Below are 115343 nucleotides of genomic sequence, written 5' to 3'. Positions count from 1 at the left end.
TCGCCTTCAATCAAGCTTAATTCACAGATAGGCGCCTGCAGTTTCCCGGCAGCACTTTTTCTGGCTCTTTTTTGTTCCCAAAAAACACGGTAGCCCTTTCCCTTAACACTAAATTCCACTTCCGCTGAACACTCCCACGTTCCGCGAGTCATTAATTCATTTTTACTTTGAGTGATCCTGTCTAAACGTGGGGTCTGCTGATATAAGGCTAAACAGATAGCATCCAGAATAGTGCTTTTGCCTGCACCTGTTTGTCCGGTAATAACAAACAGACCGTTTTCTAAAAAATCAGCATCCTGAAAATCAATTTTCCAATGGCCTTTTAATGAATTTAGATTTTTAAAACGAATAGATAATATTTTCATGATTTATGCTCCACTTCAGAGCAGACTTCGGCAAACAGTTTAGTTAACTGCTCTCTCTGCTGGTCACTGTAGCTGTCTTCAATCTGTAAACGATGCTGAAAAAGATCTGCCGGTGTTAAATTATCCAGCGTTGATTTATCCGCAGCCTGATACTGATTTTTTTCATTAATAGTCGGACTGCTGATTTTTAAAATTTCTATTTGACTTTCCTGGACCTGTTCATTTAATAATGCATGCACATCGGAAAGATAAAAAGCCTGCTTGAGCTTGACCTCTATCCAGGCACTTTCACCCGCTAACTCTTTTTTAAGCTCTTGTAACTGCTCTATTACAGATTCTAAATCTCCGCTGATAACCTGCATTCTCTGAAAAACAGGGATCACCGTCTCATTAACGGTTAAGGCATTATTTGTATCAAATTCAATAATATTAATATTTTTCTGCTGCCTGGTTTCATCAAAGCTCAAGGCAATCGGGCTGCCGCAATAACGAATATGGTCGGTTTTTTGTACTTTTTGCGCACGGTGTAAATGTCCCAGGGCAATATAGTTAAAAGCAGGGAAGAGCACAGCAGGGAAAGCGGTCAGTGTGCCGATATAAATTTCACGCACCGAGTCAGAAACACTGCAGCCCACCGCAGTCAGATGCCCGGTTGCAATAATAGGAAGGGCTTTCTCATGACACTGCGCATTAGCGAGTTCGAAAATCGACTGGTAGGTGTCCGCTATGCCCTGCTGCAGAGAAATCTGTTTATCAGCGGCCGAACTACCCTGAACACTTCTCATCACATCTGCTGCCCGTAAAAAAGGCAATGCACAAACTAATGCCTGCGTATTTTGCCTATCATCCTTAAGTTCAATAATGTGCTCGTTTAAATCATCACTTAATCCGGCTAATACAGAAACATCCAATGCTTTTAATAAATCTTTGTTTTCATTGAGCACGGCAATACTGTCATGATTCCCCGCCATAATAATAAGCTGGCGACAGCTGCTTTTTTGCAATCTGACAATAAAATCACTGTATAATTTGCGCGCGTAGGAAGGCGGGGATGCGCTATCAAAAATATCACCGGCAACGATTAATGCATCGATCTGTTGCTTATTGACCACTTCAATTAACCAGTTTAAAAAATGTAAATGCTCTGACTCTCTGGTTTTCATCATAAAATACTGACCAAGATGCCAGTCTGAAGTGTGTAATATCTTCATTAATTTGTCCATTGCTTAGCGGTAAAGGATTAAGTTTACCCATTTAAGACCTAAAAAACTGTTTTGAATAATAAACAAGGATGTTGATATTAAAAATTACCGATATTCGCGCGAAGATGATGCCATCGAGACTCACTTTAAGTTTTTTATTAACGCTAATCTGTTTAATTATTTGATTATTATCAATCACGTCAGCTAATGAACTGCTGTATTTGATTAAAATAAGATCAACTTGCTCAGCAAACAAGCAAACAGGAAAAAAATCACTTTTTTTCTTAGAAATGGGTTGACGACTATCACCTATATCCGCATAATGCGCTCCATCGAAACGACGATGGCTTCGGCAGAAAACGTTACGATGTAAGTTAAGAATGGCTAAATAGCTCAGCTGGTTAGAGCACATCACTCATAATGATGGGGTCCCAAGTTCAACTCTTGGTTTAGCCACCACTTACTTTATAAGTAACAAAATTAAATAAAGAGAAAGCAGATCACTAACAATACAGTGCAACACTTAAATCTTGGTTTAAAATAAATTTACTTTAAAACTACTGTGCGGGAATGGCGGAATTGGTAGACGCGCTAGATTTAGGTTCTAGTATCGAAGGGTGTGAGAGTTCAAGTCTCTCTTTCCGCACCAATCTTTATTTATATGAAGATTTACCAAAGAGAGTTAACTCTTAAAAATAACAATTGGGATATCGCCAAGCGGTAAGGCACCGGGTTTTGATCTCGGCATTCAGAGGTTCAAATCCTCTTATCCCAGCCACATCACCTAATTCGTGTAAACGGGTTAGAAAACTTGAAAAAGTTTAGACTTATTTAAGAGAAAACTCTTAAATCTCTGGGAAATTGTCGTTTATAATGGCAACCAGTGAGAGAAGAAAGCTCTTAAAAATAACAACTGGGATATCGCCAAGCGGTAAGGCACCGGGTTTTGATCTCGGCATTCAGAGGTTCAAATCCTCTTATCCCAGCCACATTAAAGCGGAAATGGCGGAATTGGTAGACGCGCTAGATTTAGGTTCTAGTATCGTAAGGTGTGAGAGTTCAAGTCTCTCTTTCCGCACCACTCTTTTACCTCGGTAAAAGAATAAATCAACCAGCTTATTGCTGGTTTTTTTATGTCGTTTATAAAATAACAAAAGAAAACACCTCAGCAGCAAAGGTTACACTGTAAAGTTAAGAATGGCTAAATAGCTCAGCTGGTTAGAGCACATCACTCATAATGATGGGGTCCCAAGTTCAACTCTTGGTTTAGCCACCATTTACTTAACAATTAAATACAGAAAAAGCAGATCACTAATAATAGGGTGTTCCAGCTTAATCTAAATTTATTTAAGTAAAAGAATAAACCAGCTTATTGATGGTTTTTTATGCCTGTCATACCAAACGTATTAATTAAGTCATCAGATTTGCCCACTTTCTTTGGCAAAGTGTTTTTACCTTTTATACATAATACCTAAAGTTATTCCATCCTCAACTAACCTTCACAACTATATGTTCATAATCTTTAAATGCAAAATTGGCGATAGAATAACCCGTAAGGTGCGCACCAATTGCCGCTGTTTGCGGTGCATAGAATGCTTCCTACTAATAATACCAAACACATTAATACAGAGATCAGATTTACTATTCAAATTTATCCTGACACCTTTGTGGACGTCAATTTTTCCTTTGAAGCAAGTGATCATAAACTTAATGCTTTTGGTATAACAAAGTAATGAGGGACTAGCAAGCGCCGAGCCTAAAGGATCAGTTCCGAAAACACACAAAATCCCGCGGTTAAGTGGCACTCTAAATTGGAATCCCGTCTTCGGGCGGGCAAAAGCTATAATTAGTGGTAACCGGAAAAAGTTGACATACACAATATAATTATTCATCGCCTTGACGATTAAAGGATTCATGATGAAATTCAGTCGTAAGTGTATAAAAAAATCAAGTCCTAAGACACTAGTTACTGCAATCAATGCTCTGCTTACATGCCTTTACCTGCGCCTGAACAGAACCACCTAATGAATGGAATTGGTGCAAGCACTCAACTATTTTTTCTACACTGTGCCTTCGCAAAATTAAGATATAAAAAAACCAGCTTTCGCTGGTTTAATGTTATGCAAGCTCACATCTTAAATGCGTTTGCTATTATTTTATAACCCCTGCCTGTACTGCGCATTGGTTGAAACCGTCACCCTCTGGTCAAGTTGATCTTGCGCTTCTTCTACCCCTGCCAGCAGATTTTCAAAATGTCCAATTAAAGCGACCTTATCCTGCTGCGCTTTTGAGCCTGCACCAATATCGGTTAAGTCTATAAAAAACTCATCGAATAAATCGGAAAAATCGCTCACAACATCAAAATTTAAGAATTGTTCATCATTGTAAATACTCGGGTATCCGCCCTTCTGTTTATCAACAGCAAAAGAGAATCCTTTTACATTGGTGATGGTTGTCGCTTTTTCACATTTGAGCATACAGCCGTCTTCAATGGCGGGTTTATTACAGCCTACGGTTTGCTGAAAGAAACACTGCCGGCTGGTCATCATCAAAATCGGATGATAGATACTGTATAACAGTTTAAAGTTTTCAGGGCGGGCGATATTTTTAATTTGATTACGATTAATTTCGTTAGAAATAAACGCACCTGAACAATTAAGATCTTCCTGCAGCGTCAATAGAGCATAAGAATTGGTCGTATTTAAAAAAGGCCCCGCTATCCACTCAATATTCAGCGCATTTGCCTGATAGGCAACACCGGTATTATTCGTCACAATACGTTGAGGTTTTACCTGCTCTAAAATCTTCACCGCTTCCAGATAATCTTTACCTATTAATACTGCCGGAAACCAGGGAATGAGTCTCGGGTTTTGTAAAAAGAGTTTAATAAACTTAGTGCAATTCTTTTTAAAGCTTTCCGGTAATTTAAAGTAGATATCAGCGTCGGTCACATCACAAAGGTGCAGATCCTTCTCATTACTTATTAGTATTGATAAGGTCGGTTTGCCCTCTTTTTTAGGATGCTTTTTAAGTGCCGGCAAGGTCACTGGCGGGATAATTGCAATTGAATCATTTAATAAAAAAGCCACTTTATTTTTTATCTTAGTGAGTTCTTTAAAAGGAAGGCTTAAACCTGAATCAAAATCATCAAAATCAAAGTCTTGAAGATTATATTCACTATTTTTAAAACTTTTAAAGCGTTTTTCGATAGCTACCTGATCAACAGGGGATTGGTCTGCCGCTATTAATTGCATTTCAGACTCAACCAAAAACATTTTATCATCACGCTTAACGGTGACCACCAAGGGCTTATTCAGTTTTGCTGAAAAAGCCATTGAAAGGGCTGTTTTGGCAATAGTGAGATGTTTTATTTTTTCGGCAACCAAGCTGCCTATTTCATTTTTTTCCGTGGAAAGTGTTTGTTGAACCTCTTGGATTTGTACTACCGATATCGCATTATTTTGATCATTAGCATGCTGAAAACTATTATCGCGGGGATTATCGATAAACATATCTTTAGTGAGGTTACCTTTTAAAAACGAGTTGGTAAAATCACGGTTAAAGACTTTATACAGACTTGAATCATCGTCTAATAGTTTACCGCTTTTTACAAACGCGTCAATCTGCTGGCGCCAGGTATCAACCACGGTATGCACATACTGAGCCCCTTTAATACGCCCTTCAATCTTTAAGGAATCAACCCCTGCATCAACCAATTCAGGGAGATCAAAATAAGCTGAATTATCTTTTAAATTAAGTGGGAATTTATTACCCGCAGCAGTGACTTCATACTCATCCCGGCATGCCTGACTGCAGCGACCACGATTACCAGAATTACCCACACTAACGGAGCTTGAATAACATTGCCCGGAGAATGCAATACATAACGCGCCGTGTACAAAGACTTCAGTCAGCACGGCGTTCTCATGGGCGACTGTGGTTAAACTTTTTATCTCGCCAAGATTCAATTCGCGTGACAAATTCGCTCTTGTTGCGCCTATTTTGGAGAGGAATAATATTTGCCCCTCATTATGGGTAGTCAACTGCGTTGATGCATGTATCTTAAGGCTGGGAAAATGTTTCTTGACCAGATTAAACACCCCTAAATCCTGAACAATAATGCCATCTACATCGGTATTCACTAATTGGTTAAGTAATTTAACGATACCGGCTATTTCATGCTCTAAAATAACAATATTTAAGGTTAAAAAAACTTCACACTCGTATTGATGGGCAAGCCCTATCACACCGACTAATTCATCAAATGAAAGATTGGCTGCGCGGTTGCGCGCATTAAAAGTATCTAAGCCGCAATAGACGGCATTTGCACCGGCCAAAATAGCGGCTTTAATCGCGTCTACATCACCACCGGGGGCCAATAATTCAATTTTTTGTTGGGTCACGAAATCACTCTCTCAATAGTTGCTTATATTTTGGTGGCGATTCTACCTGCATAGAGTATGCATTGCTATTAATTCGGCTTTAGTCGCTCTAGCAAGCTTAAAAGGTTAAAAGGTTAAGCCTGCCGCTGACAATAAACACTGCATAGAGTATGCAGTGTTATTAATTCAGCTTTAGTCGTATAGCAAGCTTAAAAGGTTACGCCTGCCGCTGACCATCAACTCTTTTCAAAACGACTTAAATGCCCCCATATTCTAGCTCCCGTATTCTAAAATAAGGGGCATATAATTAACGGGACTTCACATAGGGTATACCAACGGCTTTTGGGCCCACCGCTCGGCCTATAAAACCAGCCAATAACAGGACAGTCAGAATATAAGGTAACACCTCAATTAACTGCACCGGTATTTCGCCAATAATGGGTAGTTCAGTCCCCTGTAAACGGATAGCCACTGCATCTAAAAACCCAAAAAGTAAACAGCCAAATAACACGGGTACCGGACGCCATTTACCAAAAATCAATGCCGCTAGTGCTATAAAGCCTTTACCTGCGCTCATGTTAGGCACAAAACCCGCACTGTGTGCCGTTGATAAATAAGCCCCTGCAATCCCGGTTAACAGACCTGCCACCAGCAAGGCGCGATAACGAATCCAGGCAACTGATATACCGGCTGTATCTACCGCATGAGGATTTTCCCCTGCCGCTCTAAGGCGCAGTCCAAATCGGGTTTTAAAGATCACCCACCAGCATATGGGTACTGACAATAATGCCATGTAGACAATAATATTATGACCAGATATCAATTCACTGTATAACAAACCCAATACAGGCACATCGGCCAGTGCGTCAGCACCTGGAAGCGTGATCGGCAGAAAACGTTGCGAATCAAGCAATGCAGGTGTCTGCCCGCCAAGACCAAACCAATAACGACCCAAGGTAACCGTCAAGCCGACTGCCAGCATATTAATAGCGACCCCCGAAACAATTTGATCACCTTTGTGGGTAATAGATGCAAATCCGTGCAGCATAGACAAACTACAAGCAACAGCTATTGCACTGAGCAATCCCAGCCAAACAGATCCTGTTACGGAGGCTGCGGCAGCGGCAGCAAAGGCTGCAAACAATATTTTACCTTCTAAGGCAATATTAACAATGCCGGAGCGTTCAGAAAAAAGCCCTGCCAGTGCCGCTAATATCAGAGGAGTAGAGACTCTTAAGGTGGCATCTAAGATTAAAATCAGATTTTCATACATAATTTAAGTCTCCGGATTTGTCTGCTTAAGGGATAATGTTTTACGTTTATCCAGAAAGACAAAAAAATGCTCCGTGGGTTTTACCAGCATAAAGGCGAGTGCACCACTAAATAAAACAACTAAGGCCTGTATGACCTGAATCATCTCTCTATCGATATTCGGGAAATCAAAGGACAGTTCAGCCCCCCCCTGATAAAGAACACCAAATAATAAGCTGGCCAGAATAATACCAACGGGATGGTTACGGCCAATCAGGCAAACCGCAATACCGGTAAAACCATAACCTGCCACAAAATCCAGTTTCAACTGATGGCTATAACCTTGCACCTCATTAATACCTAACAAACCCGATAGCGCACCGGAAATAAGCATCACTATTATCGTCAGTTTTTTATAATTTATACCGCCATACTCAGCAGCCGTTGGACTGGATCCCATGGCGCGAATCGCGTAGCCCCACCGGGTGCGCCATAATAAGATCCACACTAACAGGCAACAGACCAAAGCAATAAAGAAGCTCAGATTGAGCGGTGAAGATTCAAATGACCAATCGATCCAGGCCGCCATCTCATGAAACATAGGCAGCTTGGCACTGTCTTCAATAATACGGGAGACAGGCGCCATTTGCCCGTCAAGCTTAAACACATTGACCATCAAATAAACCATCAATGAGGCAGCAATAAAGTTAAACATAATAGTCGTAATAACAATATGACTACCGCGATAGGCCTGTAAATAGGCGGGTATCAATGCCCATAATGCGCCAAAAGCCATACTGGCAAACATGGTAATAGGTAAAATAGCCCAAAAAGGTAAACTGCTGTCGAGCGCCAGACAGGCGATACCGACACCCAGCCCCCCCATATATGCCTGACCTTCGCCCCCAATATTAAACAGGCCAGCAGAGAAAGCCACTGCCACGGCAAGCCCAGTAAACATAAAGTTAGTTGCATAATACAAGGTATAACCAATACCTTCCTGATACCCGAAAGCTCCGCGGATCATCACCTGAGCAGCTTCAATAGGATCAACGTCAACGGCAATAAAAATAATGGCAGAAAATGCAAAGGCTAATAGAATATTAACCATAGGCAGGACAAACACATTGACCCATACCGGTATTTTTGAGTCATTCATTGCTTGCCTCCTGTTGTTGCCTGTAATTCATCAGGCATAATATTGGCCATCATCATGCCAAGAATTTTCTCGTTGGCTTGCGCAGCACTCACTTCACCAACAATATGGCCATCAAACATCACAATAATCCGGTCAGCTAAGGTCATAATTTCATCCAACTCCACTGAAACGAGTAAGATCCCTTTACCTTTATCACGTAACTCGACAATACGTTTATGAATAAACTCTATTGCACCAATATCTACGCCGCGTGTGGGTTGGCCAATCAGTAATATATTGGGGTTTTGGTCTACTTCGCGCGCAATAATCAATTTTTGTTGATTACCACCGGAAAATAATGAACTGCGCAGTTTGGGGTTTTGCGGACGAACATCCCATTCTTTCATTAATCGGGTACATTCCTGAGTAATAACCTTTAATTTATTCAGTATCTTACCATTGTATTTAGGCTGGTTCTGATGACCTAGAATCGCAGACTCTTCGGCAGAAAAAGATTTAATCAAGCCCATTGTCAGCCTATCTTCAGGAATATGACCAACTCTTAATTGACGAATACTATCTGGAGTTGCCGGGTGACCGGCATCTATGTGAGTATTACCGATGCTGATACTACCACTGGTTGGGGTCAATAGGCCTGCTAACATATTGATTAATTCCGATTGCCCATTGCCAGAGACACCCGCAATACCCACAATTTCACCGGCTTTAATGTTTATTGAAACAGACTTAAGTCGATCCACCCCCATCTGATCGGTGTAGGTTAGCTGATCAGTCGATAATAATATTTGTTTAGGGTTAGCGACCTTTTTATCAACTTTTAACCTGACCTTACGCCCCACCATTAACTCAGCTAATTCTTCTTTATTGGTGTCCGCCGTTTTTCTATGGGCGACCATCGCCCCTTGCCGCATAACCGACACATTATCAGTCGCCGCCAGAATCTCTCTTAATTTATGCGTGATCAGTATAATAGTGACACCTTCACGACGCAGGGCATCAAAAATATGAAACAGGTGTTCCGTTTCCTGAGGGGTTAATACGCCGGTAGGTTCATCTAAAATAAGAATTTTAGCGCCCCGATATAAGGCTTTTAAAATCTCCACCCGCTGCTGTAAACCCACAGGCAAATCTTCAATCAAGGCATCAATGGGCACATCAAGTTGATATTCTTTGGCAAGACGTTCGAGTTCGGTGCGGGCCGCTGCTAAGCTGGGTTTTAATAACGGGCCATTTTCAGCCCCTAAAATCACATTCTCAAGTACACTGAAGTTGTCAATCAACATAAAATGCTGATGCACCATCCCAATGCCATAACTGATTGCTTCCTTAGAACTTAACAGTTTTCGGGGAATGCCTTCAATCTTAATTTCACCCGCGTCAGCGATATAAAATCCGTAAATAATATTCATCAACGTGGACTTTCCCGCACCATTTTCTCCGATAATACCGTGAATGGTGCCAACAGGAACTTGCAGGTCAATATTGTTATTGGCATGAACAGCACCGAATCTTTTATCGATACCCCGTAACTCTAAGGCAAACCGTTGCTCATTGGACACTGTAGACATAACTATTTTCTCTTTTCTCTTTACTATCGCTAATAGTATTTATACCCAAATTACTTGAAGATCCAGGAATCAGCATCTTTAAATAATTTGGGTATCAATAATTAAAAAAGCTCTCTTACCATTGCGGGCAAGGAAGCTTGATCATTTAGCTTTTTTACACATGAGTTTTAATACTGGCAGCTGTTATCGGCCATATAGTCATGTACTACAATCTCACCTGTTACTATTTTAGCTTTAACACTGTTAATTTCAGCTTCCATCTCAGGCGTTACCAGTGCACGGTTATATTCATCTAAAGCCCAATCGACACCCTTTTCTTTTAAACCACGGACGTCAATACCCGCGCTAAAGTTACCTGATTCCGCTTTTTTGAAAATATCATAGGTTGCCAAACCCACCAGCTTAACCATAGATGTGAGCATTACCCCAGGGTGTAAGTGGTTTTGATTTGAATCAACGCCAATCGCATACTTGCCTCCATCCTTAGCTGCCTGATAAACACCTACACCTGTGCCACCTGCGGCCGCAAAAACAACATCAACTCCTTGGCTAAACTGACTCTTGGTCAGCTCAGCACCACGAGCAGGGTCAGACCATGCCGCATTGGTAGAGCCAGTCATATTTTGAAAGACTTCAACCTCTTTATTGATGTACTTAGCACCCTGCTCATACCCGCAAGCAAACTTACGAATTAAGGGAACATCCATGCCGCCTACGAAACCTACTTTTTGGTTTTCAGATTTCAGCGCAGCTAATGCCCCCACTAAAAAGGAACCTTCATGCTCTTTAAATAAGAGCGACTTAACATTCGGTAAATCAACAACGGAATCGATAATAACAAACTGAGTATCAGGATATTTTTTAGCTATTTTTTCCAGTGCAGAACCATACATAAAGCCAACCGCAACGATCGGATTATAACCACCGCGGGCAAGACGTGCTAAGCCCTGTTCCCGTTGCGCATCATTTGATGGAACAAAATCACGTACTGCAATTTTTGTATCTTCAGTAAATTTAGTTGCCCCATTCTGAAAAACTGCCTGATTAAAAGATTTGTCAAATTTTCCCGCAGAGTCATAGGCGACAGCAGGTTTAAAATCTGCAGCATTTGCAACAAACGAGCATAAAGCTAACGACACAGCCGCCGCAGTAGTGCTTAGAATTTTTTTCATAACAGCCCTTTTTATATTTAAGTAAGAATTTCAGTATTACGCGCTTTAACTATACCCAGCGCATTAATCAGATAAACCAGTATTGAGAAGATAATTGCCCCTAAAATAAGATACCTGACGGGATATTTTCTGTTTGAAAATTATTAAGATCAATAGATTGAATTTCAAACGGCAAGACTGTTTACAGATACGCGATGAAACAGAGTCTCATTTTTTACCCGAACAGTTTTTGTAAAATCGATTGAGAAACTGATTTTTTGCATCTCTTATTAGGAAAAATAAATCATCTCTCGATGCGAGCATTATTTATCATAAATGAATTTATTAGTAGCACAAATTAGTAATGTCTCTCGTTTAATCAGTAGCATGTCTCATTTATTGCATGGATAGAATATAAAAAAGTTAATTGACTGAGTCTTTATTATAAATAAAGGCTCAGTCCGCTGTAAATTACATTCTGTAAATGACATTCTATAAATCACATTGTTATTCAACTTTAAGATAAATAAGACCGCTAACACCAAAAATAAATTGAGAGCTAATGAAAGGTGGAAATAGCATTTGAGTCATTTATGCCTGCTTTTTAATGTGCTCACTTAATTATTTTTTGTATAACCCCACATTATATTCTCCAGCCTAATCTTATAGCGATAACACACTGGATTTTCCCCTTTTTAGTTCAAAATAAGCCATTTCTTAAATTGACGACGTCATCTTTTATCGATGATCAAAACTAACCATTAAAATTGATTAAAGAATTTTATTTAATTGACCCTATATTTAAGTTTCAACAAAGATGAGATATCTTATCTTTCAATTGTAATTGCTTGTTATTTAGAAATAACTAACAAAATAGTGAATAACGCCACTATTTTTTAAAGTTAATCAAAATATGGACTAACCTAACAAGTTACTGCCGCAATTATGTACAGTGTCATTTACATGAATATAATTATTTTTTATTGACTTTTAAGTGCAGCGACTCCTCTGTTATATCTAAAAAAATATCAATCAAAGTGTGAAGAGTTGCTCTCACTAAATAATCAGTAAGGAAACATAAGGGGTTTCAGTTTTAGGCCGTGATGGAATCAGAAAGGATGTAGACCGTCATAATATTAAAAAATTGCCATGCACAGTTAAAATTTATTATTTTTATCTGTTTAATGTTCAATCTTATTGATAAAAACAATAAAACTTCTTTCTTACATACTCAACTTTTTTGGAGATTTTATGCCACACAGAAGTGATAGGTATATCAGTAACCTCACCAAAGATACCTATGCATTGGTTTTAGCAGGCGGTCGTGGTAGTCGATTATTCGAACTGACAGATTCGCGCGCTAAACCTGCCGTCTATTTTGGTGGTAAATTCCGGATCATTGATTTTTCATTATCAAACTGTATCAATTCAGGTATTAACCGCATAGGAGTCGCCACTCAATACAAATCACACTCTTTAATCCGCCACATTAACCGCGGTTGGGGAAATTTCAAGGCTAATTTATCGGAATTTGTTGAAGTTTTGCCCGCATCACAGGGTAATAACAATGATTGGTATCTGGGTACAGCCGATGCTGTGTATCAAAATATAGATATTATTTGTGCTGAGCGTCCTAAATATGTGTTAATTTTATCCGGCGATCATGTATATCGTATGGATTATGGTCCGCTAATAGCTGAGCATGTGGCCAATAATGCCGATATGACTGTCTGTTGTCTTAAAGCGACAACCGAAGAGGCTGCGGACAGCTTTGGCGTCATGACAGTCAACGCGGATAATAAAGTGATTGCATTTGATGAAAAGCCGGCCCAACCTAATGAAATACCCGATAATCCGGGTCAGTGCCTGGCTTCAATGGGTAATTATCTTTTTAATACTGATTTTTTGTTCGAACATCTGTTAAACGATTATTCAAGCGAAAATTCCAGTCGTGATTTTGGGCATGATATTATCCCTTCAATTATTAAAGATAATAATGTTTTTTCCTATGCCTTTAAAGATCCGGATAGTGAGAATCAGCCCTATTGGCGTGATGTGGGTACATTAGATGCATTTTGGGAAGCTAATATGGAACTTGTTACGCCTCAACCACAACTCGATTTATATGATAAAGCTTGGCCTATTTGGACATATCAGGAGCAGCTCCCACCGAGCAAATTTATTTTTGATGATGATTTGCGCCGTGGTCTAGCGGTTGATTCAACGGTTTCCGCCGGTTGTATCATCTCCGGTTCAACTGTTCGTAAATCATTATTATATTCAAGTGTTCATACACACTCATACAGCCTTATTGAAGAATCGGTAGTACTCCATGGTAGCCATGTCGGTGAGCGCTGTAAATTAAAACGGGTTATCGTCGATAGTAAATGTCATATTCCTGCAGGTTTAACCATTGGTTATGACCGAGAGCAGGATATAGAGAACGGTTTTCGGGTGACCGAAAAAGGGATCACCCTTGTTACAAGTCAGATGCTGAAAGCTTTAGCTAAAAAACAAATGATTATTGATTAAGCCCATCAAAATAGAGTAAGGGTAGCCGCAGTTACCCTTCTTTTAGCGATAATCTATCGCAAAAAACACTTAAAAACAAATCTATAATTAGTTCCATCTATTTTTGAATCAACTCTTTTTGATACTGCTCAAGATCAAATAATTTATCGCTAATAGTCCAAAAACGGCCTTTTTTTCTGGCGATAACAATTTCAGGAGGACGCAGTCGGTGCTGATTATTAACAATCTTACTAGGGGCTGTTTCTGTAAAGGGATGATGACGATCAATTAAATGCGGATTAATAAATTTATTTAAAAATTCAGCTTTATGCGCTTTAGTCGAAAGCTGCCAAAATTCATTAAGCTCTGCGCCCTCCTCACTAATATAAATAACCTTAAGTTGCGGTTTTCCAAATTTATTCTTTCCAGGCTCTAATCTGAAATCTGCACATTTTATAATTAATGCATCTTTGAGTTTAAGTGCTTCGCACAGTTTTTTATCAGGATCCACCAGCACGTGGTCACAATTGTTGCAATTCCGCGCAGCAATATCATTATCCGCACCACAGAGTTCACAAAACTTAGCCCGAAAACGATAACCACATATTATCCGTTCACCTTCTTCATTATTAGCATAACCCTGACATTGTCTGCCATAGTGCTCAATCACAAACCCGGCCGGATCCATTTTTCCCCAGAAGTTATTATTAAACCGACAGGCAGGACAAGGGATAGTGACGATTTCACTGTCACTATCAGGTTTAGGTTCACCTAATTCAGGTTGATATAAATCATAACAGTTACCCGCAAATTCCATTACCAAACAATCTTTTTTAGCAGGAAAAAGGCGTAAACCCCGTCCCACAATCTGCTGATACAGGCTAAGGGAGGCGGTTGGACGTAAAATGGCAATCAAATCAACATGCGGTGCATCGAATCCAGTGGTTAACACTGAGACATTAACCAGATATTTAATAGTGCGCTCTTTAAAAGCATTAATAATACGGTCACGCTCATCAAGTGGCGTATCCCCAATCACCAGAGCTGCATTTTCATCACTCAAATAGCCCATAATTTCTCGTGCATGATTGACCGTTGAAGCAAAAATCATAACACCAAGCCTTTCTTTCGCCGTCTCGATAACCTGTTCAATAATCTTAGGTGTGACCCGCTGGGATTTTTTGACAATACTGTCCAATTCAGCCGTTTTAAAATGCCCGTTTACTGACGATTTAAGGCTCGAAAAATCATACCCCAACACAGCCATATCCATTATTTTTGGCTCAGTCAGGTATTTTTCATCCAGTAAAAATCGGATCGGTAAATCAAAAATACAATCACGAAAAAAACGCGCTTGCTGCGTGCGAACCTGCCCGCGAGTATGGTATTGATAAATCCATCCCGTCCCAAGGCGATAGGGTGTGGCGGTAAGCCCCAACACTTTTATATTCGGGTTGATTTTTTGGAGATGACTAATTACTCTTCGATAACTGCTGTTTTCGTCTTCCGGTACGCGGTGGCACTCATCAATAACAAGTAAAGAAAATGCTTCTGAAAATTCTTTTAAACTATTCACTATTGACTGTACCGATGCGAAAACAACCTGACGTTCAATTTCTTTGCGGCCAAGCCCCGCAGAAAAAATGGATGCTTTTAAAGCGTAACTTTCATACTTACTGTGATTTTGCTCAACAAGCTCTTTGACGTGTGCCAGTACTAATACTTTTCCTTTAGCGATGCGTGCTAACTCAGCAATAATCAGGCTTTTTCCCGCGCCGGTCGAAAGTGTCAATACGGCAGGGGTTGAATGTTGACGAAAGTAATGAACAGTCGCGTGAACAGCGTCTTGTTGATAGGGGCGAAGCGTATACATATTTATACCAATTTCGTTAATTCAGAATTGCAAACAATTGGCCGCTAAGTTTAGTCTAATTTTAATTTGAATGCACAGGTACTTGTCCCTTTTCGATAACGAGACCTGCCACTAACACATAGATTTTCACATAACAGACTAGCATCCCACCAAATAATATGACCTAATAACATGACTGGCTTGGTTCCGTATAATACCAATAGCAGTATTGAAAATGTTAGACTACACCCGCAAATTTATTTCAAAGAGTTAACAATATGATTATTAAAAAAGAGTGGCGAATTTTAACAGTTGGAGATGGTGATTTATCTTTTTCAAATGCCCTGTTAAGCCATCAACCCGCAGCTTTAACAGCAACTGTCTATGACTCTTTTGCCACGATGAACGAAAAATACGGGGATAGCTTTCAGCAGCAACTAAGCGCTAAAAATATTCCTCTGATATTTGAATTTGATCTGAAAAACCCGCAATCCTGGACAGGTCTACAAAAAAACAGTTTTGATCTGGTTATCTTTCAGTTTCCATTATTACCGGCTTTCCGTTCATTTACTGAGTATCAGGAACGCGGTAAAGATGTCAATTTTAATACCCTTAATCGGCGCTTATTACATCTGTTTTTAATCAATTCATTTAAGCATTTTTTAGATCCCCAGGGTCAGCAACTGTGTTACATCACCTCTAAAGATGTTAAACCTTACCGCGAGTGGAATATTGAAAATTCGCTTAATCTACAGACAGATATTAACTACTTAGGCTCAATTAATTTTGAAATAGCCGATTTTCCCGGTTACAAAGTGCGTAATGTTGAACGTGATAAGTTTGTGAAAGATACCAAGGGCACCACTTATGTCTGGAGCACTAAAAAACAACATAAGATCAGTGCCTCATTACAAGGCGCCCTTTACCAGGATGATAACCTCTGTGCTCTTTGTCGTGCAGGACCTTTTACCCGATCGGAGGATCGCCTTAAACATAATCAATCAAAAAGGCATACTCAGATGATGGAATTTGAACGATTATGGTTAGAAGATTTAAAATATCTCGCTGAAGATGCCCAATAGCAGGACGGTCAACAATACGCATGAGGGGGTAAAACCCCTCATCAACGGCTAGTTACTTTTTAGCTTGTAATGCCTCAAAAACTGCCATTTGATCGGCTGTTGCCGGTAACTGATGTTTTTCTTTCCACTCACCGTAGGGCATACCGTAAATATGTTCCCGAGCCTTATCATAATTGAGTTCAACCCCTAATTCTTTTGCCTCTGCCATCATCCATTTGGATAAACAGTTACGACAAAATCCCGCTGTATTCATGAGTTCAATATTTTGCACATCTTTACGGCTGTCTAAATGTTTTAATAAACGGCGAAAAGCGGCAGCCTCGAGTTGAATCTGTTGATCATTTGTCATATTAGCCCTCTAACATATTATTAAACAGTTGAATTATTATTATTTAAGCACAACATTTTTTATATTTTTTACCGCTGCCACAAGGACAGGGCTCATTACGCTGCGGTTGAGCTACAACGGTAATGGTTTTAGGTTTATTTAAGAACCCTTCAAGTTCGGCAATATTTTCAGAAACATCAGCCTTCACTTCAATCTTTGCAATCAAATTATTTTCCTGCAAAATTTGTTCAATTTCAGCTTTTCTGACGGGCGTATTGACCAATAATAGGAAGGGAGATTCTTCAGTGCCGGCTTTCGCGGCGCGCTTGGTATTGAAACCATAACTGGAGTGCTTGGGTTTTTTCTCTTTTTTACCTTTAAAGAAAAATTTATCTGACATTTTAAAGCCTTATTTCAAAAATTAAGAGCGCGAAGTTTACACGATTAACGGCTAAAGAGGTATTAGCAAATTGCTTAATTAAATGGCAATAACAGAACATGCCTGTGCAACTGAAGGTTAAGCATTAAAAAGAGGCAAGGGCATTGTTTTTAATCCCATAAAGGCCGTTAAATGAGATAGCCTGAATCAAGTAGATCAGCATAAAACCGAAAAAAAGATCTCTTCATCCTGTAAAATCACACAATCGGGCGGCCGCGATAAATCATGATTGAAGGTAATGCTAAACCAAAACTCAGCGCCGCCAAAATAAACAAAGTGCGCAAACCATTTTCAACCACAATTTGGATCAACTCCAAACTATATCCGCCAGAATTTAATTGCACAATACCGATCACAGTAGTAAAAGCAAAACTCCCCGGAATCATAGGAATAACAGAGGCAACGGTAAACACCGGACGAGGAATAAAATGTTTACGCGACCAGTATAATCCTAAAAATCCCATGCTACTTGAAGTGGCAAGGGTTGCCCACTCAATAGGCATACCAAAATGCATTAATAAGAATCTAAAACTGTGCGCAAATGCGCCACCAACGGCGCAGTAAATAAGCATTTTTTTAGGCACATTAAAGACCATTGCAAAACCAACCGCGGGGATCCAGGCAAACCATGCATCTATTATAAGCAATGTTATTAAATCCATTTGAAGCATTCCTTAATAGGGGTTTGCAAAAATGCCAGCTTTTTTATTATCCTATCCATGCAACAACCCCCGTTAACGTCATAGAAGCGACTATTCCAACTGAAACACTCAAAGTTAATAAACTTGCAAAGACCCAACGGGCTATCCCCATACTGATATGTCCTTTAAGCATATCGGAAACGGCATTGATCAGAGGAAAACCGGGAACCAGTAATAAGACCGAAGCCGCCAGTGCTATTTCAGGTTTTTCACCAAATTCATAAACAACGCCAAGACTTGCAATGGAGGTCGCCACAAAAGCCGCGATCGCAAAATTGACCAGAGGGCTGTGATGGCGATGAGCAAGTTCTTGACGTATCGTCATTGCGGCGGCAGAAGCAAAAAAAGTAGTAATATAAACTTGCCAATCTCCACCGAAAAAATGGCTAAAACTGCCACATGCCAAGCCAATCATAAAGACCACTGCCCAACGATTATATTTCATTGGTTTTAAACGATTTAGCCGTTCTTTTACCTGCTTCGCATCCAGCAGTTTCTTTTCAGCCATAATACAGATCCGCTGTACATCACAGACCATCTGCATATTAATACCGCGATCGTAACAACGACGCGTCGTGGTAATACAGTCACCATCAAATAAACTGGTAATCACTATTGCATCGGGGCTAACGGACAACTCAATACTTCGAGCACCGAGTGCCATCCCTATACGTTGTGTTGTTTGCTCCACTAAACGGCTTTCTGCCCCGTGCTGATGCAATAATTGCCCTGCTTTAGCTGCAACGCGTATTAACTCTGTCTGTGCCTGTCTGCTTAGAGACATTTATCTATCCTATTATCCTATACCCGAATTATTTGAAGAGGCAGGCATCTGCATATTCAAGTAGTTTGGGTATACCAGTCAAACTTACAGTTGTGATTCTGCTAACTTAAGATCTAATGTTGCTTTTAACAATTTGAATAATAATATGGCTGCATCAATTTCTTCTTTGCGATTGGTCAAGCTTTCTATATTTAAACCTAACGGAATATCCAAAGGGAGGCATGCCTGCAGAATCTGTTCAAAATTATTTCGGCTAATTAATAACGATTCTTTTAATGGATTATCAGATTCAAGAATTCGCAGGCTAGTCGCCTCGGGCACGGAAATACCCAACCACTCAATGAACGCAAGGGTTTTAGCACTACCGCAGGGCGAAAACGTTAACACGACACGTCTTGGTTTTTTCCCCTGTTTTTTACACTCCAGCGCATAACGGGTTAGCATATCAATGGTTGCCTGGGCATTATAAACAGCTTGTGAAATGAAAAATTCACAACCCTGCTCATTTTTAGCCAACATACGCAGATGCTCATCACCTTTATTGCTGTGACGCTCAGCAATAGCCACGCCACCTAAATGAAAATCTAAATTATGATCTTTTACGGTCTGATAGGCATCGGCTAACGATAATTTAATATCGCTATTGGCCGAGGGACTCCCGACTAAAACAATATCACGCACTGAAAATTGGTGCCATGCATCGGACAACCAGCGCGAAAAATCAACCCCGTCACGTTGAGAAACGCTTTTATAGGTGATCACAGGCTTCGCCGACTTATCATGTAAAATTTTTGAATATAAGCGTGAATCATGGGTATATTTAAAAGGGAATGGACGTGGTTTATCAATACGTGAGGTTTCGTCTTGAATGTCATAAACAATTAAACCATCATAATCAATCGAATCAAGTCGGTCTAATAATTTATCTGCAATACCCGATACTAATTCTATCGCGGTATCCTGCTTGGGGGGTGTTGTACCAATAAAATAAACCCCTTGTTTGGGATCGCTGGATTTATTTCTTAAAGACGTCAAACTCATAAGTTTTTCCTAAGCATTCGAAATAGCATAATTATGTTAAATTGTCGCATATTGCCCATAACCAAACAACTAAGAAATACAATGATAGAGGTAATTTTCAAGGAGCCACGCGCAGCTTTTTAAATGAAAAAAAGATTGAAAAAGGCATGATCTTGTTCACTTTATTTATTGCTTAGCAATAACGATAAGTTATTCTAATGGCATAAAATTATACGGCACGATTTTGAATAGCCTGAGCTTAGCGCACAGTGGTGAATCACAATATATTCTGAATCAAATAAACAGCAAAGACTAAAGTAATGTTTTATGCCGAGCTGGCATCTATTTTAACCTGCATAAATAAACAGAAAATTATCAGATGGGCATTCATGTTTTAGAAAATTTTTCTGAAGTTAATATTTTACAACCTTAAGCTGACAAGCTATTGCGCGATATTCAATATATATAACAAACCGCAAGATACTAGCCCTGAATTTGGGATGCCCGCCAGTACGTTATAACAATCTGATTAATTTCGGGTTGTATTTTTTGGAAACGGCCTTAAGTACTGCGGTTTAAAAGCGCAGTTAAAAATAAACCATGGTAACTCAAACATCTGACTTATGTTTAAAGTCGCCGATGGTGTTATTCAAGCATCTTTTTATCGGAGTTGATTAGATAAAAAAATTTTTAGCATAGTTTTATCGCCTCTTTTCACGTTATACTTGGTACTATTTCCCGCTACCTAAACATAATAATTATGCGAATTCCTCGTTTTTATGATCCACAAACATTAACCGTTGCCACTGAAGTCAATCTTTCAAAAGATGCGATCCAACATATCCATGTTTTACGCTTAAGACCTGGCGCACAAATAATTCTGTTTAATGGCCTTGGAGGAGAGGTTCAGGCGACTTTGACTAGTGCGCAGAAACGCAGTTGCACGGCGTTGATAAATTCCTTTAATCAAACGGATAATGAAAGTCCATTACATCTGCACTTAGGGCAAGTCATTTCGCGTGGCGATCGCATGGAGTTTGTTATTCAAAAAGCGGTAGAGTTAGGTGTTAATGAAATAACACCGTTATTAAGCGAGCGTTGTGGTGTTAAACTCGATGATCAGCGCATGGCTAAAAAACAGCAGCAGTGGCAAAAAATAGCGCTAGCTGCCTGCGAGCAATCAGGTCGTAATATCATTCCGGTGATTCATGAAACCGAAGCATTAACAACTTGGTGCGAAAGTGCGGAGCAGGCCACCAAACTGACACTGCATCCACGCGCTAAATATTCAATTAATACCTTACCGCCGGAAATCAAACGTATTCGTTTACTGATCGGCCCAGAAGGTGGTTTAAGCGATCAAGAAGTAACCTTGACCGAAACATTAAACTTCACAGAAACATTATTAGGCCCGCGTATTTTACGCACAGAAACCGCTGCACTCAGTGCAATTACTGCATTACAATGTCGTTTTGGCGACCTTGCATAGAATGCTCAGCAAGACTGATAAATAGGAAATAAAATGACCATTAAAATTGGGATCGTAATGGATCCAATCAAAGATATTAAAATTCATAAAGACTCTAGTTTTGCGATGTTATTGGAAGCACAATCCCGTGGTTGGGAACTGTATTATTTAGAAATGCAGGATCTGTCTTTAGAAAATGGCCGCTGCTTTGCAAGCAGTAAAAAACTAACAGTGCAGCGCGATCCCAATAATTTTTATCAACTTGAAGATGCGATCGATCATCCGCTTTCTGATCTTGATGCGGTATTAATGCGCAAAGATCCTCCCTTTGACACTGAATATATTTATGCAACTTACCTGCTCGAACGCGCAGAACAAGAAGGCTGCTTAATTGTTAATAAGCCGCAAAGTTTGCGTGATGCTAATGAAAAACTATTTACCGCATGGTTTAGTGAATTCACACCAACAACCCTAGTCACACGCAATAGTCTAAAAATTCGGGAATTTCATAAAAAACATAAAGACGTCATTCTAAAACCACTTGATGGTATGGGCGGCGCTTCAATATTTCGAATTAAAGAAGATGATGTCAATGTTGGCGTGATCATCGAAACATTAACCGAGCATCAAACACGCTACTGCATGGCGCAAGTCTTTATGCCGGAAATAACGGCGGGTGATAAGCGTATCTTAATCATTGATGGCGAACCTATGCCCTATGCACTTGCACGTATTCCAGCATTAGGTGAAACGCGTGGTAACTTAGCAGCCGGTGGTCGCGGTGTAGCACAGCCACTTTCTGAAAGCGACTGGCATATTGCTAATACTATTGGCCCTAAACTGAAAGAGAAAGGCTTAATTTTTGTTGGACTGGACGTTATAGGTAACAAAATAACAGAAATAAATGTGACTAGCCCAACCTGTATACAGGAAATCGATAATGCCTATGGCACCAATATCAGTGCTAAGTTAATGGATGCAATCGAAAAACGCATCACAAAAAAACAGTAATCTTTGTAATTTTTGCCATACTAAAAGTATGGTAATCATCAGGAGCCGTGATATGGAAAGCGTAAAAATTAATAATTCGACGGAAGTGCTCGACACGCTTAAGGATCACTTCTTAATTGCCATGCCCTCTTTGAATGATCCTTATTTCAAACATTCCGTTGTGTATATCTGTGAACATGACGAAAAAGGGGCAATGGGTTTTATTATTAATTTTCCCGTGAAATTAACCCTCCAGGAATTATTAAATAATGTAGATAGTATTGACCATTATCCCGAACCTCCCTTGCTGAATCCTGTCTTTTTAGGCGGGCCACTCGAGCTTGAAAGAGGGTTTGTATTACACTCTCCCGTTACAGATAATTCACAAAGTACCAAACTTAATGACCAACTGATGGTATCCAACTCCAATGCGATTTTATCAACACTGGGTACTGAAAATGAGCCCGAAGAATATATAGTGACACTGGGTTATGCAAGCTGGAGCTCTGGACAATTAGAAAAAGAGATGAATGACAACCATTGGATCAGCATGGAAAGTCAAAATGACATAATATTCAGCACACCCGTTGAACAACGTTGGATTGAGTCATTACAACGGCTAGGGATACATCCAGAACAATTATCAACTGAGATAGGTCACGCATAACCGAGTCATCAATACCATCAAATTCCTTACAGCTATTTTTTATAAAAGCCGGTAATAATACCCTTTAAGCCAGGACACACATGACTGAACCATTAAAATCACCTTCAAACCTGTTAGGTTTTGATTTCGGTACAAAAAGTATCGGTGTCGCAACCGGTCAAATGATCACCGCAACCGCTCAGCCATTATCAGCCATTAAAGCAAATGACGGTATTCCAAACTGGGATATTGTGGAAAAAGTGATCCGCGACTGGATGCCTGACTTAATTGTTGTAGGCTTACCCCTGAATATGGATGGCAGCGAACAGCCCATTACACAACGCGCCAAAAAATTTGCCAACCGTTTAAATGGTCGCTTTGGTGTTAAAGTTGCCTTACAGGATGAGCGTTTAACCACAGCCAGTGCAAAAGAATTTATCTTTACACATGGCGGCTATAAAGCCCTTGAAAAAGGAAAAATTGACAGCGTATCAGCCGCTCTTATTCTTGAAAGCTGGATGGAAAACTTTTATCAATAAGCGTTTTATTAATAAACCCACTGGTAAAAGCGAAAATACCTAAAGGCAGATTGTAAGTTGCTCTAACGGACAGTCTGTTTTCTTCATTAAGATATCCCGGCTCCTCATTGATTGAGAAATCAAGCAACTGCACACTATTGCCTGCTGATCTGTCGAGTACAGATCTCATGCTATCTAAAAGTATTCTGAGCAAGATATGAGAAGAGCAACATAGTTATTTTAATCAACCTGGCGAAAAATCTTTTAGATTAACCCGAAGGACCACATTTATGCGCAAAAAAGTCCACAGGTTCCAAAGAACAAAGGCAAAATTTATTTTTAGACACTGAGCCTGCTATACGTTATGTACACTGTAAAGCACACACAGAGTTTACCCGTTCATAACACTGAACTGCCGTAAATGACTCCGGGCGTTCTACCCTAAGCCTTTTGGGTCGTTGTCGTAAATTCCAACGTTCAAATTTTTTCCTGACAAATTTTTAACTGCCAGATTAAGTGACCGACGAGAATGACGCTGGATTGTTATTTAGGGAAAGACGGTTGTGCTCCTGCGCGTTTTAAAAAACACTTAAAAATATAAAAACAGATCAATTAGTTTTACAGATTGCTATAACAACCAAGGAGTTAGATGCTGCAGGGTAATAGAGGATGATTGTCATACGCTTTATTGTATGACAATTTTAATCATTAAAAACCATCCTGATAGAGAGTAAAATGGTCTTTATCGGTTTATTATGAGGGATTGTAAGGATTAACCTTGCTTAATACGCTCAGATAATTTTTTATACTCATCAGCAACTTTATCACCAAATAACGGATCAATGTGGCCCTGATGCTGCCACTGTTGTTCAAGAATCTGCCAGTCTTTTTCTGTTAAACTTGCTTCAATCTTAGGCAATATTTCTTGTTCTTCATAGGCCATATGCGCCATCTGTAATTTTATAAAGTTGTTTAACTTTTCAATGCACTGTTCTTTGGGCACAACGGCATCAAGTAAAATCATATCTAACAATTCATCCAGTTCGATAGTAATTTCTTTTACCAATTGATGCTCTAGAGATAAACGATTGGCAACTTCATCGGAAACAATGCGATATTTCAAATAATATTCATAGATCATATCTTCCATCGGGTGATGGTATTTATCAGAATAATTTCTTAAATATGTAATTACCGCTTTCATTAAGCGATAATCTACCCCTTGATCATTTTCTAAAAGTTTAACTTTTTCCCTTAACAATCTTAACAGGTTGCTAATATTAATATGATCTTTATGGATAGTAGACAGCATAATAGATACTCATAAATTTATAAATTCAAGATCATAATTATATCAGCTAAACGAGAATAAAGCGCAGAACTATGTCACATTACCAGATAATTAATTGTTCCCGCCGTTCAGCCAATATGTCATTCACTTGACTAAAATGCTTACAACCTAAGAATCCTCGATATGCAGACAAAGGCGAGGGGTGTGTTGAGGTTAAAACCGTATGCTTATTTTTATCTATTAGACTTCCCTTTTTATGGGCGTAACTTCCCCACAATAAAAATATCACACCACTACGCGCATTATTTATTTCACTAATCGCATTATCAGTGAAGGTTTCCCATCCTTTTTTTGCATGGCAGCCAGGATCTGCCTGTTCCACCGTTAACACTGAATTTAACAGTAAAATACCTTGTTTTGCCCAATGCGCTAAATTGCCTGATTCAGGTATTTTATAGCCTTCGATAGAAGTGGATAATTCTTTATAAATATTACGCAGTGAAGGTGGAATTTTAATACCTTCTGGCACCGAAAAACTAAGACCATGGGACTGCCCTTCGCGATGATAAGGATCCTGCCCTAGAATAACCACTTTAATATTTTCTAACGGAGTTAAATTAAATGCATTAAAAACAAGATGCTCAGGCGGATAAATATTTTTTCCTAACTCTTTTTGAGATTTTAAAAATGCCTGAAGAGCATTGTAATATTCCATCGATTCTTGCTGTGTAATAAATTTCTTCCAGCTCATATTTTCCTCTTTATTTTATATTGACAAAAATTATTATGGATGAAAATTTGGTTATTTAACAACGAAAATGAATCCAATACAATATTTTGGTGACAGAATGGCAAACTGCTAACGTTGCAATGATTCAGATCAATAAGCCACAATTAAAATAGGGATATATTAATTTACAGAAATCAATACACCACATATAATTAATTCAGATTTATTTAATAACACCTTAAATCTCCAACAAAGATTGTAACTTTATTACATTTTTTTATCACCCAAAATTAAGGAGCTTTACATGGCTTTAGGGCTCCAAATAACTCAATTTAAAAATACATATCTGCTTAATTCTTTCTGGTTATTAGACGAAGCGAATGGGCAGGCAGGTTGTTTATATGTTAAAGACGACGATTATGCTGAAGATCAGATTGTATCTCTTGCTGACTTGGGTGAGATAGAATAAAAAAGTTTCCATTCAGGCTCCCGCGGCCCAAGAAGGTCGACACCGCACTTAATATTGGACAGCATTATTACTAAAAAGCATGACTTATGACATCAAAACCCATTAAATTTAAAGGGTTTTTCTAGCCATAAAACCATAAGGTAAGCACATGTTTTTTGTTAGTCATCGTTTTCAAGATATAAGCATGTTAAGTCATAACAAATCAAACCACAAATAGGAGAGAAAATCATGATCCAAGGCATTCAAATTACAAAATCAGATAACGAGAACTTATTAAACTCTATCTGGCTGATAGATAACGAAAAGAATGAAGCTCGCTGTTTAGTTGCTCCTGCTCAATACAAAGAAGATCAGGTTGTTCCTGCTTCTGAGCTAGGTGAATACGAGTCTCGTGAAGTGGCTATCGAAGCGCCTAAAGCACAGGAAGGCGGTCAACACCTGAACGTAAACGTTCTGAAAAGAGAGACGTTAGAAGATGCTATTAAGCACCCAGAAAACTACCCTCAGTTGACTATTCGTGTATCGGGTTATGCTGTACGCTTCAACTCTCTGACGCCAGAGCAACAGCAAGACGTATTAACACGTACCTTTACAGAAAGCCTTTAATAGGTTTACTTAAGTTAATACCAATAAAAGCTGAATAAATTATTAATGCCGATCAGTTAATGTGAACGGCATTTTTTAAAGCGAATACCCATTTTTAGAACACTTTAATTCTCGTGGATAACTCCTCTCTCGCCTTGTTGGTAAAAAAATTCGTTATTTTTTGTTTTATTTACTAAATGCTTAGGAATATTTACAGGTGAATAAAATGGCAACGTAGCCCATTATTAGCTTATAATGATCGGCTTTCTACCCAAGCGGACTTGATCAAATAGAAATGACACTTCTTCAATACAGCTATAAAGAAAAGTGTTAACAGTTAAACGGACTAATTCCTATCCAAACCGTTCTTTTAATATGAAGCGTTGGAAGCTTGACTTCTTCACCATCAATTATCAGTGAAGGGAAAATTACATCGAAACTATCTCCATCCTGTTTGGGGAAAACAGCACCAGAATTAAATGATGAATAACCATCAAAATCATGCACCTCTCCATATATCTGTATTGGTTTAGATTTGTCATTAATAGCAGGAGCCGTAATATAAAAATCTTCGTTTTTGAAGTTGATTTCATTCCAATTTCCATATATTACGAACTGTCCTTCGCTTACCTCACCATGAGAAGTTGAATATGTATTTCCATAACCTCTGACTTTTAATGTCTGATCCTTTGTTTTTATGATGAAATTGACATATTTTTCAGTCGGTACGCAATGCGACTTTTCATGTGTACTTTCAACATCAACAAGAGGTTTATAATAAACAGTCGCATTTGGAACGCATCCGACTAAAACAGAAAAGATTAATATACATCTTCCAAATTTAATGAATCGCATTGTATTTATGACCTAAAGAGTGATTTTTAGGGTATTGCTCATTTCCATAATATCTACTAATGGATGAAAGCGGACGTTTTGATTTAAGAGATCTCGTTGTACTAAATTTCTTTTTTAAAGCTAATAGTGCATTAATCTGCATTCTTAATAATACACATTTAAAATTTTTTTTTATCGTTAAAGATTAGACCAGAACAAGCAATAAAACAGTTAGATGGCATATATAATGATTTGTACATTGAATCTTTATCTTGGGGGAATGAGGCATTTGTATTTATAGAGATCTCTATAAATGCAAACTACAATGAAATAATTACTTTTTTCAAGATGTTAATGTATTAAGAATGTGGAACTTGTTTATCAGGTATCCATATAATGTACACATGGGAACATTTTTGCCTTTTGTCACTCAGGCACGCTTTTTCATGTGAAGCGTGCAGAAAAGTGGTAATAGATTATTTAATTTTCTAACTCGCTGGAGGTGAAAGCGACTTAGCTTTCTAGCTCTCTTGGAGCGAATATATTAGCTAAATAGTTAATAACTATTTAGCTTTACTGGTAACGGGTAAGTAACTTCTATTTTGCATGTTATTTGGAGAAAGCGAGCATAAATGGGGTGTTCTAGTGCAGAAATTATTGGCATACTTTGACTTTTACAAGAAAGCTAAGCATTGCAGTAAAAAACAGGTGTTAGTAAAGGTATTTTGGCATTATTTTGGCACAGACTTGTTACAAAATAGAACTGATATCCGTACGGTTGAGGAATTATTAGGTCACCCTGCTTTATATTCCACCGACATTGATAGATCTGTTATTGGAGCGGAGGCATAAGTCCAATAACTAATAGAGATGTAAGGCTGACTTAAATCAAAACCTTTGTTAAAGATGGATAAAAGGAAGGTGAGTCCCTTCCATTTTTATTTAGTTTACACTCTTACCTTTCTTTGGCGAATCAAGCCTTCCTGAATCGTTGAAGCAACTAATTTTCCCTCTCTTGTATAAAAGTGTCCCTTTACCAGAGCGCATCCATCCGATGCAGCCGGACTTTCAACGACATATAATAACCAGTCATCTAAACGGAAATCATGATGAAACCACATAGAATGATCGATGGTAACAACCTGCATACCAGGCGATAAATACGAAACACCATGGGGCTGTAATGCGGTTGGCAGGAAGTTGAAATCAGACGCGTATGCTAATAAATAGCGATGTATACGTAAATCATCGGGCATTTTTCCATTGGCTCTGCACCAAATAAATCGTTTAGCAGACTCAACCTCAGGATTACTCGGATTGACAAAGGTGACAGGCCGCATCTCTATCGGTTTTTCAGAAATAAGTTTATCACGTATCGATTCTGGTAATGTATCCGTGTGCAGCAATGACATCTCTTGTTCTGAAATTAAATCTTCAGGCTTTGGCACATCGGGCATCTCTAATTGATGTTCAAAACCATGCTCCCTATTTTTAAAAGACGCGGTCATATAAAAAATAGCTTTGCCATTTTGAACAGCTTTAACGCGCCTTGTGGAAAGGCTTTTACCATCACGAATACGCTCAACATCATAAACAATGGGCTTGTCAGTTTCTCCTGCAAGCAGAAAATAGGAGTGAAAAGAATGCACATTTCTATTTTCACTGACGGTGTCTTTGGCAGCTGAAATGGCTTGACCCATAACTTGTCCGCCAAAAACTCTACCAGTACCAAGATCTTGGTTATTACCACGGAATAAGTTTTCTTCTAGTTTTTCTAAATTCAACTGGCTTAGAAGATCTTTTAGTACTTTACTCATTTTAGCTCCCCAAAAAAGGGCGTTAATAACCGCCCTTTTTTATTTACAAATCTTATTTTTATTTACAAATACTATTACAAAGACATCAATAGTGCTCTAACCATTGCAAAATCAGCAGGAAATTCTTTTGATAATAAATCTAAATTCGCACGAGAAGCAAGCTCTTCCGGAATGAAAATATCACGCCCTAAAATATCTTCTACGCTTTCTTTAAACTTAGCAGGATGCGCTGTACACAAGAATAAACCTGTTTCATCTTCTTTTAATTGTTTAGTAAGTTCAGCGTAAGCAATTGCGCCATGAGGTTCACATAAGTAACCTAAATTATCCAATTCAAGCAGACTGGCACGCGTTTGTGCATCGTTTAACATGCCGTACCCAAGTTCTGATAGTGACCAACCTTGTATTTTAAATAATTCTTCAATACGTGGCCAATTATTGGGCTGACTGACATCCATCGCATTTGAAATCGTAGCAACCGTCGCTTTAGGCGTCCAAGTTCCTTCCTCCAGGTAACGGGGAACCGTATCATTTTCATTGGTCGCTGCGATAAAACGTTTAATCGGCAACCCTAAAGATTTAGCGAGCAAACCCGCAGTTAAATCGCCAAAATTACCACTGGGTACAGAAACAACTAAATTATTGCGCTGCGCGGCAGATAGCTGCGCCAGGGCTTCAAAGTAGTAACAGATTTGTGCCAGCAGGCGGCTAATATTGATTGAATTTGCTGAGTTTAGGCCAACGGCCTGCTTTAATTCTTGATCATCAAAAGCCTGCTTAACCATTGTTTGGCAATCATCAAAGGTGCCTTCAATAGCGACAGTGGTAATATTACCACCTAATGTACAGAACAGTTTTTCTTGCAGCGGGCTGATTTTTCCTTTTGGGTACAGAATAACAACATTAATGTTTTCCATATTGAAAAAGGCATGAGCAACAGCGGCACCAGTATCACCAGAGGTTGCCGTTAAAATAGTAATTTTATCGTCTCCCTTAAATTCGGCTAAACACTGGGCCATAAAACGACCGCCAAAATCTTTAAATGCTAAGGTTGGACCATGAAAAAGTTCCAAGGCATTAATGTTATCCGTCACTTTTTTTACCGGCGCATCGAAAGTAAAAGCTTTTGATACAATACTGTGAAGCACTTCTTTACTTAACTCATCACCAATTAAGTGAGATAAAATTTCAGTCGAGCGATCAACTAAATTCATTTTCAAAAGTGCATCAATATTATCAAGAGGCGTGATTTCTTTTGGAAAAAAAAGTCCCTGGCCACGTCCTAAACCTTGCTTAACAGCTTGTTGAAAGTTGACTTGCTCACTGTTGTCTTTGATGTTGTATAATTTCATAGTTCTGTTCCTAACACGCGTGCGCCTTGTTCATCGAGATGGCAAATATGACAAAACCCGTCATCATTTTGAAGAAAATTTTCTGTTAACCAATGTTGTAATGATTGCGCTTGGATAAGATCAGTCATTACCGCAAATACTGTGGGACCTGAACCCGAAATACCCATCGCTAATGCCCCGCTTTGCTCTGCCACAAGACGCGCTTCTTTAAAACCTGGAATAAGTTGTGAGCGATAGGGCTCAGCAATAACATCCTTGAGCATTTTGGCTGCAAGCTCAGGCTGAGCAGTGTGACAGGCATGGACAAAGGCACCTAAACGTCGACCATAGGTTAAGGCTTCGCTGAGACGATATTGCGCAGGTAAAATATTTCGTGCAGCCGCAGTTGAAATAGTTATCCCCGGGTAGGCGACGACCCAATACCATTCTTTAAAGGAAGGCAGCGTTTCGCTGATAACCCCACCTTCATTAATCATCAACTGCATCCCGCCAAGGTAACAGGGAGCAACATTATCATAATGTATACTACCGCTGATTTGTCCTTCCATCTCGCCCATTAAAAGAAGTAGAGTCGTTTTATCAATAGGGTAATCATGCCATGCATTTAATGCTTCTAATGCGGCAACAATTGAACTAGAGCTCGAGCCTAAGCCACTGCCAACGGGTAAATTTTTCTCAAGCGTCATTTTAACCGGCAATATTTTTTGATTCAGTTTTTTTAATGCTGCCTGATAACCTAAATAACATTGATAGACAATATTCAATTTAAAATCTACGGGTAATTTATGAGCGTAACGGCCAACACAGTCGAGTGAAAAAGCAATATCACTGCTTGATATCTTTACCCGGTCACCAAATAAATCGCCATTAATAGGGGTAAGTGCCCCTCCCAATACATCAAAACCTACACTAACATTTGCAGTCGACGCTGGAGCATATGCCACAACACTCATCTTAAAACTCCTGTTTCCAATTTAAAGTACGTAATACATCGGCAAAAACACCCGCAGCAGTCACTTCTGATCCAGCACCGTAACCACGTAAAACTAATGGAATAGGTTGATAATACTGACTATAAAATGCCAATGCATTTTCACCGTCTTTTACTTTGTTAAGCGGGTCATCTTCATTGACCGCTTTAATACTGCATTTACATTTACCGTTTTCAATGCCGCCAATATAGCGTAGCACTTGACCATTTTCGTCAGCTTTAGCCTGCAATTCAGCAAAATAAGCATCAGCCTCCGGCAAGCGAGTCATAAATTCATCAACACTCCCTGTTTCGTCAAAACCAGGTGGTAATGCAGGTTCAATTTCAACATCATCAAGCGATAATTCCATCCCTGCCTCACGTGCTAAAATAAGCAGTTTGCGCGCGACATCCGTGCCGCTTAAGTCTTCACGAGGATCGGGCTCAGTAAAACCAAGCTTACGCGCTTCTGCGGTTACCTCGGAAAATTTCTTACCATCGTCCAGTTTACCAAAAATAAATGACAATGAACCCGATAATATACCGTTAAACTTGACTAACTGATCGCCCGCATTAAACAGGTTTTGCATATTTTCTATGACCGGCAAACCTGCGCCAACATTGGTATCATACAAGAATTTACGACGTTTCATTAACGCGGTTAAACGCAGTTGGTGGTAATAATCCATACTGAAAGTATTGGCTTTTTTGTTGGCAGCAACAACGTGGAAACCCGCGCCCAAAAAGTCAACATAACGCGCGGCAATCGCATCATTGCTGGTACAGTCAACAATGACAGGGTTAATAATATGTGAGTCATCGACCATAGATTGCATACTGGACAAGGATAACTCTTCTGTTGCAGTGGCTAATAACTCACGCCAGTTGCTTAATTGAATGCCTTGATCGTCCATTAACATCTTACGACTGTCGGCAATGCCGCAGACGCGAATTTCAATATTTCGTTCTGATAAGTAAGCCTGTTGACGATGTATTTGATCAACCAGTGCTGATCCTACCCCACCACAGCCGATAAGGAACATATCTATATATTGCACACTACCAAAAAAGTTTTGATGACAAGCGATGACCGCTTCTTTTGCTTTTTCCTCTGATACAACCGCTGAAATAGAACGCTCAGATGAACCCTGCGCAATCGCAGTAATGTTAATAGAAGCTTCCGTTAAGGCGGTTAGAAAACGCGCGGCCACCCCGCGTGCTTTTTTCATGCCATCACCAACCAGTGATATGATAGCCTGCTTTTCAACCACATCAATAGGCTCTAATAAATGATTTTTAAATTCTAAAGAGAACTCCTCATTTAATGCATACAAGGCTTTTTGTGTCTCACTAGAGTGAATACAAAAGCTTAAACTGTATTCAGACGATGATTGCGTAATCAAAATAATCGACACACCTGAACGTGAGACGGTCGTGAATATACGCCCCGCCATGCCAACGATGCCTTTCATCCCGGGTCCTGAGATACTCAGCATGGAGAGCCCCTTAAGATCAGAGATACCTTTCACTTGCAATGCCTCATCGCCATGTTCTACTCCAATTAAAGTACCATTTGCTTGCGGGTTATAGGTGTTTTTTATTAAACAGGGTATATGGTGCTGCGCTATCGGGGTAATCGTTTTAGGGTGTAATACTTTAGCACCAAAATATGAAAGCTCCATGGCTTCAGCATAACTTAACGAACTTAATAATTTTGCATCTTTTACCAAACGCGGATCACAACTGTATACACCATCAACATCGGTCCAGATTTCACAACATTCAGCTTTTAAACAAGCCGCTAACACAGCAGCCGAGTAATCCGAGCCGTTACGACCTAATACAAGTGTTTCACCCTGCTCATTACCTGCTGTAAAACCAGGCATCAAGTAGATAGCATCTTTGACAATGGTTTCTTTTTCAAACAATGCACGGGAAACGTCAATATCGATTTGCGCTTCAAGATAACCACCTTTGTAAGAAATAAGCTTTTCTTGTGGTTTAATGATTTCTACCTGATGACCCTTAGCGATTAACAATTGCTTCATACAGGCGACACTAAGCAATTCACCCTTGCTTAATATTTGAGCTTCGATACTGGCAGGGCATTGTGCTAGCAAACGCACACCTTCAAGCAAATCACTTAAATGTGACAATTCACGCTCAAAAATAGTTTCCAGTAATTCATCTGCAAACTCTGCATAAGTCCCCTTCAGTGTTTTGATGAGATCAGCAAAAATATTTTGAATATCAATTAAGTGGCTTTCTGAAGATATACCCATACTGGTTTTTTCAACAACAGCGACTAGATTGTTGGTGACACCCGCCGGTGCAGATAAAACTAAAGCAATTTGAGATTGCTGCTGATTATTAATAACAATATCAGCAACCTGATTAAAACGTTCGGCATTTGCTAATGATGACCCGCCAAATTTAAGTACGCGCATTGATACTCCCTGTTATGATACGCAAAACCCGCAGAAATGCGGGTTTTGTAAAGACGATGATTTATTTAATAAATAGAACAAAAACAGAGGCGTTATTTAAGCGCTCTGCAAAAAAGAAGTTAAATTGATAAAATAATGTACAAAACATAGTATTATTGCTGCTGCTTTAATAAATATTAAAGAATCCGATGGTACTATCATAACAAAGCTTTATCTTGACGGAAACAATTGACTGTTTGGTAATGCTGTTTTTATACAAAGCGAATAAACTTGGCCTGACTTTTGAATCAGCTTTGTTCCATTTTATGCTTGCCCCTGTTTAAAGTTTGCAGAGAATGAAGCATTAAATCATTTCCCCTAAACTAAGCTGGATAATGTGCTAAATATTTTGCCGCAATGGCTCCTCTTTTACCATCAATTTTACCTTTAAAAGTGAGCAACCGCTTCATTAACAGTTTGAATATGATAAATTTTATCTATTACTCTATTCTAATATTTATAATCTATCCGATATAGCAGCAATAAACAGTGAAAAGTAAATTAATAACACCTGCTGGTTATAAAAAACGACAGGAAGAACATGATTATTTATGGAAAGATAAAAGACCCAATTTTTATAATAAACGTATATTAAGACAAATCGATCGCCGAGTGCGTTACCTTAGAAAACGATTAGAAGAACTTAATGTCATTGACTATTCCCCCTAGCAAAACGGAAACGTTTTCTTTGGTCCAATCGTTGAAATTGAAAATGAGGGTGGAGAACGACTTTGTTTTAAGATAGTCGGCCCTGATGAAATCTATGATACTAAAAACTGTATGTCTATCGACTCCCCTATAGCGTGTGGAATGCTAAAAAAAAGTGGATGATAAGTTTGTTGTTGAAACGCCAAAGGGTGAAAAAGAGTGGGTTATTAATAAAATTGATTATGAACTGTATTAGTTCATCTTAATTTAACAGAAGTGGGTAAATAGAGGATATATTGATTTGTTAACTTACCCATCTACTTTGGCAGCAAGTCCTTTCCAAATGCAATAACACCCGATAGTGTTAAGTACTATTACAATAATTTCCCTGCATTTTGAATGCAGTTTACTCAATAAAAGCGCTCTTTAACATCAGAAACCTTTCCAGTAAGTACTTAGCGCTGGAAGATAAATTAAAAAGCGGTGCACACAGAAATTTTCTGTCCTTATAAAAGAGTTGGGTGTAAGTTTATCAAAATATAATTTACCCCCAACACCAGCACCGCATTAACAATCGGTTCTGTTATACGTCTATACGTCGAAATCAGAAGGATTAATGCCAACGGCAAGACAGGCATCTTTAACGGCTTTTTTCTCATCTGCATCAAAATCGCCATCAGCACCACCAATCACGATACCAAGCTGGATACAGGCACGTGCTTGATCATCCTTACCTTTTAATTTACCTATCGCCTGTATTGCATCAATACGTCCAAAGTCAAAATCTGCGATTAATTTATCACAATAGAAATCAAATTTAACTTTCAAATCGGCAGCATCAAATACTTGTAAACTTTCATTACTCATAATAAACGCCGCTGTTTTTTTGCGTTCTGAAGCATCTATATCGCCATCAGCTGCAGCAACTAAAGCGCACATTGCCATTGAAGCATCGGAAAATTTTTGGTTTTTAAACTTACCAATATTTTTTTGTAAGCCTTCATTCATTTCTTCTGCTTTGCCTTTAAAATTGTCCCATAATCCCATGCTAGTATCCTCTCTTTGCTAAGTAATATTATAAAATTTTTTATTTTGTGTTGTCATCAAAGACAAGAGGCGCTTAATAGCCCTATCTCACAATGACTAACTATTGATTCTGCAGCTGTTATATTCAAATAAATGAAAGGCTTCCCTGCAAAAAAAATACATCTGAAGTTATCATTCAGATAATGATAACCGTATCAGTAACCTACTCCACATTAAATGGTTTCACAACCTCGTTTAACACGTAAAAGCTATTATTAGCCATTTTTAACATGGGAATATCGACCGGTAAATTACCAAATGCCTGAACAATGTCGTAACGCTCGTCATTGCCCCTAAAAATGCTGTTTAATCGAACAACTTTTTCTTGCTCTTGGCATTCACTTTCAATTTCACCCGTTAGTATGCCATTCTGCTCTATTATAGTAGTACCGATCACTCGTTTAACGGGCCAGCCTAGCTGCTGCACAATACCGGCTATATAAGACTCTGGTGATGCAGTCACAATCCATATTTCAATGCCGGCATCATCTAATTTTATCATAAGATCAACCACTTCAATAATTGGAGTGACTTTATCAAATAACGCTACACCAGCCGTAAAAAGCTCCTCCCGTGTTTTTCCTTTTAACGATTTTTTGTATAAATACGTTTTTATTGATACCTTAATCCCCTGCTGATAAGTGGAAGCTTTAAACAACAAGGGTAATAATTGTATAGCTAATGGTGTATTACCTAAAAAATATTTAAATAAGAAATTTAATGAATTTTCTTCAATTAATGTTTCGTCAAAATCAAACAGTGCTATTTTCATTTTTATCTTCTTTTTGCGGGCGTAAAACTTATTTAACGTCTTTAATTAATGCACATGCACCAAATGGCATATCATTCATTTCAACAACATCAATATTTTTCTCTTTTGCCAGTTTTAATAAATGGACTGTACTCGGGCTAAGTTTATCCTGCACAATTAATAAATCAGGCACCCTGCGAAGCATGACTCTTGTCGCTTCTGCAATACCAGGCTTAATCCTGTTTTTATTAGAAACATGATGCTGCTGCATCATTTCTTTCAAAAAAAATCGCGTCATTGACTGCCGAGTTGTTGCCAAAAGTGATTTATTTTGTGATGGGTTTTGAAAATCGCTTAACTTAAAACAATCCGAAATCTGATTAACAAACCAGTTTGAACGATCATCATTTTCTAAATGAGAATATGAAATACAGCCATGAAAATCATCCGCATTTATTTGATCATTCAAGACTGACCGGCTGATTAGCCCGCTCACGGTCGAATTCATTAGCGCACTGGGTATCGCATAATCATCAAAGGTAGCCGAAAAGTCTGCTGTTCCGCCGATATCTGAAATAACAAATAATTGTTCAGATAGGTTGAGGTTGCGGCGCGTATTATAATGCTGAACCGCTTTTTTTAATTCTTCCGTCATCACCCCTTTTGCAGTCCAACCGTCCACAAAAACAATGCTTTCGGGTTTTATTTTTTGATTAAAAATAAGGTGATCCAGTGCATTTTCATCAATGCCTTTATCCCGAATAATACTAATTGAATAATGCTGTGAATTGACCCCGGCATATTCATTAATTGCTCGATTTAATAACACGCCAATGGGGGTGCCTGCACGTACCAAAGAAAGAATACAGATATCACCATCACGATTTTCAACTATCTTTTTGGCTAATTGTAAGACTTCAACCGCCAGGCGTTTTTTGTATTGCTTAGTCAGGCTTAAAAAAAGATCTAAATACTCTTTCGATGGTGCGCTTTCTTGATTCACCATTTCTGAGTAATGCATTACACCAGTTTGAATTAACCGTTCTTTGTCTTCAATAGTATAAAATTTAGGTTTGATGTTTTTTAACAGAAATAAACAATCTTCTGCGCAGTAGCTGCCCAATAAAGGGATTTTATCGGAGTATAAATTATTAAACATGGGAGATAGCTTTCATTATTTGGCTGGATTTAGGAAAGATAGCAAAATCTAAATTTCGAATAAAGGGGAGATCAGACACACTATCACCGATCCCGAAAACCACGTCTTTATCAGATATATTTAGCTTTTTTATCAAGTAGTTAACCGCTAGTTCTTTACTCGCATAAGGGGGTAATACGGCGAAGTTACCGGCATTGCCATGAATGCTAAAATCAAGTTGCTTAAGATGCAAATTAATCTTAGCTAACAAGCTTTCCTGATGCTGATGAGCAGGAATTTTTATGCAAATATAAGTACAAATATCATGATCGATAATCAAACGAACACGGGCTTCACAATTCATAGCGCTAAAATAATTGATTAGCTGACAATGCGCCTGAGTCAGCTTCTTCTGCCAATGTTTCATATCATAAGTGTTATTTAAATAATTAATCCAGCAGGGCAATAATGCAGATTTTTTATCTAATATCAGCGCACCATGAGAAACAATGGCATACTCACTGTTTGTTACTTGATCAATAATACAATGCTTATAGGCACTCGTTCTTCGTCCTGTTACCGCAATAAAGGAGGCTTTCAAAGCCGCTAACATCTGCACTAATTTTTGTTGTTGAAGCGTTGCATAGGATTCTATTTCACCCTGTTTGTTAACAGAGGTTATCTGACTATCAGCCGTTTTTGTATGTTTTCTCTTACTGCTAAACAAACTATCATCTAAATCTGTGAAGACAAATATGCGAGATGACTGTGTCATTTAGAAGACCTCACACTTTGTTAAGGGGTATAGACTTGCAAACTCATGCGACTCTCTTGCACTTTCATTTTCCAGCAATACGTAAACGTCTCTATTACCTTCTTCAAAATTATAAAGATAATGTTCAACTTTACTGCTGTCAAAAGAAAAAGATAGCTTCTTCTCAATAGATTCCCCTAGGAGTAAAGGAGAGCGATTAATTGATTGATAGAGCACATTACAACCTGCCTGTTCATGTCTTTCAGCAATCAGGAAGGGAATATATTGATGTTCACCATTAGCGATAATGGTCATCTCTTTTGATGAAGTAATACTTGGCAAACCACCTGAATAGGGCATTAACATAGCGCAGCGCCCGAGTTCATCCGATGATTGTGCTTCACATAATCCTGTATCTGCATTTCCTGGCAATTCGGGCTTAAAAGTATCTTTTTTCACCATTGATATTTGAGCTTCCATTAAGGACACATAACGAATGGGAATATTAAAATCTGTGATGGATAAACTCTGTTTTCTATCAACCAAATTAACTAATGAAATAATGACAATTTCTTCGATATTCATTAAATATTTTAATAATCCGCTGATAAGTAATTTAATGGTGCGGCCTGTAGTTATTTCGTCATCCACAATCACTAAACGTTTACTTTGAATGATGCCTTCAAGCAACGCTGTTTTAGGTGCATAGAACATATGATTGACCGCATGACTATGTGCTTCATCAAGAGAAAACCACAAAGGTCGATTCAATTTATGACGCGTCGTATGCTGAAAATAGACATTTTCTTGTTGCGCTCGCGCTAAGCTATCTGCAACCCCTCCCCCGAGTCCCGTTGCAGCTTCAGCAAGACTCACAACATAAGTTAATTGATCTTCCCCAAGAGACTCAGATAATGAATCATAAACTTCCCTCATTACATTAGGTTTAGTGGGAACATAACGACCAAGCACTTTGCTGACAAGCATAAAACTTCGCTTCGGATTTTGTCTGCAAGCAAAGGTTAATAATTCTTCAACTGGTTTTTTTGTCTTTAGTACATCAAGTGAAATAAGTCCCGCTTGAGTTTCAAAATTGTAATTCATAGTGTATTTACTTAATTTGATTTTTCACATAAGCCAGCCGCACTCATTTATCTGCTTAAAGAGTATTACTCTAAAATTTAAACTGGATTGATATTCTGTAATGGATCAATATGAGTGACTATTCTCATTAAAATAATGCGCATACGCTAGGCGAATCAGTATCTCTATATTGAGTCATTGTTAATAAGAATAAAGCTCCATCAATCATGCTTGCAAGTAGTTAAGCATAACCACAAACAGCTGAATGTTGGAGCTCCAATATTGAGCGTCATTAATTAGATTAATTTAGCCAATCAATGCATACATAACACCAGCCCACACAAAGAACATGGCTAACAGGAAGTATGCAACATTTCGAGTTACTTTCTTATAGTTAAAAATTAAGCTTGCTGCGACGCCGCCTGTAATACCGACAATAGACCAACGTAACAAGGTTAAACTATCATCTTGAAGCAAAGGTAATGAATCAACACCGTTAATTAAAAACCAAGCCAGCAAAGGTAATGCAAAAGCGATAGTCGTATCAAAAGTATTTGATGCTAGCGGATTAGCAACCGCATCTTCATATTCTCCTTTTCTAGCATCCTTGACTGATAACATTAAATCTGGAACGGAAGATGCCGCAGACCCAAAGATTAATCCTGCAAAAAATTCAGGTACGCCGAGCACGGATGCACTGCCTAGTACGCCTTCAACTAATATACTCGAAGAGCCAGAAATAACAGCAATCGCTAAACTTAAAACAACCAGCGACGAGACTAATGTAAAGGGTCTATTTGAGAAAAATAAGGTATTGAAGTTAAAGGTAATTAAATTTAAAAACACGCCGCGATCATCAATCTCTTCATACTCATACACATCTTCGTCATCACCTTCACGATTACGTTTTGAATCAATATATAAGTGCACTGCATAAAATACATAGATAACATTTAATACGACCGCCATCCAGAGTGTAAAATGATTAAAACCGAGAAAGATAATCAATGCAATTTCTGCTGTTAACACCCAAAATACGTCTCTTATTAACACGCGTTTAGTTAATTTAATCGATTTAACGGCTGAGCCGTCCTCATCTTTTGCCATAATAATAGAAAGCGCCGGTATAACACAGCCATTAAATATTGCAGATCCCGCTGTCACTCCTAATGCAACCATCACTAATGATGGATCGTTAAACCAGAATAAACATGCAATCACTACGCACATTTCAGGCATACTTGATCCGACTGCATTGACAGTTGCACCCTTCACACCTGGTGGAAAGTTTCTCCCTAAATAAGAGGCAGCTTGCTCAAAAGTATCACATGCATATTTTAATAAATAACATGAAAAAATAATTAATAAAAAGGGCCATACGTTTTCTATTGTGTTCATTTAATATCTCTAATTATATTCAGTACGTTTTACCTAACATCAAAAAATGTTAGGTAATATTAATCCCATAGTTGACTGCCATCGCATGCAGTCCACCTGAGTAACCTTGACCAATTGCTTTAAATTTCCACTCTCCTTTATGGCGGTATAATTCACCAAAAATTAATGCAGTTTCTGTGGAATAATCCTCAGATAAATCATAACGCACCACTTCTTGATGATTGCTTTCATCTATTAAACGCATAAATGCATTTGAAACCTGCCCGAAATTTTGATGGCGTTTCTCTGCTTCATGAATAGTGACACCGACAACAATTTTAGCAACCTCGGCAGGCACTGCGCCTAAGTCCACTTTAATGGATTCATCATCTCCGTCACCCTCACCGGTTAAATTATCACCCGTGTGTTCAATAGATTGGCATGGAGATAACAATTGACCATAGAAAATAAAATGAGAATCAGAAAGAATTTTATTTTCTGAATTAAGCATAAATGCAGATGCGTCTAGATCAAAATCATGACCATTCATTGAATTTGCATCCCATCCCAAACCAAGCAAGCAATTCTGCATGGAGGGCGCTATTTTTTCTAAAGAGACGTTACCGCCTTTTTGCAAAGAAACTGCCATTTTATGTCCTATAATAGTTTAGTGTCATTTAATGTAAAGATATTTAATGTCATTTAATATAAAGATAAAAGTGGATAGCTAACTGATCACAACAAAGAGTGTCAGGTTCTATTGTTAATATTAAGGCCGACTAATATTCAAAGAAAATTATAAATAATGTTTTTTAACCGTCTCTATCATGCCGGGTAATTTACTGTCTTTAGTGGGTTCACCAAGAGCAGAGAATTTCCAATTTTTATTATGTAGGTAGAATTTACCTAATACCATTGAAAGAGCGCCTGAAAATTGCGGGTCATTAGTCACATCATAAGTGGCATAAACACTGTTTACATGCGTTGGAGTACCTTCATACAGACGGATAGAAGCAAAAGGAATGGTTTTAAAATCGTGACCGCTGTAGGAATTTAAAACAAAGACTATTTGATGCGCATTGCTGTCTAACTTATTTAAATTTAACGTGATTATTTCATTATCCAAGCCATCATCGCCATCAAGATCACCCGTTCGGTCATCACCAGAGTGTTTAATACCTTGTGTTTCCAATTTGCCAAAGTAGACAGTGTCTATGACTTCATTCTTAGCATCAAAAACAATACAACTTGCATCTAAATCAACAGCAACTTTTTTTTTGCCGCCAAATAACCCTTTCTTTTCAATCGCACCCCAGTTCACACCAACACAGATTTGGTCTAAGTTCGAACCATTACTTTTTTCAAGGCTAATTTTTTGCCCTTTTTCTAATGAAATTGCCATTATTATTTCCTTAATCTAAACATGTAAAAAAGGGGAAACAGATGCTCCCCCAGAATAAATATTGTTCGACTAACTGTATTTAAAGTTAAACATTAACATTAAATTGTTGCGCCATTGCTTTTAAGCCGCCGGCAAAACCTTGACCCACAGCTTTAAATTTCCATGCACCATTGTGGCGATACATTTCACCGAAAAGCAGTGCCGTTTCAGTAGAATAGTCTTCCGTTAAATCGTAACGGGCAACTTCCTCGTTGTTCTCTTCATTAACAACTCGAATGAAAGCATTAGAAACTTGACCAAAATTTTGTTTACGTGATTCAGCTTCGTGAATCGTTACACCAATAACAATTCTCACAACATCAGCAGGGACTTTGCTTAAATTAATTTTAATCGCTTCGTCATCACCCTCGCCTTCGCCGGTTAAGTTATCACCAGTATGTTCAACAGAACTACACTCAGAAACTAAGTTACCGTAAAAAATAAAACCTTTATCTGAAAGTACTTTACCTTCTGCATTAACCATAAAGCCAGATGCATCTAAGTCAAAATCAGTTCCATCAGTACTTCTTGAATCCCAACCTAAACCGAGTAGACATTTAGTCATACCTGGCGCAACTTTATCTAGTGAAACATTTCCGCCTTTTTGTAGAGAAACAGCCATTCTGATACCACCTTTTTAGTTATTGAAAATAAAATCTAAAATCGAGTCTAACATGAAGCAGAGTTAAAACTCCACGTGTAAAAAATCAAGATATACTAGCCTATTATTCAGAATCATACCTATCAGAATAAATAATAAAGATCCGACGATGAAAGTTAACTTACCTCAGGAAGAGTGATCACACTCTCAAAGGAGCAAAATAAACGCCAAAATAAACGCCAGGGCATAGCACATCGAAATATTTAGACTATTGGTTTCTTAGATAGTTCAATAATAATGGCAACTTGACCACCAAAATGCAGATATAACTCTTTTCGCCAACATTCTATTGTATTTATATACTCACGACTTCAATCGGTCATAAATTTTTTAATAATAAAGGTGATCAATAATAATATTGTATGTGGACTTATGTTGTTTCCACTGATGGGGGAGGTGAAAGCCTATAGAGCGACGGGATCGAGGTCAATAACAGCCTAATGCAAGTAAAATGTGCCAAGAAAAGGAAATTAAGTTTGTATTATATATTCACAACCGAAAGCGTTAAATTAATTATTAATGGCTTTAAAGAAAAAATTTACAATCACAAAACAGTCAGGGTGATTTTGGATAGTAAAGATGATCACTTAATTGATACGTTTGCTATGATTTTGCAGCTCACAAGATTAAAAAACAAGTCGCCCATGGTTTTTCCTGTCAACACGGATAAGTAATGACGCATAGGTTTTAAACATATAAATCCACAATGCTTCTAGATATCATATTGATATATAGAAGCATTAAATTGTAAAAGTGTTTAATTTTATAAGTTCACCCACTTGCCTTTAACTTAGGCAATACCTTACGATGCAAAACCTATGGATCCAGTTTTAGATTCACTAACCTTACCAAAGTAAGAAAATTAACTTTTAATCTTCTACCGATTTATCTAGCCGCACTGGATAATCCGAATATCCTTCTCTAACCATTTATTTGGCTGATGGAGGGCACCTAAAAACAATATACCAATCTCACCAAAGCTCAGTGTAGCGTTAACACGCTCAGCAATAAAACGATCCCGCCTCTCGAGTAGGGATTGGGCCAGTTTGATAGTTGAGGCATCTTCCTTACTTATTTCTTGCTTAACCAATTGCTTATCAAAATGATACTCTTCTAAAAGCAAAGAGGGATCCTCTGTTCCCATCAGCGTGGCGCCTTTTTCAATAAGGAGCATAAGGAGTTTATGGTTATGGCTACCTTGAGCAGCTGTTTCCTTAACGATTTGAGTGGCCAAATCCGATACGGGCAGGCCATCTTGATACAAACGCACTTTGTTAAAGGGAAGCTCAAAACCTAGAATTTTCTCTTCAATCTCCTGCCAAAGTTGTGTGACGGCGGGCTGGTCTTCCTCTGCTTGCTTTAACGATCCCATATCTGATTGCGTATGAATAATCGGGATGCATATTAATAGTCGCGGTATTGGCGTAGTCATCACTTTCCTTAAATATTTGCACATAAGCTTCTAGCAACGATTCTTTCTAAAAGGTTCCAACTCATATATATTTTATTGAGTTATCAGCTGCATAGTTAAAATGGAGATTCGCTTATATTGATTTGTAAAATGTTTGAATTAAAGTTATTCATTCAAACATAATTGAGAAGTGGGTATCATTACAGAGAAAAATATTAATTCGTAAAAATATTATATAGGGCGACGTTATAATAAAAAATTCATTAGATTATCAAGCAAAAATACGCCACAGTTGATGTATTAAGCATAAATATCGCATATTTTTCAAGATAATGACAATCTTTAATGAAGGACTCTTTTTTCATGAGCTTGCGCTATGATCGGTGTTACGTCAATTTTATGGGTAAGCCACGATGGCACCAAATAAGTAAGTAGGCGAACATATAAAATCAAACATCTTTATATCAATGTAATAAAAAGATATTTGAAAATTTATGCTTTATTACTTAAATGACCAAATTAGTATTCTTTGGATTTTTTATTTAATAATTAAAACTCGTTATAACAAGGGTTATTTATAATTTTTGTGATTATCCCCCGTACTTAACAATGCCAGTTTGTGAAACAGTCCATCTCACACTCTTCGACATTCGCTTTCCTCATATCATTTAACTAATGCTTTCTCTATTTTTTCTAACCGTTTTTCAATGCTGGATAACTCACCTTCTTGCGCAGGAGCTTGAGGAGCGAAAGCAGGATTGTTGTTCCACCAGTCCATTCCCATCTCTACCGCTTTATCCACCGAGCAGATCACTAGACGCAACTCCACAGTAAGGAGTTCTACATCAACCAGTTTGATTTTAATATCACCAGTTACCACTATTCCCTTGTCCAGAATACGTTCTAATAGATCCGCTACGGTGGTACTTTTCACCGAATGAGTCATCGACTGCGGTTTTCCTGTTGCCATACCTATATATTCCTTACAGTAAACGGCCCAATGGGCCCAAATCTAAATTAAGATCTTCAACTTCAAGGCCAAATTCCTTTCGTAGCCTATCAATCTCTTCAGCCTGCTTCATAAAGGCTAATCCCAAACGTTCTATTTCGTCATCTTGCAATGAGCCTGCATCCATACGTCTTAGAGCTTGGCGCTCTAGCAACTCATGCAGCAGTTTGACCAGCGTTAAAACTAATCTCCCCAAACCGTTCTTCAGATCATCAGACTCCAGATTTAGTCCACCGACACTAGCCGCCGGCTTTGTGTCCGAATTCACATCTGCTTGATTGTTCGATTTAAAGTGTTCAAAAGGCATCTTAAACCTCCTCTTTAGGAGTATTAGATTGCTCTCTAGTCTCAACGTTACTCAGTATTAGTCGCACACCAAGGGAAATAAGATCGACATTGGCAACCGAAATCGTTATTTCACCGTGGATCACTACACCTTTATTAATAATACGATCAAGGGCATCACAAAGGGATATTTTCTCGCATTCCTGTGCAGTCAGTTCCGGATTAATACTCACGTTCGCCATAGGCATATTTCCCTTGATAAAAATGTTATTCGATGCATTTTTTTTGAGTTTTTTTAAACTTGAGGCTTAAGATATCACTCCTATCTTTCTTCGTCATTATATTTGTCATTTTCATCTTTATTTTCATCATCATCATCATTGTCATGATCATCATTTTTATCTTTATCGTTTTTATCATCGTCTTCGTATTCTTCATCGTCGTCTTCGTATTCTTCATCGTCGTCTTCATATTCTTCATCGTCGTCTTCGTATTCTTCATCGTCGTCTTCGTATTCTTCATCGTATTCTTCGTCAAGTAAATTACTCTCTTCCTGCAATTCATCCAACCTATCAAGCAAAACAGTTTCCCGCTCTTCAAACTCTTGCTCAGTTATTTCGTTGCTCTCAAATTGTCGATATAAATTGGTTAAATCAGTGGTGATTCGATCTGCTTCACCATCCAGTTCTTCCTGAGCCTGACGCTGGATCTCTTTGAACAACCATTTAATGCCCGAGTAGGGTGCTAGCAGAATGTCATCCAGAATAAACATGGTTTATCACCGCCTGCCTGTCATGGTCTTTAGATCAAGTTCGACGAAATTATGTGGCGCCCAAGGACCATTTAGTTCAATGTCATAGGTATTATCGAGCGTCTTCCCTGCTTCAACAACACGTTCCTCAAATACTTCAAGATCAGCGCGTTGAACTAGGCATGCAAGATTAACCACCACTTTCTCATCTTTCGGTGGAATGCTATGAATCTCATCGCAACCAGGTAAAATAATCTCTTCAAGATCAGTTTGATGGGATAATCGAGCCTCTGTTACTAAAGCGTCATACATGTGCCCAAGGTTGATACGATCGTCTCTTCTAGGATTTTTGTTACCGTCATAAACCCGATCTCGTTCTTCGCGTAATTCAGAATGATTATCGACAAAATAATCATAAATATTAGGCACATTCCAAGTCACTTTAATCCCCATCTCTACTCTATCTTGAACGCGATCCAGTTGTTCAAGTAACTGGGCGTTATATTGAGAGCAAAAACGGTTAACAGCCCGTTCACCTGTCGCGACTGTACCGAAGCGAACGGGCAGCACGCTCGTCTTACTCATTAGCTGTTTGAGAATTTCATTATGCGCCATAATATTACGTCGATCAGGTCTGGGGCGCGGCGAAGATGGACTTAGGTCACTGACCACAAAACTTATGGATTCTTTTTCAATGGTATATATATCGCTTTTATTGATACCAACTAAATTTCCTAAATCCTGCAGACCCCCAGCAGTGATAGCATAAATAACCTTTGGCTTAGCTATAACCTTGCTACTTGATTTGCGCACTTTTTTTTTATTTTCGGCCATAACACCCTATTCTCTTATTTATAATCCGGGTAATTTTCAGTTATTCAATTATTCAGTTATTCAGTTATTCAATTATTCAGTTATTTCCTTCAACTGCATTGGACGAATACGCTTTATACGACCGTCTTCAAGTTTTACATCAAGGAGTGCAGCACAAACCCAACACTTAATAGGTCCTTCATAATCTTGGTAGCTATCGCTTATAACAATTTGATGTCCGCAGGAGATGCAGTTGATTTTTATTTCCATTTTAGGTTCCCTTTTCGAAATATTGTATCTAGTCAAGTAGGTACTCTATCGGAAACACTTTGTAAGTATTTCCGATAGAGTACCAAAAAAAATCTTAAATTGCTTAAAAAAACATAAGGTATACTTCAATAACGGAGTTTAAATCCTCTACTGACTGATTTTTCGACAATCGAGTTCTCTTGATTTGTGCGCTTTTCTATCACTTTCAAGCTCTGGCACAGAAAATCGATGTCAGTATCAATAGCCATTAGACGACGATTAATATTCGTTACTCGTTCAAGCGCACTGTTCTTTTCTTTTTGGCGTCGGAGTTTCTCCATCTCCAGAACCCCGCGCTTCAGGTACATCTGATAAGCTTCTTGCCCTGATGTACCACATGAACTTATAGTGCGGATATCTGCAAGCCCTCTAAGCGTTTTTCTTTTCGCAGCAGTCATAACGAATCACCTTATTATTGAGTTGACTTTACCATTTTAGGCCCTGATTTTAGACCCTGATGACTTGTACGTCGCAGGACAAAATTTCATAATGAGATCTTCTAGTTGTTTATCCAAGACAGATCGGTTGGAAAAGGATACCTGTTGAGTATACATGCACAGGACATCACGGCAGATACGGTGAAAGAATGTATTGTCACGAAAAGCATGCTCGCCCTTCTGGACCAGAACGCGAGCAATGGCAATCGAAGCACGAACCGTCGGCATCGTCTTCGGGCCGCTGGATACTATTTTACTACCACATAACTCACGAAATTCATTAACAATATCGACGATAGATCCGGCCTCATCGCTGTTGATACCAGATTTGGCAATGGCAACGCGCACTTCAGTATGTCGATCGGGGTAATGAAGCATGATGGTAATCATACGATCAACCAACGCATCCTGAGTAGCATGAGTACCTGCATACTCTTGCGGATTTGAGGTGAAAATAGCTCTGAACTGAGGATGAACTTCAAGATAACCATCACTGCGCGAGCTCGGTAAATTCAATATTCCCTCTTCTAGGATACTGAGCAATACGTTATTGGCTTCCGGTGTTGAACGGTTAAACTCGTCATAGACCAATGTGTCACCATTACGGCAGCAGGTAGTCAGACGGTTATCACTCCACAGACTCTGTAACTCTTCTTCTTCTTTAACTACCGAGTGAACATAATTATCTACTACTCGATGTCTCCGATAACCTGATTCCTTACCGATTAAGTCAGAAGTTCCAAATTCATGATTACCATGAATCAACGTAACCGGACGTTGTCGCAGTGCCGCGATATGGAATGCCAGTGTGGTCTTTCCTGTTCCTGCTGGGCCTGCAAAATGGACGGGGTAACCCGCGTCTAAATAAAGCATAGCGCGTTCCGTTACTTCTTTTATATAAGGTGTTTCTACGAAATCTTCACTGGCTTCAGGATAAATATGATCGTCGTCGGATTGTTCAATCTTAATCTCCGATACATTATTCAGGTTTTCTATGCTCATGTCTTTATACTCGCTAGTATTATTATTGTTTGAATGTTAGCTTCCGTTACCGGCTTAGATGAACACTATTTATTATTCAAACATTTCTGGTCTTCGGTGGCACTAGGTTTTCTAGTCTTGCTCTTTAGCTTCAGTTTTAGTGGCTGCTACTTTAGCTTCAGTTTTAGCTTCTGTCGTTTTAGTGGCTGCTACTTTAGCTTCAGTTTTAGCTTCTGTTGTTTTAGTGGCTGCTGTTTTAGCTTTAGCTTCAGTATTTTTAGCGGCTGCTACTTTAGCTCTACTAGCTGCTGCTACTTTAGCTCTAGCTGCTCTAGTTGTTTTAGCTTTAGCTGCTACTGGGGTTTTATCTTTAGCTGCTACTGTCGTTTTAGTTTCTGGCGTTTTATCTTTAGCTGCTACTGTCATTTTAGTTTCTGTCGTTCTAGCTTTAGCTGCTACTGTCATTTTAGTTTCTGTCGTTCTTGCTTTAGCTGCTGGCTGTTTCTTCTTAGCCACCGATTTTTTTACTTGCTGATCGATTGTGGTTTCTGAAGCTATTATTAACGCCTCGGCCTTCAACAGCCCCGCTCTAATCTTTGGCGTAACAACTTTTTCTTCATTACTAGCTAAAGTCGACCGCTGAGGAGTATCTTGACTGGTTACCTCTTCTGTCGTTTTGGTATCAGAGCTGACAATCTCTGCTGGTTCGACAGCCGACGTTTCCGCTATCTGGGTGTGGAGTGCCTGAGATTTATCTGCTAAATCCTCGACTTTTCGCTTCATATTGCGAACAAAAGTCAATCGCTGCTGTGTATCCTGACTTACCATTTCAATTCGAGCCTGATTGGCATTAAATCGCATTTGATTGAAGCCTTTCAGCATTTCTTCTGTCACATTGGCATTTTTTGCAAAAAATTCTGCTCGTTCGGCAGCTGATGTTTCTGCCATCTCAATTCGAGTCTTATTGATATTAATTCGGATTTGATTGAAGCCTTTGATCATCTCTTCTGTCGCTTTAGCGTTAGCGTTGACAAGCTCAGCTCGTGCGGCAGTCGATGATTCCGCCATATGCTGCCGGGATGTATGAAAATGATCCAGCAGGTCCGCGACTTTTCGCTTCAGATTGCTAGCAAAAGTTAACCGTTGCTGTGTATCCTGAGTGGCTATTTCGATTCGTTTTTGAGTGGCATTCATTCGTGTTTGATTGAAGTTTTTGAGCATTTCTTCTGTCGCTTTAGCGTTAGTATTTACAAGCTCAGCTCGTGCGGCTGCGCTTTTTTCACCCGTTGCTATGCGTATTTGATGTAAGTCAGTAAGTAGCTCGGTAATCTTAGATTCTGATCTACCAATATGTTCGTTTTGGAGTAGATCCATGTTCTCTAGGAAGTTCATCGTCCATCTCCCGGTTTTCACGGCTTGTCAATTTCAATTTTCAATTATAGCCGCAATTATTATTAAAGGGCTGAAATAAATTATTCAGCCCCAATAAAGCTTAATAGCCTTTTCAAAAAAATGTTAATCTCTAAAAAGGCTATTCATGATGTTGCCATCATGCTGGTGCAGAAGCGCTATGCAGGTGTTGCAGCGCTCGCTGTAAGACCAATAGCTTCAGCATATTTCAAGTAAGTTTCAACTGAAGCGATAACAACACGTGCTTCGATTGATAGTAACTCGATACCTACTAGTGATACTTTAACGAATGCGTCGATTACGATGCCTTTGTCAAGGATGCGATCGATAACTTCTGCTAGGCCTGAAGAATCAGTAGTTTTTTGTACGTTAGCCATATTCATATTCCTTAAAGAATTATTTTAGATAATCAGTCACAATTATTTTGTGATCTGCTCTGTAAACTTATTATTAAATCACTTCGACTGTTTAAAGAGTCGTTACTCATCAATACTCCATACATTGCATCAACCATGCCAAAAGAGAACAATAACAAAATAAAAACATAACACCCTGTTTTTAAAGATTTAATTGTAAATATATAAATAGCATAAAAGAAAAGGGAATGGGTAGCAACTACTTTAGGGGGGACAAATGTATGGAACTCGTACCATACTATGGTATTTACACCCCCATTTAGAATTCAAAATTAGAGCATCACTTGAATCTAAATATGTGAATTTCACTTAGTGCCTGAGAGACGTAAGCACACAATTAAGCAGCGCACTCAGCTATATCAAGCTTTTAACTGAGCATTCATGGGTAATAAATTACTTAAATCAGCGCCTTTTCAGCGCTTGGCGGCTCTTCAAACAATTAAATATGCGTTAATATTTATTGGTTTGGCAGGCCATTATAATACTGTAAAGCACTGCACTGGCATTCTGCTCCTTTGACCGATTGCGCGAACATCCAGTTCCACCTGTCATTAAGCGCCATATATATTACTCAGTAACGTTATTATCAATGCCTAATTCGCGGCTTTCCATAACGCGTTAAAACTTGCCAATAGTTCACAGTGTGGATACAGCGATTTTCGGGAAAAAAGTTTGTGATCTTTCATCCAGCCATTTTTTAAATTTATCTAAAATAGACTGAACTTCGTTTTGCTTTAGTCTATGGTGCTCAATAGATGGCAATAACGTAGCCGCTTCTCTAGTACATAAAGTTTTGAGTCTTGTTAATAGCAACGTTGGCTTTACCAGTTTTTGGGATTGAGCAATCAGCGTATGCCTCCAGTATTCAGAGAAGCCCCTCCAATACAGAGTAAAGGCCCACTATAACCCACTAAAAAATCGTTGGGATGTTCATGTCCGCGACCAGGTTGAGAGTCATAAATAACCACGCAAGATTGTGCAAATTGCCAGCTTTGATAGCCATATGTAGGAATTTCACTGCCTTTTTCTATTGGGCTTATCTAAAATACTACACGGTTTTTCCATCAACAAACGCTACATTATCGCCCGGTAAATATTTTGGTATAAATCAATGATAGGCTCAACTAATGCCGGTGCTTTTATGCACTCATTTACTAAGGTACTGCGTAATATGTCGAAATTCACTCTTGTAATATATCAGTCTGACGATTTAGAGGCGGTGCTTTCCAGTCTTTTGAGGTAAAATATTTTAGGGCTTGCAACACTCCCTCAGGTAGGTTGCTTAGGTTTTGATACGCTGATAATTTTACTGCTTGTTATGGTTTTTTTTACCATGCCGACAAACGTATTTTGTACAATGGTGTAATAACACCAATATCTGCAGGCACTATCTTAACTTGCTCACTCTCTTCAAATTAACTGGCGGGCAGTGCTTGCCAGATTTTGATAATGAGCAGGTGAAGCGGTGGCGTGTTGCTCCACTTCACCTGCTCATCATAATCATCTTCTCCTTAAAAAGGAAAGCATAAAAAATTTAGCAACTTATTGAGATTTTTTAATTGGTTGCTTACGAATATATTGATGGGGATACTGTCATATTATTTTACTTGGAATTTGACAAACCTTCTAAGGCGGCAATAATATGACTATTAGTGAATGGCTTGGCAATAAACTTTAAAATAATATTGCTTTCAATCGCCTGAATAATGGCAGGATCGTCTGGATAATAATAACCGGAGACCATAATGATCGGTATTTCTAGTTTCATAAATTGCAATTTACGAGCAAGCACTAAACCTTCGATATCAGGTAGTTTAGCATCCATGAAAATCAATCGGAAATCCTCTTCTTTCACTGCTTTCAAAGCCTCATCGCCAGTTTGGACACTGACCACTGTGTAACCCTGACCCCGCAATATATGTTCCATGACCCAAGCTATACCGGGTTCATCATCTACGATGAGACAGTCGATGGTAAGCTGTGATGGCGATTTCATAATGCTGGTAACAATACTGTGAAAGTGCTTCCCTTACCGAGCATGCTATCCACGCTAATACTACCCCGATGTTGTTTGACAATCGAATAACAGAGAGAAAGTCCGAGTCCAACGCCTTTTCCTGCAGGAGAGGAAGTATGAAAAGGATCAAAGATATTATCCAGCGCACCTTCCAAAATCCCAGTCCCCGTGTCCCTGATACAAATACGCGCTTCATCGTTTTGTTGCTCCAGAATGATACTTAGCTTCCCACCATGGGGCATAGCATTAATGGCATTAAGGAAAAAATTCATAAAGACTTGCTGTAGCAGGGTGAATATTCCAGACACCGACCCACATTTTCCAATAGGCTGATAGACTATTTCAATTTTATATACCTTGGCTTGGTTTGCGATCAACATAATTGTTTCGCATAGCACAGTATCCAGATCTACCGGCACCATATTTTGTTCGCTGGAAGGTCTGGAAAATCGCAGCAAGTTTTCAATGATGCAGGAAGCCTTCTCAAGACTGACTTGGATTTTCTCCGCACATTCGGTTCTAAATTCAAGAGGAAGCCCCTCTTCCATCAGAAATTGCGCCGCTGAGGAACAAACTGCAAGAGGGTTACGGATTTCATGAGCGATACCGCCAGCCATTACCCCCAGCGCAGCGAGTTTTTGTGACTGCCGTAACTCGACCTCCAACTTGCGTTGTTCGGTCAGATCCCGCCCGACAGCAACAATGCCTACGGTTTTGGCATCGTCATCTTTCATCGGCGAGAAAACCCAGGCGACTGGGATTTCAGTGCCTTCCCCGGAGATCAACTCCAACTCGGCGTTCAAGGAGTAAACATGGATACATATGTTGATAAAAAGCGTCTTGATCTCTAAATGCTCAGAGGCTTTGAAAAACTCGAAAAACAACTTCCCTTTAACGTTTAGAAAAGTAAAACCTGAGAGTTTTTCTGCCGCCAAGTTCCAGGTTAAGATACGCCCTTCGGTATCTAAAGACAGCATTAGGTCGCTAGCACTTTCCACAATGCTACCAAGGTGACTTTCCATACGGCGCATATCTTCACTGAGGCGGATCTGATCGGTAACATCTTCCATCAGTAACATGACTTGTTCGCACTGCTCGCTGGATTCTACGGGCAAGATACGATAGTAATAGGTTTTAAATGGCACGCCGGGGGCCCGATAGGTCATACGTCGTCCAACAGAAGCCTTGTGAGTATTAAATACTTCTAAGATCTGTTGCTTGATATCCGTTCGTTCCAGAATAACCATCGGAAAGACTTCTGTAAGCCGGCAACCTATTGTCGCGGAAAGAGTGCGCTGACTTCGAGTGAGGAAATTGCGATTAGCCGAGGTAATACGTAACTTGCTGTCGATTAATAATATGGAAGAGGGAGTCGCATTAAGCAGCATATCGTAGAGCTGCTGGTATTGTACATTGTCTCCCGTGCTCTCTGACGCCGGCTGTTTCGCAACGGAGTGATTACTCGCAAGGAGGTTTAAACTATAATGATTAGTCATAAAATATCTTCCAGTAGCATATCCATGCTTGATTTTTCTTTATGTACAAAGTGATAGGGAGGCCATGGACCGCTTAAAAATAGGTAACCTATATCGAGTTCCATCACCTCGTGCAAGGCTTTGGTAAAAGCTTCAACTTTCTCTCGCCGTACTAAGTAATGGCGAGAATGAACCTGCCGTTCTGCCAATATACCAGTATCGGATCGGTAACTGATATAGAGTTGCGCAAGCTTGGAGTCGATTATAAGCTTGAAACTATCTTGACTGCTTCGACTATCACCTTCAGCGGTATAATGAATGCGTCGCGACTGTAGGTAGCTCAATCCTGATCTGCTTTCTATTTCCTTTGATGCTTTCGAAGCGCCATCATCAGAATCGGTGATCAGCGCAGCCGAATCCGGGAGCAACATTCGAATACTCATTTCAACACAGCCTTTTACCTGCTCCAGAAGCTGCAGGTAATGCTTATAATGTTCCTGCAAATGCAACGTCACGTCGGATAGTTTTTCAAAGCGGCTGCCGTACTGCATCGGTATCAGATCATAATCGTGATGAAGCGTTTCAACCAGCTTACCATAGCGCAACTGTTCATCAACTGTCACTTGTCCTGAACTGATTTCAGAGTTAGGGCTGAGCGCGATACTCAATCCTCGTTCGGAGACCCATAACACAGGTTGTTCATTCACCTTGATCGGCAGGGCGATTTCATCATCAATGGGCGTCGCCAGTACGCAATATATTAGATAGCTCATGATGATTGATTGCAAAAACTGTAAGGAGGCCAAGGCCCCGAGCATTGAATCACCAGCCCAAAGGAGTTAAGCCTTTGATTCAGTTTGTCAATTTGGGCATGAAAGTCATCACCAGCAGACTCTGGCACGAGAAATGCCCAGTTCAAGATAACTTCTTTGCCTTCTTCGATGGAGGACGGTATCTTGCGCTGGAAAAAATCGCCAGACAGTTCAGAAAGTGGTGTCGCGATGTCGGTGTACAATTGATGTAACCAGGAGTTTAATTTACTCTGAGTTTCTCGGCGAAGACGTTGCTCCTGAAGGTGCCGCATTCCAGGTGAACTTGAGAGACTATTCTGTTGTTCTGTTAGCTGTTGTGAATAAAGTGCCTTCTCTGCTACACCTCTATCCAGCACACCTTTAACCGCCCATTCTACCGATCCGGACACCTCTTTCAGGGTGTGGGTAATAGCCAAATACTGTTGCGAAATTTCTTGTTCCAGACTTTCCTGTGAAGAAAAGAGCGTGCCAAACTGAGCAGGAAAAACCGGCGATTGACGCATGACTTCTTCGATAACCTGCTCATGCAGCTGCGTTCGAGGTAGGATTCTGGCAATAGTTTGCTCAGGCTCTTCATCATCATAGCCCGTGAAATAAGAGGTGGGCACGTGACTAAGCACTGCGGCGATATCTTGCCACTGATAAATAAATACTGGGCTGTCCTTTTCAATCGCCTGACTTGTTACGCTCTGAATGCTATCGGCGTGAACAAAACAATATAGGTAGAGGGCTTGGTTTGGATCAAGCCCGGAATGGTTACTATTCTTCATAAACGTTACTCTGACTCTCTGTGGAATTAATTTGTGGCTGATTGCAGGTCAAATCTTGCGTTTTAATCCCCATTTCCGCTAGGGTAAACTCAAAATCTTCCAGTTCAATCAGTACGTTGAGTCCCTTGGTCGGATCTCCACCCGCTGTATCGACTACTCGGCGAATAGCCCGCAAGGCCGAACGGTTACACAAGGCTGCTATCTCAGCACTACTATAGCCGGATGTTCGTTCAGCAAGGTTTTGTGCTTCGATCCCCTCAGCCAATGGCTTATCTCGCAAATGAACAGCAAAAATTTCCGTACGTCCCTCAGTATCGGGGAGTGGGATATTGACAATTTGGTCAAAACGACCCGGTCTGAGCATGGCTGGATCGATCAGATCACGGCGGTTGGTGGCACCGAAGATAAACACGCCTTTGAGATCGTCTATGCCGTCCATTTCAGCAAGAAACTGGCTGAGAACGCGATCTGCTACATGGGAATCTGACCCTCCGCTGCCACGCAGTGGAACGAGCGCATCGATTTCATCAAAGAAGATAATGCAGGGAGCCGCTTGGCGGGCTTTGTGAAAAACCTCTCTCACCCCTCTTTCAGATTCACCAACATACTTAGAGATAAGTGCTGGTCCTTTGACAGAAATCACATTAACACCACTTTCATTGGCGACTGCCTTGGCGATCAGCGTCTTTCCCACACCCGGCGGGCCGCAAAGTAATAACCCTTTGGGAGGTCGCACGCCGGATTGCTCAAAGAGTTCTGGGTACTTAAGGGGCCATTCAATAGCTTCAATAAGCTGTTGTTTTATATCTGATAACCCACCAACATCATCCCAGCTCACGTTGGGAATATCCACGAAGACCTCACGGATAGCAGAAGGTTCGACTTCCCGTAATGCGACAAGAAAATCAGCCATACCCACATGCAATTTTGCCAGCTGCTCGCAAGGGATACTGGCAAGGGATAAATTGATACTTGGGAGAATTTCCCGTAAGACCGACATCGCAGCTTCACGACAAAGCGCTTCAAGATCAGCACCAACAAAACCATGGGTCACATCGGCAAGATGGTTCATTTTCACATCATCGGCCAAGGGCATACCACGAGTGTGGATCTCAAGAATTTGTAATCGACCATCACGATCTGGGATGGGAATACAGATTTCACGATCAAAACGTCCGGGCCGACGAAGCGCCGGATCCAGAAGATTGGGAAGATTAGTGGCGGCAATGACGATAATGTTCTGGCGACTGTTTAGGCCATCCATCAGTGCCAGTAATTGTGCCACTACCCGCTTTTCCACCTCACCGACAACTTGGTCTCGACGTGGTGCGATGGCATCAATTTCATCTATAAAGATAATACTGGGTCCCTTACGCCCCGCCTCTTCGAAAATTTTTCTCAAGTGCGCTTCGCTTTCACCATAGAATTTATGAATAATTTCAGGGCCACTCACCGAAAAAAAGTTCGCTTCGGTTTCATGGGCTATGATCCGAGCAATAAGGGTCTTCCCACAGCCCGGTGGCCCATAAATGAGGACACCTTTAGGGGCGTCGATACCCAATTGATCAAATAATTCAGGATAGCGCAGTGGCAGTTCGATCATCTCTCGTATTCGCGCCAGTTGAGGTTTAACCCCACCCACATCTTCATAAGATAGCGAGGATGACGACGTCTCCTCTTCAGCTTCATCACCAATCGTTAACTGTGTGGTACCGCCGATCAAGACTGGAGATTTTGGACTGACATTTTTCACTCTAAAATCGATTGAGCGGCTGCCAAAAAGGGAAACTCGAATACGATCTCCTTCCATAACAACCAGGCCATCAACCAGACTACCTATGTAGTTAAGATCTTTTTTTCGGGGAGCGAGATCGACCGGAGTGAGTGTCAAGCGCTGAGCGGGGGAAGCGATAATCCGTTCGACCTCAACACGATCGCCAAGGCCTACACCAGCATTACTTCGGCTAATACCATCTAACTGAATGCAAGACTGCTCGCGCATCGGTTTGTAACAAATCATCACTTTGGCCACTGTGCGCCGTTTTCCATTCACCGTCACTATATCGCCGACTTCAAGCCCTAAACGTAACATGTCTTCTGGTCCAATACGGGCATAAGTACGGCCAACATCCTTACTTAGCGCCTCTGCAACTTGAAGCATAAGGGGTGATGTGCTTTTTTCATTCATTAAAAACCTCCTTTTCAGCTAGTGCCGAATGGCGCTTAGCAACCCTTCATCGGAATTTTATTCAAAATTATTTACGCAGTTTAATTTCAACCATTCCATTCTTCACCGAAATATCCATTTGCTCGGTGGTGAATGTCGCTGGCAGCAGCAGCTCTTTGTGGTATTTGTTATTTCCTTTCTCTGCCGTCAAATCCAAAATGTCGTCGTGCAGCTCCAGCCGTAAATCCTCTGCGCTAATTCCAGGCATCTCCGCGACGACCAATACATATTCATCTTCATCAAAAATATCCACCAGAGGTTCTCTGACCTCCATAATAACAGATTCTCCCGTTTCCTCATTTCGATGTACGTTGCCGAAGGGTTGTACATTGATATCCTGATCCCCCTTCTCGTTGATCCCCGTCTTTATTGAAAAACCATAGACGCCTTTCAAATCTTTATTATCTTCCTGACCTGATATTTTGAATTCACCACTACGTTTGAGCTCCGCTCCTTTGTCAGCGAGATCACCGAGCGTCTCAACCAGTTTGGCTAAACCCTGAAAGACACCACCTAAGTCGTTACTTTCACTGTTTTTTGAATCATCTGTTTTTTTCTTCATTTTCATATCCTCTCTATTTTAATTCATAATACTTTACTTTGTTAAGTAGCGTTTTATAATCTATTTTCAGGATGCGGGCCGCTTTGGCCTTGTTACCATTGGTTTCTCTCAGCACCTGCGCTAATGTCTTCTTTTCTACTCTCTCACTACAATCACGAACGATTTCCTTCAAAGGCAGAGAAGATGCGGTTGTGAAATTGATGCCATTTAACTGGCCAGATTCATCCTTATCTCTGATCCTACTTCTAATAGAAAGATGCTCTTCCCTGATTTCGGTTTGCGCCAAGAGAACCGCACGGCGGATCACCGCCCGCAATTCGCGCACATTTCCTCGCCATTCATAGGTTTGCATTTTGTTAATCGCGCCTATCGAAAGAGTCACGTTTTTGCCAAGCTCTCGGTTAGTCTCGTTCATAAATCGCTTAGCAAGATAAATCTGATCTTCCTTTCGTTCAGACAACAGCGGTACTTTTATGGTGAATTCATTGAATCGGTAATAGAGATCTTCTCGGAAAGTACCCTCTGCGACCTTAGCTTCTAAATTTTCATGGCTAGCCACTATAAGGCGCACATCAATTTTAATAGGCTGGTTTGACCCTACAGGAAAAATAATTTTTTCCTGCATAACTCGTAGAATTTTAGCCTGAGAAGTCAGTGGCATATTGGCAATTTCATCCAGAAACAGTGTGCCACCTCGAGCAGCTTCGAACTTGCCTTGCTTTGCTCGGTACGCACCCGTAAAAGCGCCCTTTTCGTGGCCAAAAAGTTCACTCTCCAATAGCATTTCAGGGATAGCGCCACAATCCACCGGCACAAAGGGGCCGGAAGCGTATGGACTCTGAGCATGAATAGCTTGGGCCACCACCTCTTTACCGACACCAGTAGCACCTTGAATAATGACATTGAAATTGGATTGCGCGACCAACTTAACCTGAGCGGCCAAGGTGTGAATGATAGCACTCGGTCCCATCACCGTAACAATATCATGAACACCACCCTCAATAGGTTGCTCATTAAGTTTGCCTCTTTCATAGCAGTTATGCTGGAGGAGGATTCTATGAACCAGCATCACCACTTTACTGTTATCAAAGGGTTTAGCTAAGTAATCATCAGCCCCCTCCTTCATTGACTCTACAGCACCGTGAACACCTGCATAAGCGGTGAGTATCACAACAGGAAGATCCTGTTTGATAAGCTTTACCTGCTTTAGTAGCTCAAAGCCATCCATTCGCGGCATTCGTAAATCGGTCAGTATAATATCGGGTACCCGGTTACGCATTAGCTCAAGAGCTGCCATGCCATCGTGGACAATTTCTACGACATACCCTTCTCGTTTCATCAAATAAGACAGCAACGAACAGATATCTGGATCATCGTCAACAATCAGAACGGTTGGGGCATCTTTGAACTTTTCCTTAAATCCAACATTCACTTATAACAGTCCTTATGCAATAGCATTAATCTTCATTTATTATCGGAAAATTTCAGGGTAATCGCCATAACGGCATAACATCCTGAATAATCATCTCGTTAGAGACAATAAAATAGGCCTCCAATACAGATCCTTAGGTACGCAAATAATGCATACTGACCCGCCTATATGAGTCAAAGGATAAAGTCAGCATACAACTTTATTTATTCCATTCAGATAAGATAGCATGTTATTCATGCGCTAGGTTCTCTGCTAAATAACTTATTCTTCGTCAAACTCTTTTGCTCCATAAACTTAGCCATATTTTTTTTCATAAATGCTTTGTTTACAGGGATCAAAACGACTATAAATTGGATCTCACAAATTAAGACAGGACTAGCAGAGCTTAGTCCACTTGTCAAAAAAGGCTATCGTATTACTCCCCATAAAAGACATCAACACATGCATAAGGTCTATGACTGCGAAAGGTCTATAACGGCGAAGATAGAATCAGTCACTAGCATTATCAATCTAGCTACATTGTCTGCTATAAAACCTTAACTCTATAATATTAATGAGTATTACGTTTTCATTATCCCAAGTGGAGGTTAACTGAGTTTTTTCAGTGTGAAGACTCTAGTGATTTTTCTTAAATCCGTACGAATTTTTCAATAAAAGAGGAACTTGACATATTAACTACCTTAAAAATTACTGTGTTTCTCTGCAGGTATAACCCGTTTCTACACATTTATTACACATCAGCTGAAATTTTAATCCCGTTGTTTCACATGCTAAAACCTTAACATATTGAAAATAAATAGTTAAATATGTTATTTTCTCATTTATAAAGAATCCCCATGATACATATACAAGACTGTATTTACACTACTTATTAATAAAAAATAAAACAATAATCAAAAACCCAATCTAACCCTTTATTTTTATAAAAAATCTGTTGTAAATACTCTAAATAAACATTTTTTTACATCTGCATATTAGTGCGAATACAGACTAATGTACAAAAGAGGTGAAAGTAATTATTAGGGAAATCTTAGCTAAAGATATTAAAATAAATACTGTAAACAAATCGTAATTAAATTTTACAACAACATATTTTCACATGGTATCGTCACTATTAACTTACCAAAAAAGTATTTTGGTAAGTTAATAAGTCCCCTTATTAGGTAAACATGCATTAAGTGCTCTTTTTTACGCTCTTTCTATGTTAAAAATCTACACCCCCTATTGTCATTTACACAAAACAGATATTAGCATCACGGTCCAATATCAACTACCCGGGACATTAAACAATATTGAAGAGCAGGTCCGGGTGGTCAATAAAATCAATAAAGGAGCAACAATGAGCAATAAAATGAACACGCGTGTTATTAAGACCGCCATCATCGGATATGGTTTCTCTGCAAAAACATTTCACCTTCCTTTTATCGAGTCACTGCCGGAGTTTGAAGTGTCGGCAATCAGCAGCAGTCAAATTGACGCGGTTAAACAAGATTGGCCAAATACGGCACATTATTTAAGCGCAGAGGAGATGCTGCAAAAGAGTGATACTCAGCTAGTTATTATTACCGCGCCTAACGATGTCCATTTTTCACTCGCTAAATTGGCACTGGAAAATAATAAACACGTGATATTAGAAAAACCCTTTGTGACTAACGTTGCTGATGGTCAAACCCTGATCGCTCTGGCAAAAGAAAAAGGGTTGATATTAAGTGTCTACCACAATCGGCGCTGGGATGGTGATTTTCTGACTATTAAAAAATTAATGGCAGAAAAAAAACTGGGTAATATTAAACATTTTGAATCACACTTTGACCGTTTCAGGCCAAACGTTGTTCAACGCTGGCGTGAAAATACTCAAGATGGTGGCGGTATCTTATTTGATTTGGGCCCCCATTTAATTGACCAGGCATTGCAGCTATTCGGATTACCCGACGCTATCACCGCGCAATGTAAAATAATGCGGGAAGGTGCTACCAATATTGATTATTTTAACTTAACCCTGCACTACCGGGATAAACTCGCGCTATTAAGTGCTTCATTATTTTGTGCCGCGCCAAACTTACGTTTTAATATTCAAGGCGATCGGGCTAACTACAGAAAATGGGGACTGGATCCGCAGGAAGATAGATTAAAAGCAGGCGTGCTGCCTAAGACTACTGACTGGGGTCAGGAAAACCGGGATCAATATGGCCATTTATACTTCGAAGACTCATCACAGGTTGCTAAAACAGAGCTTGGTGGTTATCAACATTTTTTTGTGCAAATGGCGAAGGCCATTAATAGCGGCGCTAAACCTCCCGTATTGGCAGAAGATGCATTGTGGAATATTAAACTGATTAAATTAGCGATGGAAAGCAGCCGCTTAGGAAAAACAATGAAGGTTGAATTATGAATGAGGAGTATTCACTGCAGGATTTATTAGGTCAGGAAAGCGAACTGCAATTTGCATTCTTTAATAATCAGACCGCCTGGAAATTAGGCTGTCAATTAAAAAAAATAGCCGAGGATAACAGTACTCTGGTAGCCATTGAAGTGTATGCCTTTAGCCAAACTTTATTTAGTTATGCTATGTCTGGCACACAACTTGATAATCAAATCTGGATAAAACGAAAACGGCAGACTGTATTACGTTTTGGTCACAGCTCTTATTATATTGGTCAATACAATAAAGCTAAAAACAGAGAATTTGAACAGCAGGTGCATATTAATGCTGATGATTATTGCGCCCATGGAGGGGCATTCCCGATTAGGATAAAAAAATGTGGTTTGGTGGGGGTGGTGACAGTCTCTGGCCTTCCGCAACGGGAAGATCATCAGATGGTCATTGACGCCCTCACTGATTTAATTAAATCAGTGCAAAAGAGCTAAAAACCTTAACTACCCTGCTTGTTAATTCCCCGATGGCAGCTGCTTAAATGGATACGCGTTAGAGCAGCTAAGCGGACGGTTTATCAATATTAATTAATAATTAAATACTGATAAACCGTATTAAATTTATTATCCAGGTATTAACTTTGGCTGTTAAGCGTACTTATATCATTAGTAAAAACACTGAGTTGCTTACGCGCCTGCTCGAGGTTAAGCTCTGCTGTTTCGGGTCCCATCGCTAATGATTCAGCGTAAACGACTTCAATATCACTAATACCCATAAAATTCAGTACGGTTTTTAAGTAAGGAACTTGCTGATCAGTCCCTTGCTCTTTATGCATACCACCGCGGGTTGTCACAATAATGGCACGAGTACCTGAGATTAAGCCTTGCGGTCCCTGTTCCGTATAGGAAAATGTTTTACCCGCGCGCGCGACCAGATCAATCCAATTCTTTAATTGTGTCGGGATCATAAAGTTATACATAGGTGCAGCAATCACTAATAGATCGGATGCTACCAGCTCAGAAATGAGTTTATCGGAAAGTGCTAAGGCATCACGCTGTTTATCATTGAGCTGCTCTGGCGATCTCATTGCCATGGCTATCTCACCATCTAGAACAGGTAAGGGCTGCTCGGCAAGGTCGTGTTCAGTAATTATTGCCTGTTGCGGTGTATATTTTGCTAACAGTTCATCAATTAATTTCGATGAACTGGAGTAATCGCCTAATATACTTGATTTTAATGCTAAAAAATTAATCATAAATTCATCCTTTTTTTGGTTAAATCGAATCATACGCGCAGAAAGATATAAATAAATCCTATTATACAGAGCTGTTTGTTCAGTTTTTTTGACTTGTTTTTGGGTTTGATATTTAAAGACGGGCAACCAGTATTCAATTCGGCTTAACACTGCCGAATAGGATAGATTTCTACTATTAAAATCAGCTTTTTTAAATCCGTTATCTCTGGCAAAAAAAATGGTTTTTCCTATACTTTCATTGATAGCGATAACAGCTAACTAAGCCGGATAAAAAGATGTTTAGTTAGGTTGCAGACTATAGGTATAGAGCCAAAAAATAAATGTTCACTAAAAGGAATTTGTCATGGGTAAACAATCAATGTTAACAACATTAAAAAAAGAACTGGAAGAATTGCAGAGCAAAGTAGATGAAGCCAGAATACAGATGAATTTAGCCGGGAAAGAAATACAGACCACATTAGAACCGCATTTAAAAACACTTGATAACGAGCTCTGGCATGCGCACCGAAAATTGGAAAAACTTAAATCTTCTGCCGAAAGTACCGAGCATAAATTAGAAAAAGGAGTGCATTCTTCCATGGATAAAATAAAAGAATTGTATGAAAAAGCAAAACAACATTTACCTAAAAAATAACGGATTACTTTTTCAGGGCTAATTATCGATAGGTGTTAGCCCTTTTTTTATGATTTCCAGTCTGATAATCTGAGAAACCAATGGATCTATTTTTCTATCCATTTAAAGACCACTTTAAACGCACGATACTGATGATAATATTGCTTAACGTTATTATTACAGCCTGATACTTGGAATTTCAATAAGTTGACCTAATCCATTTTCAAATGAAAAAAATCATGCTGGTAAAGCGAGTCACTCGCCGAGACTACTATAGATCAAAGAGGTTGCTTGCTGTTAACTATTTCGCTTAGCAATATGCCCACTTATAAGTCATATAGTATGGTTAATGTCCAACTGAGCACCACCCACATGATAATGATTAATGGTATCCCTATTTTTAAGAAATCATTAAAGGTATATCCACCCGCGGTCATGACTAAAAGATTTGTTTTATAAGCCATGGGTGTGGCGTAACTCATGTTTGCACCAAAAAGAACGGCTAAAACAAAAGGTTCTGCAGGTAAATTTAGCTGTTGTGCAATGCCTATCGCAATCGGTGTTCCGATCACCGCTGCGGCATTATTTGAAACTATATTGGTCATAATTGCCATCAGCAACATTAAACCACTTAACATAAAAGTCGTAGAGCTACCCTCTGTTGCTAATATAAACAGATGTGCTAAATAAGAAGCTGCTCCCGTTTTCAGTAAAGCCTGGCCTAAGGCCAAAGAAGCAACCACGATTAAAATAACTTGAGTGTTGAGCGCATTTGAAGCATCTTTCCAATTAATACAGCTGGTAACAAACATCAAAAACACGCCTAATGTGGCACTGATTGCTATCGGTAAAATACCCAATGCCGAAATGGCAATAATAGTAAACATAATAAAAAATGCCCAAGGGGCCTGTTTTGAGTGTGTTAAATCAGACGTTGCATCTAACACCAATAATTCTCTGTTTTTTTTCAATTCAACGATATGCTCACTTTTCCCTTGAATCAGTAAAACATCACCCACTTTTAAATAAATATCAGCCATTCCCTTAAAAAGGGTTTCTGTTTTTTTCCCGGGACGATGCAGTGCTAGGGCAACCAGGTTATGTCTTTCTAAAAATCGTGTTTGAGAAAGCATTGTATTGTTTAATCGTGATCCCTGAGAAATAATAACCTCGGCGATTTGTTGCTCTTTTTCCATCAAGGGATGAGCTTCATCCACTGCCCCTAAACTGGTATATAAAACAGCGCCCAATATTGTTTCAAAACTCTTTAAATTTTCAGGCGTATCCTCTACCACTAACATATCATCGGCTTTTATAATTGTTTTTGAATTTGGTAATAAATAGATATCGCTGCTATTTCGGTGAATTCTTAACACCCTCATCATGCCATCTGTTTTAGCTACCAGCTGCTCCAGCGCTTGATTTTCAGAAACTGAATCGGCAGGAATCATGAGTTTTGCCGTAAATATTCTCGGTGAAGTATCAGAAAAAGGCGGTTTCCGCTCTTTAATAAAATAGGGAACCACTAACCATAAATAGGCGATAGCAAAAGCCCCGGCAACAGCGACCGGTAAGAAAAAATCAAACATAGCAAAACTTTTTAATCCCATATCAACAGCAACTGAAACAACCAATAGATTGGTCGATGTGCCAATTGTTGTACTCATTCCCCCTATTAGGGTGGCAAATCCCATCGGCATCAATACCTTTGAAGCTGAAGTATTTGTCCGTATTGATACCGTTGTCAAAATAGGTAAAAGTAAAATAACAATGGGTACATTATTAACAAAGGCGCTTAACGTTGCTCCTAGGATCAGAGTAAGAAGAAGGGATAATTTTGGATAGACACTCCATAACCTCGACAATAATCTGCCAACAGGCTCTAAAGCCCCGGTTCTAACTAATCCTTGCCCGGCAACCATCAGCGCACAAACAGCGATTAAAGCCTCGTGCCCAAATCCAGAAAAAAAGTCGATCGCATGGATGGCGGTGTTTTGATATTGATAGGGGAAAATGGTAAAACCAACTGTCAAAGCCACAATAATAAAAAGACTGGACGTTTCTAAAGGAATTTTTTCTCTGCTAAAAAGAAAGAGTGCTAAAAGAGTTAAAAGCATCACTGCAATCGAATGGCTATTGACAGACGTGACTAACGGCATAGAAACCCTTTTGACTTTATTAGGCTATTTGTATCTGAAATTCTGATTCATTTTTATAGTGTAGCTTTAAGCTGTATTTCTTCCCTTCTTTTTGCTGTATCTAATGCTTTAGCAGCATTTAATATCCCCGCCTTTGTATTAATCCCGAATACCATTCACCAGGGCAGTTTAAAGTCAAAAAGACATCACAAACCCAAGGCTGAGTTTATACGCGAATAATATTAACCTAACATGCAATATTTTTCTGTTGATCGGGCCTTTTATCTATTTGATGTAATTTACCACAATGCTTCAGCACCTCTGTCCATGTTCGCGGGTTGGAAAAATAGAAACCCTGCACAATATCACAACCCAACGTTTTAACATGCTCAAAATCAGCTTGCGTTTCAATGCCCTCAACAATCACACTAAGCTGATACGCTTTTGCAAGCTCAAATATAATATCCAAAGTGGGCTTTTGACCAACCGGGGTATTGCGCAAATCAGTCACAAAGGAACGATCAATTTTTAATGTATCTAAAGGATAATTAAGTATCTGTCCAAATGAGGTATATCCAGTGCCAAAGTCATCAAGCGCAATGCGCACACCTAAGGATTTAAGCTGGTCAAGGCTGGCAACCGCCTGATGATCATCCGGCATCAAGCAAGTTTCTGTTATTTCAAGTTCCAGCTGCTTAGGATTTATATCACTAGTATTGATAAATTCTTTTAGCGTAGTATAAAATCGATCATTTCTTAGTGATTTAGAGGAGACATTAAACGAGAAGAAACCTGTAAATCTATTTTTATGGATGACTTCTTTAAGCCTAATAACAGTTTGTTGTGCAACCCATAAATCAATCGCTAAAATAAGATCTGTATTTTCTGCAATCGGAATAAAAACATCGGGCCCAATACCTACATTCAGCAGACTCGGGCAGCGTAATAATATTTCATACCCCCTTAGTATGCGTGTTTCAGCACAGTAGGCGGGCATAAAAACCAAGTGTAATTTATTATCACGGTGCGCATCAATTAGCTCATTTTCGATATTTTTTTCAAAAAGCATTTTCTCTTTAATCTCATCAGAAAAAAGCTTAAAGTTATTTTTACCCGCTCTTTTGGCCAAATACATGGCGTCATCGGCTTGAGTTAATAGTCCCTCACCATTGATTTGATGGTCATTTGAATAAGCAATGCCGATACTGGCATGTACATCAAATTGCTCTTCACCAATCCTAAAGCCATTATGAAATAAATCACAAATGCGTTTTCCGATACTCTCGATCGTCTCTATTGAGGGTAATCCATTCATTAAAATAACAAACTCATCCCCACCAAGTCTGGCAATACTATCAATCATATTGCCAGAAATGAAGTTATCCTCAGCCCTTAGTAACTGCTGTAACCTCTGGCTAAAAACGACCAGTAAACGATCTCCTGTATCGTGACCAAAAGTATCATTTACATATTTAAAATTATCCAAATCGATAAAAAAAAGTGCGACGTAGGTTTTATTTTTTTGCCTGGCGTCCATGATAGCGGACAACTTTTCGTTAAAGCTCCCCCTGTTTGCAAGACCCGTCAGTGAGTCATTGTTTGCCAGAGTATTTATTTTATTAATAAGTGAAATATAGCTTTCATTTAAATCAGCAACTTCGTCCTTAGTTGTCAATGGCTTAAGCTCGACAACAAGTGAAGCTTCAACTTCCTTTATACTTTTAGCCAGTTTGGTGATAGGCAGTATAATTTGTTGGTCAATGAGCCAAATAAGCAGCAAATAACTTAATATAATGACAATAAAATTGAGGAGTAAAAATGTAGCAATAAGATTATTTAACTGCTCTGCAAAATAGTTTTTATCCAGTGTTAATATAATATCAAATAATGAGCTTCCAAATCTGCCCTCATAAGCGCCGTTATCATTCACTTGAAATGGGGTGCTAGTGAAGGAAAAGTTATCAGCATTGGTATTTTTATTTATAAACCGATAGTTAAAATATCCATTATTTTCGTCAATAAGCACCCTAATTTCTTCTGTAAAGAAATTGAGATCCAGTTGTGCTTGCGCTAAATAGGTATCTTCGTTACTTTCATAGAATAATTTAGAAGATAGCTGATAGCGCGAAAAAGCCTGAATAATATATAACGATGGCATTTTATTAATATAGGGGTCATCAAGAAAATAGTGATATTGAGAGATTTTTTTGTTCGGATCAGCTTGATCGAAGATCTGATCCAACACCGCTTTAGTGGTTGTTTTTAACATTGGCTTGGCGAAGGGATCGCGCGTATTAATATGAACAATTAATTTTTTATAAGAATCAAAAATAACAAAGTCATTAATCACATGATTACTTTTATTGGCGCTATTTTTTCGATTAACAAACAGATTAAGAAACGCGGTGATATCCGGGGCAGACAGATTATTGTCACCTTGTTTGGCATTAAAAATAAGAGAAGCTTCTTTGCTCTCAATTTTTTGTCTTAAATAGCTTTTAACATAATCAAGCTGGTATTCTGCGTGCAATAATTGATTTTCAAGACGACCGTTAAGCAGGGTGATTTTATTCTCTATAATTTGATTCTTATAAAGATGATAATAAAGCAAAGAAATCATGGCAGAAAGAGCGATGATCACCGGCAATATAATATACCTTATTTTTTTTCTAAGCGTCATAATTCAGCTACTCTTGAGTCTGTAATAATGTGACCATTTTGTTACGGATAATAACATCGCTTTCAGGGAGGCGTTTATATTTATAACTACGCTTTAGAATCTCTGCACTCGGTGAAATTTCCCGGTCATTTTTATACTCATCACTTGAGATTAACAGAGCGGCTTCATTAGTGGTATAAAACCCGATATCCTGCGCGTTTTTAGAGGCCATGACTGGATCATTAATAAACGCCAAAAATGCTTTCGTCCCTTCTTTTACAACAGCATCCGATGGGGCCGTAAAACAATCTACAAAAAAAAGTGTTCCCTCTTTTGGAACAACATATTTCCAATCATTTTGACTGGAAGCCCTTTTTATCGTTTTTAAATCATCTGAATAGCTTGGCGCAAGAGTGAGTTGTGACGATTTTCCTTGCCGTAAAACATAACTAACAGAATAACCATAGCGCAACAGATCTTTTGTTTGTGCACTCAGTAATAAATAAGCAGATTTTAATTCATCTTCATCGACAGAGAAGGGATCTAATCCCTGAGCAAGCAAAGCAATGGCAATAGTATCAATATCATCCTTAAACATCATTGTGGTCCCCACATGTTCCTTTGGAGGCGATAAAAGATTTTGCCAGGAATCGATAACTGTTTTAGATATTGAGCTACGATAAATAATACCCATTGTGCCCTGTGCATAGGGAATACCGTATTGACTGCAGGCTTGTTGCGATTGCAAATTATTATATTGCACGTTATCGATGGAAATAGACGTTAGAGATTGAAATAGTCCCTCTTTTCCGTAGTGTCCAGTTACTTCATTATCCGCCAGTACCAGATCAAATTGACTGCCCTGACCATTAGTTAACATGGCACTAAGCTCAGGCCCGCTATCATAATAATAAAGCTTAACAGTATGACCCGTTTTTTTTGTAAACGTCTTAACGACGGATTCTGAAAGGTAGTCTCCCCAGGTTAATATTTTTATCTCCTGCCCATAAAGGGGCACAACAAAAAAACATAAACATAAAACCACCAGCCTGTTTTTAACAGATAACAAACTGTTAAAAACAGGCTGTTTAAGGTAAGACCTCTCTATTAATTTTTTTATCATTATAAGGATCACACCAAAAGGTTAATTAGACGTGCTAATACACACCTAACAATGCCAAAATCTAACCAACTAGCTTAATTAAAAATGGTTTTAACAGGCCTGTATGCTATCGGTTGTAATGCTATTTTGTGACGTCGGAGCATCAGTAACCCTCAAACTTTCTTTTATCTCACTATAGTTTTCTAAAAATAATTTAACTATATCCGGATCAAAATGACTGCCTGACTGCTCTTTAATATGCTGCAGCACTTTTTCTTCCGGCCAGCCAGATTTATATACCCGAGAATGAATAAGGGCATCCCATACATCAATAACAGCGAAAATTCTGGCTGTTATTGGTATTGCATCTCCTTTTATACCTTGAGGGTAACCGCTACCATCCCACTTTTCATGGTGGCAATAGGGAATGTCTCTGCAGGGAATAAGATAATCAATGGTAGATAAAATATCATGGGCTATTTGCGGGTGCATTTTCATTTCCGCCCACTCTGCTGAATCGAGTTTCCCCGGTTTAGTTAAAACATTATCACTCAGAGCAATTTTTCCTAGATCATGAAGCATGGCTCCCCACTTAATGTGATTAAGTTCAACCGGATCAGTAATGCCAAACAGTTTTGTCAGCTTAAGGGTCATTTTGGTCACCCGTTCAGTATGATTTTTTGTCTCCCGATGACGAAGATCGATAAGATGAACCCAGCCACTCATGGTGTGTTCATAACTTTCAACTAATTGGGTGTTTATTTCTGTGACTGCATTCATTTTTTTTCTGATAAGAAAAAACAAAAGCAACGCAGTGATGGCAATAAAACTCCATCCTTTAATGTTCTGTGCAACAATAATATTATCACTATCTTGAAATAATAAGGCTACGGCCCAGTCAGATAAAGATATCCATAATATTCCGACGATCAGATACACCAAGACGATTTGATAGTGTGGTTTTAAGTTCATTTAACTCCCGGCTAACAATTTACAACTTTATCTGCTTAATAAATAAAAAACATTTTATAGCAAGGTAATGTTATCAAACAATGCGTTAACGCATGTTCAAAAGAGATAGGCAGTTTTTTCGGTAGGTTATCAGGCATCACGCAGCTGTTGAGCGGTTCATTAAATCGCACCTAAAAATCATCTTATAGATTAAACCATTTTAATAATCCCATAACAGCGTATTAAAACGTCTGCTTGATTCAAACCTTTTATCCACGCTTATTGTAACACCTTAGTAACTGTATTCTAAAGTAAAAAAGAGGTCAAAAAATGGTAACTATAATAATTTTGGGTAACAAATTAGCGCCTGTATCGGGTAAGTCCATAATCAAATAATGAGACCACTCTACTTCCCGTTTATTGAGAGCTTGCTCTGATTTCACAAAATCCTATGACACTATTTTGAATAGCTTTAGTTGGCCAAGCAGTGATGAATCATAGGAGGTTATTCATCAAATCAATAACAAAGACTAAAACATCGTTTTATGCCTGGCTGGTATTTATTTTAAAATGCATGGATACCTATACCCATGTTACTTCAAGATGCTTTGTCAGGCGCAAGCTCGGAGAGCAGAGCAAGACGCAACATGACCTTTCGAGCGATTAACTGTGTTAATCCTCTAGCGGTAGATGCAAATGCAAGCATTTACATCTTAAATGGTTATTCCCTTTTCGATGGGTGCAACGCAGCGCTGGTTTTCGAGCTAGCGCCCCGTAGGGCAAGGAAAATTGTACCAATCTGCTTTGTTATAAAATCTCTATATAGAATAACTATAATTTAATTTTATGCCTAGCATCTCGGCACAATTTTCTTTGCTGACTTTGCATCTTGAAGTATCATGGGTATATAATAATCTACAAGGCCAAAGCCAGTTAAGTTGCTAACTTAGCCCTTTTACTTAGCCACTGATTAAGCACTAAGGCAAATAATATAGTCGCCCCGCCAATGTTTAACCTTAAAATATCTGCATCACGATTCCAAATAAGAACATTGACCAATATACCCGTAGGAATAAGCAAATTATTCATCACCGCCAGAACGCCGACATTGACTAAGGTTGCGCCTTTATTCCATGCAAAATATCCCAAACCCGAGGCAATCGTGCCGAGATAGATAAGTATTCCCCATTGTAGATTCGTGGTTGGTAATTTTTCACTGTTACCAAAAATCAGATAACAGATACTTGCCACCAGCAATGCGCCAATAAAAAACCATCCGAAAATTGTTTTCTGCTCAAGTTCGTGCCTGGCCAATAAACGTTTATAACCCACCTGCCCCGCAGCAAAACAAAGATTCGCCCCCTGCACCATCACAAATCCCAGTAAAAAATTACTATCAACGCCGTTATAGCGAATTGCAACCGCGCCAGCTGTCGCGATAACAGTAGGTAACATAAAATTGCGGTTAAACCGACGATCAAAGGCATCATTGATCAAGGTGACATAAATAGGCGTCATCACAGTAAATAACAACACTTCTGCGACCGTCAAAAAGAGGAACGATTGATAATAGAAAACATACATTAAGCCGAGTTGAACGGCGCCGATGGCCATTAGTTTTAGTGCAACTGGCAAAGTAATTTCACGGGGGCGTAAAAAAGGTAAAAACACTAAGGTCGCAAGCAGGATACGCAGCAATACAGAAAACCATGGATCCACTTCTCCCGCCAAATAAACACCAATTAAACTAAACGAAAAAGCTCATAATAGGGTCACTGTGAGCAGATAGGCCATGATTAAATCCTTATTAACATAAAATCAAAGCGCTGATTGTAAGTGATGATCTTTATCAGTAAAGATTATTCGCTATAAACTAATGGAATTTTTGTTGGCAATACCCAGTGCTAAGCCCATAATCACCCTGGAAGTATTGTAAAAAATGTCATCAATACCCTATTATTGACTTAGAATATGATCATCATTTACAAAACGTAATGCCATACAATCACTGTCTTTACTGATGATCATCGAGGAGTCAACACGCAGACAACTGCCCGCATATTTACCAGCGGCCGTAAAGGCGCAGACCTGTACATAATAACCATCCACCAGTGGCAGTGGAAATAATGCCTGATAGATTTGATCCTGTGCCGAAAATTGCCCTCCCGTCTCCTCAAGAATATCTTCGTGATGATTTACCACCTGAATGTTGGCCCCGCAGCGCCCAACAATTGGCTTACTGACATAACCGCTCGCCTGTAAATCAGCATTTAAAACAAAATTAGTATGCAATAACAGAGGATGATTTGGGAAGAGTGACCAAAGCACAGGAAGAATTGCTTTATTACTGGGGATGAGGGTCCATAACGGCTCAAAAATCATAATATTTTTATGCAGTAATACATCCGCCAGACGCGGGGGACTAACCTGTTGCCACAGAGGTTGATATTTTTCCGCAAGCGCTTGATCCACTTCACATTGTGCACGAATTTGACCCAGAGCCGTTTCCCAGGACCAGGTTTTCCACACCCAGTGAATTAATTGCCCTTCCTCATCTAAGATATCACCCGAACTATTCCATCGCAGACTGCTTATAGCAGAGATAAGCTTACTCTCGAGCCCTGCCGATTTTAATGTTTGCTGTATAAATAACGCATGGTATTTTTCTTCTGGGTCATTATCATGCAAAATATGCACCAGTCCTTTTGCCTGACTTTTACGCCATGCGTTAACCAGATGATTAAAAAGATCTTTGCCACTGTCCTGTCCTTCCTGAACACCATAATGGCGAGCCCATTTACCCTGAATTTTGGCACTTTCCATATAACAGGAGGCTGAATCACAATTGTACTCATAGACCTTTAACCCTTGTGGGGTCATGGCAAAGTCAAAACGACTGGTAATTAGTTCATTTAAACGGTTATCCCATGACTGACGTATTTTGGGTAAAATCGCGACAGGTAAATTAAATTTATTTAATAGCGCTTGGTTTTCCAACACATAATCCGTGGCATGCATAAATAAAGCATGCAACTCATTGGCAGCTCGCTGTAATGCATGCTGTGCGGTTTCCGACAAAACATAATAACGATATTGATCCGCTGTAACCGCGCTAAGTTTATGGCCATGCATCGCCTTCACATAAGCGGCCTCATCCTCATTAGCAACATTAAGCCAAGATTTTTGCGGGTTGGGCTGCTCTTTTGCCCGGCGGCTGATTAAATTAAATAACTGCTTATTGGTTTCTAGAGTCGGCTCGGCATCGCGATCATCCTCGGTTTGTGTCATCCAGCCTAAAATAGTGGCATCATTAAAGGAGCATTTTAACCAATACTCACCTTCTTCGGTAGTCGTCGCGGGAAGTTCTCGGCTAAAAGAGTGCCCCTCAGGCCAAATTTGGTGATCTAAATTTTGCTCCACAATACGTAATTTATCGGGAAATACCTCGGTAACAATGGCAACATGACCGGTTTCTGCGAACTCTCCCCCCTGATCCCAAATTAACAAACTGCCCGGCTGCGGCAAGCTTTTACTGCCATTACAAAATGCCTGTAAGGGCAGCAGGCTATTAGTTGCAAGATTTCTCACCGTACGTAAGTCAAATATCTCATAGGCCATGGCCACATCATCAAAAAGAGTCCCCTTATTGATATACATCCAACGCCGGGCAAATTCAACACACTGCCATTTATAGCCCATATAAATACCATTAAAATAACTGCGAAAGGCGCTTCGTTTGGGGTATTTTATATCGCTGGCTGTATCATAATCAGAGGAGTAGGCAGCAACACCACCTGGCGCATAACCGAGTAACGTACCAAATACAGAAGGGGATTTATAATTCAAAATTTTAGCCTATATCAGGTATTAACAAAAAATATAAATAAGTCAATTTGCATTGGCAATATAAATTGACACCATTTTAAAGCCTTAGCTCAAGTTCAATAGGACTAAGTATATTAAGGAATTAAAAGGGGTTAACCTTAGTGTCAAGGCCCCCTAGTTTAAGGTTTTTATCCATTATAAATAAAAACTTATAGCACCCATCAATCTAGTGGCCAATATCCATTAGCCACTGAGACCGAACTTAAAGATGAATAAGTAATAAATCAACGATTGTTATATTGACCAATTTACGTGCAGAAGACCACCAACGATTCCAAAAGCCATGGTGATGCCCACAAACTAATAAATCGGCCTTAATCTTGGTAATTTCCCGCATTAATGTTTCCTCCACATCCCCCCCTACCACCTTAGTAGTAGTAATCGGATAATTGGTTAACTCAGCGAGTTCCTTCAACTTAGCGGTTAATTTTTCGCGGTTTTGCTCAATTAATTTAACCTCAAGCGGATCGTAAATCCTGTCCGGATCTGGATGTGAAATATCAATAGAGATAAAAGAAAGTTTTGCATCTAAATTTTTAGCTAAGGATACCGCTTTGCTTATGACTATATCGCTAGCTTCAGTCAAATCAATGGCAACCAATACATGTTTATAACTCATTTTATTTCTCCAAACTCTGTTTATTAACAATAAAATCAGTGATTGTGAACAATAATATTTATCGTCTCCTTATGATGATTTTATTCTCTTATTTTTGTCCAAAGTATAGCACTCCACCGAAAATGCATATTTTTTACGGTTATAAAAAGGGCTGAAATCCGGCAATATTTTCAATAAAATAATGATTTAAAATAAGGGCGTTAAGTAAAAACTGTTATAAAAATAAATGCCCAATGACCAAATTTTAGTTTAAAAATATCATCGTCATAGCAAATCTGCTGAAGAGATAAACTCTTAAATGGAGTTGCTGTAAAGCGGTGTAGAAGAATAGATATAGAATAAAAACACAGTAGAGAAGATTTTAAAAGTAGCAATGAAGCGAGTCTTGAGTTTTGTATTTTAATACAAAAAACAAGACCCAAGTTGATTATTGATAAAGGCTTATTACCAATCAGCACAATGGTTAAGCCCTTTCAGGTGATCACTGAATCAATTTCAATCCGATGGGTAAACCCTCACCAAATACGCGTTTGGTTTCTGCTTCATTTAGCTCTTTAATGCTGTCAACCATCTCAATCCAACTCTCAGCCGCTTTAACCAGTGTTAACTGCTGGATAATTTTAGCTCGCCAATCGGCGTCAAGATCACGACTGCGATCGCCACTCATACGAGACATTAAGACAACCGCAAAAGCGGCCTGTGGATTTTTTTTCCAGTCAATCGACAGTAATTGGGGCAGCCAGCTTTGTATCTCTTTTTTATCAATAACATTATGTGCACTGCCATGGAAAGGGATCCGTGATGCGAGCCGGCCAAGAGCCCACCAGCTACTACTGGTTTCCGATGATTTCTGTAAACGTTTTAATAACCATTCGCTAATCTTGGTTTTATGTTCAATAGGCAAAAGTTCTAAGGTTGCAACCAATTTCACCATATCTTGATAGGATTTTTGTTTCGCTTCCTCCTTTAATTTTCGATTAGTTAATGCGGCCGGGTTGATGAATTTTTCGATATCCTCAAACACTCGCGCCTGCTGCAGCGCACTGAGTCCGCCTGACGCGCGTCGCCAGAATGTCCACCAATCGATCCACACTTGGGTTTCCTGATGATGCTGTAACCCCTGCTCATATAACCCCCAAATTTGCTCAACACGCCAATCATCGATAAGGTAGCCGAAACCAGGACGTAAACAATAACCAGCCAGATTAAACCAGATCCGCTCATGGGCCGCTGAGCGACGGCGATGATTTTTACCTTCCAATAACTGATCAAACAAGGCTCGCAGCAAGGGAAGCTCCCAGTGTTCACGCTTGCCCAATAGTTTTTCAATATCAGCACGTAAACTTTTAACCGCCTTGGGGGTGATTTGTTTTTTACTCTCACCAAAGACCAGATCAACTTTCTCCCTGACCTGGTCAAAACAGTCGGGCAGTGCATCTGTTTTATCCGTTGCTGTTCGCTGTGATAGTGGCTGTCGGATTTGAAATTCGAGATGCCAACGTTGCTGGTTTTCCGCCACGCAATCTATTTTCAGCGTGCCAACTTCGGTAAACCTGGTTGCCAAGGACACAATAACCGAGTCTAAGGTGGTTTTTTCTAATACAACAACCAGCGGCGGCAGTGAAATAAAACGCCCGCTGGCCAGAGTCTGTTCATCAAGGGTAATAATTTCACCGATTTTATACCCCTGATCGGCAGTCGTTGAAAAGAGATGAAACTGAACAGGTAAACCTAACTGTAGTGAAAATTTTCTTTCGCTAAGCGTAAGCTCTTGCTCTTCTTCCGTGCCTTTAGGCATTAAACAAATGGCTTGTTTACCCGCATCTTGCTGCTCAAGTACAAGAAAGACTGTCCGCGCCGAACCGCCTCCAATTTTAAGTTGGGCACCGCGACGCGCCCTCGCATAGGCCACCGCTCCCTGTGCAACAGCCAGGTTAGGATGATGGTTTTCCAATCTATTTACCGCACTGCCACGCCATTCACTTAACAGCTCAATGGTGCGCTCACTGAGTACTGCGCTATTAAAAACCCCCCCATTAAATAATACCGCATCGGGAATAGCATGCCCCGATTGAGTGGAATCGATGCCTAGTGCATCTTTGCAGGCTATTTGGTGATCGGCGATAAATTCTGCAACATGCTTGCTGACTGCAGGATCGGCAGCATAAGGAAGTCCAAATTCGACAACAGCACTACGCCTTTTAAGTGGCCGCTGATCGAAGCTGATATTGGGGAAAAAACCATCAAGCGCAATATCTCTCACGGCCTGCTTAGTCAGTTCACAGCTTTTAGCGCCGCCTATTAGTTTTGCTCCACTGCCTAAGACAGTTACTCTGGCGCTGCCCGGAGCATCGTCTCCCATCAGTAACTCTTTTGCTTTTCGTGTTTGCTGTATTAATTGCGATAAATTTGCTGCACTGAGTTTTTTATTGGCTGATGTTCCACCATTAATAAGCCCCTCTGCAATATGTGCCAGTGCCAAATCAACATTATCCCCACCAAGCATAAGATGATTACCCACACCAATACGTGTCAGTGCCAGAGAATTATCTTTACCCTGAGCCACTTTAATCAGACTGAGATCCGTCGTACCACCACCCACATCACAAACCATTAATAACTTTATTTTAGCCAGTTCTCTTTGTACTCTCGCACCCTGCCTTGCATACCAGTCATAACAAACGGCTTGGGGCTCCTCAAGCAATAAAATATTAACCAGACCAGCCCGACTTGCGGCCTCGACGGTAAGCGCCCTTGCTCCCTCATCAAATGAAGCGGGGATAGTAATAACCACTTCCTGATCTTCCATCAGCGCATCGGGATGGGCAAAATTCCAGGCATGGCGTACATGCAATAAATAACTCGCAGAAGCCAATACCGGAGATACTTTGGCAACCCCTTCTGCACCCGCCCAGGGGAGAATATCCGCATTACGATCAACATGGGGATGAGAGAGCCAACTTTTAGCACTAACGACCTGACGGCCATCAACCTTTGCACCCAACTCTCTTGCCCATTCCCCGATAACGACCAGGGGCAACTCCCCCTCGAGTTTATCGACGGCAACATCAGACCAAGGTAGTTGTAAATCAATAGGGTTGATTTCGCCGCCGGCCGGATGATAACGAAATGAAGGTAATAAAGGCCGTTTAGCCACTTCGCCTGGAGCAACTAACTGTTCAATTTCAAATATATGGCAGTTATCTGAGGTTAACGGCTTAAGCATATCAGTATAGGCAACCACGGTATTGGTGGTGCCTAAATCGATACCAATCAGATATTTAACAACAAGATTATTCATTAATCTCGTACATCCAGTTCAATATGCCAGCGCTCTGGGGAGCCGTTAGTCTCGCGACTGTTAACCGCGATAGCTTCAAGTTGAAGTGTCCCGACTTCGGTGACTTTCGCCTGCAAACGAACCGGAACAACATCACCCACTCGGCGCCCTTCCACCGATAAGGTTGCTTGTAATTCGGGCAGCTCTTGTAACTCATCATCGATCCAATGCTCGAGCTGCAGACCTGCTTGATCATGACGACGGATGTTTGATCCAAAAAAACGGAAGCGCACGGGTTCGCCGACAACCAACCCAAATTCAGCTTCACTTGGCACTGTTTCAGTGCCTTCTTCCATCCCAAAAGGTGCAATACACAAGGCTTCTAATGGAGGCTCCATACCTGGAATAGCGGGCATCGAGCTTTCAATGCCGACATAATAAGTATTAGCTAAGCCTCCGCGAATTCGTACACCCTGCCCGCGTTTAACATAACCGTAATAACTTGCACCACTGGCAACAGCAAGATCCAGGTCAGAGTCAGCTAATAATCGCGCTTTTTCAGCACCCGCATCCTCCAGCCACTGATTGATAGTCGCCATAGTCCGCTCTGCTAACAGAGGCGATTTCAGTACACCACCATTAAATAAAATAGCCGAGGGTTTAATAAAATCGACGCTATCAGCCTTATCAAAATTACCTGCTAATGGATCTGCAAAATCCTCATTATTACTTTGCAAACTTGTACTGCCTAAAACATCATCAGCGGCACTCACCTGCTTGCTTAAAAAAGCCGCCAGATGACGCGAAACAGCCGGGTCTTGCGCATAAGGCAAGCCTTTTTGTGTTAAACCACTGCGGCGAGCTGCTTTGGGATGATCATTGATATTAACAACGGGGAAGAAACCTTCCAGTAATGTCTCACGAACTTCATTGCGGGTTAACTCCGTGCGCAGGGTTTTACCCAGTAGTTTTGAGCCACGACTCGGTACCGTAATAGGCACACTGCTGATATCGTTATCCAGTAAAAGTTGCTCTTTTGCATCCCGACAGGCTTGACTAATCGCTTGAATTTGCCATGCCTGTAACTCTTTTCCCTCTGCGCTTAATTTAGCTTTAACCCGGTAAGCCAGGGCTAAATCCATATTATCGCCACCGAGTAATATATGTTCCCCGACAGCAATACGATTCAGTGTTAAGTTACCCTCTTCTTCGGTTACCGCAATTAATGATAGATCAGTTGTACCACCACCAACGTCAACCACTAAAATAATATCACCCACCTGAACCTGCTCACGCCAAGCTTCTCCACAGGCGTGGATCCAGTTGTAAACAGCCGCCTGCGGCTCTTCTAACAAGGTCAGGTTATCAAAACCAACTCGCTTGGCAGCTTCTGCGGTCAGCTCTCTTGCCGCGGGATCAAATGAAGCCGGAATAGTGATAGTCACATCTTGTTTCGCTAATGGAAAATCGGGAAATTTATCATCCCAAGCAGCACGCATATGATTTAAATATTCAAAGGTGGCATCTAAGGGTGATATTTTGCGGACCTCTTCGGGGCTGGCAGCAGGTAAAAATGCCGCATGGCGATCAACACCACTGTGGCACAACCAGCTTTTTGCACTTGACACTAAACGAATAGCTGTTTTACTGCCCAGTTCACGCGCAATACTACCAACAATAGCATTCGGCTGAGCGTTCCAAGGCAAGGCAATATCAGCATCATTTAACTCTGATTCATGGGCCATGTAGATAAAAGAGGGTAATTGTTTTTTTTCTTCAATAATACCTGCCTGCGTTAATTGTGGAATAGGCATAATAATCAATTCCGGCACTAATGCAGGATCTTCCGCTATCTTCGAGAGATCCATATAAGATAATACGCAGTGTGTTGTGCCTAAGTCGATTCCAATGGAATAACGAGATTGTGTGTTGTTTGGCATAGTTTCGTTCATAATTCCACCTCCGCAGGTGCAATGATTGAAGCATCGTGTCCCGCCGCTAATTTAGGTAACTTAACCTCACTCACTTTCCAACCTTTATGGATCAACGTGCCATTAAAGGGAGCATGACCAACAACATTGCCCGTAAGACGCACTTCCGATGCATTAAAACCTTCAGATATGCTAATAGATGTTTCTTCCTCTTCACTGCGAATCGCTTCAAGGGTAAAATAATCATTCAATATTTTTTTGCTGCCCTCATGGACAACACGCGCAACAGCACCAATATCAGCATCAGAATAAGTGCTTAGATCCTCCTGGGTAAAATCAATAAAACGCGCCTCCTGCTGCAGTAAAGTCAGCAGTTGTAATGCAGCCTCCGGCGTTGATTCTTTTAATGCTGCTGCCTTAGTGACTTCTGGAATGGTTTTTTCAACTGGTTGCTCAATGTCAGCGACACTCGCTTCAATATTATTTTCCAGGATCTCCTGGTCAGTTGATGATTTATTTTTAGTTAAAAATAAAACTAAAAATAATACCGCTGAGATGCCTAAGCCTAAGTGAAGCGTGTCGATAGTCGTGGGGAATGCAGATAAATCTATATTCATTTTTACTTTCCTAGTAAGGTCACATGAGCTATTGCTCAAATAATATAAAGTCCATGGTTATAAAACAGGGTCAACCATAGTATTTGGTGTTGATCGTAATCAAAATTCATTATGTGGATCTAAGAGCAAAAAAACAACGCTAAATCAAGCAATTGAATTTTTCCTACATTTTAGCACGACATCTATTAAAAATTGAATATTGAAGATATCACGGCAAAAATAATTGCAGAGATACGTGGCGTTATTATTTCATTTTTTTGAAAGGTAATATGGGGGCCTGTTTATCTTTCGAAATTTTTTTCAGCAGTTTGTAGGTTCTTTATACAAGGCAGAGCTTATGCAGTGTAGTTATTCTACATAAATAAGCGATAACGCCGTAGAAAGGAGTTACAAATGCTGCCCGAAGGGTTCGGCTAAAAACGTTTTACTCTTTGTTTCTTTTACAATTTCCGAATGATGAGTTGCATACTGCGCAAGACCCACGACCAAAAGAGCAAAAATAAGCTTTAAGGTGAGAGGATCAATCAATACAAAGCTTAAATTAATCATCTATTGGTGCGCACGGGCGCATTTTCTTTGCACCAATGGAAATAAAAATTCGGAACCTGCAAGTAAGATAAGCAGGCCCAAAAATATGCCCGACCTGATGATTGTCTCAGATTCAATTAATAGATTCATTTTCCCTTCATCTTTGATCTTCACTTAAGGTATTGCTTTTAACTGTCAATAATAAACAGTCCATTAATTGCCGACTGTGCAAAGGACAATTTCAGCGAACGTCCACTCCTTTGCTAGGAAAAATTAAACATACATTCGCTAATACGAAAAGAAATTGAAGGGTGATCTTAAGTATTTCTTTTCGTATAACTCGTTTGAATCTTTAACAAGCTGAACTTTTCTGGCGAGTTTTTCTGGTGAATCTCTCGGGTGAAACTAGGGCCAATATCATGCCAAAAAGAGAGCATATGCCGCCTGCGATATGAAACCAATATATTGATTCGCCTAAAAATGTAATGGCCAATGTGGCACCAAACAGAGGCATTAAGGTGATTGATAATGAAGCCGCTTCAGCGCCAATATGTTGCACCCCATAGGTCCAAAAAATATAAGCAAAAATCGACGGGAAAACCCACAAATAAGCGAACAACCCCAAATGAGACAAAGGGGGCCAATAGGATCTAAAAAACAGCGCTTCAATCCCGTAGGCAAAAAGCAAAAAGGGCAAACCCAGCATGATTAACACGTAAAGAACGATAATGGGAGAGAGTTTAATGGACAGTTTTTTTAATAAGACAGTAAATAATGCCCAACAAGTTACCGCTGCTAACATCAATAAATCACCCTGACTGAGACTAAGGCTCAGTAATCGCAACAGTTGTCCCTGGGTTAGAATCAGTAGAACACCGATTATCGATATTGTTATGCCTAGCAGTTGCATTAATCGAGGGCGATTGCCTAGTACTCGCCAGGCAATTAATAAGGTCACCACAGGTATTAAGGTATTAATCAGCGTTATATTGACGGCAGTGGTAAAATTAGCAGCAAGATAGAGTAGGCTGTTATAGCAACTAATGCTTAATATCGCAAGTCCCGTCAAAGGCAGCAGCTTAGGGCGAATTATCGGCCAACTTTTTATTGTGCCTCGCAGTGCAAAGGGAGTAAGCAGTATAAAAGCCCCCAGCCAGCGAAATAGATTCAGCGCAATAGGTGCGACTTGATCAATATAACCTCGGGCTAAGGTTACATTGATCGCCCAAAACAGATTGGTGAGCACTAACCCTAAAAAGGCTAGCCAGAAAGTACGTTGATTAGACAATTCGATCTCCATAAAAAAAATTAAAGTGACAGTAGTAGTGATTCAAATAAAAGACCGTAAAAGATCTGTTCTGCTTTTGTAAACTTCAATAAAAAATAATTTTTATTTGCCACAATCCATGGTGAAAAGAAAAGTATTAAGTAACGTTTTATCATAGGGTAACAAACTTATTGAAGCCCCGTGTAACTTAGCAGCCTCGGCCGCGATAGCCATTCCAAGTCCTGCACCATCGCCTTTTTCACTGTGCGCCCGAAAGAATTTTTCAAATATTTTATCTCTTACAGCCGTCGGTATTGGTGGACCATTATCCTGAACAAGTACTTCGACTATATTGTGATGGGATTCAGACTGATTAATGGTTAGGCTTATTTTTATCTCACTATTTTCACCGGAATAACGAATTGCATTATCGATTAAATTACTAAATAAAATAGAGATAAACATCCCCTCTCCCTGAATAATACATTCATCAGGACCAGAAAAAGAGATTTCTTGATTATTCTTTAACGCCAAAGGCGCCAATAAAGCAATAACCTCCCGAATTAGTGCGGCGATATTTATATTTTTGAAAATATTTCGTTGTTTAGCTTCAATGCGAGAGTGCATCAACAATTGTTGAATTAACCGGTCGGTTCTATCAACGCCTCGCACTATGTTGTTAAGCGCATAAGCCTGTGATGCTTGATCCTCACTTGCCAATGCATTTTCAATATTTAATCTTAACACCGCCAGCGGTGTTTTTAATTCATGTGCCGCAGTGCGGGTAAAGCGGCGTTCTCTCTCCCGGGCATTATCTAATTCACTTAACAGGTAGTTAAGTTGCTGTACCAGTGGTTCGAGTTCAACTGCCGGGTGATCTATTTTTATCGATTCTAATTTATTAACATCACACTGCGATACGGCTAAGCGTAATTCATTAACGGGCCGTAAAAACTTTTTAATTAAAAAGAACAATATAAGTGCCAGAGTAGGAATTAATAAAAGTTGCGGTAAACTGGTTGATAAGGCAATTTCATCAACAACCTCATCTCTGATTGACTGTTTTTCAGCAACCACCACATAGGCGTTAGGATTGACCCGAGAAGGAATTTTTAATTGAAAATAGTGCCACTGTTCATTATTTAGGTTAACGGTACCAGAATACAGGTCTCCCGTATTGAGGGGTTCGGGCGCACCGGGTGATTTAAATACCAGATTACCATTGGTATAAAATTGAAAAAATAAATTTTGGTCATCCGGATGACCCACGCTCGGAAATGAATCAATTTTATCTTTATCAACATCACTAATGACGCTCGACCAATCAGCATAGATTTCATCTCGAACAGAAGGCGCCAAATCCATCACACTCGGCATACTAAGCGCCAGAATTTTAGCCAGTTGTCCCAAGCGCGCATCATAAACCTCATCGACTTCATTTTTAGTTTCATGAAAGACAAAAATCCATGAAGTAAAAATTAACAGGGTTGCAACGCTGACCGTTGATACTATTAATCGTTTTTGAATAGAGATTACTGTGGTTATATTATTTTTCAATGATGTACCCAACCCCTCTGATATTTTTAATTAATTGGTTGTTAATCTTCTTACGTAAATTATGTATATAGACTTCAATCGCGTTATCGCTCGCCATCTCATCCCAGCCATATAAAGTTTGCTGTAAATATTCTTTACTTAATACTCGACCTGCTTTGGTCACTAAGGTTGTCAGTAATTTAAATTCAGTATTGGTTAATTTTATAGCAGCACCATGATACTCAACGGTGTTTTTTGCCAAAGAGATAACCAAGCCATGCAGTTCAATCTTTGATTCAGCATAACCCGATACCCGTCTGACAATAACCCGTAAACGCGCCAGCAGTTCTTGTAAAGCAAAAGGTTTCAGCAAATAATCATCTGCCCCACCATCAAGACCTTTAACTCTGTCATCAATATCATCTCGCGCAGTTAAAATTAAGATTGGCAGTTTATGTCCCGCTTTCCTGACTTGACTCAGGATATCTAAACCGTCGGCATCCGGCAGTGTTAAATCTAAGATTATCGCCGTAAAATTTTCAGTTCTTAAAGTCATCTCTACCGCAGCGCCCAATTGCAGCCAATCGACTGTGTATCCATGACGAATTAATGAAACCACCATGGATTCGCCTAACATAACATCATCTTCAACTAATAAAATACGCATTAATCATCTATTCCTTTAATTCCATTTGCTGCAAGCGATTAAGCAAACCACCCCGTATTTAGAATGCTTAAGTATATTACAATTTCCCCCTTGAGCGGGAAATCATTCAATGCTCGATACTCTCTCCCTTAATTTATTTCCTCTTAAGTCATTCATAAGGTTTATCTTGTAAAGTAAAAATCCGAACAAAGCACAATTCGATTAAACTTAAATACTAAATAAAAACAGGAAAAAATTTTTACTTGCAACTGTCATGATAGTTGCCTCAGCGGCCGCAATAGCAGGCCCAAAATGGTCATATAACTTGATTCCAAAAGATCAATTCGGACAAAACCAGCTTGATCAGGGTTATCAAATAAAAAATTCAAAGCATCATCCGGTGTGTGTTATGAACTTTAGGGTTATAACCAAAAAACAAAGAGTAGAAATATATTTCCACCCGAAAGCGCTGAAATTCTCAAACAAGAAATAGACGACTAATAACAGGTAATGACTATGAAAGCACAATCAATGATTTGGGATCCACTCGTTCGTTTTTTTCATTGGACAGTGGCAGCCTCGTTTCTGCTCAACTTCCTGATTTTTGAAGAAGGTGAAACAAACCATCGCTGGGCTGGTTATTATATTTTAGCCGCCTTGGCAATTCGTATACTATGGGGGTTTATTGGCTCTAAAAATGCGCGTTTTAAAGACTTTTTACCAACGTCTAGTGGCATTAAGCAGCATTTAAATTTACTTATATCAGGACGGTTCGAAGTCTCAGAGGGTCATACTCCTCTTGGTGGCTTAATGGTCTTCGCATTATTATTTTGCCTGTTAAGCACCGGTCTCTCCGGTTGGATGACGGAGTTAGATGTATTCTGGGTAGGTGATTGGCTTGAGGAGATACATGAGTTCTTAGCAAGCACAACCATGACCTTAGTGGTTATTCATGTGTCGGCAGTTTTCTTGTTAAGCAAATTTGGTCCTGTAAATTTAATTAAGCAAATGATCACCGGACAACGGGACAACTGTTCTAAATAGCATTTTAATCACTCCCCTTCATAGTACAGCATGATTAATTTGTAATCGGGCCTTACAAAAGTTCAGATCATCAATCAATCGTAATACGCCACACAGTTATTGTGTAATGCTGTGGCGCAGATGCAAGTGAAAATTGGTAAGGGAACTTGGCTTGGGAGTATCAGTATTGGTGTTGCCAGTAAAGAGGATAATATACGCGACATCGATGAATTAATTAAGGTTGCCGACCGAGGAGTCTATTTGGCTAAAGCAGCCGGAAAAACTGTATTAGAAGTATCTACTCGGAAGATAATAATATTGTGACCAAAAAATCATCACAAAAAAAAATACTATAATGACAGCCATTATTTAAATTGAGTTATGTTTGCCCCAAAGCTAATAACGGAAACCAGCTTCAGGGCTACTATGCCAAGAGTATCAGCACAGGATTAAACTAACTAAGTGGATCTTTTTTCGGTGCGATAAGCCCCAATATTTCAGGAAGAGAGCGTGGAACCACATGTGAGTAGTCTTTGTTCAGAGATTTGAAAACTAACTGTGCAGTTTGATTATTAAGCGATTTATTAAGAATCCCTAAAAAACTTGGGTCGGCGACCAACATTATCTGAGCACAACGATTTTGCTTGCGTTGATCGTCTAACCAGCTTGCCAGTTCATGCGCAAAACGTTCGACTTCAATTTCCTTGGGGTTATTAGGCGAAACAAAGGCACCGTGCCCCCCACCTTTTGCATTGTAGTGCCCGGGACGGTCACTGACCAGATCACTTCCTTTCTGACGACTTTCTGGATGGCTAAACTCTTTAAGCAAACTAAACTCTTCGTGCGCTTGGTAGCTAAAAACCCGTGCAGCACTTGCATTTGTTACCATTACCAACGTCTTTGACATAATCTCTCTCCTTTATGATTCAACACGCCCATCTTCAGTATAGACGCTATTGGGTAGCAGAGTAGCGTTGCCTTACCCAGAGAAATAAAGACAAATCAAAAACCAGCAAAAATAAAAAATACTGAGATAAAGCGTTGGCAGAAGACGGCGCAAGAAATTTAGCAACCGTCAGGCGCTCATTATTGAACTTGATTAAAGAGCATTTATTAAAGGACAGTGTTGTAGGAAAAATTCAACTATCTTGTTGGGATACTGAATTTAGTCTCGAGATTTTATTTTTTTTACTGTTTTAGCCCTCCAACGCCATACCGTTAAGTACAATATTGTTGTAACTGACGATACCAATAATTTTGCCATCTTCAATGACGGGTGCGCGACTGATACCAAATCGCTCAAATAAACGCGCACAGTATTTAACATTCATATCAGGTGCAACAGATAGCGCAGGTTTGGTCATGATTTCATAAATATTACTGCGCTCAACAGAACGATTCTGTGCCAGAATTTTCTTAGCAATATCATTCATCAAAACAATACCATATTCATCATCATCGTAACGTTTATTCACCACTAACACTTTTACAACATGTTCCCGTGCCAGTCGAATACCTTCTTTCACGGTTGCAATACCATCAATCATCACATAGGCATTGACCATCACGTCTCTCACTCTGATAACCTTTTTCTGGTTCATAGCTCGTCCTCTACTGCCTTAGTTAATGTATCTATCTGATGGGCAACACCGACTGCATCTTCAATATCTATTTGAATAGCAATGCCCTGCCCCGACTGCAGATCAAACTCACCAACCCGGTTAATTGTTTCTAATATTTCCCGCGATAAGTGCTCTTCGACTACAAATAATAAAACATCTTTTTGAACATCTAACGTCAGACCAAAAAAAGTCGTTTTTTGAATGACCCCTTCCCCTCTCGCGTTATTAATGACGGTTGCGCCGGTCGCTCCTGCTTTGCGCGCCGCATCTAAGACAGCATCTGTCCTTGTATCTTCTACAAAGGCAATTATTAGTTTAAAGCGCATTATCATTCTCCTTAGAAGATGCTCTTGAATTTAGCCATTGAGTAATTTGAGCATATGCCATTACTGAAATAATGGGAAACAGACTGGCAAATGCGACCAATCCAAAACCATCAATAACAGGGTTTCTTCCCGGCACTTGGGAAGCTAAGCCTAAACCTAATGCGGTGACCAACGGCACTGTCACCGTAGATGTTGTAACACCACCAGAATCATAGGCGAGTGCTATTATCTGTTTTGGCGCAAAATTTGTTTGTATAATAACCACTGTATAACCAGCCATAATGTAATAATGAATAGGGTCACCCACCACAATCCTGTAACTCCCTAACGAAATTCCAATCGCGACACCTAACGCTACGGCAATACGCAAACCATTAACCCTAATCGCCCCACCTGAAACCTGATTGGCTTTTATCGCAACGGCAATTAACGAAGGCTCTGCAATGGTGGTGCTAAATCCGATAGCAAATGCGAATAGATAAACCCAATAATAGTCAATCCAGCTCAGAGACTCTGTAATATCATCTTTAAGAGAGTAAAGAAATTCTGGTGCGGTCAGCTGCTTCGCCATGGTTTCACCCAAGGGAAAAAGTGCTAACTCCAACCCCAACAAAAACAGCGTCAATCCTAAAATTACGTAGAAAAAACCCAATATAACCCGGTGCAAATTTGCTATAGGCTTTCTTAACACCACAATTTGGAACCCGAAAATGATGGTCGCAATAGGAATAACGTCAACAACTGTGTCAATAAAAGTATTAAAGAATTGCGCCAGACTTATCATGATAAAAACATTCCATAGAGCATCACAAAAATCATTGGTAACAGCGAAGCAAATGCAATCAAACCAAACCCGTCCACCATAGGATTTCGACCTTTAATGGATGATGCCAGGCCGATGCCCAAAGCGGTGACCAGAGGGACTGTGATCGTCGAGGTGGTAACGCCCCCGGAATCGTAAGCAATACCAATAATAGTTTCGGGGGCAAACCAGGTCAATACGACAACCCCAATATAACCGCCAATAATCATAATATGGATAGGCCAGCCTTTAAGTATGCGCACCACACCCAGCACAATAGCGAGCCCCACTGAAAACGCCACCGTCACTCTCAATCCATTGGCGTAGTCGTCCATTTTTTCAATAGTTTGCGGGATCACCCCACCTTCTGCAGCCACTTTTGCAGCCTCATTAGCCACTGCGGTTAATGCCGGCTCGGCAATAGTTGTTCCAAAACCTAAACAAAATGCAAATAAAATCAACCAGAAGAGACTTCCTTTTCGGGCGAAAGATTGCGCCATGCTTTCACCAATGGGAAATAACCCCATATTCAAGCCAAAAATGAAAAAGGTCAGCCCTAGAATGACAAAAAGCAGGCCAAAAAGAATGGATAATATATTTGGAAGGGGTTCTTGTAATACCGCAAATTGAAAGAAAGCTATCACGCAGATGATAGGCAGAAGATCACGAAAGCTTCCCAACATTGCTTTAAATAACGCAATCATTGCTTTCATGGCTTCTCCCTTTAGAATATTTCCCTGCTCTTAGGTTGCTTAAAGTTTAAAGTTACGTCCACTACTATCTCTTTTTTTTTATAAAAATGAGATATTTAACTGATTTCTCAAAGATGGGAGATCAGTATGTTATATTCTTGTAAATCATAAAATTAAATAAAAAAGTCATTAAAAACTAAGTTAAAAGTCATTATGACGCCCTGTCATGTGGATATCATAAGGCGCTTTATGCAGTGGTAAATGGACAACCTAATCACCGCTAAGCACATATTACAGGGCATAATCATCGAGCTTGTCACAGCAGGCCAAGCGACTGCATTTAATCATTATTATGGCTAAAATAACCCTGTCTCACCCCCTTTAATGAAGTGTGCAATGCTTTACCATCAATATGTACCATATGTTCATGATCTCCGGCTTCAAAAAAGACATTAGCCAGCGCCAACAGACGCTGATCCATAAAGGTTTCCAGTTTATAGGCCGGGCCCAGTGGCGGAATTGCACCGGATTGACAGTCGCTAAATAATTTATTAATTTCAGTTTCTTCTGCCAGTTCTAATTCCCGGTCGAGATCCTCTTTCATTACCTTTAGTTTGAGCCAATGGTGCTCTGGAATAACGATCATGGCATAACCCTGCGTATCTTTGACAATGACCGCTTTGGCAATATGATCTTCGGGAATATGCAGTGCCTCAGCACTCTCACGACTGGATGCGCCACCAGCTTATAATCAATTTGATGTTTTAATAGATAAGATTTTACCGTTTCTGCCATCGCCATGGTTTTACTCCTTGTAGCGCTTAGTTCAACTCATTTTACTAATACGTCTGCCTCTTTTATAGATTTTGATTCAATCTGTCATTTTCCCTTATGAGATACGCATTGAATAATAATTTCATTGACTCAAAGTGTCGTATATCTCCCGCCAGTACACAGATATTTAGCCTGGTTAATTAAGCGATTGAATGGCATTTTCAGGTGTAATAACAGTGCTACTGTTTTTTGTTTAAATAGCTATGCCGAGCTTTATAAGCTCCCATTATCTGCCCCACACAGAGGCTGGCATCATTAGCAGGTAACTTTTTATGCCACAAAACCGCTATTCCCTGTTCCTGCAAAAGCGCGAAGGTTATTTCAATAAGCAGAGAATTTTGAAAACATCCCCCGGTTAATAATATTTGTGTAACGCCATAATGCTGTGCTATTTTCAAAATAATAATGGCGGCGCTGTTGTGAAAACGCCTGGCAATAATAGCGGATGAAACATGGTTACCGATATCAGTAATGATCGCTGCAAGCATAGGCCGCCAGTCGATAATATTAGGGGTCACGGCAAAATCAACGGGCACTGGATAGCTGCCCTTGTCCTTTGAGGTTTTTGCCGCAAATTCCAGGCGCATTGCAGCTTCCCCTTCAAAACTGCTGATCTGACCTAAATTCAATAAGCTGGAAATACCATCAAATAAGCGCCCTGCACTGCTGGTTAACGGGCTGTTGATATTATTAGAGATCATTTTTAAAAGCTGCTTGATGGTTGATAATTCAAAGGGGGATAATGACTTAAGCACTTCGTTCGAGGCAATCTTTTTACCATAAACTTCATATAAAAGTGCCACAGCCACCCGCCTTGGCTCTTTAATCGCAGCCGCCCCACCGGGCAATTTAAAAGGTAAAAAAGTAGCCACTCTTTGCGGCTTATCGGCCGTGACAGCTATAAATTCACCTCCCCATAAGGTGCCATCTTCGCCATAACCGTTGCCATCCCAAACTACAGCAAATGCCTGATCAATTATCTGATGCTCGAGCATCGCCGCATAAAGATGTGCCAAATGATGCTGCGTGCTAATAATAGGCAGATGCTGTTTTTTGGCCAATTGCGTGGTCACGTAATCAGGATGCAGATCACAGGCAACACAATCGGCCGTCACGCCCATTAAACGGCTCATTATTTTTTGGGTTCTTTGATGGCGATTGACCGACGCGATATTATCAAGTGAGCCAATATACTGGCTTAAATAAAGCCGTTTACCTTTGCTTATGGCGATGCTGTTTTTTAATTGCCCGCCCAGCGCCACTATCGAGGGGTACTCAGTATCCAAGGTCAAATAATCAGGTACATATCCCCGTGCACGCCTTAACAGCATCGGCTCATGGTTAACAAATTTCACAATGGAATCATCTAATCCCTGGTAGATTTCCCGATCGTGCATTACAAATCCATCCACCAGCTGGCTTAGCTGCTCTAATGCCTGCTCATTATCGCAACAAACTGGCTCGCCACTGCGATTGGCACTGGTCACCACCAGCGGTTTATTAATCGCCCGGCAGATAAGCTGATGCAATGGGGTATAAGCTAACATAACACCAAGATAAGGATTATTCGGCGCAATAGCAGGGCTGAGCGAGAGATTACTGTGTTTATTTTCCAGCAGTACAATAGGTGCAATCGCACTGCAGAGCAGTAACTTTTCCTGCTCCCCTAGGAGACAATCGGACTTGACCATAGATAATTGTGGGTACATAAGCGCAAAAGGTTTTTCAGGACGTTGCTTTCTCGCCCGCAGCCGTAAAACGGCTTGGTGATTGCAGGCATCAACCATAATATGAAAGCCAGTTAATCCTTTTACCGCAAGTATTTTACCCGCCTGCAGAGCATTAATAGCAAGGGTTAATGCCGCTTCTTTTTCAGCAATTCTTTCCCCTTTATGATTAATAAAACTGACCTGCGGACCACATTTTGCGCAGTTAATTCCCTGAGCATGAAAACGCCTGTCCTTTAGATTTTTATACTCGGCTAAACAATCCTCGCACATTGGAAAAGCATTTAAGGTGGTATGACAGCGATCAAAAGGTAACTTTTGGAGAATACTGTAGCGTGGACCGCATTGGGTGCAACTGATAAAGGGGTAGCGATAGCGTCTATTCTCCTCGTAAAAAAGCTCTTTTTGACAGTGTTCACAAATTCCGATGTCCGGCGAAATACTCACCACCCCCTCATTTTTTCCGCTGCTTTCTAAAATATGGAAGCCAGTCTGATCGTTGTTGTCTATTTGTTGGTGATTAAGCTGCTCAATCTTTGCCAGTGCCGGCGCTTTTGACTGCAGTTGCTGCAAAAATTTTTGTGTTTCGAAAGGTTCACCCTGTATCTCAATTAATACCGACTGCCTGATATTACGCACCCAACCAGTCAGATTAAGATTAGCAGCAGTCACTGCTACAAAAGGCCTGAAACCGACCCCTTGCACCCGGCCCTGAACACTTATCTGATATCGCTGTTGCACAGGCACACCTTGCTGAATTTTAGAGAATATTGAGGAAAATAAAATAATGAGCAGCGGAAGTTATTCACTTATCGACTAATTAATGCGGCTCTTAACATTATTTAATTCTGTTCTTATGATTGTAGCGCAGTTTAATTAAGTTAAATAACGGATTTAGTCTATCTTTAAGTGAATGACACTTGTTAATTATCTGCGCCATTAAGCCGCAATAAAAGGTCTTAATAGTTAAATCAAGCATGCTGTGCTGAGCACTCATTAGGAGCATTTAATAATGAATAAAGCTCTTGCCACACTGATTCAGGCACAAGTTAAAGTCTATCGGGGCGACCCTACTTATATATTACAAATACTGCGGCATATTCAATTTTCCTGCTCACATATTCCCCAGCAGGCGATCCAGCAACTTGCCACTACATTGAGCATATCAATCCCTAAAATCAGGGCGCTTATCGAGTTTTATCACTTTCTCCATTATCACCCTCGAGGCGATTATGATATCTACATCAGCGATAGCATCATCGACCATATGTCGGGTAAAAATGAAATCAGCAACTATCTCTGTGAAAAACTCAATGTTAAATTAAATCAGCCCAGAGCGGACGGACGGGTAACTGTCTCTAACACTTCCTGTACAGGCATGAGTGATCAGGGACCTGCTGCATTGATTAATGGTCTAGCATTGACCCGCCTGACCCGGAAAAAAGTCGATCAGATTGTTACGAAAATTGAAGGAAAGATTGCCATTGATAGGTGGCCAAAGGCATGGTTTGAGGTAACTGATAATATCCAAAGTAAAGGCGTGTTATTAAATTCGGAAAGCAGACCCGGGGAGGCGATTAAAAAAGCACTGGCAACAGCGCCTCACGACAGCCTTGCCGAAATTGACAAGTCCGGGCTGCGCGGCTGCGGTGGTGCCGGTTTTAAAACTGCTGAAAAATGGAAGTCCTGTCTGTTAAGCGACGATAATCAACGTTATGTGGTATGTAATGCCGATGAAGGTGAACCCGGTACTTTTAAAGATCGCGTTTTACTGAACAGTTATGCCGATCTGTTAATTGAAGGAATGACCCTTTGTGCCTATGTTATTGGCGCTCAAAAAGGGTTTATTTATCTGCGTTATGAATATCAGCACCTCTATAAAAAGCTTCTGGAAACATTACAGAGACGCCGCGCTGCCAACCTATTAGGCGCGCATATTTTAAACAGTGAGCTGAGTTTTGATATTGAAATATTTATGGGTGCCGGCTCCTATGTCTGCGGTGAAGAATCGGCTTTGCTCGAATCCCTTGAAGGCCGTCGTGCCATTCCACGCATCCGCCCCCCTTTTCCCGTGACGCATGGTTACTTAGATAAACCAACAGTGGTCAACAATGTAGAAACCTTTTGTTATGCCGCGCTTATTATAGAAAAAGGCGCTGAAAATTTTTCTGCTCAAGGGCTTGCCGGCTTTACTGGTTGTAAAATTTTAAGCATCAGCGGCGACGTGGAAAAAACGGGGATTTACGAGATCCCCTTGGGACTGCCAGTGAAAAATGTGCTCAATTTATGCGGCGCACAATCTGTTCAAGCGGTGCAGGTTGGCGGCCCTTCCGGTACTTTGATTACCCCAGCTGAATTTAGCCGCGTAATTTCATTTGATGATCTCCATACCGGCGGCTCTTTTATGGTGTTTAACCAAAGCCGCGATATCCTTGAAAATGCGCTTAACTTTACCCATTTTTTTATGCAGGAAAGCTGCGGCTTCTGTACGCCCTGCCGCGTAGGCACTAAGCTAATCTATGATTTGGCCGATAAAGTTGCCACCGGGCAAGGCGCCAGACTGGATCTGGACAGCATCAAGCAGCTTAACCATGTGATGAATGGAATGAGCCATTGCGGATTAGGACAAAGAGCGGCAGAGCCCCTATTAGAAACATTAGAAAAATTTCCCGAGTATTTTGTTAAACGCATGACAGATATTGAGTATCAGCCTTCCTTTGATGTGGAAAAATCAATTCAGCGGGCGATTGATATCGTCACCATAGAGAGTAATTCATAGGGTTATTAATGGTTATGAGCAATCACAGCAACACCTTCAGCATAGATGGCCGGGAGATCCCTTTTATAGCGGGAGAGACCGTTATGCAGGCCGCGCTTAAAGCCAATATTTATATTCCACATTTATGTTTTAATCCGGAATTCCCCCCTAATGGCAGTTGTAAACTCTGTACCTGCGACATTAACGGCCGTAAAAAATCATCCTGCTGCACAGAGGCAAAGCAGGATATGCAGGTCAACAATGAAACCCATGAGCTCACTGTCATGAGGCGTACTCTAGTACAAATGCTGTTTGTCGAAGGTAATCACTACTGCCCTTTTTGCGAACGCAGTGGTAACTGTCAATTACAGGCCATCGCCTATGATTTAGGGGTGACCGATTTGCATTTTCCGCAGTTTAACGCGCAAAGAAATGTCGATGCCAGTCACCCGGATCTGATGCTCGATCTGAACCGCTGTATATTTTGTGAGCTGTGCATTCGATCCAGTACAGAAGTTGATCACAAAGATATCTTTACCATTGCCGGGCGCAGCATTAATAAAAGACTGGCCATTAATTCAAAAAGTGGACTTTTAAAAGACACTGCAATGAAGGTCACCGATAAATCAGCTCATATCTGTCCGGTCGGCTGCATTATCATTAAAGGGGAAGGTTTTAAAACCCCGATTGGTCAGCGACTTTATGACCAGCACTCAATTCGGGATCTGGGCAATCTTCGCCCAGAAAGTGCGATCAAAGCAAAAAGTATAGTGCAGCCAGACGTTAAGCCTAAGAAAAAACTAAAACTGGCGACCTGCTCTTTAGCCGGATGTTTTGGCTGTCATATGTCCTTTCTTGATATGGATGAACGCCTTATCGAGCTGCTTGAGCGGGTTGAACTAAGCCGCTCCCCCTTGAACGATATAAAAACCTGCGCGCCGGATTGTGATCTGGGGTTAATTGAAGGGGCCGTCTGTAATACAGAAAATATTGCGGTACTGAGACATTTTCGAGAAAGCTGTAAAATTATTATTGCCGTGGGGTCTTGTGCGATTAACGGTGGCGTCCCTTCACTGCGTAATAATATTGATGTTAAGGACTGTTTAGATGAAGCTTATCTTAATGGCATTGGTCTGGTGAACCCGAAAGTCCCTATTGATAAAGAGCTCCCCTATCTGCTTGAAAAAGTTTACCCCATTCATGAAGTCATTAAAGTTGATTATTTTCTACCCGGTTGCCCGCCTCCTGCTGATGCTTTTTGGAAAATACTCAATGATTTGCTGGACGGGAAAGAGCCAGAATTACCCTATGACCTATTACACTTTGATTGATGGACAATGATTAATGGACAACCCTATGGATCATTCATTAGACACAGCAGAAAACAGCGAAAACCTGAAAAGATTTGTGATTGAACCTGTATCAAGAGTAGAGGGACACGGTAAAGTGACGCTGCTCGTTGATGATAATAATCAGATTCAGCAGTGTCGTCTGCATATTGCCGAATTTCGGGGATTTGAACGTTTTATTCAAGGGCGTCCTTATTGGGAAATTCCTATTTTGGTTCAGCGACTTTGTGGCATCTGCCCGGTTAGCCATCATATTGCCGCCGGCAAGGCGATTGATATGATTAGTGGCGTCACAGAGCTTACCGAATCCGCCTATAAATTAAGATTATTACTGCATTACGGGCAAACTTTACAGTCCCATGCGCTGCACTTTTTTCATCTCTGCTCACCGGACTTCCTGTTTGGTTTTGAAAGTGAACTTGCCGGCAGAAATATCGTCGGCGTAATTCAAAAACACCCGGAGCTCGCGCTTCAGGGAGTGAAACTCAGAAAGTATGGTCAGGAGGTGATCCGGGTTATTTGCGGTAAGCGCATCCATGGCACGGGTTGTATTCCGGGCGGCATGAATAAACCTTTAAGCCGGGAGGATAAGCACTATCTTCTTGGTGACACTGAGCAGATCATCGCATGGGCAGAGTGCGCGGTTAAAACAGCCCGAGATTGTTATCTCGCTAATGAGCCTTTCCACAAAAATTTCGCCGGTTTAAGGTCCAATTATTTAAGCTTAGTCGGCGATAAGGGTGAGCTTAATCTTTATCACGGTAAATTAAGATTAAAAGATGCCAGCGGTAATCTACTCTTTGATAAACAGGATTATTGCGATTATCAAAATCTGATTCAGGAAGAAGTTAAATCATGGACCTATATGAAATTTCCTTTTATTAAAACAATGGGCAAAGAATCAGGTTGGTACCGTACAGGCCCATTAGCACGAGTCAATAATTGTGATTATATACCGACACCCCTGGCTGAAATGGCGCGTCAAGAATTTGTCGCCTATGGCGGTAAAGAGCCGGTGCATTCAACATTAGCCTACCATTGGGCGCGCATGATAGAAGTGCTTTTTTCTGCCGAAAAAATCAAGCAGTTACTCTTCGATCCCATGATTACCGGAAAAGATCTTATTGTTCAGGGCAAGCGCCAGAGCGAAGGGATAGGCGTGGTTGAGGCACCACGGGGAACACTGATTCATCATTACCAGGTGGGTGAAGATGATCTGATCACTAAAGCCAATCTTATCGTCGCGACGACCCATAACAATACCGCATTAAATGAATCTATCCGCATCGTTTGCACTCAGCAAATTAACGGCCGGGAAATCAGCGAAAAGGTGTTAAATAATATAGAAGTTGCCATTCGTGCTTATGATCCCTGTTTATCCTGTGCAACGCACGCGATCGGCAGAATGCCGCTAAAAGTTGAAATGCGCCACCAGCAAAGCGGAGAGCTTATCAGCCAACTGATTAAGGATATCGATGGCACTCTACACCGCTAAGCGTGATATAAAAAACAGACCCCTTATTATTGAAAAGAGGTCGTGATAGAAAAACTCGGTCAGCAAGCTTTAAATCTGTTTATCCAGTGTAATAAATGCAATCAGCAGAATGCAGCTAAAATAAAAACAGATAACCCTGTTATTTGAAAGAGGACATAATGGAAAAAACCGCTCAGCAAGCTTTAAACTTATTTACCTGGGGTAATCCCAGTCGAGGAGATGATGCTATCGGCCCCGTGCTGCATGAATTTATTAAGCAGTTTATCTGCCGCTTTGACCTTGGCCATATTCAACTGGTCGAAGATTTTCAGCTGCAGCCAGAGCATGTCTGCGATATTACCGATAATGCCTGCGTTGTTTTTATTGATGCCAGTTATCAAGGAGAAAGCCCCTTTCAGATTCAACCTGTCAGCGCTAAAAATGAGCTCGGTTATACCACACATGCATTAAGCCCGGCCGCATTAATGGCAATCTATGCACAAACACAAAATAAACCCTGTCCGCCGGCTTTTCTATTCTCTGTTCGCGGCTACTCTTTTGAACTCGGCGCCCCCTTATCAAAACAGGCGCAAGAAAATATCACACTCGCCACGCAATTTTTAAAGAAGCTGTTGTCCTGTCAAAATCCGCAGCTGCTACTTCAGCAACTAGTGCAGCAAACAGTTCACAACCTGAAAGATAAAGAAAATGCATGAATTATCCATTGCAGAAAGCATTATTGAACTGCTCGAAGAACATGCCGTTACGCATAAATTTAAAAAGGTGACTAAAATTATATTAGAAATCGGTGTGTTGGCCGGAATAGAGAAATCGGCATTGTTTTTTTGTTTTGATGTGGCTGCGCAAAACAGCCTGGCTGAAGGCGCAGAACTCTTGATTGAGGATAAACTTGCTCAAGGAGTTTGCCAAAATTGCCATCTGCAGGTAACGACCACAGGTTGGTATGAACCCTGCCCCTATTGCGGTCAACTGCTTATTAACATAACTGAAGGTGAGCAGATGAAGATTAAATCTTTAGAAGTGGAGAATTAAATGTGTAAAGTTTGCGGTTGTAATCAAGCTGAAGTGACTATAGAAGGCCCACATGATCACCATCATCATAACCATCAGCATCAAGATATTGAACAACATTCGTCAGATATTTTAACCTCTGCAGCAAGTACTCCCAGGATGATTGAAATTGAACAAAATATTTTATCTAAAAATAATTATTACGCCAAGCTTAATCGCGAGCAATGGCTGGCCAATAAGATTTTCTCAATCAATCTTATCTCCAGTCCCGGATCAGGTAAAACCACGTTATTAATTGACATTATTAAACGTATCAAAGAGCAGCACTGCATTTATGTGATTGAGGGGGATCAGCAAACTTCGCTTGATGCCACAAGAATCAGAGAAACCGGGGTTCAAGCGCTGCAGGTTAATACTGGCAAAGGCTGTCACTTGGACGCGCATATGGTAGGTCATGCGGCAGTGCATCTGGGTATGCAGAAAAACGCATTTTTGTTTATCGAAAACGTCGGCAACCTGATTTGTCCGGCGGGTTTTGATTTAGGAGAAGCGCATAAGGTGGTTATCTTATCGGTCACCGAAGGTGAGGATAAACCCTTAAAATACCCGGAAATTTTCCATGCTGCCGATCTGATGGTGATTAACAAAATCGATCTGCTGCCCTACGTTAATTTTGATCTGCAGCAGTGCAGTGCTTATGCAAAACAGATTAATCCTGAGATTAAAATCATCCCCCTTTCCGCTACTTCCGGTGAGAATATGGAACAATTGAAGGATTGGTTGATTGCCGGAAAAGCGGAGCTTCAATCAGGTTAAAGAAAATGATAATAAGAGAGCAGACTATGTGCCTAGCAATCCCTGGACAAGTTATTTCAATTAATCAATCAGCTTCGCCGATCACAGCAAAAGTTAATTTCAGCGGGATCATAAGAGAGGTCGTTGTTGAATGGATTGATCAAGTTGCAGTGAACGACTACGTGATTGTTCATGCCGGATTTGCCATCAGCAAACTGGATCAACAGGCGGCCTTAGAAACCCTGCAGCTTTTTGAACAATTTGAACAGCAGCAGGAATAAATCCTGCCGGCATAAAAAACAAAAATAAGGATCAGTTATGGCATCAGCAAGCATTAAAATGGCGCATGGCAGCGGCGGCCGCCTTTCCAATGAACTTATTAATGAGCTGTTTTTTCGGGCCTTTGACAATCCTATTTTAAAGCAGGCCAACGACGGGGCTTTATTAACAATGGACAGTAAGCGCTTGGCTTTCTCCACGGATTCCTTTGTGGTTAATCCGTATTTCTTCCCCGGAGGCAGTATTGGCGATCTTGCCATTAACGGCACGGTGAATGACATTGCCATGTGCGGTGCAGTACCACGGTTTCTCTCCGCAGCCTTTATTCTCGAAGAAGGCTTGCCTATTAAGCATCTAAAAAAAATAGTTAACAGTATGGCTGATGCTGCACGGGCGGCACAAGTGCAGATAGTGACCGGCGATACTAAAGTAGTTGAGCGCGGCGCTGCTGATGGCATTTTTATTAATACCTCAGGAATAGGAATTATTCAACACCAGCAGCAGATAGCGCCGCAAAACGCACAGGCTGGCGATGTTGTTATTACGAATGGTTATATCGGTGACCATGGCATTGCCATTTTGTCACAACGCGAAGGTTTATCGTTCGAAACCACTATTGAATCCGACACGGCCGCTCTGCATACCCTGGTCGCCAGCATATTAGCGGCTTCTGCCAATATTCATGTACTACGCGACCCCACCAGAGGCGGCATTGCCGGCACCCTGAATGAAATAGCCCAGGCCAGCCAAGTGGAAATTCGTCTTGAGGAGTATGCGATTCCAATGCGTGATTCAGTGCGCGCCGCCTGCGATCTTTTAGGACTGGATCCTTTGATTGTCGCCAATGAAGGTAAACTGATCACCATTGTGCCCTTAGCTGACAGTGGTAAAGTATTAAAAGCAATGCAGCAGCACCCGCTTGGCAGAGAGAGTGCCATTATCGGTCGAGTATTAAATCAACATATCGGCAAGGTGACCCTTGAAACCAGTATCGGCAGTTTAAGAGTAGTCGATATGCCGCTGGGCGAGCAATTACCGAGGATCTGTTAATGGAGGATGGGTTATCAGTTAAATTGGCCAATAAAAAATGTCTTTTCCTGTGTTCTACTTTTAATGGATTAAGTCAAAAATTTTGGGTTAATTTCTCCTCTTTATTTAAAGAAAGCCATTTAATGCTGAGAATTAATCCAGCCGCTATTAAAGCATTTCAGCCGCACCTGATAATTTGCCCTTTTTTAGAGGACTTTATTCCCGATCAAATCTGGTCTGCAATCCCTTGTTTTATTGTTCATCCTGGCCCTGCGGACGAAGCTGGCCCAAGCGTATTAAACTGGGCTATTTTAGAAGGCAAAACCCATTGGTCAGTCACTATTATTCAAGCCGATGCGCAGTGGGATGCAGGTCCCGTTTGGGCGCAGGCCAAATTCAAACTGCCGGTGGCCTCCTTATCTAGTATCTATCGCCAACAAGTATCGGACACTGCGCTGCAACTGCTTCCCCAGGCATTAAGCCGTTATTATTCAGAAAAAAAACCACTGTTAACTGCCCCGCCCGTTTATAGAATAAGAATAACACAGCAGCAACTGCGCATAATCTGGGATCGACCAAGCGCTGAAATCATTAAAAAAATTCATGCAGGAGACAGTAAGCCCGGCGCCCCCGCAATGATAGAAGACAATGACTACCTACTTTTCGGTGCACAAACCGGCGAATCAACGCCGCATTTAAGTGCCTTCCGACCAGGAGAAATCATCACTCAGCAGGATGGTCAAATCTGTGTCAGGACATCGGATGGCTGTGTGTGGATTTCGCGCATGGCTGACATCACTGAAAATATTAAAATCAGGCCGGCGGATCTGCTGGCACAATCAGCTAGCACAATCACCAGGGTAATAGTCAAATAATATGCAGGAAATCAGCTATCAGGCAGACAATAAAGTAGGACATATTAGATTTCCTATCCATAACGGCGCGATGGATTTAAGCCATTGCCGGCAGCTTTTACAGACCATTGAATTTGCCAAAGAAGATGATGCCTGCAAAGTCATTATCCTCTGGGGAGGGCCTGACTTTTTTTCCAACGGGATTGACTTAAATGCCGTTCACCTGCAATACAATGCCTCTATTCTTACTTATAAAAACCTCAAAGCATTAAACAAAATAGTGCATGCTGTTTTAACTGCCGACACTAAATTGGTGATTAGCGCCCTGCAGGGATCAGCTTCTGCTGGCGGCGTGATGCTGGCGATTGCAGCAGACTTGCGCTATGCCCGGCAAAACATAGTACTCAATCCATCTTATGCTAATTTAGGGCTGTGCGGCTCTGAGTATTGGTCGGTACTTTTACCCGCTATTATAGGCGTTGGCTTTACCCAAAAACTGCTCTATGAGGCCAGCCCAATCTCAGCTACTGACGCCTTACGCCTGGGATTAATTCATCAGCTTATTGGCGGTGAACCAGATGCTTTTCAAGATAATATAACCGCCAAAGCAGAATATTTAGCCTCAACTAATATTAATGCCCGGCTGGCAGCTAAAAGCGTGCTAAATCATCACTTACTTGCACAGATGGAAACGCAGGTAAAACTGGAATTAGAAAAGATGAAAGACTGCTGTAATCATCCGGAATTTGAATTGGCAAGAGCCCATTTTGTAGAAAAGAACGGCCACCCGCAGCCACTATTTCTAAACGCCGCTGCAGGCAATATCAGGCAGAACCACCAACGAGATAACAAGCAACCGGATGACCAGGATGACAACAAATAAGAACAAGATGACAATAAGTAAAAAATTCAATCCGGATGCCTTTAAAGATCGGGAGATAGTTAATAAACTGGCGCAGGAGATAAAATTAATCGCTGCGCAAATGGCCCCGCTAAAAATAATGCATATTTGCGGCGGCCATGAAAATGCCATTGTCCGCTATGCCATCCGCCAATTTTTACCCGCACATATTAAGGTTATCGCAGGTCCAGGTTGCCCGGTCTGCGTTTGCCCGGTAGAGTCAATCGATGAAGCAATCACCCTTGCCCTGCTGCCCAAAGTTACCCTGCTCACTTTCGGCGATATTCTGCGGGTGCCCGCAACTAACAGCTCCTTAGAGGAAGCCCGCGTCAATGGCGGCAGTGTAAAAGTCGTCTATAGCCCCCTTGATGCGATCAAATTTGCCCAAGATTCGCCGCAGCAGACCTTTGTTTTTTTCTCTGTCGGTTTTGAAACAACCGCAGCGGGCATTGCTGGACTGATCCACTCGGGTGTCCCCAAAAACCTCTTTTTTCTGATAGCCAATCGTTATATGCCGCCAGTATTGAAATTATTGATGGAGGTCCATGATGACAGCCTGCAGGGATTTCTACTGGCAGGCCATGCAACCGCCATTACCGGCTTGGGGGTTTATGATTTTATGCGCGACGAGTTTAAGCTGCCTTGTGCCACGGCAGGTTTTGAACCCGTTGATATCCTGCTGGCGATTCGCGAACTGTTAACACTTATCAAAAACGATCAGCATCAAGTGATTAACTGCTACAGCAGAGTGATTAAAAATGAGGGCAATCTGAAAGCGCAACAATGTCTTAAGGAAGTGTTTGATCTTATACCCGGCGTGTGGCGCGGAATAGACAAAGTGGAAGATTCTGCCTACGTGCTTAAAGATAAATACGCCTTTCTTGACGCCAGGAAACAGCTTGCCTGTAAACCGCCCTATTCGCCGCAAGCCCATCATCCGAGCTGTCTCTGTCATAGAGTAATGCTCGGCGAGGTAGAGCCTCAGGATTGTAAATTATTTAAAAAAGCCTGCACCCCGAGCAAACCCTTCGGTCCGTGCATGGTTTCCCCCGAAGGTACCTGCCATGTACGCTATAGCTATTCTGAAATCAAAATAGACTCTCTGTAACAGCGCTGATTTTTAAACTTCGCATAATCTATCGGGCTTGTTTGCAGACTTTTATTATAAGTTTATTTGAGGATAATTTCACTCTGTCGACAGGTAATGATAAGCAACCAAAACACAATTTCGCAGTACTGTTCTGGTCAATAAGAAGATATTCTTATCAAAAGCAAAAAAATAAGGTAAATAGCGTTTTTTTCGTCACACGCAGCCGCATAACTCACAGTACCGAGCCTAATTGGCAGGTTTATTTATCAAAACTTTGAATGTCCCCAAATTCGATTGTATTTGTAATGAGTTAGAAAATATTGCAAATCAACTGCTTTTAAAAAAAGCTGTAATAAGCACCTCAATAGGACAAAATACAGTTGGCTATTTCTATAAAGTAAAGGACGAAGTATATGGCGAAAATTTTGGTGAGTGCATGCTTGCTTGGATGCAAAGTACGCTATAACGGCAGTGATTTAAAACCTTCAAATAACGACTTTGACTGGCTCATCAAACATCATCAAATAATTTCATTTTGTCCTGAAGTCTCTGCAGGTTTACCCATTCCAAGAGTTCCAGCAGAAATTCAATGCGGGGTTGGACAAAATGTATTGTCGGGTAACGCCAAGGTACTGGGTAATGATGGTTCAGATTTGACCAGTCAATTTGTGCTTGGGGCACAATTGGCTCTCGAAAAATGTCAGCGGGAGAACATAGCGTTTGCGGTATTAACTGAATACAGTCCTTCATGTGGCAGTAACAGCATTTATAATGGTCATTTTTCTGCTAAGAAAAAAGTGGGCAATGGCGTTACTACTTCACTGCTTAAGGAACATAATGTACAAGTTTACAGCCAGCATCAAGTCCATCTGCTACAACTAGAATTGAATAAAGAGAGCTGACAAGTCAACACGCTGGATGCATTGCGGTTTTGACTAAAAAATATTTAAAATACTGAGCGTCCTTTGAGTATGGCATCCCACTGTACCCGGAGTGGTTATATAAAAATCAAGCCTAATCGGCTAAGCGGAAGTGTATTCCCTACAGCCAACCTTCGCGAAAACCCCCTTGCCATTAGCTAGCAGTTAACCTTTGAATACAAACAATTGATTTCATAATGATTTTTATATGATATATCAGGAAATAATCATGACGAGCATCCCAAGTGCAGGATCAAGAAAGCTCTACAGTAGCCGGTTCTGTTATAATTAATCTCCTTGCTTTAATTCAAATAAATAAAATCAGGAGAGCAAATCTTAAACTGATAAATTTGAAAAGAAACAAGGAGACTAAAGCTGTATATAAAGATGATTCTTAAGGGTAATGTATGATTAAAAAACTGGACCTACTGCAAGGTAATATCGATATGGAAACCCTTTTCGAATCTATGCCTGTTGCAATGGCTTTAACCGACAGAGAAGGCCGTTTGCTCCTGGTCAACCATAAAATGGCATTGCTAAGTGGACAGAATCTAAGTGACCTCATTGGACGCAAAGTTGAAGAGGTAAGTAAAGAAGCCGCAGAGAATATAAAATATGAGTTTCGTATGTTCGATGCAGGATTAGATGTGCCTAATCGAGAATTAAAAATAGGGGACAAAATATGCTACACATCAGTTAAACCCGTTCGTGACAATGATGGATTAGCTGTTGGTGTAATGGCTGCTTTGACCGATATCACTAAACAAAAAAAGATTGAACGACAGCTTGCCGAAGCTAACAAACAATTAAAATTGTTGGCAGATCATGACTCCTTAACCAATTTATTAAATGCCCGCGCTTATTATGAAGTCTGTGAGCGAATGATGAGCATCGCACTTCGCCACAATAAACCATTCTCGGTTCTTTTTGTTGATCTTGACCACTTTAAAAAAATTAATGACACACACGGACACCATGTCGGCGATCTCCTTCTCAAGGCGGTCTCAGCCTGCATATTAGAAACTTGCAGAGACAGTGACCTTATCGGTAGAGTTGGTGGTGAAGAGTTTTCTCTCTTTCTACCAGAAACAGGCATGTCAGGCGCGATGATTTTTGCGGAAAAATTGCGTTCCAATATCGAGCAGTTGCTCCACCCAGTCGGCACAGATAAAAATATAGGTATTACAGCCAGCATTGGGGTTGCATCAAAATTGATACATCACAAAGCGATCGTGGATATTCAACGAGATGCGGATCATGCGATGTATCATGCAAAGCACAAAGGCCGCAATCAGGTTTCATGTCTATCTGTCGCGTTATGTAGAACCTGAAATGTTTAGATAAAAAAACAGTCGAAAAAATAGAACAGCTAATCTTTGGCTAAAATTGGTAGCTGCAACAGTAATTGTAGAGCTGGATTACGCTTCAGAAAGAATATTTATGGATGCTGACATTGTATTAATCCAGCGGCTATTTTATGGAAAATACTATTGGAACCTGTTCACAGAAAAACGTCGCACAGTCTTGCCGCAAAAAATATCAGTGCGAATAATATCCCAGGTTGCGGGGACCTATCCTATAAAAGGTCGCTCTGCTCAATCGAAGTGATGAACGAGCGTATCCGTTCTCAACTATCACGCAAAAGCCAAAGTCGAGATTATTTCACTCTCTAGGGGTCGCATAAACGCATCAAAATGTAGCCAAGAGAGCTGGGCAGCTCGCATCCGTTCAAACCAACATTTTTTTTGGCAAAGGAGTTTTATTCTCCTCCAATCCTTTTTGTGGTTTAGAAAAATAATACCCTTGAGAATAGTCAACGCCTAAATCATTTAAAATATCATAAATATTTTCTGTCTCCACAAATTCGGCAATCGTTTTTATATTCACCTTTTTAGCAAAGTGTAAAATACTTTCAACGGTTGCAAGTTGCGCGGGGTCATTGTCTATATTTTGGATTAAAGAGCCATCTATCTTTATATAGTCCACATCTAATTTTGATAAATAATTAAAGTTAGAATAGCCTGAACCAAAATCATCTATTGCCACTTTACAACCCTGTTTTTTAATTTTTTTTATAAAAACCAACACTTCATCAAAATTTTCTATTCCTTCAGACTCTACTATTTCTATAATTAATCGACTACCGCATTGATATAGTTCAAGATAATCCATCAACATGCTTACAACTTTCACTGACTGAATATCTTGAAGTGTGAAATTGATAGAAAAATCATAATTATTATCTGCAAATTTTTCAAATGATTTTCTGATCATAATCATCGTAAGCTTATAATAAAGCTTCGCTTTTTTAGCATGTTCCAAAAAAAGATACGGCGCTAAGACCTTACCATTGTCTTCTTTTAAGCGAATAAGACACTCATATTTAGTTATTTTTAGCGTTTTATTATCGACGATGCCTTGATAAAAAGGTACAAATTTATCATTGAGTATTCCCTCTTTTATCCCTGCTATCACTTTTATATTTTCGGCTATTTTATTGTGTAAATATATATTATCATTGAAAAAAGTAACTATATTGTTATCTTTTTTATTTTCTTTTAAAGCAACATGGGCAAGATTATATATTTCATTTTTCGCGCCATGAGCCACTCCGCAAGATAAAAGTAAGGTGATTTTATCGGCCAATATATTATACACTTCATTCTCAAGCCCAGTAATAAACTCTGCTATCGTATTTTTTTTCTTTTGATCTAATGGATATTCGCAAAGTAGAGCAAACTCATCACCACTTATTCTAAAGACCTCAAAGCATTTACTTTTAAGAACAGAGGCGAAATGTTCCAAGGTTTTATCACCTTTTTCATAGCCATAATAATCATTAATATCAGAAAATCTATCTATATTAATGAGAATAAGCGTCGCATGTTCACTCTTTATTTTTTTTATTTTATCTATCAGTGCATTTCTATTTTGTAATCCGGTTAACCTGTCTTTATATTGTTGTTTAATAATTTTGTCTTTTTCTATTAGTTCTGTTACGTCGGTTCTTGACGCTATATAACTTATAATCTGTCCATCGTCATCTAGAATAGGCATAATAAAGGTCTTTACATAGTAAGTGGAGCGGTCTTTTGCACGGTTTTTTAGCGTGCCTTTCCAGACTTTTTTAGCGGCAATAGTCTTCCACATATTTTTAAATATAGCCCGACTACTATCGGGGTCCCTCACTATACTGTGTTTCTTTCCAATCAATTCTTCTCTAGCGTAGCCTGAAACTTCACAAAATTTATCATTAACGTAAATTATAACCCCTCGAATGTCTGTTTTTGACACAATAGAACTCTTATCTAAAAGTTGTTTATATTGATTTAAGTTCTTATCTGAGACATTAACTAAGTGTATCAATGAGTTTAGCTTAGTGCTGTTATTTATTGTTTTTGGAATCTCATTGAGGCTTTGCATAATGCCTGTTTCAGACAAACTCAGCGTCGTTGCAGCGGCTGTTAAAAGTTGACTTTTTATTTTTGAATGAAAAAACTCTCCATAGCAAAAAAAACCACTCGAAGGGGCCACTTTTTCAATCAATCCAAGTTCATAATCCAAACATTTTTTTGGAAATGTTTTTCTTGTCGCACCAGAATAAACATAAGTAGCTTCAACTGGATGACAAATCATACTGTTATATAATTCATATGCTTTTGAGAATATTTTTCCGGTGTTTGTTATAGAAAATTTGACTTTATCGCCATTTTTAAAATGACCTACATAGATAAATCCCCCCTCTTCCGTCATGCCAACAGATGTCATGGCAACACTCATTTCCTCTTCTATTTTTTGCAATGGAAATTCCATGGCACTGGCTGGGAAATTGTTTGAAATAGTCTCTCCCAGATAGTATTGGTAAATGTTTTTCACAGGTGTGTGATCTATCTCATAGATCACATTATCCACGGCCTTGGTGATAATCATTTCTGTACCAATAGAAACATTGCTTAAAGAATAATTTGTATGAGCATATAAGCTATCACTGTTCAGCGAACACAGGACGATGCCTTCAAAATAAATTTTATCACCACGGATAATAAAGGTTTTCTCAAATAAATAATTATCGCCTCCGTTTCCGCCAGCTATGGGAATGTTTGGTTTTTTAGATGAAAACCCTTCTAAAAAAAGTTCAGAATTACCTTTGAATGGCTCACTAAAAGCGATAACAGCTTTTGTATTTTGAGAAACCACTTCATCTGAAGCTTTCTCACCGGCTTTAAAGTTTGTTTTAGGGTAATAAAAGAGTTGGAGAGCTGTTTTTTTAAAAATTGAGAAAGAAATTTGGATAGTGTTTTCTTTCACAGCACCAGAAACAATCTCGCCAGCCGTTGAACAACCAATGATCGCTGCATGTGGGAGTTTGGACGTTAAACTATCTAAAACTTGCTGGACATGTTCAATATTCAAATCACCACTAAAAATTTGAATTAAAATAGAGAAATCAGGCTCTTTAATATTTTCATCTATAAAAAGTTCTAAATCATCTTTAGTTCTAAATTGGTAGTTTATTAACTTCATTTAGCACAGGCCTTCTATAACCGTATTGTATTCAAATTTATTTAACATTGGATGTTGCGGACTTATTCGAACACCTGTTTCGCTCTTATACAATCACTTTTGACCTAACCACGAGATTATCTATTTTAAATCAATTTAATAGTATCATTTCTGACCCTTTAAAATACAGAAGAGGCTATTTCATTACGAACAAAAGGGTCTTTATGACATAAAATAAGAGATCTATCACGTCTTTATTTTAATTTTTGTCATTAATAACACTGCCTGTATGACGAGCTAATTCTTCAATAAGTTCAACAGGTGGTTTTATCACTGCGGTAAAAAGAGCCCGTTGATTTACTGATATTTTGGGGCAACTGATCAATGATAAATTTATTAACAACATGGATAAATGAAGGGTCAAAAATAAGCGCTGGCTTGATAAGCATTACAAGCATGAGAGAGAGAGGGCTAAAAATGCTCCCCGATAATGTGAAGTCACTTTTTAATGATTGTAAAAATAGGTCAAGATTTTAGTGAATTAAGAAAATCCCCCTTCCTTGAAAGTAATACGTTTTTTGATGCTTTCACAGAGAGCTGAGTGTTAAAACTGTTCAGGTAGTCAGGGGAATTGTGTTTTTTGCAGAGAGTTTATTATATAATTTTATCCGGTTGCTCTCCCTAAATTCTAAAGAATTTATCCCTTATAGTTAGAAAATATAGCTTAATGCAGCGCCATTGAGACCCTATTTCTGAAAGATTCGCACCGTCATGGGTATTGAGCGACTGGATTGCAGACTGCTGTATAAGGTTTGTTTATTCTTCCTAGATGCTTTCTTGTGGTTTAGAAAAATAGTACCCTTGGGAAAAATCAACGCCTAAATCATTTAAAATATCATAAATATTTTCTGTCTCTACAAATTCGGCAATCGTTTTTATATTCATCTTTTTAGCAAAAAGTAAAATACTCTCAACGGTTGCAAGTTGAGAGGGGTCATTATCTATATTTTTTATTAAAGAGCCATCTATTTTTATATAGTCCACATCTAATTTTGATAAATAATGAAAGTTAGAATAGCCTGATCCAAAATCATCTATTGCCACTTTACAACCGTATTTTTTAATCTGTTTTATAAAATCTGACAGTTCATTAAAATTTTCAATTCCTTCAGACTCGACTATTTCTATAATTAATCTGTTTCCGCATTGATATTGCTCAAGATAATCCATCAGCATGCTTACAACGGTCACGGATTGAATATCTTGAAGTGTAAAGTTGATAGAAAAATCATAGTTATTGCCTGCAAACTTTTCAAATGATTTCCTGATCATAATCATCGTAAGCTTATAATAAAGCTTCGCTTTTTTAGCATGTTCCAGAAAAAAGTACGGCGCCAGAACCTTGCCATTTTCTTCTTTTAAGCGTATCAGACACTCATATTTAGTTATTTTTTTGGTTTTATTATTAACTATGCCTTGATAAAAGGGCACAAATTTATCGTTAAGTATTCCCTCTTTTATGCTTGCTATTATTTTTATATTATCTGCAATTTTTCTATATAAGTTCATATTATCATTAAAAAAAGTAACTATATTATTATCTTTTTTATTTTCTTTTAAGGCAATATGGGCAAGATTATATATTTCATTTTTCGCGCCACTGGCCACTCCGCAAGATAAAAGCAAGGTAATATTATCGTCCAGTATTTCATAGACTTCATTCTCCAGATCAATAATCAAGCCTGCTATCATCTCTTTTGTTTCTTTATCTAATGAATGTTCGCAAAGTATTGCAAACTCATCACCGCTTATTCTAAATATTTCGCCCCTTATTTTAACGATTTCTCCGTTTATTTTAAAGAATTCAGAATATTTATTTTTAAGAACAGATGCAAAGAGTCCCAAGGTTTTATCACCTTTTTCATAGCCGTAATAATCATTAATATCAGAAAATCTATCTATATTAATAAGAATAAGCGTCGCATCTTCATTCTTGATTTTTTTTAGTTTATCTATCAGTGCATTTCTATTTTGTAACCCGGTCAACTTATCTTTATACTGTTGTCTAATAATTTTGTCTTTTTCTATTAGTTCTGTTACGTCCGTTCTTGCCGCTATATAACTTATAATCTGTCCCGAGTCATCTAGAATAGGCATAATTAAGGTCTTTACATAGTAGGTGGAGCCATCTTTTGCACGATTTTTTAGCGTGCCTTTCCAGACTTTTTTAGCCGTAATAGTCGTCCACATGTTTTTAAATATGGCATTACTGTTATCCGGATGCCTAACGATACTGTGATTATTGCCAAGCAATTCTTCTCGAGAGTAGCCCGAAATAGTACAAAACTCATCATTAACATAAATGATGTCCCCTCGAGTATCGGCTTTTGACACAATAGAACTCTTATCTAAAAGCTCTTTATATTGATTTAAGTTCTCATCTGAGACATTAACTAAGTGTACCAATGAACTCAGCATATTAGTGCTGCGCATGCTTTCTAGCACCTCATCTGTGCTTTGTATAATATCTGCTTCAGACAAACTCAGGGTCGTTGTAGTGACAGTTAAAAGTTGATTTTTTATTTTTGAATGAAAAAACTCTCCATAGCTGAAAAAGCCAACTGAAGGGGCTATTTTTTCAATCAATCGAAGTTCATAATTCAAACATTTTTTGGGGAATTGTTTCCTAGCAGAACATGAATAAATATAAGTAGCTTCAACTGGATTACAAATAATATTCTTATATAAATCATATGATTTTGAAGATATTTCTGCATTGTTTGTTATGGCAAATTTCACCTTATCGCCATTTTTAAAATGACCTAGATAGATAAATCCACCCTCTTCCGTCATGCTCATGGCTATTCTGGCAACACTCATTTCCTCCTCTATTTTTACCAATGGAAATTCGAGAACACTGACTGGAAAATTTTCTAGAATATGCTCTCCCAAATAGTATTGGTAAATTTTCTTGACCGGCGTGTGATCTATCTCATAGATCACATTATCCACAGCCTTAGTGACAATCATTTCTGTACCAATAGACACACTGCTGAAGGAATAATTTGAGTGTACACATAAGCTGTCGCTATTCAGTGCACACAGGACGATGCCCTCAAAATAAATCTTATTGTCATAGATAATAAAGGTTTTTTTATATAAAAGATTATCACCGGCATTTCCGCCAGAGATAGGGATATGTTGTTTTTTAGATGAGAACCCTTCTAAAAAAAGTTCAGAATCACCTTTAAATGCTTCACTAAAAGCGATAACAGCTTTTGTATTTTGAGACACTATTTCACTTGAAGCTTTCTCTCCATCTTCAAAGTTTGTTTGAGGGTAATAAAAAAGTTGGAGATTGGTTTTTTCAAAAAGAGAGAAAGAAATTTGAAGAGTATTATTTTTCATGGCGCCAGAAACAATCTCGCCAGCCGTTGAGCAACCAATGATGGCTGCATGTGGGAGTTTGGACTTTAAAATATCTAAAACTTGCAGGATATTGTCAATATTTAAATCACCGCTAAAAACTTGAATTAAAATAGAAAGATGAGTCTTTTTGATATTTTCATCTATAAAAAGTTCTAAATCATTTTTTGTTTTAAACTGGTAGTTTATTAACTTCATCGAGCACACACCTTTTTATTACTCTATTGTATTAAAATTTATTTAACATGCATGTTTAGGGCTTATTCAAATATCTATTCCCAGCTTAACCAATCGCCGCTTAAACTGATTAACCATTTGACTCTTATACAATAGCTTTTAACCTAACACCAGAATAACTTATTTTTATCTTTTAAATCAATTAAATGCTCTTTTTTATGTCTATTTAATATACAGAAAAGACAATGTAATGACAAAAATAGGAAATGAGAGAGTTATTATTTCTTTCATTTCATTGTCACTCAATACAACTGCTTTAACAGCTGGAATGCGCGATCAATTCTAAAGGTAGCCATTATAACAGCAATTAATGCAGCCCTTCATTATTGCTGTTCATAAAAATTAAAAACCTGATTTCCAGCTCTGCCCTTCGCATCAATAAATCAAGTTTTATCATACGTTTTTTCTTAGACAAAAATACAAGAAAGTGTTTGGTTAGGTGCGACCATTCAACTTTGTTCCGGGTAGGGAAAAATAGACGGAAGGATAGGACAGCCAATCTTTGGATAAAATTGGGCTGCAGCGGTAATTATACAGCTGCGTTTGGCTTCAGAAAGAAGATTTATAGGGCTGACATTGTATTAATCCAGCGGCTATTTCACGGAGAACACGATTGAAACCCGCTAACAGAAAAACGTCGCACAGTCTTGCCGCAAAAAAATATTAGCACGATTGACATTCCATTGTGCGTGGAGCTGTCCTATGAAATATCACTCTCTAGGAGGCGCATAAGCGTATTAAAATGTAACCAAGAGAGCTGCAGTTCGCACCGTTCAAAGCAATGTTTATTGGGAAAGAGTCTTTATTTTTCTATTTCTTCCTGTGGTTTAGAAAAATAGTATCCTTGGGAAAAATCAACGCCTAAATCATTTAAAATATCATAAATGTTTTTTGTCTCAACAAATTCAGCAATCGTTTTTATATTCATCTTTTTAGCAAAAAGTAAAATACTCTCAACGGTTGCAAGTTGAGAGGGGTCATTATCTATATTTTTTATTAAAGAGCCATCTATTTTTATATAGTCCACATCTAATTTTGATAAATAATGAAAGTTAGAATAGCCTGATCCGAAATCATCTATTGCCACTTTACAACCGTATTTTTTAATCTGTTTTATGAAATCTGACAGTTCATTAAAATTTTCAATTCCTTCAGACTCGACTATTTCTATAATTAATCTGTTTCCACATTGATACCGCTCAAGATAATCCATCAACATGCTTACAACGGTCTCGGATTGAATATCTTGAAGTGTAAAGTTGATAGAAAAATCAGAGTTATTGCCTGCAAACTTTTCAAATGATTTCCTGATCATAATCATCGTAAGTTTATAATAAAGCTTCGCTTTTTTAGCATGTTCCAGAAAAAAATACGGCGTCAGCACCTTACCATTTTCTTCTTTTAAGCGTATCAGACACTCATATTTAGTTATTTTTTTGGTTTTATTATTAACTATACCTTGATAAAAGGGCACAAATTTATCGTTAAGTATTCCCTCTTTTATGCTTGCTATCACTTTTATATTTTCTGCTATTTTGTTGTATAAATTCATATTATCATTAAAAAAAGTAACTGTATTATTATCTTTTTTATTTTCTTTTAAAGCAATATGGGCAAGATTATATATTTCATTTTTAGCACCATTAGCCACTCCACACGATAAAAGCAAGGTGATTTTATCATCTAATATTTCATATACTTCATTCTCCAGGCTCATAATCAACCCTGCTATCATCTCTTTTATTTTTTTATCTAATGAGTGCTCGCAAAGTATTGCAAACTCATCACCACTTATTCTAAAAATATCACAACTGACGCTAGAGACGTCACTGCTTATTCTGGAAAATTCAACATATTTACCTTTAAGAACAGAGGCAAAATGTTCCAAGGTTTTATCACCTTTCTCATAACCGTAATAATCATTAATATCAGAAAATCTATCTATATTCATAAGAATAAGCGTCGCATCTTCTCTCTTAATGTCTTTCAGTTTGTCTATCAGTGCACTTCTATTTTTTAAACCGGTTAGCTTATCTTCATTTTGTTGTTTAATAATTTCGTCTTTTTTTATTAGTTCTGTCACATCGGTTCTTGCCGCTATATAACTTACAATATGTCCCTGGTCATCTAGAATAGGCATTATTAAGGTCTTTACATAGTAGGTGGAGCCGTCTTTTGCACGGTTTTTTAGCGTGCCTTTCCAGACTTTTTTAGCAGTGATAGTCGTCCACATATTTTTAAATATGCTATTACTGTTATCCG

97 protein-coding genes, 6 tRNA genes and 4 pseudogenes (2 of these 107 cut by a window edge) are annotated in these 115343 nt (G+C 39.6%); 35 read left to right on the top strand and 72 right to left on the bottom strand.

The window, feature by feature from the left end:
* Positions 1-365: the 5' end (the start) of an AAA family ATPase gene (locus PING_RS06905; protein WP_011769693.1), read on the bottom strand. Its footprint begins 3340 nt before the window's first position; only the first 365 of its 3705 coding nucleotides appear in the window; it begins with the start codon at positions 363-365; its stop codon lies beyond the left edge, outside the window.
* Positions 362-1576: an exonuclease subunit SbcD gene (gene sbcD, locus PING_RS06900; RefSeq protein ID WP_041766104.1), complete on the bottom strand. Its 1215-nt coding sequence runs from the start codon at positions 1574-1576 to the stop codon at positions 362-364. Before sbcD ends, PING_RS06905 begins: the two co-directional genes overlap by 4 nt.
* Positions 1577-1949: 373 nt before the next feature.
* On the opposite strand from sbcD, the gene PING_RS06890 reads away from it, so the two are divergent.
* The 6 genes from PING_RS06890 (at position 1950) to PING_RS06865 (ending at position 2843) form a co-directional block, all read left to right on the top strand.
* Positions 1950-2026: transfer RNA gene (locus PING_RS06890), tRNA-Met, on the top strand.
* A gap of 105 nt (positions 2027-2131) precedes the next feature.
* Positions 2132-2216: transfer RNA gene (locus tag PING_RS06885), tRNA-Leu, on the top strand.
* 54 nt (positions 2217-2270) lie between these two features.
* Positions 2271-2345, top strand: a tRNA-Gln gene (locus PING_RS06880).
* Positions 2346-2481: 136 nt separating this feature from the next.
* Positions 2482-2556 (top strand) — tRNA-Gln (locus tag PING_RS06875).
* A 7-nt stretch (positions 2557-2563) separates the two neighbouring features.
* Positions 2564-2648: transfer RNA gene (locus PING_RS06870), tRNA-Leu, on the top strand.
* Between the two features lie 118 nt (positions 2649-2766).
* A tRNA-Met gene (locus tag PING_RS06865) sits at positions 2767-2843 on the top strand.
* Between the two features lie 880 nt (positions 2844-3723).
* Here the strand turns inward: PING_RS06865 and PING_RS06860 are convergent.
* From PING_RS06860 to PING_RS06840, 5 genes are all read right to left on the bottom strand, one after another.
* Complete coding sequence (locus tag PING_RS06860; protein ID WP_011769691.1) at positions 3724-5970, bottom strand: peptidase U32 family protein; 2247 nt, start codon at positions 5968-5970, stop codon at positions 3724-3726.
* A gap of 286 nt (positions 5971-6256) precedes the next feature.
* Positions 6257-7222, bottom strand: coding sequence for an ABC transporter permease (locus tag PING_RS06855; protein WP_011769690.1), 966 nt, complete (start codon positions 7220-7222; stop codon positions 6257-6259).
* 3 nt (positions 7223-7225) lie between these two features.
* A complete protein-coding gene (locus PING_RS06850) occupies positions 7226-8359 on the bottom strand; it encodes an ABC transporter permease (RefSeq protein WP_011769689.1) in 1134 nt (377 codons plus the stop codon).
* A complete protein-coding gene (locus PING_RS06845) occupies positions 8356-9927 on the bottom strand; it encodes an ABC transporter ATP-binding protein (protein WP_011769688.1) in 1572 nt (523 codons plus the stop codon). The genes PING_RS06850 and PING_RS06845 overlap by 4 nt, the downstream gene beginning before the upstream one ends.
* 167 nt (positions 9928-10094) lie before the next feature.
* Positions 10095-11099, bottom strand: coding sequence for a BMP family lipoprotein (locus PING_RS06840; RefSeq protein WP_011769687.1), 1005 nt, complete (start codon positions 11097-11099; stop codon positions 10095-10097).
* Between the two features lie 1230 nt (positions 11100-12329).
* Here PING_RS06840 and glgC point away from each other — a divergent pair.
* Complete coding sequence (glgC, locus tag PING_RS06835) at positions 12330-13610, top strand: glucose-1-phosphate adenylyltransferase (RefSeq protein WP_011769686.1); 1281 nt, start codon at positions 12330-12332, stop codon at positions 13608-13610.
* Between the two features lie 97 nt (positions 13611-13707).
* Here glgC and PING_RS06830 read toward each other — a convergent pair whose 3' ends face one another.
* Complete coding sequence (locus PING_RS06830) at positions 13708-15462, bottom strand: DEAD/DEAH box helicase (RefSeq protein WP_011769685.1); 1755 nt, start codon at positions 15460-15462, stop codon at positions 13708-13710.
* 257 nt (positions 15463-15719) lie between these two features.
* On the opposite strand from PING_RS06830, the gene PING_RS06825 reads away from it, so the two are divergent.
* Positions 15720-16523: a class I SAM-dependent methyltransferase gene (locus PING_RS06825; RefSeq protein WP_011769684.1), complete on the top strand. Its 804-nt coding sequence runs from the start codon at positions 15720-15722 to the stop codon at positions 16521-16523.
* 52 nt (positions 16524-16575) lie between these two features.
* On the opposite strand, the gene PING_RS06820 is transcribed toward PING_RS06825, so the two are convergent.
* The 5 genes from PING_RS06820 to PING_RS06800 all read right to left on the bottom strand — a co-directional run bounded on the left by PING_RS06820 (position 16576) and on the right by PING_RS06800 (position 19816).
* On the bottom strand, positions 16576-16872 hold the full coding sequence (locus PING_RS06820; RefSeq protein ID WP_011769683.1) for a DUF1244 domain-containing protein: 297 nt from the start codon (positions 16870-16872) through the stop codon (positions 16576-16578).
* Between the two features lie 43 nt (positions 16873-16915).
* Positions 16916-17251, bottom strand: a complete 336-nt coding sequence (locus PING_RS06815; RefSeq protein WP_011769682.1) for a PBPRA1643 family SWIM/SEC-C metal-binding motif protein — start codon at positions 17249-17251, stop codon at positions 16916-16918.
* 236 nt (positions 17252-17487) lie between these two features.
* On the bottom strand, positions 17488-17952 hold the full coding sequence (locus PING_RS06810) for a threonine/serine exporter family protein (RefSeq protein WP_011769681.1): 465 nt from the start codon (positions 17950-17952) through the stop codon (positions 17488-17490).
* Between the two features lie 46 nt (positions 17953-17998).
* Entirely contained in the window at positions 17999-18775 is a 777-nt protein-coding gene (locus PING_RS06805; protein WP_011769680.1) for a threonine/serine exporter family protein, read from the bottom strand.
* A gap of 84 nt (positions 18776-18859) precedes the next feature.
* The gene (locus PING_RS06800) at positions 18860-19816 is read right to left on the bottom strand and encodes a methylenetetrahydrofolate reductase (protein WP_011769679.1); all 957 of its coding nucleotides are present in this window, start codon (positions 19814-19816) and stop codon (positions 18860-18862) included.
* A 739-nt stretch (positions 19817-20555) separates the two neighbouring features.
* Here PING_RS06800 and rsmE point away from each other — a divergent pair.
* From rsmE to ruvX, 4 genes are all read left to right on the top strand, one after another.
* Complete coding sequence (gene rsmE / locus PING_RS06795; RefSeq protein ID WP_011769678.1) at positions 20556-21284, top strand: 16S rRNA (uracil(1498)-N(3))-methyltransferase; 729 nt, start codon at positions 20556-20558, stop codon at positions 21282-21284.
* Between the two features lie 33 nt (positions 21285-21317).
* The gene (gene gshB / locus PING_RS06790) at positions 21318-22274 is read left to right on the top strand and encodes a glutathione synthase (protein WP_011769677.1); all 957 of its coding nucleotides are present in this window, start codon (positions 21318-21320) and stop codon (positions 22272-22274) included.
* Between the two features lie 52 nt (positions 22275-22326).
* Positions 22327-22920: a YqgE/AlgH family protein gene (locus PING_RS06785; RefSeq protein WP_011769676.1), complete on the top strand. Its 594-nt coding sequence runs from the start codon at positions 22327-22329 to the stop codon at positions 22918-22920.
* A gap of 80 nt (positions 22921-23000) precedes the next feature.
* Positions 23001-23438: a Holliday junction resolvase RuvX gene (gene ruvX, locus PING_RS06780; RefSeq protein ID WP_011769675.1), complete on the top strand. Its 438-nt coding sequence runs from the start codon at positions 23001-23003 to the stop codon at positions 23436-23438.
* A gap of 751 nt (positions 23439-24189) precedes the next feature.
* Here ruvX and PING_RS06775 read toward each other — a convergent pair.
* Complete coding sequence (locus tag PING_RS06775; RefSeq protein ID WP_011769674.1) at positions 24190-24729, bottom strand: hemerythrin domain-containing protein; 540 nt, start codon at positions 24727-24729, stop codon at positions 24190-24192.
* A gap of 79 nt (positions 24730-24808) precedes the next feature.
* The gene (gene ung / locus PING_RS06770) at positions 24809-25459 is read right to left on the bottom strand and encodes a uracil-DNA glycosylase (RefSeq protein WP_011769673.1); all 651 of its coding nucleotides are present in this window, start codon (positions 25457-25459) and stop codon (positions 24809-24811) included.
* A gap of 283 nt (positions 25460-25742) precedes the next feature.
* Here ung and PING_RS19800 point away from each other — a divergent pair, with 283 nt between their 5' ends.
* Both PING_RS19800 and grcA read left to right on the top strand, forming a co-directional pair.
* Positions 25743-25907 carry a glycyl radical enzyme family protein gene (locus PING_RS19800; protein WP_011769672.1) on the top strand — a complete coding sequence of 55 codons (165 nt, stop codon included), beginning with the start codon at positions 25743-25745 and terminating at the stop codon, positions 25905-25907.
* A 228-nt stretch (positions 25908-26135) separates the two neighbouring features.
* On the top strand, positions 26136-26513 hold the full coding sequence (gene grcA / locus PING_RS06760) for an autonomous glycyl radical cofactor GrcA (RefSeq protein WP_011769671.1): 378 nt from the start codon (positions 26136-26138) through the stop codon (positions 26511-26513).
* A gap of 309 nt (positions 26514-26822) precedes the next feature.
* On the opposite strand, the gene PING_RS06755 is transcribed toward grcA, so the two are convergent.
* The gene (locus PING_RS06755; protein ID WP_011769670.1) at positions 26823-27347 is read right to left on the bottom strand and encodes a hypothetical protein; all 525 of its coding nucleotides are present in this window, start codon (positions 27345-27347) and stop codon (positions 26823-26825) included.
* A gap of 624 nt (positions 27348-27971) precedes the next feature.
* Here PING_RS06755 and PING_RS06750 point away from each other — a divergent pair.
* Positions 27972-28178, top strand: a complete 207-nt coding sequence (locus tag PING_RS06750) for a site-specific integrase (protein WP_157035316.1) — start codon at positions 27972-27974, stop codon at positions 28176-28178.
* A gap of 95 nt (positions 28179-28273) precedes the next feature.
* On the opposite strand, the gene tesB is transcribed toward PING_RS06750, so the two are convergent.
* The 5 genes and pseudogenes from tesB to PING_RS20460 form a co-directional block, all read right to left on the bottom strand.
* Complete coding sequence (tesB, locus tag PING_RS06745) at positions 28274-29143, bottom strand: acyl-CoA thioesterase II (RefSeq protein ID WP_011769668.1); 870 nt, start codon at positions 29141-29143, stop codon at positions 28274-28276.
* A gap of 74 nt (positions 29144-29217) precedes the next feature.
* Positions 29218-30495: a threonine synthase gene (thrC, locus tag PING_RS06740; protein ID WP_011769667.1), complete on the bottom strand. Its 1278-nt coding sequence runs from the start codon at positions 30493-30495 to the stop codon at positions 29218-29220.
* On the bottom strand, positions 30492-31448 hold the full coding sequence (gene thrB, locus PING_RS06735) for a homoserine kinase (protein WP_011769666.1): 957 nt from the start codon (positions 31446-31448) through the stop codon (positions 30492-30494). Before thrB ends, thrC begins: the two co-directional genes overlap by 4 nt.
* 1 nt (position 31449) lies before the next feature.
* Positions 31450-33912, bottom strand: coding sequence for a bifunctional aspartate kinase/homoserine dehydrogenase I (thrA, locus tag PING_RS06730; RefSeq protein ID WP_011769665.1), 2463 nt, complete (start codon positions 33910-33912; stop codon positions 31450-31452).
* 362 nt (positions 33913-34274) lie between these two features.
* Positions 34275-34401: pseudogene (locus PING_RS20460) on the bottom strand (IS1595 family transposase); the annotation flags it as partial.
* A 39-nt stretch (positions 34402-34440) separates the two neighbouring features.
* Here PING_RS20460 and PING_RS06725 point away from each other — a divergent pair.
* Positions 34441-34855 (top strand): annotated as a pseudogene (locus PING_RS06725) (GreA/GreB family elongation factor).
* A gap of 335 nt (positions 34856-35190) precedes the next feature.
* Here PING_RS06725 and PING_RS06720 read toward each other — a convergent pair.
* The 27 genes from PING_RS06720 to PING_RS06585 all read right to left on the bottom strand — a co-directional run bounded on the left by PING_RS06720 (position 35191) and on the right by PING_RS06585 (position 60007).
* Positions 35191-35646, bottom strand: coding sequence for a tellurite resistance TerB family protein (locus PING_RS06720; protein ID WP_011769664.1), 456 nt, complete (start codon positions 35644-35646; stop codon positions 35191-35193).
* Between the two features lie 202 nt (positions 35647-35848).
* Positions 35849-36457 carry an HAD-IB family hydrolase gene (locus PING_RS06715; RefSeq protein ID WP_011769663.1) on the bottom strand — a complete coding sequence of 203 codons (609 nt, stop codon included), beginning with the start codon at positions 36455-36457 and terminating at the stop codon, positions 35849-35851.
* Between the two features lie 28 nt (positions 36458-36485).
* A complete protein-coding gene (locus PING_RS06710; RefSeq protein ID WP_011769662.1) occupies positions 36486-37595 on the bottom strand; it encodes a cysteine protease StiP family protein in 1110 nt (369 codons plus the stop codon).
* Complete coding sequence (locus PING_RS06705; RefSeq protein WP_011769661.1) at positions 37588-38349, bottom strand: HAD family hydrolase; 762 nt, start codon at positions 38347-38349, stop codon at positions 37588-37590. Before PING_RS06705 ends, PING_RS06710 begins: the two co-directional genes overlap by 8 nt.
* Positions 38350-39432, bottom strand: coding sequence for a phosphoribosyltransferase domain-containing protein (locus tag PING_RS06700; RefSeq protein ID WP_011769660.1), 1083 nt, complete (start codon positions 39430-39432; stop codon positions 38350-38352).
* Positions 39433-39717: 285 nt separating this feature from the next.
* Positions 39718-40809, bottom strand: a complete 1092-nt coding sequence (locus PING_RS06695) for a sodium:calcium antiporter (protein WP_011769659.1) — start codon at positions 40807-40809, stop codon at positions 39718-39720.
* Positions 40810-40858: 49 nt separating this feature from the next.
* Positions 40859-41437 (bottom strand): TerD family protein, encoded by a 579-nt coding sequence (locus tag PING_RS06690; RefSeq protein ID WP_011769658.1) that lies wholly within the window; start codon positions 41435-41437, stop codon positions 40859-40861.
* A gap of 147 nt (positions 41438-41584) precedes the next feature.
* Positions 41585-42190 (bottom strand): TerD family protein, encoded by a 606-nt coding sequence (locus PING_RS06685; protein ID WP_011769657.1) that lies wholly within the window; start codon positions 42188-42190, stop codon positions 41585-41587.
* 85 nt (positions 42191-42275) lie between these two features.
* Entirely contained in the window at positions 42276-42851 is a 576-nt protein-coding gene (locus PING_RS06680; RefSeq protein WP_011769656.1) for a TerD family protein, read from the bottom strand.
* 928 nt (positions 42852-43779) lie between these two features.
* Positions 43780-44322, bottom strand: a complete 543-nt coding sequence (locus PING_RS06670) for a hypothetical protein (RefSeq protein ID WP_011769655.1) — start codon at positions 44320-44322, stop codon at positions 43780-43782.
* A 643-nt stretch (positions 44323-44965) separates the two neighbouring features.
* Complete coding sequence (locus PING_RS06665) at positions 44966-45271, bottom strand: gas vesicle protein (RefSeq protein WP_011769654.1); 306 nt, start codon at positions 45269-45271, stop codon at positions 44966-44968.
* A 13-nt stretch (positions 45272-45284) separates the two neighbouring features.
* Positions 45285-45617, bottom strand: coding sequence for a gas vesicle protein K (locus tag PING_RS06660; protein WP_011769653.1), 333 nt, complete (start codon positions 45615-45617; stop codon positions 45285-45287).
* A 1-nt stretch (position 45618) separates the two neighbouring features.
* Entirely contained in the window at positions 45619-45837 is a 219-nt protein-coding gene (locus tag PING_RS06655; protein WP_157035315.1) for a gas vesicle protein, read from the bottom strand.
* 80 nt (positions 45838-45917) lie between these two features.
* Positions 45918-46367, bottom strand: coding sequence for a gas vesicle protein GvpG (locus PING_RS19795; RefSeq protein ID WP_011769651.1), 450 nt, complete (start codon positions 46365-46367; stop codon positions 45918-45920).
* Between the two features lie 6 nt (positions 46368-46373).
* A complete protein-coding gene (locus PING_RS06640; protein ID WP_011769650.1) occupies positions 46374-47180 on the bottom strand; it encodes a GvpL/GvpF family gas vesicle protein in 807 nt (268 codons plus the stop codon).
* A gap of 72 nt (positions 47181-47252) precedes the next feature.
* Positions 47253-47429, bottom strand: a complete 177-nt coding sequence (locus tag PING_RS19790) for a hypothetical protein (protein WP_157035314.1) — start codon at positions 47427-47429, stop codon at positions 47253-47255.
* A 125-nt stretch (positions 47430-47554) separates the two neighbouring features.
* On the bottom strand, positions 47555-47866 hold the full coding sequence (locus tag PING_RS06635) for a hypothetical protein (RefSeq protein WP_011769648.1): 312 nt from the start codon (positions 47864-47866) through the stop codon (positions 47555-47557).
* A 36-nt stretch (positions 47867-47902) separates the two neighbouring features.
* Positions 47903-48907 carry a gas vesicle protein GvpN gene (gvpN, locus tag PING_RS06630; RefSeq protein ID WP_011769647.1) on the bottom strand — a complete coding sequence of 335 codons (1005 nt, stop codon included), beginning with the start codon at positions 48905-48907 and terminating at the stop codon, positions 47903-47905.
* A gap of 111 nt (positions 48908-49018) precedes the next feature.
* A complete protein-coding gene (locus PING_RS06625; protein ID WP_011769646.1) occupies positions 49019-50278 on the bottom strand; it encodes a hypothetical protein in 1260 nt (419 codons plus the stop codon).
* A 176-nt stretch (positions 50279-50454) separates the two neighbouring features.
* Positions 50455-50673, bottom strand: coding sequence for a gas vesicle structural protein GvpA (gene gvpA / locus PING_RS06620; protein ID WP_011769645.1), 219 nt, complete (start codon positions 50671-50673; stop codon positions 50455-50457).
* A 1642-nt stretch (positions 50674-52315) separates the two neighbouring features.
* Positions 52316-52708, bottom strand: a complete 393-nt coding sequence (locus PING_RS06615; protein ID WP_011769644.1) for a response regulator — start codon at positions 52706-52708, stop codon at positions 52316-52318.
* Complete coding sequence (locus PING_RS06610; RefSeq protein WP_011769643.1) at positions 52705-54225, bottom strand: ATP-binding protein; 1521 nt, start codon at positions 54223-54225, stop codon at positions 52705-52707. Before PING_RS06610 ends, PING_RS06615 begins: the two co-directional genes overlap by 4 nt.
* Positions 54222-54977: a GvpL/GvpF family gas vesicle protein gene (locus PING_RS06605; protein WP_011769642.1), complete on the bottom strand. Its 756-nt coding sequence runs from the start codon at positions 54975-54977 to the stop codon at positions 54222-54224. The genes PING_RS06610 and PING_RS06605 overlap by 4 nt, the downstream gene beginning before the upstream one ends.
* Positions 54974-55786: a GvpL/GvpF family gas vesicle protein gene (locus tag PING_RS06600; protein ID WP_011769641.1), complete on the bottom strand. Its 813-nt coding sequence runs from the start codon at positions 55784-55786 to the stop codon at positions 54974-54976. Before PING_RS06600 ends, PING_RS06605 begins: the two co-directional genes overlap by 4 nt.
* Complete coding sequence (locus tag PING_RS06595) at positions 55776-57974, bottom strand: CDC48 family AAA ATPase (protein WP_011769640.1); 2199 nt, start codon at positions 57972-57974, stop codon at positions 55776-55778. Before PING_RS06595 ends, PING_RS06600 begins: the two co-directional genes overlap by 11 nt.
* Before the next feature lie 67 nt (positions 57975-58041).
* Complete coding sequence (locus PING_RS06590) at positions 58042-58575, bottom strand: Hsp20/alpha crystallin family protein (protein WP_011769639.1); 534 nt, start codon at positions 58573-58575, stop codon at positions 58042-58044.
* A gap of 13 nt (positions 58576-58588) precedes the next feature.
* The gene (locus PING_RS06585; protein ID WP_011769638.1) at positions 58589-60007 is read right to left on the bottom strand and encodes a sigma-54-dependent transcriptional regulator; all 1419 of its coding nucleotides are present in this window, start codon (positions 60005-60007) and stop codon (positions 58589-58591) included.
* Positions 60008-61208: 1201 nt separating this feature from the next.
* Between PING_RS06585 and PING_RS06580 the strand changes: the two genes are divergently transcribed.
* Together PING_RS06580 and PING_RS06575 are read left to right on the top strand one after the other, a co-directional pair.
* On the top strand, positions 61209-62399 hold the full coding sequence (locus PING_RS06580; RefSeq protein ID WP_232279408.1) for an oxidoreductase: 1191 nt from the start codon (positions 61209-61211) through the stop codon (positions 62397-62399).
* On the top strand, positions 62396-62875 hold the full coding sequence (locus PING_RS06575; protein ID WP_011769636.1) for a heme-degrading domain-containing protein: 480 nt from the start codon (positions 62396-62398) through the stop codon (positions 62873-62875). The genes PING_RS06580 and PING_RS06575 overlap by 4 nt, the downstream gene beginning before the upstream one ends.
* A 140-nt stretch (positions 62876-63015) precedes the next feature.
* Here the strand turns inward: PING_RS06575 and PING_RS06570 are convergent, their stop codons facing one another.
* On the bottom strand, positions 63016-63636 hold the full coding sequence (locus PING_RS06570; RefSeq protein WP_011769635.1) for an FMN-dependent NADH-azoreductase: 621 nt from the start codon (positions 63634-63636) through the stop codon (positions 63016-63018).
* A 343-nt stretch (positions 63637-63979) separates the two neighbouring features.
* Between PING_RS06570 and PING_RS06565 the strand changes: the two genes are divergently transcribed.
* A complete protein-coding gene (locus PING_RS06565; RefSeq protein WP_011769634.1) occupies positions 63980-64270 on the top strand; it encodes a sll1863 family stress response protein in 291 nt (96 codons plus the stop codon).
* Between the two features lie 305 nt (positions 64271-64575).
* On the opposite strand, the gene PING_RS06560 is transcribed toward PING_RS06565, so the two are convergent.
* The 13 genes and pseudogenes from PING_RS06560 to PING_RS06500 all read right to left on the bottom strand — a co-directional run bounded on the left by PING_RS06560 (position 64576) and on the right by PING_RS06500 (position 85429).
* Positions 64576-66408, bottom strand: a complete 1833-nt coding sequence (locus PING_RS06560; RefSeq protein ID WP_011769633.1) for an SLC13 family permease — start codon at positions 66406-66408, stop codon at positions 64576-64578.
* A 226-nt stretch (positions 66409-66634) separates the two neighbouring features.
* The gene (locus tag PING_RS06555) at positions 66635-69067 is read right to left on the bottom strand and encodes a bifunctional diguanylate cyclase/phosphodiesterase (protein WP_011769632.1); all 2433 of its coding nucleotides are present in this window, start codon (positions 69065-69067) and stop codon (positions 66635-66637) included.
* 7 nt (positions 69068-69074) lie between these two features.
* Positions 69075-70169 carry a polyamine ABC transporter substrate-binding protein gene (locus PING_RS06550; RefSeq protein WP_011769631.1) on the bottom strand — a complete coding sequence of 365 codons (1095 nt, stop codon included), beginning with the start codon at positions 70167-70169 and terminating at the stop codon, positions 69075-69077.
* A gap of 90 nt (positions 70170-70259) precedes the next feature.
* On the bottom strand, positions 70260-71120 hold the full coding sequence (locus tag PING_RS06545; protein WP_011769630.1) for an HD-GYP domain-containing protein: 861 nt from the start codon (positions 71118-71120) through the stop codon (positions 70260-70262).
* Positions 71121-72032: 912 nt separating this feature from the next.
* Positions 72033-72893, bottom strand: a pseudogene (locus tag PING_RS06540) (carboxylate/amino acid/amine transporter).
* Between the two features lie 162 nt (positions 72894-73055).
* Positions 73056-74945 carry a bifunctional glutathionylspermidine amidase/synthase gene (gene gss / locus PING_RS06535; RefSeq protein WP_011769628.1) on the bottom strand — a complete coding sequence of 630 codons (1890 nt, stop codon included), beginning with the start codon at positions 74943-74945 and terminating at the stop codon, positions 73056-73058.
* Positions 74946-75186: 241 nt separating this feature from the next.
* Positions 75187-75603, bottom strand: a complete 417-nt coding sequence (locus PING_RS06530; RefSeq protein WP_011769627.1) for a universal stress protein — start codon at positions 75601-75603, stop codon at positions 75187-75189.
* A 481-nt stretch (positions 75604-76084) separates the two neighbouring features.
* Positions 76085-78904 (bottom strand): Hsp70 family protein, encoded by a 2820-nt coding sequence (locus PING_RS06525; RefSeq protein WP_011769626.1) that lies wholly within the window; start codon positions 78902-78904, stop codon positions 76085-76087.
* Positions 78904-80835: an Hsp70 family protein gene (locus PING_RS06520; RefSeq protein WP_011769625.1), complete on the bottom strand. Its 1932-nt coding sequence runs from the start codon at positions 80833-80835 to the stop codon at positions 78904-78906. Before PING_RS06520 ends, PING_RS06525 begins: the two co-directional genes overlap by 1 nt.
* Positions 80832-81431 (bottom strand): DUF2760 domain-containing protein, encoded by a 600-nt coding sequence (locus PING_RS06515; RefSeq protein ID WP_011769624.1) that lies wholly within the window; start codon positions 81429-81431, stop codon positions 80832-80834. The genes PING_RS06520 and PING_RS06515 overlap by 4 nt, the downstream gene beginning before the upstream one ends.
* A gap of 880 nt (positions 81432-82311) precedes the next feature.
* On the bottom strand, positions 82312-83247 hold the full coding sequence (locus PING_RS06510) for a DMT family transporter (protein ID WP_049752949.1): 936 nt from the start codon (positions 83245-83247) through the stop codon (positions 82312-82314).
* A gap of 102 nt (positions 83248-83349) precedes the next feature.
* Positions 83350-84783: an ATP-binding protein gene (locus PING_RS06505; RefSeq protein ID WP_011769622.1), complete on the bottom strand. Its 1434-nt coding sequence runs from the start codon at positions 84781-84783 to the stop codon at positions 83350-83352.
* Positions 84773-85429, bottom strand: a complete 657-nt coding sequence (locus PING_RS06500) for a response regulator (protein ID WP_011769621.1) — start codon at positions 85427-85429, stop codon at positions 84773-84775. The genes PING_RS06505 and PING_RS06500 overlap by 11 nt, the downstream gene beginning before the upstream one ends.
* A gap of 211 nt (positions 85430-85640) precedes the next feature.
* Between PING_RS06500 and PING_RS21775 the strand changes: the two genes are divergently transcribed.
* From PING_RS21775 to PING_RS06485, 3 genes are all read left to right on the top strand, one after another.
* Positions 85641-85901 (top strand): PepSY domain-containing protein, encoded by a 261-nt coding sequence (locus PING_RS21775; RefSeq protein WP_408635119.1) that lies wholly within the window; start codon positions 85641-85643, stop codon positions 85899-85901.
* A 23-nt stretch (positions 85902-85924) separates the two neighbouring features.
* Complete coding sequence (locus tag PING_RS06490; RefSeq protein WP_011769620.1) at positions 85925-86452, top strand: cytochrome b/b6 domain-containing protein; 528 nt, start codon at positions 85925-85927, stop codon at positions 86450-86452.
* A 111-nt stretch (positions 86453-86563) separates the two neighbouring features.
* The gene (locus PING_RS06485) at positions 86564-86755 is read left to right on the top strand and encodes a nucleotidyl cyclase domain-containing protein (RefSeq protein ID WP_157035313.1); all 192 of its coding nucleotides are present in this window, start codon (positions 86564-86566) and stop codon (positions 86753-86755) included.
* A gap of 130 nt (positions 86756-86885) precedes the next feature.
* Here PING_RS06485 and PING_RS06480 read toward each other — a convergent pair whose 3' ends face one another.
* The 7 genes and pseudogenes from PING_RS06480 to hypF all read right to left on the bottom strand — a co-directional run bounded on the left by PING_RS06480 (position 86886) and on the right by hypF (position 93175).
* On the bottom strand, positions 86886-87338 hold the full coding sequence (locus PING_RS06480; protein WP_011769619.1) for a host attachment protein: 453 nt from the start codon (positions 87336-87338) through the stop codon (positions 86886-86888).
* A gap of 289 nt (positions 87339-87627) precedes the next feature.
* Positions 87628-88032 carry a CBS domain-containing protein gene (locus tag PING_RS06475; protein WP_011769617.1) on the bottom strand — a complete coding sequence of 135 codons (405 nt, stop codon included), beginning with the start codon at positions 88030-88032 and terminating at the stop codon, positions 87628-87630.
* Positions 88029-88379, bottom strand: a complete 351-nt coding sequence (locus tag PING_RS06470) for a P-II family nitrogen regulator (protein WP_011769616.1) — start codon at positions 88377-88379, stop codon at positions 88029-88031. Before PING_RS06470 ends, PING_RS06475 begins: the two co-directional genes overlap by 4 nt.
* A complete protein-coding gene (locus tag PING_RS06465) occupies positions 88369-89163 on the bottom strand; it encodes a DUF1538 domain-containing protein (protein WP_011769615.1) in 795 nt (264 codons plus the stop codon). Before PING_RS06465 ends, PING_RS06470 begins: the two co-directional genes overlap by 11 nt.
* A complete protein-coding gene (locus tag PING_RS06460; protein ID WP_011769614.1) occupies positions 89160-89894 on the bottom strand; it encodes a DUF1538 domain-containing protein in 735 nt (244 codons plus the stop codon). The genes PING_RS06465 and PING_RS06460 overlap by 4 nt, the downstream gene beginning before the upstream one ends.
* Positions 89895-90213: 319 nt before the next feature.
* Positions 90214-90597 (bottom strand): annotated as a pseudogene (locus PING_RS06455) (aminoacyl-tRNA deacylase); the annotation flags it as partial.
* A 289-nt stretch (positions 90598-90886) separates the two neighbouring features.
* Positions 90887-93175: a carbamoyltransferase HypF gene (gene hypF, locus PING_RS06450; protein WP_011769613.1), complete on the bottom strand. Its 2289-nt coding sequence runs from the start codon at positions 93173-93175 to the stop codon at positions 90887-90889.
* 271 nt (positions 93176-93446) lie between these two features.
* Between hypF and PING_RS06445 the strand changes: the two genes are divergently transcribed.
* From PING_RS06445 to PING_RS19395, 13 genes are all read left to right on the top strand, one after another.
* Positions 93447-95213, top strand: coding sequence for an NAD(P)H-dependent oxidoreductase subunit E (locus PING_RS06445; RefSeq protein WP_011769612.1), 1767 nt, complete (start codon positions 93447-93449; stop codon positions 95211-95213).
* Between the two features lie 14 nt (positions 95214-95227).
* Positions 95228-96523, top strand: coding sequence for an NADH-quinone oxidoreductase subunit B family protein (locus tag PING_RS20885; RefSeq protein WP_198134745.1), 1296 nt, complete (start codon positions 95228-95230; stop codon positions 96521-96523).
* Between the two features lie 25 nt (positions 96524-96548).
* Positions 96549-98036, top strand: a complete 1488-nt coding sequence (locus PING_RS06435; protein ID WP_041766077.1) for a Ni/Fe hydrogenase subunit alpha — start codon at positions 96549-96551, stop codon at positions 98034-98036.
* Between the two features lie 158 nt (positions 98037-98194).
* A complete protein-coding gene (locus PING_RS06430) occupies positions 98195-98731 on the top strand; it encodes a hydrogenase maturation protease (RefSeq protein ID WP_011769609.1) in 537 nt (178 codons plus the stop codon).
* Positions 98724-99068, top strand: coding sequence for a hydrogenase maturation nickel metallochaperone HypA (gene hypA, locus PING_RS06425; protein WP_011769608.1), 345 nt, complete (start codon positions 98724-98726; stop codon positions 99066-99068). The genes PING_RS06430 and hypA overlap by 8 nt, the downstream gene beginning before the upstream one ends.
* Positions 99069-99863, top strand: a complete 795-nt coding sequence (gene hypB / locus PING_RS06420) for a hydrogenase nickel incorporation protein HypB (RefSeq protein ID WP_011769607.1) — start codon at positions 99069-99071, stop codon at positions 99861-99863. It begins immediately after the preceding gene.
* 26 nt (positions 99864-99889) lie between these two features.
* Positions 99890-100123, top strand: a complete 234-nt coding sequence (locus PING_RS06415; RefSeq protein WP_041766074.1) for a HypC/HybG/HupF family hydrogenase formation chaperone — start codon at positions 99890-99892, stop codon at positions 100121-100123.
* A 37-nt stretch (positions 100124-100160) separates the two neighbouring features.
* On the top strand, positions 100161-101171 hold the full coding sequence (gene hypE / locus PING_RS06410; RefSeq protein WP_011769605.1) for a hydrogenase expression/formation protein HypE: 1011 nt from the start codon (positions 100161-100163) through the stop codon (positions 101169-101171).
* Positions 101171-102025 carry a formyltransferase family protein gene (locus tag PING_RS06405; RefSeq protein ID WP_011769604.1) on the top strand — a complete coding sequence of 285 codons (855 nt, stop codon included), beginning with the start codon at positions 101171-101173 and terminating at the stop codon, positions 102023-102025. Before hypE ends, PING_RS06405 begins: the two co-directional genes overlap by 1 nt.
* Before the next feature lies 1 nt (position 102026).
* Complete coding sequence (locus PING_RS19400) at positions 102027-102887, top strand: enoyl-CoA hydratase/isomerase family protein (RefSeq protein ID WP_011769603.1); 861 nt, start codon at positions 102027-102029, stop codon at positions 102885-102887.
* A gap of 7 nt (positions 102888-102894) precedes the next feature.
* The gene (gene hypD, locus PING_RS06395; protein WP_011769602.1) at positions 102895-104013 is read left to right on the top strand and encodes a hydrogenase formation protein HypD; all 1119 of its coding nucleotides are present in this window, start codon (positions 102895-102897) and stop codon (positions 104011-104013) included.
* 395 nt (positions 104014-104408) lie between these two features.
* Positions 104409-104897 carry a DUF523 domain-containing protein gene (locus PING_RS06390; RefSeq protein ID WP_011769601.1) on the top strand — a complete coding sequence of 163 codons (489 nt, stop codon included), beginning with the start codon at positions 104409-104411 and terminating at the stop codon, positions 104895-104897.
* 425 nt (positions 104898-105322) lie between these two features.
* Positions 105323-106246, top strand: a complete 924-nt coding sequence (locus PING_RS19395) for a sensor domain-containing diguanylate cyclase (protein WP_011769600.1) — start codon at positions 105323-105325, stop codon at positions 106244-106246.
* A 397-nt stretch (positions 106247-106643) separates the two neighbouring features.
* Here the strand turns inward: PING_RS19395 and PING_RS06380 are convergent, their stop codons facing one another.
* The 3 genes from PING_RS06380 to PING_RS06370 form a co-directional block, all read right to left on the bottom strand.
* Complete coding sequence (locus PING_RS06380) at positions 106644-109439, bottom strand: EAL domain-containing protein (RefSeq protein ID WP_011769599.1); 2796 nt, start codon at positions 109437-109439, stop codon at positions 106644-106646.
* 804 nt (positions 109440-110243) lie between these two features.
* Complete coding sequence (locus PING_RS06375; protein ID WP_011769598.1) at positions 110244-113042, bottom strand: EAL domain-containing protein; 2799 nt, start codon at positions 113040-113042, stop codon at positions 110244-110246.
* An 841-nt stretch (positions 113043-113883) separates the two neighbouring features.
* Positions 113884-115343, bottom strand: the 3' portion of a protein-coding gene (locus tag PING_RS06370; RefSeq protein ID WP_011769597.1) for an EAL domain-containing protein. It continues 1345 nt past the right edge of the window; the window shows 1460 of its 2805 coding nt (coding positions 1346-2805); its start codon lies off the right edge, out of view — the gene reads right to left on this strand; its stop codon occupies positions 113884-113886.

The organism is Psychromonas ingrahamii 37, from assembly GCF_000015285.1.
GTDB classification, from domain to species: Bacteria; Pseudomonadota; Gammaproteobacteria; order Enterobacterales; family Psychromonadaceae; genus Psychromonas; species Psychromonas ingrahamii.
Note: the sequence above shows the minus strand (reverse complement) of the source record. Positions and strands in the feature narration are given on the sequence as shown.

Bases quoted from the DNA above. Each gene is read 5' to 3' on its own strand.
- sbcD (WP_041766104.1), bottom strand. From the start codon at position 1,576: ATGAAGATATTACACACTTCAGACTGGCATCTTGGTCAGTATTTTATG.
- PING_RS06855 (WP_011769690.1), bottom strand. From the start codon at position 7,222: ATGTATGAAAATCTGATTTTAATCTTAGATGCCACCTTAAGAGTCTCT.
- PING_RS06850 (WP_011769689.1), bottom strand. From the start codon at position 8,359: ATGAATGACTCAAAAATACCGGTATGGGTCAATGTGTTTGTCCTGCCT.
- PING_RS06845 (WP_011769688.1), bottom strand. From the start codon at position 9,927: ATGTCTACAGTGTCCAATGAGCAACGGTTTGCCTTAGAGTTACGGGGT.
- PING_RS06840 (WP_011769687.1), bottom strand. From the start codon at position 11,099: ATGAAAAAAATTCTAAGCACTACTGCGGCGGCTGTGTCGTTAGCTTTA.
- glgC (WP_011769686.1), top strand. From the start codon at position 12,330: ATGCCACACAGAAGTGATAGGTATATCAGTAACCTCACCAAAGATACC.
- PING_RS06830 (WP_011769685.1), bottom strand. From the start codon at position 15,462: ATGTATACGCTTCGCCCCTATCAACAAGACGCTGTTCACGCGACTGTT.
- PING_RS06825 (WP_011769684.1), top strand. From the start codon at position 15,720: ATGATTATTAAAAAAGAGTGGCGAATTTTAACAGTTGGAGATGGTGAT.
- PING_RS06820 (WP_011769683.1), bottom strand. From the start codon at position 16,872: ATGACAAATGATCAACAGATTCAACTCGAGGCTGCCGCTTTTCGCCGT.
- PING_RS06815 (WP_011769682.1), bottom strand. From the start codon at position 17,251: ATGTCAGATAAATTTTTCTTTAAAGGTAAAAAAGAGAAAAAACCCAAG.
- PING_RS06810 (WP_011769681.1), bottom strand. From the start codon at position 17,952: ATGGATTTAATAACATTGCTTATAATAGATGCATGGTTTGCCTGGATC.
- PING_RS06805 (WP_011769680.1), bottom strand. From the start codon at position 18,775: ATGTCTCTAAGCAGACAGGCACAGACAGAGTTAATACGCGTTGCAGCT.
- PING_RS06800 (WP_011769679.1), bottom strand. From the start codon at position 19,816: ATGAGTTTGACGTCTTTAAGAAATAAATCCAGCGATCCCAAACAAGGG.
- rsmE (WP_011769678.1), top strand. From the start codon at position 20,556: ATGCGAATTCCTCGTTTTTATGATCCACAAACATTAACCGTTGCCACT.
- gshB (WP_011769677.1), top strand. From the start codon at position 21,318: ATGACCATTAAAATTGGGATCGTAATGGATCCAATCAAAGATATTAAA.
- PING_RS06785 (WP_011769676.1), top strand. From the start codon at position 22,327: ATGGAAAGCGTAAAAATTAATAATTCGACGGAAGTGCTCGACACGCTT.
- ruvX (WP_011769675.1), top strand. From the start codon at position 23,001: ATGACTGAACCATTAAAATCACCTTCAAACCTGTTAGGTTTTGATTTC.
- PING_RS06775 (WP_011769674.1), bottom strand. From the start codon at position 24,729: ATGCTGTCTACTATCCATAAAGATCATATTAATATTAGCAACCTGTTA.
- ung (WP_011769673.1), bottom strand. From the start codon at position 25,459: ATGAGCTGGAAGAAATTTATTACACAGCAAGAATCGATGGAATATTAC.
- PING_RS19800 (WP_011769672.1), top strand. From the start codon at position 25,743: ATGGCTTTAGGGCTCCAAATAACTCAATTTAAAAATACATATCTGCTT.
- grcA (WP_011769671.1), top strand. From the start codon at position 26,136: ATGATCCAAGGCATTCAAATTACAAAATCAGATAACGAGAACTTATTA.
- PING_RS06755 (WP_011769670.1), bottom strand. From the start codon at position 27,347: ATGCGATTCATTAAATTTGGAAGATGTATATTAATCTTTTCTGTTTTA.
- tesB (WP_011769668.1), bottom strand. From the start codon at position 29,143: ATGAGTAAAGTACTAAAAGATCTTCTAAGCCAGTTGAATTTAGAAAAA.
- thrC (WP_011769667.1), bottom strand. From the start codon at position 30,495: ATGAAATTATACAACATCAAAGACAACAGTGAGCAAGTCAACTTTCAA.
- thrB (WP_011769666.1), bottom strand. From the start codon at position 31,448: ATGAGTGTTGTGGCATATGCTCCAGCGTCGACTGCAAATGTTAGTGTA.
- thrA (WP_011769665.1), bottom strand. From the start codon at position 33,912: ATGCGCGTACTTAAATTTGGCGGGTCATCATTAGCAAATGCCGAACGT.
- PING_RS06720 (WP_011769664.1), bottom strand. From the start codon at position 35,646: ATGGGATTATGGGACAATTTTAAAGGCAAAGCAGAAGAAATGAATGAA.
- PING_RS06715 (WP_011769663.1), bottom strand. From the start codon at position 36,457: ATGAAAATAGCACTGTTTGATTTTGACGAAACATTAATTGAAGAAAAT.
- PING_RS06710 (WP_011769662.1), bottom strand. From the start codon at position 37,595: ATGTTTAATAATTTATACTCCGATAAAATCCCTTTATTGGGCAGCTAC.
- PING_RS06705 (WP_011769661.1), bottom strand. From the start codon at position 38,349: ATGACACAGTCATCTCGCATATTTGTCTTCACAGATTTAGATGATAGT.
- PING_RS06700 (WP_011769660.1), bottom strand. From the start codon at position 39,432: ATGAATTACAATTTTGAAACTCAAGCGGGACTTATTTCACTTGATGTA.
- PING_RS06695 (WP_011769659.1), bottom strand. From the start codon at position 40,809: ATGAACACAATAGAAAACGTATGGCCCTTTTTATTAATTATTTTTTCA.
- PING_RS06690 (WP_011769658.1), bottom strand. From the start codon at position 41,437: ATGGCAGTTTCTTTGCAAAAAGGCGGTAACGTCTCTTTAGAAAAAATA.
- PING_RS06685 (WP_011769657.1), bottom strand. From the start codon at position 42,190: ATGGCAATTTCATTAGAAAAAGGGCAAAAAATTAGCCTTGAAAAAAGT.
- PING_RS06680 (WP_011769656.1), bottom strand. From the start codon at position 42,851: ATGGCTGTTTCTCTACAAAAAGGCGGAAATGTTTCACTAGATAAAGTT.
- PING_RS06670 (WP_011769655.1), bottom strand. From the start codon at position 44,322: ATGACTACGCCAATACCGCGACTATTAATATGCATCCCGATTATTCAT.
- PING_RS06665 (WP_011769654.1), bottom strand. From the start codon at position 45,271: ATGGCAACAGGAAAACCGCAGTCGATGACTCATTCGGTGAAAAGTACC.
- PING_RS06660 (WP_011769653.1), bottom strand. From the start codon at position 45,617: ATGCCTTTTGAACACTTTAAATCGAACAATCAAGCAGATGTGAATTCG.
- PING_RS06655 (WP_157035315.1), bottom strand. From the start codon at position 45,837: ATGGCGAACGTGAGTATTAATCCGGAACTGACTGCACAGGAATGCGAG.
- PING_RS19795 (WP_011769651.1), bottom strand. From the start codon at position 46,367: ATGTTTATTCTGGATGACATTCTGCTAGCACCCTACTCGGGCATTAAA.
- PING_RS06640 (WP_011769650.1), bottom strand. From the start codon at position 47,180: ATGGCCGAAAATAAAAAAAAAGTGCGCAAATCAAGTAGCAAGGTTATA.
- PING_RS19790 (WP_157035314.1), bottom strand. From the start codon at position 47,429: ATGGAAATAAAAATCAACTGCATCTCCTGCGGACATCAAATTGTTATA.
- PING_RS06635 (WP_011769648.1), bottom strand. From the start codon at position 47,866: ATGACTGCTGCGAAAAGAAAAACGCTTAGAGGGCTTGCAGATATCCGC.
- gvpN (WP_011769647.1), bottom strand. From the start codon at position 48,907: ATGAGCATAGAAAACCTGAATAATGTATCGGAGATTAAGATTGAACAA.
- PING_RS06625 (WP_011769646.1), bottom strand. From the start codon at position 50,278: ATGAACTTCCTAGAGAACATGGATCTACTCCAAAACGAACATATTGGT.
- gvpA (WP_011769645.1), bottom strand. From the start codon at position 50,673: ATGGCTAACGTACAAAAAACTACTGATTCTTCAGGCCTAGCAGAAGTT.
- PING_RS06615 (WP_011769644.1), bottom strand. From the start codon at position 52,708: ATGAAATCGCCATCACAGCTTACCATCGACTGTCTCATCGTAGATGAT.
- PING_RS06610 (WP_011769643.1), bottom strand. From the start codon at position 54,225: ATGACTAATCATTATAGTTTAAACCTCCTTGCGAGTAATCACTCCGTT.
- PING_RS06605 (WP_011769642.1), bottom strand. From the start codon at position 54,977: ATGAGCTATCTAATATATTGCGTACTGGCGACGCCCATTGATGATGAA.
- PING_RS06600 (WP_011769641.1), bottom strand. From the start codon at position 55,786: ATGAAGAATAGTAACCATTCCGGGCTTGATCCAAACCAAGCCCTCTAC.
- PING_RS06595 (WP_011769640.1), bottom strand. From the start codon at position 57,974: ATGAATGAAAAAAGCACATCACCCCTTATGCTTCAAGTTGCAGAGGCG.
- PING_RS06590 (WP_011769639.1), bottom strand. From the start codon at position 58,575: ATGAAGAAAAAAACAGATGATTCAAAAAACAGTGAAAGTAACGACTTA.
- PING_RS06580 (WP_232279408.1), top strand. From the start codon at position 61,209: ATGTTAAAAATCTACACCCCCTATTGTCATTTACACAAAACAGATATT.
- PING_RS06575 (WP_011769636.1), top strand. From the start codon at position 62,396: ATGAATGAGGAGTATTCACTGCAGGATTTATTAGGTCAGGAAAGCGAA.
- PING_RS06570 (WP_011769635.1), bottom strand. From the start codon at position 63,636: ATGATTAATTTTTTAGCATTAAAATCAAGTATATTAGGCGATTACTCC.
- PING_RS06565 (WP_011769634.1), top strand. From the start codon at position 63,980: ATGGGTAAACAATCAATGTTAACAACATTAAAAAAAGAACTGGAAGAA.
- PING_RS06560 (WP_011769633.1), bottom strand. From the start codon at position 66,408: ATGCCGTTAGTCACGTCTGTCAATAGCCATTCGATTGCAGTGATGCTT.
- PING_RS06555 (WP_011769632.1), bottom strand. From the start codon at position 69,067: ATGACGCTTAGAAAAAAAATAAGGTATATTATATTGCCGGTGATCATC.
- PING_RS06550 (WP_011769631.1), bottom strand. From the start codon at position 70,169: ATGATAAAAAAATTAATAGAGAGGTCTTACCTTAAACAGCCTGTTTTT.
- PING_RS06545 (WP_011769630.1), bottom strand. From the start codon at position 71,120: ATGAACTTAAAACCACACTATCAAATCGTCTTGGTGTATCTGATCGTC.
- PING_RS06530 (WP_011769627.1), bottom strand. From the start codon at position 75,603: ATGAGTTATAAACATGTATTGGTTGCCATTGATTTGACTGAAGCTAGC.
- PING_RS06525 (WP_011769626.1), bottom strand. From the start codon at position 78,904: ATGAATAATCTTGTTGTTAAATATCTGATTGGTATCGATTTAGGCACC.
- PING_RS06520 (WP_011769625.1), bottom strand. From the start codon at position 80,835: ATGAACGAAACTATGCCAAACAACACACAATCTCGTTATTCCATTGGA.
- PING_RS06515 (WP_011769624.1), bottom strand. From the start codon at position 81,431: ATGAATATAGATTTATCTGCATTCCCCACGACTATCGACACGCTTCAC.
- PING_RS06500 (WP_011769621.1), bottom strand. From the start codon at position 85,429: ATGCGTATTTTATTAGTTGAAGATGATGTTATGTTAGGCGAATCCATG.
- PING_RS06490 (WP_011769620.1), top strand. From the start codon at position 85,925: ATGAAAGCACAATCAATGATTTGGGATCCACTCGTTCGTTTTTTTCAT.
- PING_RS06480 (WP_011769619.1), bottom strand. From the start codon at position 87,338: ATGTCAAAGACGTTGGTAATGGTAACAAATGCAAGTGCTGCACGGGTT.
- PING_RS06475 (WP_011769617.1), bottom strand. From the start codon at position 88,032: ATGAACCAGAAAAAGGTTATCAGAGTGAGAGACGTGATGGTCAATGCC.
- PING_RS06470 (WP_011769616.1), bottom strand. From the start codon at position 88,379: ATGCGCTTTAAACTAATAATTGCCTTTGTAGAAGATACAAGGACAGAT.
- PING_RS06465 (WP_011769615.1), bottom strand. From the start codon at position 89,163: ATGATAAGTCTGGCGCAATTCTTTAATACTTTTATTGACACAGTTGTT.
- PING_RS06460 (WP_011769614.1), bottom strand. From the start codon at position 89,894: ATGAAAGCAATGATTGCGTTATTTAAAGCAATGTTGGGAAGCTTTCGT.
- PING_RS06445 (WP_011769612.1), top strand. From the start codon at position 93,447: ATGAATAAAGCTCTTGCCACACTGATTCAGGCACAAGTTAAAGTCTAT.
- PING_RS20885 (WP_198134745.1), top strand. From the start codon at position 95,228: ATGAGCAATCACAGCAACACCTTCAGCATAGATGGCCGGGAGATCCCT.
- PING_RS06435 (WP_041766077.1), top strand. From the start codon at position 96,549: ATGGATCATTCATTAGACACAGCAGAAAACAGCGAAAACCTGAAAAGA.
- PING_RS06430 (WP_011769609.1), top strand. From the start codon at position 98,195: ATGGAAAAAACCGCTCAGCAAGCTTTAAACTTATTTACCTGGGGTAAT.
- hypA (WP_011769608.1), top strand. From the start codon at position 98,724: ATGCATGAATTATCCATTGCAGAAAGCATTATTGAACTGCTCGAAGAA.
- hypB (WP_011769607.1), top strand. From the start codon at position 99,069: ATGTGTAAAGTTTGCGGTTGTAATCAAGCTGAAGTGACTATAGAAGGC.
- PING_RS06415 (WP_041766074.1), top strand. From the start codon at position 99,890: ATGTGCCTAGCAATCCCTGGACAAGTTATTTCAATTAATCAATCAGCT.
- hypE (WP_011769605.1), top strand. From the start codon at position 100,161: ATGGCATCAGCAAGCATTAAAATGGCGCATGGCAGCGGCGGCCGCCTT.
- PING_RS06405 (WP_011769604.1), top strand. From the start codon at position 101,171: ATGGAGGATGGGTTATCAGTTAAATTGGCCAATAAAAAATGTCTTTTC.
- PING_RS19400 (WP_011769603.1), top strand. From the start codon at position 102,027: ATGCAGGAAATCAGCTATCAGGCAGACAATAAAGTAGGACATATTAGA.
- hypD (WP_011769602.1), top strand. From the start codon at position 102,895: ATGACAATAAGTAAAAAATTCAATCCGGATGCCTTTAAAGATCGGGAG.
- PING_RS06390 (WP_011769601.1), top strand. From the start codon at position 104,409: ATGGCGAAAATTTTGGTGAGTGCATGCTTGCTTGGATGCAAAGTACGC.
- PING_RS19395 (WP_011769600.1), top strand. From the start codon at position 105,323: ATGATTAAAAAACTGGACCTACTGCAAGGTAATATCGATATGGAAACC.
- PING_RS06380 (WP_011769599.1), bottom strand. From the start codon at position 109,439: ATGAAGTTAATAAACTACCAATTTAGAACTAAAGATGATTTAGAACTT.
- PING_RS06375 (WP_011769598.1), bottom strand. From the start codon at position 113,042: ATGAAGTTAATAAACTACCAGTTTAAAACAAAAAATGATTTAGAACTT.